The following is a 115,343-nucleotide window of genomic DNA, read 5'->3' as shown; positions in this document are numbered from 1 at the left end:
CTTCTTCGCCAGCTCCGCCGTCTTGCGCGCGATGCCCGCGAGGTTGAGGTTCCCGGCCTCCTTGATGACCGGGACCATCAGGCCCTTCTCGGAGTCCACCGCGATGCCGATGTTCTCGACGTCGTGGTAGGTGATCGTCCCGTCGTCGTTGAGCCGCGAGTTGACCGAGGGGTGGGCCTTGAGCGCCTCCGCCGCGGCCTGCACGAAGAAGGGCATCGGGGAGAGCTTGACGCCCTCTCGCGCCGCGAAGGAGTCCTTGGCACGTGCCCGGAGCCGCATCACGCGCGTGACGTCGACCTCGACCACCGTCGACAGCTGCGCCTGGTTGTGCAGCGCCTTCATCATGTTCTCCGCGATCACCTTGCGGATACGCGGCATCTTCACCGTCTGGCCGCGCAGCGGAGAGGGCTCCAGCTTCGGCGACTTGGGAGCCGTCGACGCACCCGCGGCAGCGGCGGCCGGGGCAGGTGCCGCCGCCTTGGCGGCCTCCGCCGCGGCGGTGACGTCCTGCTTGCGGATACGGCCGCCGACACCCGTGCCCTTGACGGTACTCAGGTCAATGCCCTGCTCGTTGGCCAGCTTGCGGACGAGCGGGGTGACGTACGCGCCGTCGGACTCGCTCACCGCGGGAGAGGCGGGCGCCGCCGGCGCGGGAGCCGGTGCGGGCGTGGGCGCGGCCGGAGCCGGCTGCGCCTTCGGGGCGGGGGCGGGCTCGGCCGGTGCCGGCTGCGGCTCGGGCTGCGCCGGCGCGGGAGCCGGCTGAGCCTCGGGCTGGGCGGGCGCGGGAGCGGCCTCGGCCGCCGGAGCGGCCCCTGCGGCACCGATCACGGCGAGCTTCGCGCCGACCTCGGCGGTCTCGTCCTCACCGACGACGATCTCCAGCAGCGTGCCGGCGGCGGGCGCGGGGATCTCGGTGTCGACCTTGTCGGTGGAGACCTCCAGCAACGGCTCGTCCGCCTGCACCTCCTCGCCGACCTGCTTCAGCCAGCGGGTGACGGTGCCCTCGGTGACGCTCTCGCCGAGCGCGGGAAGGACCACGTCCGTACCCTCCGCCGAGCCGGCACCGCCACCGCCGGCGGGCGCCGCCGCGGCGGGCTGCGGCTGCGGCTGCGCCTGCGCGGGCTCGGCTGCCGGCTCCGGCTCTGCGGCCGGTGCCTCGGCCGCCGCTGCTGAACCGCCGTCCCCTGGCTGCGCCGGGGATGCCCCATCGTCGATCACGGCCAGTTCGGCGCCGACCTCGACCGTCTCGTCCTCGGCCACCTTGATGGAGGAGAGCGTGCCGGCCGCGGGGGCCGGGATCTCGGTGTCGACCTTGTCGGTGGAGACCTCGAGCAACGGCTCGTCGGCCTCCACTTGCTCACCCTCGGCTTTCAGCCAGCGGGTGACGGTGCCCTCGGTGACGCTCTCGCCGAGCGCCGGCAGGGTTACGGAAACCGCCATGGTTTCTGTTGCTCCTAACGGAATGGTGCGGATGCGGGTAGCGCCCGGACTTGGTCAGTCGTGGGAGTGCAGCGGCTTGCCCGCGAGGGCCAGGTGGGCCTCGCCGAGCGCCTCGCTCTGCGTCGGGTGTGCGTGGATCAGCTGCGCGACCTCGGCCGGCAGTGCTTCCCAGTTGTAGATGAGCTGGGCCTCGCCCACCTGCTCGCCCATCCGGTCACCGACCATGTGGACGCCGACCACGGCACCATCGCGGACCTGAACCAGCTTGATCTCGCCCGTGGTGTTGAGGATCTTGCTCCTGCCGTTGCCGGCGAGGTTGTACTTGAGGGTGACGACCTTGTCGGCCCCGTAGATCTCCTTGGCCTTCTCCTCGGTGACGCCGACGGAGGCGACCTCCGGGTGGCAGTACGTCACCCGCGGAACGCCGTCGTAGTCCACCGGCACCGGGTTCAGCCCGGCCAGCCGCTCCGCGACGAGGATGCCCTCGGCGAAGCCGACGTGCGCGAGTTGCAGTGTCGGGATGAGGTCGCCCACCGCCGAGATGGTCGGCACGTTCGTGCGGCAGTACTCGTCGGCGAGGACGAACCCGCGGTCCATGGCGACCCCGGCCTCCTCGTAGCCCAGGCCCTGCGAGACCGGGCCGCGGCCGATCGCGACGAGCAGGACCTCGGCCTCGTACTCCTTGCCGTTGGCGAGGCTGACCTTCACGCCGTCGTTGGTGTACTCGGCCTTCTCGAAGAAGGAGCCGAGCGAGAAGGAGATGCCGCGCTTGCGGAACGCGCGCTCCAACAGCTTGGAGCTGCTCTCGTCCTCGGCCGGAACGAGGTGGGGAAGGCCCTCGACGATGGTCACGTCCGTGCCGAACGACTTCCAGGCGGAGGCGAATTCGACGCCGATGACGCCGCCGCCCAGAATGACGGCGGACTCCGGGACCCGGTCCAGGCGCAGCCCGTGGTCGGAGGAGATGATGCGGTTGCCGTCGATCTCCAGGCCGGGCAGCGACTTGGGGACCGAGCCGGTCGCGAGGAGGATGTGACGGCCCTCGTAGCGCTGGCCGTTGACGTCGACGGAGGTCGGGGAGGAGAGCCGTCCCTCGCCCTCGACGTAGGTGATCTTGCGGGAGGCGACGAGTCCCTGCAGGCCCTTGTACAGCCCGGAGACCACGCCGTCCTTGTACTTGTGCACACCGGCCATGTCGATGCCCTCGAAGGAGCTCTTCACGCCGAACTTCGTTCCCTCTCGGGCCTGGTCGGCCAGCTCGCCGGCGTGCAGCAGAGCCTTGGTGGGGATGCAGCCCCGGTGCAGACAGGTGCCGCCCAGCTTGTCCTTCTCGATCAGGGCGACGTCGAGACCCAGCTGCGCCCCGCGCAAGGCAGCGGCATAACCGCCGCTACCGCCTCCGAGGATCACTAGGTCGAAAACGGTGCTGGCGTCGTTCGCCACGTCACGTCCTCCATGCATGGGTACGCCGGAGCCGGTCTCCTTCAGACCGGGCGGCTGTATTGCGGCCGCTGTACTGCTCGGCCCTGGACTCGGCTTGGTGAAGCCGTGCTGGGGCCCTGTCCTGCCGGGGACCCATCTTCGCACTTGTCGGCGGGCTGCGGGACGCGGGGCCGTGTACCCAGCGGTACGGCCGTGATCGCTCACGGCGAACCAGGCCGTACCGCGGGGTGACTGCCTGACGTACCCCTAAAAAGCGACGGAAAGTGTGACGCTCCTCACGTAGCTCCGCACGCATCCGCGGGAAGGGGGAGGAACGGGCGAACGCCGCGGCGTATCAGGGGAGCTCGCCCGCCGCCGCACGCTCGGCGACACGCACCAGGGTGCGCACTCCGGAGCCGGTGCCGCCCTTGGGGGTGTAACCGAACGGGCCGGAGTCGTTGAACGCGGGCCCAGCGATGTCGAGATGCGCCCACAGGACCTTCTCGTCGACGAACTCGTTGAGGAACAGGCCCGCCACGAGGCCTCCGCCCAGCCGCTCGCCGATGTTGGAGATGTCGGCGACCGGGGACTCCATGCCCTTGAGCAGATGCGTCGGCATCGGCATCGGCCAGGACGCCTCGCCCGCTTCCTCGGACAGTTCGTGCACCGTGGTGCGGAAGTCGTCGTTGTTGCTGAGGACGCCGAAGGTGCGGCTGCCCAGGGCCAGCATCATCGCTCCGGTGAGGGTGGCCACGTCGACGATCGCGTCCGGCGACTCCTCGCACGCGCGGGTCAGGGCGTCCGCCAGCACCAGCCGCCCCTCGGCGTCGGTGTTGAGGACCTCGACGGTCTTGCCGCTGTACATCGTCAGCACGTCACCCGGACGAGTGGCCGAGCCGGACGGCATGTTCTCGGCGAGCGCCAGCCAGCCGGTCACATTGACGCGCAGGCCGAGGCGGGCGGCCGAGACCACGGCCGCGAACACGGCGGCGGCGCCGCTCATGTCGCACTTCATCGTCTCGTTGTGGCCCACGGGCTTGAGGGAGATGCCGCCCGAGTCGTAGGTGATGCCCTTGCCCACGAGGGCGACGGTCTTCTTCGCCTTGGGGTGCGTGTGCGAGATCCGCACCAGACGCGGAGGGTTCTCCGATCCCTTGCCGACGCCGAGGATGCCGCCGTAGCCGCCCTTGGTGAGTGCGCCCTCGTCGAGCACCTCGATGTCCAGGCTGTGCTCCTTGGCGGCCTCCTTCGCGCGGTCGGCGAAGGCGGCCGGAGTGAGGTCGTTGGAGGGGGTGTTGATCAGGTCACGGGCGCGCCCCACCTCGGTCGCGAGCACCTCGGCACGCTCGGCAGCAGCCTTGTGCGCCTTGTCCCGCGGCTTGGCGCCGACCACGGTGATCTCGGCGAGCGGGGTGCTCGCACCGTCCTGGTCCTTCTTCTCGCTCCGGCCGGCGCCGCCCTTCCTGCCGTTCGTTCCGCCGCCGTCGGAGCTGCGGTAGGAGGTGAAGGAGTAGGCACCGAGCAGCGCCCCCTCGGTCACGGCTCCCACGGCCGCCGCGTCGTCGACGGGCAGAGCGAACGCGGCCTTCTTCGTGCCGGCCAGGGCACGGGCAGCCGTGCCGGCGGCGCGGCGCAGCGTCTCCAGGTCGTAGGACTCGTTCTTGCCGGGGGCTTCGCCCAGGCCGACGGCCAGCACCACCGGTGCCTTGATCCCGGCGGCCGGCGCCGGGAGCTTCGTGGTCTCGCCCTCGCTGCCGCCCGCGCCGAGCGCGTCAAGGGTCGCGGCGAGCTTCCCGCCGTACGCCTTGTCCACGGCCTCGCCGCCCAGAGCGACGACTGGGCCCTTGGCGCCCTTGGCGACACCGATCACGACGACGTCCGCGCGCTGAGTCGTGGCGGACGAGGTGCTGAGAGTCAGAGCAGACACGGTGAGAGGGACCTTCTTCCTATTCGGATGCCGGAGTGGCGGACCGCCGGATACGGGTGAACGGCTTCCGGCACGTCGGGCATCGTATGCCCGCGCAACACGTGTAGTGCCTGAGACCTTACGCCCACCACGGAGGTCAACACCGGGCCCCGGGGCGGGTACTGAGGTCCTGGCGTGGCGCCCCGGCAGAGGCCGGCCGACCGGAGGGTCAGCCGAAGGCGAGCACGACCAGCGTCACGGTGGCCGCGCACTCCGCCAGCGCACCGAAGACGTCGCCGGTGACGCCGCCGAGACGACGGCGGCAGTGGCGCAACAGCAGCTCCGCGGCGGCCAGTCCGAGGGCCACGGCGAAGAGGTACGAGACGGCGCCGAAGAGGGGGTTCCACCACAGGTTCACGATCGCGGCCGCCGCGGCGCTCACCACGGCGACGCCCGCGGCGACGATCACTGCCGTACGTACGGGAACGGTGCCCGCGACGATGGAGCCGAGGCCCTCCGGGCGTGCGGCAGGAACACCCGAACGGGCTGCGAGCGTGAGCGCCGTGCGCGCGGTGACGGCCGAGACGATCACGGCGAGCGCTCCGTGCGCCCAACCCCCTTGATCGTAGAGCTCGTTGACCACAGCGACTTGCGCCAGCAGCACGAGCACGAGGGTGATCACACCGAACGGCCCGATGTCCGACTGCTTCATGATCCGCAGCGCGCCCTCGGCGGGCTTCGCGCTGCCCAGGCCGTCGGCGACGTCGGCGAGACCGTCGAGGTGCAGGGCCCGCGTGAGCACGGCGGGCACTGCCACCGAGACGACCGCGGCGAGCAGCGAGGACGTGCCGAGCAGCAGCATCAACAGGCCTACGGCGGCGGCCGTGAGCCCGACGAGCAGACCTGCGAGCGGGGCCCATTCCATTCCACGGCGCGCGGACCGGCGGTCCCAGCGCGGGACGTTCACCGGGAGGACGGTGAGCGTGCCGAGCGCGAAGCGGATGCCGTCCTCGGCGGAGGCGGCGGCCTCCGCGGCCTTGCCGGGGCCCTTCCGGTCCTTGCCCTCGGACGGGCCGGCGGACCCGCGGGCGTCCTTCTCGCGGGAATTCTCCTCGACGGGCTCAGGAGGTTCGCGGTCGCGGTCCTCGCGGTCCCGGGCCGTGCCGTCCCGGTCCTTGCGAAGCTCGCCGAAGGGGCCGTCCGGGCCGGACTTGCCGGGCCCGCCGGCCTGTTCGGGCCCGTCCGGGGGAGTGGTGTCCATCGAAGCGCAGGCTAGCGCTTCACGGTCCGCAGCGGCACCGCTCGCGCGCGACCCGTCGACGGTGCTTCGCATGCCGCATCGCGAGCGCCGCCGTCGGACGGTCCCCGTCAGCGAGTCCGGCCGATCGGTTCGGCGCCGCGACCGGGCCCAGGCCCATGCCAGGTCAGGGCACATGCCAAGTCGGTTCCGGTGTGAAAGAGTCGGTGGCCTGCACCGTCCGGCAGCGGGGCGCGCGTACCCAGTTGATCAGGACGGGACGTCGCCGAAGACGGTTCGCCGCTCGGGCCGCATCCGGCGACCGCTCGAGCCGCGAGCGCTCCCGTGAGTGCTCAAGTCGCGTCCAGCGCGGGGGAGTCCGCCGCACTGTGGCTCTCGCCGTCCTTCTCGTCGACGGCGTCCTCCCGTACGGGAAGCTGCGCCGCGAGTTCTGCCGCCGCCTGCACCAGCGGCAGGGCCAGCAGTGCTCCCGCGCCGCCGCCGACCTCGACGCGCTGCTCGATCACGGGATCGAGCGCCATGCGGTCGAACGCCTTCTCCTGCGCGGGCTCGCTGGTCGCGTGCCCGGCGACCCACCAGTCCGGGGCCCTGAAGGCGACGCGCTGAGCCACGAGCGCGCACGCCGCTGTGACGACACCGTCGAGCACGACGGGCGTGCGCCGCACCGCGGACTGGAGCAGGAACCCGGTCATGGCCGTCAGGTCGGCGCCCGCGACCGCGGCCAGGAGCTCCAGCTGATCGCCCAGCACGGGCCGCGCACGGCGCAACCCGTCCCTGATGGCCGCGCACTTGCGCATCCACGTCAGGTCGTCGATCACCCCGCCGCCCCTGCCCGTGACCACCGAGGCATCGGTGCCGCAGAGCGCCGCGATCAGCGTCCCCGCGGCCGTCGTGCCACCGACCGACAGATCGCCGAGCACGACGAGGTCCGTGCCCGCGTCCGCCTCCTCGTCGGCGACGGCCATCCCCGCGCGGAAAGCGGCCTCCGCCTCCGGCCCGGTCAGTGTGTCCTCGATGTCGAGACGGCCGGAGGAGCGGCGCACCCGGTGCCGCGTCATCTCTTCCGGGAGGTCCGACGGGTCGCAGTCGAGCGCCATGTCCACGATCCTGACCGGGACTTCGAACTTCCTGGCGAGGATCGCCGCGGGCGTCGTGCCCTCCAGCGTCTCCCGCACGAGCGTGTGCGCCGTACCGGCCCGGTGGGACGAGACGTCCAGCGAGGCGACACCGTGATCCCCGGCGAAGACGACCAGCCGGGGGTGCCGCAGCGGCGCGACAGGCAGATGTCCCTGAGCGGCCGTCAGCCACTCGCCCAGCTCGTCGAGCCTGCCCAGCGACTCGGGCGGCAGGCCCGTCCGCGCCCTCCGCTCCTCGGCGTCCCGGCGCAGTCCGCCGTGCGGGCGCTCGATGAGATCGGAGAAGTCGTCCAGGTCCAGGGTGCCGTCAGTCATGTAGGCGAAGCGTACGGTACGGACCCGGAGCGTACGGCGGTGCGGTGCCTACGCACACGGGGGTCGTGCCCGGGTGCCGCGGTGCTTCCGGACGGCCCCGTGCCGTCAGCCGCGCAACGGCTGCACGATCCCGGCCGTGACCAGCAGCACGTGCTCGCACTCCCCGGCGAACTCCGTGTTGAGACGGCCCAGTTCGTCGCGGAAGCGGCGCCCCGACGACGTCTCGGGGACGATGCCCGACCCGACCTCGTTGCTCACCGCCACCACGGTCCGCCGGGTCCCGCGCAGCGCCGAGACGAGCTCCGAGACCCGTTCACGGAGCATGCGCGAACCGACCGTCGCCCAGCGCTGGTCGTCCCAGGCGCCCACGGAGTCCATCGCGTCCGTCAGCCACAGGGCGAGACAGTCGATGAGCAGCGGCGGGCCCGGCTCCTCCAGCAGCGGCACGAGATCGCAGGTCTCGGTGGTGCGCCATGAGGCCGGGCGGCGTTCCTTGTGCGCGGTGATCCGGGCCGCCCACTCCGCATCGCCTTCGCGGGTGCCGCCCGTCGCCACGTAGACGACATTGGGGAAGGAGGCCAGCCGCTGCTCCGCCTCGACGGACTTCCCGGACCGGGCTCCGCCAAGTACGAGCGTGCGGCGCGGAATCTCGGGGACGTCCGGATACTCGCCGACGACGAGGGTCGTGCCGTCCGGTTCGGCGTGTGCTCCCGCCGCGGCGAGGCGCCGGTGCAGCTCCGGGCCCGGCGGCACGTCGTGGTCGATGTGGACGGCGACGACGTCGGTCGCCGGGCCGACCGCCCCTGCCTCTCGCAGCCGGGCGAGCGCCTCGGGGCGGCCGAGCACGTCGAGAAGCACCATGTCGTAGGGGGACGAGACCGGTTCGCGTCCCTCCTCGAGGCCCGCGGGCGCCGCTCTCGGCGGCAGATAGAGGAGGCGTTCCCCGTCGGGACCCGTCACCTGGTAGCCGGTGCCGGGCGAGTCCAGGGCGACGGCACGTATGCGGTGGCCGCTGATGAGCGCGAGATCCTGCCGCTCGGCGACGCGCAGAGGTGCGGGAAGCCCCGCGGGGAACTCCGTCGCCGGGCCCTCGTGCGGGTGCGAGAGCAACACCTGCCGTACGCCGTGCAGCGACCGTCCCGCACGGGCGGCGGCGAAGGCGGGACCGGGGGTGAGGTCGAGCAGCACGGCGCTGTCGACGAGTACGGCCGTGGCCGCGCGCGTGTTCGTACGGCCTCTGGCGCAGGCGGCGCACACGGCGCACGGGCAGTCGGGTCGCGGAAGTCCGGAAGGGGCTCCGGTGCCGAGCAGTGTGAGTTCCACCCCCCGATCGTCTCGTGCGCGGTCTTCGCCCGCTCACTCAGGATTAGTCTGCGGGCAGCAACAGTCGATCTCTGGAGGCATTCATGGCGTGGACGTGGCGGTTCGAGAAGGCCGACGGATCGGAGACCGAACCTGCCGTAGCGCCCGAGGAGTTCCCCACCCAGGGCGATGCCGAGTCCTGGATCGGCGAGGTCTGGAAGGACCTGCTGCAGGGCGGCACCGACCAGGTGACGCTGTTCGACGACGGCAGCAAGATCTACGGGCCGATGAGCCTGCACGCCGAGGAAGGCTACGAGGGCGAGAACGTCTAGGGGACGGGCGGGGTCGGCGGGTCCGCCTGCCGTGAACCAACGCAACCCGTGAAGGACGGAGCGGGACGCGTCCGGGTGAATCCGCCCGGCCGGGTCCCGTTCCGCGTTCACCCTCGCAAGGGGGCCGTGGGTCACCTCCCGGCCGGGCCATGACCGGTCGGAGTCCGAGCGGGCGCCGCCCTCCGCCTCGCGCGCCGGAGAAGGCCGGAGGCGACCGCCGTCTCAGCCGCCCCGTACCCCGCAGATGTGCAGCATCGCCGCCACCGAACGGTACGGATCGAGTCGCCCTGCGTGCTCCTCCACCGCGAGCATCCGCTCCGCCTTCTCCTCCTCGGCGGGGCATTGGCGGCCGAAGATCCCGACCCCGTACCACTGCCGCAGCGGCGTGCCGATCCCGGCGAGGCCCCTGGTCAGCGTCTCCAGGCGCAGGGCGCTGCCGGTCCGCTCCGGGAAGTCGAGAGCGGCCAGGGCCGCGTCCCAGTCGCCCGTGCGGCCCGGATGCATGGCCAGGGCCGCGTCGTTCCGTATCAGCAGGGACAACAGCCCGCCGGGGCCCAGCACTCGGGCGAGACCGGCGAGCGTGGTGCCCGGGTCGCGCGCCTGGAGCAGCCCGCCGTGGCAGAGCACCACGTCGAAGGCGCCGGGCAGGAAGTGCGCGCCCGTGTCCTCGCTCCCGCCCGCCACGAGCCGTACACGCCCGCGTGTCTCCTCCGGTTCCTCGGCGAGGTCCTTCTCGAAGAGTTCACGCAGGTCGGGATCGGACTGCAGCCCGGTCACCGCGTGGCCGGCACGCGCCAGCCGCAGGGCCTGCACGCCGCGCCCGAGCCCGACGTCGAGTACACGCAGGCGCTGGTCGGCCTCGAACACCGCCGATATCTGCTCGTCGAGCTGACGGGCGAGAAGCCGCTGCCCGAGCTGCCCGGGATCAGTCAGGTCCACGGCGCACCCTCGGCGCATCGGCGACGGCCCGCGAGGTCCGAGGCCGTGTGGGCGGGGTGTCCCGGCCTCCCCTGACGCCCGTTCAGGGCTTCTCGCCGCGTGCGACCTGCGGCTTGGGCAGACGCATCTTGCGCAGCTGGAGCGTGCGCATCAGCGCGTAGGCGACGGCGCCGCGCCTGGACTCGTCGGGGAAGCGCGCCCCCAGGTCCCTCTTGAGCCGGAAGCCGAGCCCGATCGAGTCGAGCACGATCATCACGATCACGAGCAGCCAGAGCAGCAGCGAGATGTTCTTCAACTGGAGGGAGGGCATCATGCTCAGCACCAGGATGATCACCGCGATCGGCAGGAAGAACTCCGCGACGGACCAGCGCGCGTCCACGTAGTCGCGGGCGTAGCGCCGCACGGGCCCCTTGTCACGCGCGGGCAGGTAGCGCTCGTCGCCGCTCGCCAGCGCCTGACGCTGCCGCGCCATGTCGCTGCGGCGCGCCTCGCGCTGCCTCTTCGCGGCCTCCTTGCGGTTGGCCGGTGCCTTGGCGAGCGTGCGGCGCTGCGACTGCGAGTCGCTGCGCTTGGGCGTCGGCCGGCCCTTGGGAGCCTGCGGATCACGGGTCTGCTGGGGCTCGGCGGCGGTCACCTTCGTGGTGGGAGCGGCCTGCCCGTCCTTCGAACGGCTTCGGAACACGCTCCTAAGCCTACGATGCGGCGCGGAGGTCCCCCAGAGTCCTGCCGGGAACGATCTCGCAACACCGGACCGTGCCGATCCGGAAGGCCCCTGCCTGCGCCGCATCCGTCCGGCCACCGCGCGTGCACGTCCGCACCGCCGCTACCGGCCGTAACGCCATTTCCGGCGCCTGATCGCGGGCCCGCATCTACTCCTTGCGCCGGAGGCCGCACGCCGCGATCGTCCTTCAGGAGGAGCCCATCCGCCGTCGAACAGTGCGGTAATGGAACCAGGGCCCGTAGTCTTGGGTCTTGAAGGTGTGCTGCTGAGGCTCAGTCCGTTACGAAGGGGGCGCGCGAGGCCCATGAGCGGTGTCATGAAGCGTATGGGGATGATCTTCCGCGCGAAGGCCAACAAGGCCCTGGACCGGGCCGAGGACCCGCGCGAGACGCTGGACTACTCGTACCAGAAGCAGCTCGAGCTGCTGCAGAAGGTGCGTCGCGGGGTCGCCGACGTGGCCACGTCCCGCAAGCGCCTGGAGCTGCAGATGAGCCAGCTACAGGGCCAGTCCACCAAGCTGGAGGAGCAGGGCAAGAAGGCCCTCGCGCTGGGGCGTGAGGATCTGGCCCGCGAGGCCCTCTCTCGCCGTGCCGCGCTCCAGCAGCAGGTCACAGACCTGGAGACGCAGCACCAGACGCTGCAGGGCGAGGAGGAGAAGCTCACGCTCGCCTCCCAGCGCCTGCAGGCGAAGGTGGACGCCTTCCGTACGAAGAAGGAGACCATCAAGGCCACCTACACGGCCGCACAGGCACAGACGCGCATCGGCGAGGCGTTCTCCGGCATCTCTGAGGAGATGGGCGATGTCGGCATGGCCATCCAGCGCGCCGAGGACAAGACGGCGCAGCTGCAGGCCCGCTCCGGTGCGATCGACGAACTGCTGGCCTCCGGCGCTCTCGACGACCAGTCCGGCCTGGCGAAGGACGACATCACCGCCGAGCTGGACAGGCTCTCCGGAGGTACGGACGTCGAGCTGGAGCTCCAGCGGATGAAGGCCGAGCTGGCCGGCGGCACGGACAGCGGCGGGCAGCAGGCCATCGAGGGCGGCAGCGGCACCGGGCAGGCCCAGGAGCAGCAGCAGTCCCAGGACACCCCGAAGTTCGAGAAGTAGCGGCCGGCAGGCAGCACGGGGAGCGCCGCGTGCGGCGCGGGCTCCCCGGCTCCCAAGCAGTGACACCGAGAATCAGCTGAGGGCCCGCGCCAGAAGGAGAGCGACATGATCGTACGGATCATGGGGGAAGGCCAGGTGAAGCTGGACGACAGCCACTTCGCCGAGCTGAACAAGCTGGACGATGAGCTGCTCTCCGAGATGGAGAAGGGTGACGAGGAGGGCTTCCGCCGCACGCTGGCGGCGCTCCTCAACGCGGTACGGACAATGGGCAGCACGCTGCCCGACGACGCCCTGGAGCCGTCGGAGCTGATCCTGCCCGCACCGGACGCATCCCTCGAAGAGGTACGGGAGATGCTCACCGACGACGGCCTCATCCCCAACTGAGCCTCCGGACCGGCCGGGGCGCAGGGCGATCGGAGCACACGAGGAGCCGGAACGACCCGGCCCCGCCCCACGCCGTCCGGCCGGGCAACCCGGACCGGCCCACTGATCGAGCCCACGTGCCCGACTCACCCGAAGCGTCCGACCGGCCCGACGCAGCAGACGAGCCCCCGATGACGGCGAAGCCCGCAGCAGGCACCTTGAGCGATGTGCGGCACTGGATGCACGCGCACCCGTACGCCGTCGACGCACTCATCGCCCTGGGCGCCTTCGTGGCGATCCTGCTGGGTGCCGCAGCACGAGCCTCCGGACATGAGATCAGCCCCAGCTTCGGCCGGCGTGAGGTCGCCCCGCAGACGGCTCTGCTGGCGGCGCTGGCCTGCGGGGTGCTGGTGCTGCGCCGCCGCGCGCCGATGCCGGTCCTCTGCATCACCGGCCTGGTGACCGTCGTCGGCCTGGTCGTCGACCCGCGGGCCGGCGATCCCTCGGCGGGCCACCGTGCGCCCGTCGTCATCGCCGCGATCATCGCGCTGTACACGGTCTCCAACCGCACGGACCGCGTCACGAGCGTCCGCGTGGGCGTCGTGACCGTGGGAGTGCTCACGGCGGCGGGCATGCTGCTGGGCAGCCGTCCCTGGTACGCGCAGGACAATCTCGCCACCTTCGCGTGGACGGGCCTGGCCGCTGCCGCCGGAGAGGCGGCACGCAGCCGCCGGGCGTTCGTCGACGCCATACGGGAGCGCGCCGAGCGGGCCGAGCGCACCCGGGAGGAGGAGGCCAGGCGCCGCGTGGCCGAGGAGCGCATGCGCATCGCCCGCGAGCTGCACGACGTCGTCGCCCACCACATCGCGCTCGTCAACGTCCAGGCCGGGGTCGCCTCGCACGTCATGGACCAGCGGCCCGACCAGGCCAAGGAGGCGCTGGCGCACGTGAGGGAGGCGAGCCGGCACGCGCTCAACGAGCTGCAGGCCACGGTCGGTCTGCTGCGCCAGTCCGGGGAGAGCACGGCGCCGACCGAACCGGCACCGGGGCTCGGCGTCCTGGACGAGCTGGTCGAGGGCTTCACCAGGGCGGGGCTCTCCGTCTCGGTGGACGTCGCGCCGGAGCGGGAGGCCGCTGCCGTGGGGGAGGGGGCGGAAGCGCCGCGGGCCCTTCCGTCCGCCGTGGACCTCACCGCGTACCGGGTCGTGCAGGAAGCGCTGACGAACGTGCAGAAGCACGTCGGTACGGGTGCGCACGCCGAGGTGCGCATCGTCACCCTGCCCGGCGAGCTGGAGATCACCGTGACCGACGACGGCGAAGGCGACGGCGAGGGGACGACCCCGGAGGAGACCTCCGAGAGCGGGCACAGGGCCCGTGGGGCGGACAGGACGGCCGGCGCGGCCGCGACAGGGACGGCAGCGGCGGGAGCCGCCGCGGGGGAGCAGGAGGCGGCGGAACCGGCCGCCCTGTCCGCCCCTCCCGCGGCGGCCGGAACCGACACGGGCGGCGGCGGGCACGGCCTGATGGGAATGCGGGAGCGCGCCGCCGCGCTGCACGGCGTGTGCGAGACGGGTCCGCTGCCGGAGGGCGGATTCCGGGTGCACGTACGGCTGCCGCTCCAGCCCCGCGACCGCGCGGGAGGCCGCGGCGGCGACGGAGGCGGCCCGGCGGGACCCCGGGCCGAGGAAGGCGCGTCGGCATGACGATCCGCGTGGTGCTGGCGGACGACCAGACGCTGCTGCGCAGTGCCTTCCGGGTGCTCGTGGACTCCGAACCGGACATGGAGGTCGTCGCCGAGGCGTCCGACGGGGCCGAAGCCGTCGACGCCGTACGCGGGACGGGCGCCGACGTGGTGCTCATGGACATCCGGATGCCGGGCACCGACGGCCTCGTCGCCACGCGAGCCATCACCGCCGATCCGTCGCTGGCCGGGGTCCGGGTCGTCATCCTCACCACGTTCGAGGTGGACGACTACGTCGTGCAGGCCCTCCGCGCGGGCGCCTCCGGCTTCCTCGGCAAGGGCGCGGAGCCCGAGGAGCTGCTGGCCGCGATCCGTACGGCCGCCAAGGGCGAGGCCCTGCTCTCACCGGCGGCCACCAAGGGACTGATCGCCTCCTTCCTGGCACAGGGAGGCCCCCACGGCACCGTGGAGACGGACGGCTGGGAGAGCCCCGGCAACGGCAGTGAGAGCGGGAGCGAGCAGGGCCCGCTCGACGTGCTGACCGGCCGGGAGCGTGAGGTGCTGACGCTGATCGGCGGCGGCCTCAACAACGAGGAGATCGCGCAGCGGCTGACCGTCAGCCCGCTCACCGTCAAGACGCACGTCAACCGCACCATGTCGAAGCTGGGTGCGCGCGACCGGGCCCAACTCGTGGTCGCCGCCTACGAGAACGGACTCGTACGGCCCCGCACGCACTGACGGCTTTCGCCTCCCCGCCCGTGCCGGCCCGGTCCCGGATTCCCTACAGGAAGCCCCCGGAGGGGATGTACGGCGAGGGCGGCCGCATCCCCCGGAGGCAGAGGTAGCCGGCGGTGGTCAGCTCCAGCCCCGCGGCCAGTCCGACGTCCACGGCCCACTGCTGGTCCGCCGTCAGATCGCGCACCGACGCGCGGGTGCCTTCCGGGAGACTCAGCAACGCGGTGGTCAGCAGCCGGGTCGCCAGCCGTCGCGAGGTGGCAGCGAGGAGTTCGACCCGTCCGTTCTCCCGCAGATAGCAGTAGCCGCTGCCGGCGAGATCGTCGGAGACGAAGACGCGGTGGTGGCGCAGCAGAAACTCGTGGTCCACCCCGTGCGCGCCGCCGCGCAGCCGCCGGTCGACGGAGTCCATCAGGTCCCGCTGCGCCGGAGAGCCCACGATGACCGGGCCGTCCGGGGCCGCGAGCCGGGTGCCGTCGACCGTGCCGTGCAGCCGCATCGCCGGATGGAGCTCGAAGCCCGCCTTGCGGTAGGTGCGGGCCGCGACGGGGTGGCGGGAGCAACTGATGATGCCCCGCAGACACGCCCGGCCGTACCCCATCGTCCGCTCCAGCAGCGCCGTACCCACGCCCTTGCCCTGCGCCTCGGGCAGTACGGCCAGGAGCGCCAGTGCCCAGGTGCCCTCCCGGATGAACGACTGGGCCGCGCCGACGGGACGCCCGTCCGCGTCCGCCGCGACCCAGCTGCCGCCGGGATCGGTGCGTGCCAGGTGCCGGATCCGCTCACGGCTGCGTGCGGGCTGCCCAGGGTCGGAGCCCGCACCGTGAGCCGCCCGTGCGACGGGGACGAGGGGAGCGGGCGAGGGCTCCGGGCCGTGCGGCGCACCGCTGTCGGGGGAGTCGCCCTTCGCGGCGTGCGACGCGGCGAAGGACGCCTCGGCCAGCTGCCGCACGGCCTCGGCGTCCTCCTCGGTGTCCCGCACCGGTTGCAGCAGCATCGCCGCAGATTACGGCAGGGCCAGCATGCGTTCCAGGGCGAGTTTCGCGAACTTCTCCGTCTCGGCGTCGACTTCGATCCTGTTGACGACGTCGCCGTTCACCAGCGACTCCAACGCCCAGACCAGATGAGGCAGATCGATCCTGTTCATCGTCGAGCAGAAGCAGACGGTGCGGTCGAGGAAGACGACTTCCTTGTCGGGGGAGTAGCGGGCCGCGAGCCGCCGCACCAGGTTGAGTTCGGTACCGATGGCCCACTTCGACCCCGAGGGTGCGGCCTCCAGGGTCTTGATGATGTGTTCGGTCGAGCCGACGTGGTCGGCCGCCTCCACGACCTCGTGCTTGCACTCCGGGTGCACGAGCACATTGACGTCCGGGATCCGCTCGCGCACGTCCCGTACGGAGTCGAGCGAGAAGCGCCCGTGGACCGAGCAGTGGCCGCGCCAGAGGATCATCTTCGCGTCCCGCAGCTGCTGCGCCGTGAGACCGCCGTCCGGCTTGTGCGGGTTGTAGACGACGCAGTCCTCCAGGGACATCCCCAACTCCCGCACGGCGGTGTTGCGTCCGAGGTGCTGGTCCGGCAGGAAGAGCACCTTGCCCCCGCCGCCCTGCCGGCCGTTCTGCGTCCCGAAGGCCCACTCCAGGGCCCGGCGCGCGTTGGACGAAGTGCAGATGGTGCCCCCGTGCCTGCCCGTGAACGCCTTGATGTCGGCAGAGGAGTTCATGTACGAGACGGGGACCGTCACATCCGCGACCCCGGCCTCGGTGAGCACGTCCCAGCACTCGGCGACCTGCTCGGCCGTGGCCATGTCGGCCATGGAGCAGCCCGCCGCCAGGTCGGGCAGCACGACCTTCTGCCGGGCGGAGGTGAGGATGTCGGCCGACTCGGCCATGAAGTGCACGCCGCAGAAGACGATGTACTCCGCGTCGGGCCTGGCCGCCGCGTCCCGCGCCAGCTTGAAGGAGTCACCGGTGACGTCGGCGAATTCGATGACCTCGTCACGCTGGTAGTGGTGGCCCAGCACGAAGACACGCTCGCCGAGCTTCGCCTTCGCCGCGCGGGCACGCTCGACGAGGCCGGGATCCGAAGGGGCGGGAAGGTCCCCGGGGCAATCGACGCCGCGTTCGCTCTTCGGGTCCGAGTCGCGGCCGAGGAGCAGCAGCGCCAGCGGAGTCGGCTGTACGTCCAGTGGGGCGGTCACGGCACCCACCCTTCCTCTTCTCCATCGCCGCAAGCGGCTTTTCGTCTAACTGACGCTATTAATCATAACCGCTTCACGTCAGTTTGACGATGGCGTTCGCGTCGATGTGACGCATTCCCAGCCGCTCCGGGCGTGTGCGAGCATGAGTGAGGAGAAGGACGTAGAAATAACGTGTCCCCTGGAATGAATCCGGGACGCCGACGGTTGCAGTCGGCGGCAGAGCAGTCCGAACAACCCGGGAGAGAAGCAGATGTCCGTATCGGACGAGACCGCTGTGAGCGAGGGCATCATCCTGTCCGACGCCGCGGCGGCGAAGGTCAAAGGCCTGCTCGAGCAGGAGGGCCGTGACGACCTGGCACTGCGGGTCGCCGTCCAGCCTGGTGGCTGTTCCGGCCTTCGGTACCAGCTCTTCTTCGACGAGCGCTCGCTCGACGGCGACGTGGTCAAGGACTTCGACGGTGTGAAGGTCGTCACCGACCGGATGAGCGCCCCGTACCTGGGCGGCGCCTCCATCGACTTCGTCGACACCATCGAGAAGCAGGGCTTCACGATCGACAACCCGAACGCGACGGGTTCCTGCGCCTGCGGCGATTCCTTCAACTGACCGGGCTGCCCGGCAGGCTGAACAGGACGAAGGCGGCGGACTCCCCCCACCAGGGGTCCGCCGCCTTCGTCGTTCCCGCCCCCGTGCTCTCAGGTCCAGTCGGGCGTTCGCGTTCCGCTATGCCTACCCGCCGATCGCCGGTTCACTTCCGCGGGAGGCCCTCTCCGTCGGTGGCGTCCACCACCTTGCGGTCACCGAGCGGCTCGTCCAGCTCTACCTCGACGGTCTGCCGCTTGGCCATCTTCACGCACACCTTCTTCGGGTCCGTGTTCTTCGGGCGCACGGCCACCTTCACCGTGCTGCCCGACTCCTCGGCGCTCGCCTTGTAACCGTCGCACACGCCGCCCCAGAAGGTCAGCTTCACGCTGCGGCCGTCCGCCGCGTAGGAGGTGAGGGCCTGCGCGGGCGCCGATCCGGGCTCCTCGGCCTGGCCGGAGCCTGAGCCCGAGCCCGGGTCCGAACCCTGGTCCGAGCCGGTGCCGGCATCGGAGCCGGAGCCGGAGCCCGGCTGGGCGGGCTTCGCCGGCTTGAGGTACTCGGGTTCGATCGCGGGGTGGGCGACGCTCGCGGTGTGGTCACCGCCGAACCTCACCTCGTAGATCCAGGACGGTACGAGCACGGGCTTGCCGACCGTGTACCGCGTGACCAGCCCGAACTCCGCGCCGGTCACCTTCAGCGCCTTGCGCGGCTTGACCTTTCCGGGATCGGTGCTGCCGGGCGGCGCCGGGTCGGCCTTTCCGGGCTCCGGCTTCCCGGGATCGGCCTTTCCGGGCTGCGCCTGGTCTTCGGCGGCCCACGGCTCGCGGACCGTGGTGCCCGTACCCGCGCCGGAGGCCATGGCCCCCTGCTTGTTGAGGTGCTTCAGGGTCTCCTCCGCCGACATCACCGGGTAGGAGGCGCCCTTCCTCAGCTTGCCGAGATTGCCGTGCCCGAGCACGACCTTGCCGTCCTCGTTCACCGTGAACGTGCTGTTCCAGTCCTTGGCCGGCATGCCGCCCACCTGGGGAGTGGCCGTCACCATGCGCAGCGGGCCCGTGGCCACGCCCGCGTCGAGCCGCGCGTCCTCGAGCTTCAGCGTCTTCAGCAGCGGCCGTACGGATTCCTCGGCCTTCTTCTCCGAGACCGGGTCACCCTTGCCGGACCCCGGCACCGAGGAGCACGCATCCGGGGCGTCGCCGTCGTCGGGCGGGATGATGTCGAGGTGCGGCACGGTCGGCAGCGGCCTGGCACAGTGCACCGGCCGGTCCGCGGACCGGTACGTCCAGTTGCCGGCCATGCGGTCGTCGTTCACGATGAGGGCGGTTCCGCGGGGGGACTCGGCGTCCTCGCCCACGATCCACCGGCCGTCCTTGCGCTCCGGCTTCCCCTTCACACCGAGGGTGTCGGCGAGCGCGGAGACGGAGGCACGCCCGACGTGTGCCGGATTGCGGTAGACGGATGCCGTGCCCGGTCCCTTCGGCAGCTCGCCGTTGGCGCGGTAGACCTGCGGATGCGGTTCGCCGGGCGCGATGCCCGGCCGCTCACGGTCCCCTTCGCCGCTCTGACCGGCCGGCGCGAGACCGTCCAGGGCGAGAGCGGGCGGCTCGGACCCGTTGCCCGCGCCCGTCGATCCCCCCGGGCCTCCGGCCGGGCCCGCGGTCGAGGCCCACCACGCGCCCCCGCCGCCGGCCACCAGCACTGCCGCCGCCACCGCGATCACGGGCAGCCGGTGCCTGCGGGCCGGGACGCCCTGTCCGCCGGCGGAAGAGGTCTCCCCACCGGGGTTGGGAGACGTTTCGGTGCTCACGGCATCGCTCCTTCGTTCCGCTCACCGCGTCCCCGCCCGCCCCTGCCGACGAGTGGACCGCGATGGCACAACTGGGACGGAGCCGGAGCCCCGCAGGTTCCCGGAATCTCAGTGATGCGCGCCGGCCCGTACGTCGCGTACGTCGGGTCGGCGCGGCAGTCAGCGCATGAGCACGTGGCGCAAATCAGTCCATGGGGAGCGGCGGTTGGGCCGTTGCGCGGGCCGGGGAGGTGAGCCCCTGCGGCCCTGCGGGCCGCCACCACTCACCAGACGCCGTACTCGGACATGCCCTCCAGCACGCGGGCGGAGGCCGCGGGAACCCGGACCCCATGAAGCGCTTCGTAGGACGCCGGAGCCACAGCCGCGGCGCCCGGATCAGCGGGAATGTGCAGGGCCCATGCGGGCTCCGTCCAGTGCGGCGCCATGCGGGCGCAGTCACCCAGCAGTTCGTCCATCGACTCGGGGTCTGCGGCCGTGCGCCGCGTGAGGTTCCGCATGGGTCCGACGCTACGCAGCAGGTGAGGGCGCCTGGAAGGCCCTACTATCTGGTAGTTCCGTCCTGTTCGGTTGAGCGGGGGGAGCAGGTAGCGTGATGGTGCCATCCGACAGCGTCCTCCGACAGGAGCAGATTTCGCCGTGCGTATCGCAGTCACCGGCTCCATCGCGAATGACCACCTGATGACGTTCCCTGGGCGGTTCGCCGACCAGTTCGTCGCCGACCAGTTGCACACCGTCTCGCTCTCCTTCCTCGTCGACTCGCTCGAGATCCGGCGTGGCGGCGTGGGCGCCAACATCGCCTTCGGCATGGGGCAGCTGGGAGCGAACCCGATCCTGGTCGGCGCCGCGGGCGAGGATTTCGAGGAGTACCGAGCCTGGCTCGACAGGCACGGCGTGGACACCGAGTCCGTCCACATCTCCGAGCTGCGGCACACAGCCCGCTTCGTATGCACCACCGACGAGGCGCACAACCAGATCGGCTCCTTCTACACCGGAGCCATGAGCGAGGCCCGCCAGATCGAGCTGCAGACCGTCGCCGAGCGCGTCGGCGGCCTCGACCTCGTCTGCATCAGCGCCGACGACCCCGAGGCGATGACCCGGCACACCGAGGAGTGCCGCAAGCGGGGCATCCCCTTCGCGGCGGACTTCTCGCAGCAGATCGCGCGCATGGGGGGCGAGGACATCCGCGCCCTCATGGAGGGCGCCACGTACCTCTTCTCGAACGAGTACGAGAAGGAGCTCATCGAGACCAAGACCGGCTGGAGCGACAAGGAGATACTCGCCAAGGTCGGTACCCGGGTCGTCACGCTCGGCGCCAAGGGCGTCCGCATCGAGCGCGAGGGCGAGGAGCCCATCGTGGTCGGTGTGCCCAAGGAGGAGGCCAAGGCCGACCCCACCGGCGTCGGCGACGCCTTCCGCGCGGGCTTCCTCTCGGGCCTCGCCTGGGGCGTGAGCCTGGAGCGCGCCGCTCAGATCGGCTGCATGGTGGCCACCCTCGTCATCGAGACAGTGGGCACGCAGGAGTACGAGCTGAAGCGGGCGCACTTCATGGAGCGCTTCACGACGCAGTACGGCGAGGAGGCGGCCGCCGAGGTCGCCGCCCATCTGAAGTGACCCACTGAGGCATTCGTCATGCGAAGGGCGGGGCGGCACAGGCCGCCCCGCCCTTCGCGGTACGTGCCGCCCGCACGCGGTCAGTCGAGCCGGCGCACCCTGAACTCGCTGCCGTCGGCGCCCAGATACTCCTGTCCCCGCATCTCGCACCAGGCGGGGATGTCGACACGGGCCGCCTCGTCGTCCGCCAGGACCGTGATCACACCGCCCACCGGCACGTCGCCGATCGCCTTCGCGAGTTCGATCACCGGCAGCGGGCACAGACAACCGAGCGCGTCCACCGTCACTCGGGAGGGCTCGGAAGGCGCGGTGCGCTCCTCTTCCGCCGCCTCTTCTCGAGGCCCGCCCACGTCGTCCGGCTTCTGCGCGCCGCCCCCGGACTCCTCCGGTTCCGCCAACGGCCCGACCGGCGCGCCCAGTTGCCCGCGGACCTCACGTACCGCTTCGGGGAGCACCTCCAGGAAGCGCTCCACGTCCTCCTCCACCGAAGGCCCCGGCACGGGCGGCAGCGACAGACGGATGTTGCCCTCCGAGAGCACCCCCATCGCACGTAGCACATGACTCGGCGTCAGCGTGCTCGACGTGCAAGACGAACCCGAGGAGACCGAGAAGCCCAGCCGGTCGAGGGCGTGCAGCAGGGCTTCACCGTCCACGTAGAGGCAGGAGAAGGTCACCAGGTTCGGCAGCCGCCGCACGGGATCGCCGACGACCTCGACGTCCGGGACCAGTTCGGGTACCCGCGCTCGCACCCTGTCGATCAGCACGCGCAGCCGTTCCGACGCCGCGTCCGCCTCGGCACGCACGGCGCGCAGCGACGCCGCCGCGGCCACGATCGCCGGGATGTTCTCGAACCCGGCGGAGCGCCCCGACTCCCGCTCGTCGGTGGGCGGCGGCGCCGCGAAGCGCACACCCTTGCGGACGGCCAGCAGCCCCACACCGGCCGGCCCGCCCCACTTGTGCGCGCTGCCCGCCAGCAGCGACCAGCCCTCGCCGGCCCGCCCCCAGGCCAGGGACTGCGCCGCGTCGACGAGGAGCGGGACCCCGGCGCCCAAACACAGCCCGGCCACGTCCGTCACCGGCTGCTCGGTGCCCACCTCGTGGTTGGCGGACTGCAGACAGGCCAGCGCGGTGTCCTCCCCGAGCGCTGCCGCGAAGTCCGCCGCGGCCACCCTCCCCGCACGGTCGACGGGCACCTCGGTCACCGTGCCGCCCGCGGCCTCGTGGGCGGCGGCCGCGTGCAGCACAGCGGAGTGCTCCACGGCGGAGACGACCAGCCGCCCTCCCGCACGGCGGCGCCCCGCGAGCGCGCCCGCGATGCCGGTGTGCAGGGCACGGGCACCCGATGGAGTGAAAACCAGCTCGTCCGGACGGCATCCGACCGCCTCGGCGGCCGTCTCTCGCGCGGCGTCCAGGAGCATCCGCGCCCTCCGTCCCTCGCGGTGCAGACGTGCGGGATCCGCCCATCCCTCGTCCAGCGAGGCGATCAGCGCCTCACGGGCGACGGGGTGCAGGGGCGCGGAGGACGCGGCGTCGAAATAGGGCACGGGGGAACGCTAACGCGCCGGCCCCGCACCGGGCGTCCGGCGCCCGACGAGGCGCCACAGGGCGCCTGTTGAGGGGCCTGCGGCGCGTTGGGGACCCTCCCCGCGAGGCCCCGAGAACGGTCCAGTAAGGTTTGCCCCGCATAAACATCAAACCCCTGCCCGCGCCAGGGGCCGCGCCCGACCAGCAACGGCCGAGCCGGCATGGGCGGGCGAGACTCTCGGGAAGGCGCTACGTGAGTCCCAACGGCTCCGACCTCCCCCACCGCCCGCCGGGCGTGGGCGGTACCCCCATGCGGCGCCCGATGCGGCGGAAGCTGCAGCAGGCGTTTGCCGCGGGCCTGGTCCTGGCTACCGCTACCGGTTGCACATACAAGGACTTCCCCCGCCTCGGTATGCCCACCCCGGTCACGGATGAGGCTCCGCGGATCCTCTCCCTGTGGCAGGGATCCTGGGCGGCAGCGCTCGCCGTGGGCGTTCTGGTCTGGGGACTCATCCTGTGGAGCGTCCTCTTCCACCGTCGATCGAGGACCAAGGTCGAGGTCCCTCCGCAGACCCGGTACAACATGCCGATCGAGGCCCTGTACACGGTGGTCCCGATCATCATCGTGGCGGTGCTCTTCTACTTCACCGCGCGGGACGAGACCAAGCTCCTCGCGACGTCGAAGAAGCCCGACCACGTCGTCAACGTGGTGGGCTTCCAGTGGAGCTGGGGCTTCAACTACATCGAGGACGTGGACGGCAAGCCCTCCACCTCGAACACAGGCGACAAGGAACTCTCCGCCATCCCCGACCGGATGAGGACGACGTTCCCCAAGGGGGCCGACGGCGTCTACACCGTCGGGACGCCCGCCGAGCGCAACCCGCAGACCAACAACCCGGGTCCCACGCTCTGGCTGCCCAAGGGCGAGACGGTGCAGTTCATCCTCACCTCCCGCGACGTCATCCACTCCTTCTGGCCGGTGCCGTTCCTCATGAAGCAGGATGTGCTCCCCGGTCACGTCAACCGCTTCGAGGTGACTCCCAGCAAGGAGGGCACCTACGTTGGCAAGTGCGCCGAACTGTGCGGCGTCGACCACTCCCGGATGCTCTTCAACGTGAAGGTCGTTTCACCGGAGCGTTTCCAGAAGCATCTGAAGGACCTGGCCAAGAAGGGCCAGACCGGCTACATCCCGTCGGGCACCGCCACCACCGGCGACGCCAGGAATGCGGAGACGAATAACCCGTGAGCATCCTCAACGAACCCAAGGGTGCCGCCGCGACGGCCGAGGCAGCACCGCCCGTACGGCAGAAGACGCCCGGCGCCATGCTGGTCGACTGGGCCACCACGACCGACCACAAGAAGATCGGGACGCTGTACTTTGTCACGTCCTTCGCCTTCTTCCTCTTCGGCGGCGTGATGGCGCTGTTCATGCGTGCCGAACTCGCCCGGCCCGGCATCCAGGTCATGTCGAGTGAGCAGTTCAACCAGGCGTTCACCATGCACGGCACGATCATGCTGCTGATGTTCGCCACCCCGCTGTTCGCCGGTTTCGCGAACTGGATCATGCCGCTTCAGATCGGCTCGCCCGATGTGGCCTTCCCGCGGCTGAACATGCTGGCGTACTGGCTGTACCTCTTCGGTTCGCTCATCGCGGTCGGCGGTTTCCTCACGCCGTCCGGCGCCGCGGACTTCGGCTGGTTCGCCTACTCGCCGCTCTCGGACGCGGTCCGCTCGCCGGGCATGGGCGCCGACCTGTGGATCATGGGCCTCGCGCTCTCCGGCTTCGGCACCATCCTCGGTTCGGTCAACTTCATCACCACGATCATCTGCATGCGCGCACCCGGCATGACCATGTTCCGGATGCCGATCTTCACGTGGAACGTGCTGCTCACCGGTGTTCTGGTGCTGCTGGCCTTCCCGGTGCTCGCCGCGGCTCTGCTCGCGCTGGAGGCGGACCGCGAGTTCGGGGCGCACATCTTCGACTCGGCCAACGGCGGGGCGTTGCTGTGGCAGCACCTGTTCTGGTTCTTCGGCCATCCCGAGGTGTACATCATCGCGTTGCCGTTCTTCGGCATCATCTCCGAAGTCATCCCGGTCTTCAGCCGCAAGCCGATGTTCGGGTACATCAGCCTCATCGGTGCCACGATCGCCATCGCGGGCCTCTCGGCGACCGTCTGGGCGCACCACATGTACGTCACGGGCGGGGTGTTGCTGCCCTTCTTCGCCTTCATGACGTTCCTGATCGCGGTGCCGACGGGCGTGAAGTTCTTCAACTGGATCGGCACGATGTGGAAGGGCTCGCTGTCGTTCGAGACGCCGATGCTCTGGTCGATCGGCTTCCTCGTCACGTTCCTCTTCGGCGGTCTGACCGGCGTCATCCTGGCCGCGCCGCCGATGGACTTCCACGTCTCCGACTCCTACTTCGTGGTGGCGCACTTCCACTACGTCGTCTTCGGGACGGTCGTCTTCGCGATGTTCGCCGGATTCCACTTCTGGTGGCCGAAGTTCACGGGGAAGATCCTCGACGAGCGGCTCGGCAAGATCACCTTCTGGACGCTGTTCATCGGCTTCCACGGCACCTTCCTCGTCCAGCACTGGCTGGGTGCCGAGGGCATGCCGCGCCGCTACGCCGACTATCTGGCCGCGGACGGCTTCACCGCCCTGAACACGGTCTCGACGATCAGCTCCTTCGTGCTGGGGCTCTCGGTCCTGCCGTTCCTCTACAACGTCTGGAAGACGGCCAAGTACGGCAAGAAGGTCGAGACCGACGACCCATGGGGCTACGGCCGCTCCCTCGAATGGGCGACGAGCTGCCCGCCCCCGCGGCACAACTTCCTCCAGCTGCCGCGCATCCGTTCCGAGTCGCCGGCGTTCGATCTGCACTACCCCGAGGTCGCGGCTCTCGACCAGCTCGGCGAGCAGCAGGCTGCCGACCGGACGCTGGTCGGCCGTAAGGAGGACTCGAAGTGAAGATCCAGGGCAAGATGTTCATCGGCCTGGCCGTCTTCCTGCTCGCCACGGCGATCGTCTACGGCGCCTGGTCGAAGGAGCCGGTCGGCACGACCGGGCTGTTCCTCGCCTTCGGTCTGGCGGTGATGATCGGCTACTACCTCGCCTTCACCGCCCGCCGTGTGGACGTCGGCGCGCAGGACAACAAGGAGGCCGAGGTCGCGGACGACGCCGGCGAGGTCGGGTTCTTCAGCCCGCACAGCTGGCAGCCGCTCGCCCTCGGGCTCGGTGCGGCCTTCGGATTCCTGGGCGTGGCCTTCGGATGGTGGCTGGTGTTCGTCTCGGCGCCGCTGCTCTTCGTCGGCCTCTTCGGCTGGGTCTTCGAGTACTACCACGGCGAGAATCGCACTCAGTGAGGCTCCAGGCCGGGCCTCGCACTCGGTGAGGCTCGCGGCTGAAGCAGTCTGCAAATGGGTCGGCCCCCGGTGATCACCGGGGGCCGACCCATTTGCATGCGCCCAAGAGGCCCTGAATCGCGACAGTTCCTACCTTGGGCCTATGAATCACTCTTCGAACAGGACGAAGCGCCGGTTCTCAGCCGGCTGTGCCCTCACCCTCATACCGATGGCTGTCGGGCTGACCTCGTGCAGTGTCGGCAGCGACGGGAACCCCCTCGCAGGTGCCCCGTACGACGCCAGCAACCAGATTTCCGTCAGCGCGGGCGAGGAGGGGGCGGTCGTGGACCCCTCCCAGCCCCTCGAGGTGACCGCCACGGGCGACGAAGGACGGATAGCCGACGTGACCGCCGTCGACACCGCGGGACGCTTCCTCAGCGGCAAGCTCTCCGAGGACGGCAAGCGCTGGCGGAGCACGACCGGCCTCGCCGCGGGTGTCCGCTACACCGTCCGCATCAGCACCGAGAACGGCTCCGGTGAGCAGGGGCGCCGGACGCTGAACTTCCAGACCAAGCCCGCACACGCGAAGCGGCTCGGAGTGACCTTCGGGCCCGACAGCGGCACCTACGGCGTGGGCCAGCCCATCACCGCCGAGCTGAGCCACAAGGTCAAGGGCGCCAAGCAGCGCAAGCTCGTCGAAGGCGCGCTCACCGTGAAGTCCTCCCCGCACGTCGAGGGGGCCTGGCACTGGGTGGACAGCAAGGAGCTCCACTACCGTCCGAAGGAGTACTGGCCCGCACACTCGACCATCAGTGTCAGCTCGCGCCTGAAAGGCCTGAAGGTGCGCGACGGCCTCTACGGGGACAAGGCCAAGTCCGTCAAGCTGAAGACCGGCGACCGGGTGGAGGCCCTGGCGGACGCGTCGGGTCTGTCCATGAAGTTCAGCAAGAACGGCAAGGTCATCAAGGAGATCCCGATCACCACCGGCAAGGCCGGGTTCGAGACCCGCAACGGCACCAAGGTGATCCTGGGCCGGGAGTCGTTCGTACGGATGCGGAGCGGCAGCGTCGGCATCGGCGGCGGCGAGTCCTACGACCTGGGCGTCCACTGGGCCTCGCGGCTCACCTGGAGCGGCGAGTACGTGCACGCCGCCCCGTGGTCCTCCGGCTCGCACGGCGTCTCCAACAGCAGCCACGGCTGCACCGGCATGAGCACGGAGAACGCCCAGTGGTTCTTCGAGAACGTGCGGAACGGCGTCCCCGTCAAGTACGTCAACTCCGACGGCGAGACCATGCCAGCCTTCGGCAACGGCTTCGGTGACTGGAACCTGTCCTGGGCGAAGTGGAAGAAGGGCAGCGCGCTGCTGCGCGGCTCCCACGGCCAGGACGCCGCTTCCGCGACCGGAGTGAACAGGCTGCGCCCGCAGGTCTGACCTCGTCCGGGCCGTCAGGGGCCCGGACGACAACCAGCAGGGGGCTCAGACCGGGGGGATCAGAGAGGCTGCACCTGCGCAGACGCCCCGTCGCTTTCACGGAGAAGCCCCGCCAGGGCGCCCGCGAGGGCGACAGGGTCGATGGGATGCGAGACGGCGGCCTCCGCACGGCTCCAGGAGGCCAGCCAGGCGTCCTGCGGGCGTCCGATCAGCAGCAGCACAGGGGGGCAGTCGAAGATCTCGTCCTTGATCTGCCGGCACACGCCCATGCCGCCCGCCGGTGCCGTCTCCCCGTCGAGCACGCACACGTCGATGCGGTGCTTCTCCAGCGTGGAGAGGACCGCGGGGAGCGTCGCGCACTCCACGTACTCCACGGGCGGCACGTCCGCGGCGGGACGGCGGCCGGCGGCGAGCCGCACCTGCTCGCGGGTGTCGGTGTTGTCGCTGTAGACCAGCACCGTGGCGGTCGGCTGCATCGTTCCTCCGCTGGACGTCTCGCTCGTGATCACGTGGCGGCAAGGAGCCGCTGCGCGGATGTTACTCCCTCGCCACGCTCGTCAACACCGCTTCGTGTGCCCCGGGGAGAGGCTTGTTTGAGCTGGACACACTGCCTGGACACACCGAACGGCACCCCGGGAGTAAGGGCCTTAGGAGCGACCGACATAATGTCGGTCGTGGCGACAGCAACAGCAGTAGAAACCGGGCACGCGCACCCGTCGGTCAACAGGCCGAACCTCACCAGCGTCGGAACGATCATCTGGCTGAGTTCCGAGTTGATGTTCTTCGCGGCCCTCTTCGCGATGTACTTCACCCTTCGGTCCGTGACGGGTGCGGACTTCTGGAAGGAACATGCCGACGCGCTGAACGTGCCCTTCTCGGCGGCGAACACCACGATCCTGGTGCTCTCCTCGCTCACCTGTCAGCTCGGTGTCTTTGCGGCCGAGCGCGGTGACGTGAAGAAGCTGCGGGGCTGGTTCATCATCACCTTCGTCATGGGTGCGATCTTCATCGGCGGCCAGATCTTCGAGTACACGGAGCTGGTGGAGAAGGACGGCATCTCGCTCTCCTCGGATCCCTACGGTTCGGTGTTCTACCTGACCACCGGCTTCCACGGGATGCACGTCACGGGTGGTCTGATCGCGTTCCTGCTCCTGCTCGGCAGGACGTACGCGGCCAGGCGCTTCACGCATCAGCAGGCCACTGCAGCCATCGTCGTGTCCTACTACTGGCACTTCGTCGATGTCGTCTGGATCGGCCTCTTCGCCACGATCTACCTGATCAAGTAGCTGATCGGGCGCCGGTGCGCGCGAGCGTGCGCCGGGCAGTGACAGACACAAGCACAAGCATCGACGCAGAAGATCCTGACACCGGGGTAATCCGTGAAAAAGCTCTCCGCACGACGGCGCCATCCGCTGGCGGCGCTCGTCGTTCTCATCTTCGCGCTGGCGGCCACCGGGGGGCTGTACGCCGCGTTCGCTCCCGCAGGTGAAGCGAAGGCCGAACAGTCGTCGAGCCAGTCCCTCGCCATCGAGGAGGGCAAGAGGCTCTACGACGTGGGCTGTTCCAGCTGCCACGGAACCGGCGGCCAGGGCAGCAGCGACGGCCCCAGCCTGGTGGGCGTCGGCTCCGCCGCCGTGGACTTCCAGGTCGGGACCGGCCGGATGCCCGCGCAGCAGCCGGGCGCCCAGGTGCCGAAGAAGAAGAGGATCTACAGCGAGCACGAGACGGACCAGCTCGCCGCCTACGTCGCCTCGTTGGGCTCCGGTCCGATCAAGCCCACCAAGAGCCAGTACGACCCGAGCGGCGCCGACGTCGCCAACGGCGGTCAGCTCTTCCGTACGAACTGCGCCCAGTGCCACAATTTCACCGGTGAGGGCGGGGCGCTCACGCACGGCAAGTACGCGCCGGGTCTCAGCGATGTCGACCCCAAGCATGTCTACGAGGCCATGCAGACCGGCCCGCAGAACATGCCTTCCTTCCCGGACAAGGTGTTGCCCGAGCAGGAGAAGCGGGACATCGCCGCGTACCTGAAGACGGTGAACAGCAAGGAGTCCGAGAACCCCGGTGGTTACAAGCTGGGCGGCCTGGGTCCCGTCATCGAGGGCCTGTTCGCCTGGATCTTCGGCCTCGGCGTCCTCATCCTCGTCGCCATCTGGGTCGCAGCTCGGACCGCAAAGGCCAAGAAGTCATGAGCGAGACTGGATCACACGAGAACGTGTCTGAGAAGAACCTGCCGACCGAGCAGCAGAACGGCCACGGTGCCGTGGCCGTAGCGGACGATCCGTTCGCCGACCCGGGCCTCCCGCCGCACGAGCCGCGGATCCAGGACATGGACGAGCGCGCCGCCAAGCGCTCCGAGCGCGTCGTGGCGATGCTCTTCACGACCTCGATGCTGGCCACGCTCGGCTTCATCGCGAGCTTCGTGCTCATCCCGGTCGACAAGATCATCTACGTCTGGCCGGCCGGGCGCATCGGCGCACTGAACTTCGCGCTGGGAATGACGCTCGGCGTCGCTCTCTTCTGCATCGGCGCGGGCGCGGTCCACTGGGCACGCACCCTGATGTCGGACCACGAACTGGTCGACGAGCGGCACGCCGTCTCCGCCGAGCCGGAGACCCGCGCGAAGGTCATGGAGGACTTCGCGCGGGGCGCCAAGGAGTCCGGTCTCGGCCGCCGTTCGCTCATCCGCAAGACCATGTTCGGCGCGCTGACCCTCGTGCCGCTCTCCGGTGTCGTACTCCTGCGCGACCTCGGGCCGCTGCCGGAGGACAAGCTGGAGCACACGCTGTGGTCCAAGGGCAAGCTCCTGGTGAACGAGAACACCCAGGAGCCCCTGCGCCCCGAGGACATCACCGTCGGCTCGCTCACCTTCGCCCTGCCCGAGGGCCTGGAGGAGGAGGACGAGGACTTCCAGCAGGAGATCGCCAAGGCGGCCCTGATGCTGGTCCGGCTCGAGCCCGACGACATCAAGGACAAGCGGGAGTTGGACTGGTCCCACGAGGGGATCGTCGCCTACTCCAAGATCTGCACCCACGTCGGCTGTCCTGTCAGCCTCTACGAGCAGCAGACGCACCACGTGCTCTGCCCGTGCCACCAGTCGACCTTCGACCTGTCGGACGGTGCACGAGTGATCTTCGGTCCGGCGGGCCATGCGCTGCCGCAGCTGAAGATCAGCGTCAACAACGACGGATTCCTCGAAGCGCTGGGCGACTTCGAAGAACCCGTGGGCCCGGCCTACTGGGAGCGTCGAGCATGAGTACAGCAACCGAGACCACCGCCCCGAAGCGCAAGGCACCCGCCGGCGAGCGGGTCGCGGACTGGGCCGACGGCCGCCTGGGCATCTACACCCTGGCCAAGGCCAACATGCGCAAGATCTTCCCGGACCACTGGTCCTTCATGCTGGGTGAGGTCGCGCTCTACAGCTTCATCATCATCATCCTGACCGGCGTGTATCTGACGTTGTTCTTCCACCCGTCGATGAACGAGGTGGAGTACCACGGCAGTTACGTGCCGATGCAGGGCGTGCGGATGTCGGAGGCGTTCGCCTCCACACTGGACATCAGCTTCGACGTCCGCGGCGGTCTGCTCGTCCGGCAGATCCACCACTGGGCGGCGCTGATCTTCCTCGGCGCGATGTTCGTGCACATGATGCGTGTCTTCTTCACCGGCGCCTTCCGCAAGCCGCGCGAGATCAACTGGTTGTTCGGCTTCCTGCTGTTCGTGCTGGGCATGTTCACCGGCTTCACCGGCTACTCCCTGCCGGACGACCTGCTCTCGGGCACCGGCGTGAGGTTCATGGAGGGCGCGATCCTCTCCATGCCGATCATCGGCACCTACATGTCGATGTTCCTCTTCGGCGGAGAGTTCCCCGGGCACGATTTCGTCGCGCGGTTCTTCTCGGTCCACGTGCTGCTGCTGCCAGGGATCATGCTGGGCCTGCTCGTGGCGCATCTGATCCTGGTCTTCTACCACAAGCACACGCAGTTCGCCGGTCCCGGCCGTACGAACAAGAACGTGGTCGGAATGCCGCTGCTGCCCGTCTACATGGCCAAGGCAGGAGGCTTCTTCTTCCTCGTCTTCGGCGTCATCTCCGCCATCTCCGCGGCCTTCACCGTCAACCCGATCTGGGTGCTCGGCCCGTACAGGCCGGACCAGGTGTCGACCAACGCGCAGCCCGACTGGTACATGGGCTTCTCCGAGGGGCTGATCCGCATCATGCCCGGCTGGGAGATCCATCTGTGGGGCCACACGCTTGCGATGGGCGTATTCATCCCGCTGATGGTCTTCCCGCTGGTGCTGGCGGCGATCGCCGTCTATCCGTTCATCGAGTCGTGGGTGACGGGCGACAAACGCGAGCACCACATCGCCGACCGGCCCCGCAACGCCCCGACGCGTACGGCCTTCGGCGCGGCCTGGATCGCCTGGTACACGGTGATGCTGATCGGCGGCGGCAACGACCTGGTGGCCACGCACTTCGACCTGTCGATCAACTCGATCACATGGTTCGTGCGGATCGCCTTCTTCGTTGTGCCGGTGGTCGTCTTCTTCATCACCCGGCGCGCGTGCCTCGGGCTCCAGCGCCGCGACAAGGAGAAGGTGCTGCACGGGCGCGAGTCCGGCATCATCAAGCGGCTCCCGCACGGTGAGTTCATCGAGGTGCACGAGCAACTCTCCCAGGAGCAGCTGCACACGCTCACCTCGCACGAGCAGCACAAGCCGTACGAGGTCGGTCCGGAGACGGACGAGAACGGCGTCCAGCGGAAGGTCGGCCGCGGGCAGAAGCTGCGCGCCCGGCTCTCCAAGGGCTACTACGGCGAGCAGGCGCAGATCCCCAAGCCGACCGCCGAGGAGTACAAGGAGCTCACGAGCGGCCACGGCCACCACTGAGCCGCCGCGGCGCCGCCGGGTGCGGGCCGTGCAGCCACGGACGAGGGGCCGGGCTTCCCGAGTGGGAGCCCGGCCCTTCGCGTGTGTCCGTGTCCGCCCGGTGGCCCGCGCCGCGCGCCGGCCTCGACCCGCGCGTGCCCGACGGAGGTCCTGGCCGGGGACGGGTGCCGCTAGGGTGGGGACTGGCCGGGCCCTGATGCCGGGCCGTCCCCCACGCCGCACTCCCGCATGCCGGCCGCCGGTGCACCCGGTGATCCGGCCGGGACCCGGGTGCGTGGGCCCCAACCGAACCGATGACCTCAGGAGGGACCATGAGTGCCGTTCCGTCTGCCGGCTCTCCCTCCCCCAGTGCCTCCGGCCTGGGCGGTACCCCCACGAGAGCCTCCGGCCTGGGAGCTACCGCCGGGGGTCCGAAAACCTGGCCGGACGTACTGACGTCGCTGCTCGCCGGTGAGGATCTCAGCGCCGACGCCACCGCGTGGGCGATGGACAACATCATGCGAGGCGAGGCCACCGACGCACAGATCGCCGGTTTCGCGGTGGCGTTGCGGGCCAAGGGCGAGACGGTCGGGGAGATCTCGGGTCTCGTACGTGCGATGTACGCCCACGCCAACGTGATCGAGGTGCCCGGCCGGACCGTCGACATCGTCGGTACGGGCGGTGACAGGGCCCGTACGGTCAACATCTCCACGATGTCCGCGATCGTCGTCGCCGGATGCGGGGCGAAGGTCGTCAAGCACGGCAACCGCGCCGCCTCCAGCGCGAGCGGAGCCACGGACGTGCTGGAAAAGCTGGGCGTCAACCTGGAGTTGAGCCCGCAGCGTGTGGCCGAGGTGGCCTCGGAGGCGGGGATCACCTTCTGCTTCGCCGTGAAGTTCCACCCGTCGCTGCGCCATGTGGCCAACGCACGGGGCGAGTTGGGCATCCCCACATCGTTCAACTTCCTGGGCCCGCTGACGAATCCCGCGCGTGTAGGAGCTCAGGCGACGGGCGTCGCCAATCCCCGCATGGCGCCCATCATGGCCGGTGTGCTGGCCGAACGCGGTTCGTCCGCCCTTGTCTTCCGCGGCGACGACGGGCTGGACGAGCTGACGACCACCGCCACGTCCACGGTGTGGGTCGTACGGGACGGTGCGGTGCGCCAGGAGTCCTTCGACCCGCGTGACGTCGGCCTCGACATCGTGCCGGTCGAGGCGCTGCGCGGCGCCGACGCCGCCTACAACGCCGATGTGGCCCGCGCTCTGCTGGACGGTGAGCACGGCCCGGTGCGGGACGCCGTGCTGCTCAACTCCGCCGCGGCACTCGTCGCGCTCGAACCGGGAGACGCCCCGCTGACTGAGCAGATCCGTGCGGCGATGGACAGGGCGGCCGAATCGGTCGACAGCGGCGCCGCGCGTGCCGCGCTGGACCGCTGGGTGACGGCCAGCCACATGTGACACCGGAGTGCCGCGGCGGCTCCTCCACCCGCGCCTCCAGCCCGGGTGGTACCCCATAGCTGTCCGGGATACGGACGGCGGGGCGGAGCCCGCGGCACTCTGTGCCATACTTCCCGCCAGGTCACGAGCGACAGCGATCAAGGCCCCGGCCCGCTGTCCGGCAACCCTCCTTCCGTGGTGGGGTGCCCCGGGTGATGACCGGGCCGTTCGACAGCAGGGTCGTGCGGCAAGCACGGATCCCTCTTCCCCTGCCTTCGGCGGGGAGGCGTATGCCAGGGGTCCCCGGCATTCGAGGGAGACTTCGCATGAGCCTGCTCATCGCGTCCGCCACCGACCGTCCCGCGCCGGCCCGCGAGCCGGTTCCGGAGCCCGCCCCTGTCGCCGCCCCCGCCTCCGCGCCCCTGCCGGTGCTGGGCCTGGACGTGGGCGCGCCGCTCGCGACGGGCGGTGAACTCCCTTATGCCGCACTGGACTACGCCGCGAGCGCGCCCGTGCTGCGCAGGGTGTGGGAGGACGTCGCCGCGTACGCCCCGTACTACGGCAGCGTGCACCGTGGCGCCGGCTACCTCTCCCAGCACTCCACCGCCCTCTTCGAGCGGAGCCGTGACACGGTGGCGCGCTTCCTCGGCTGCCGCCGCACGGACCAGGTCGTCTTCACCCGCTCCACCACGGATTCGCTCAACCTGCTGGCGTCGGCGCTTCCTGAGGGCACGCGCGTGTTCGTCTTCGAGACGGAGCACCACGCGTCGCTCCTCCCGTGGCAGGCCGCCGGTACGCAGACGGTCCTCCTGGACGCACCGCGCTCGCCGCGGCAGGCCGTCGAGACGCTGGAGCGCGCGCTGGCAGCGGCGCCCGAGGGCCCGAAGCTGGTGTGTGTGACGGGTGCGTCCAACGTCACGGGCGAGATCTGGCCCGTACGGCGGCTGGTCGCAGCGGCGCACCGGTACGGCGCCCGGATCGTGCTGGACGCGGCGCAGCTCGTACCGCACCGCCCCGTGCACATCGGCGAACTGGACGTCGACTGGGTGGCGTTCTCCGGGCACAAGCTGTACGCCCCGTTCGGGGCCGGTGTGCTGGCGGGCCGTCCCGACTGGCTGGACGCTGCCGAGCCCTACCTGGCGGGCGGTGGGGCCAGCCGCAAGGTCGCGCGGGACGCGGAGGGCGGCGTCGAGGTGGAGTGGCAGAACGGGCCGGCCCGTCACGAGGCCGGGTCGCCGAACGTGATCGGCGCGTACTCCATCGCTTCCGCGTGCGAGGCGCTCACCGGGGCGGGGTTCTCGGAACTGGCCGCGCGCGAGGGGGAGTTGACCATGAAGCTGCTGTCGGGCCTGTCGGAGCTGCCCGGAGTGCAGGTGCTCTCGCTCTTCGGTGCGGACGACGCGGGCACGCCGGCCGGCGTCAGGGCCGAGGCGGCGCGCAGGGTCGGCGTCGTCTCCTTCGTCGTCGAGGGCTGGAGCAGCGCGCACGTCGCCGCGGCCCTCTCCGCCGAGTACGGCATCGGCGTACGCGACGGCCTCTTCTGCGCGCACCCGCTGGTGCGTGCGCTGCTGGGTGCCCACAGCGAGGACCCCGGTGAGTGCGGTGCGCCCGAGGGGCGGTCGCTGAACGCCGTACGGGTGAGCATCGGGGCGGGGACGCCGGACGAGCACGTGGAGAGGTTCGTACGGGCCGTGCGCGAACTCGTACGTGACGGGGCCCGTCTGCGCTACCGCACGGAGGAGGGGCGCTGCGTCCCGGAGACCGACGCCCTCCAGGAGCCCGCCGCCCGGGGTGTGCTCACCGCCTGAGCGCCGTCAGGGCCGCCCGGAGCGGCCCCGGGGCCCGGCCCGGCTCCCGGGCGGGCCGCGCCCTCAGGCGTCCAGGCCGATGGCGAAGGCCGACTCCAGATCGTGCTGCGAATAGGTGCGGAAGGCGATGTGGGTCTCCGTGGAGAGCACGCCCGGCACCTTGCTGATCCGGCCGGGAATGACGTCCGCCAGGTCATCGTGCCGGGCCACCCGCACCATCGCGATCAGATCGTGCGCACCGGTGACCGAGTAGACCTCGCTGACGCCCTCGAGCGCCGCGATCTGCTCGGCGATCTCGGGGATGCGTTCGGGGCTGGTCTTGAGGAGCACGATCGAGGTGATCACGGTGTGGACTCTCCCTGGGTCGCCGGAGCGGGCGTGCCCACTGTAGCCGTACGGAAACGCCGGAAACGCGCCCACGCGTAGAGGAAGCCGAGGGTGAATCCGACCACATGGGCGAGGTAGGCCACGCCCGGTCCGTCGGTGTCCCCGCGGGCCGCGATCCACTGCAGGGCGAGCCAGAAGACGAGCACCACCCATGCGGGGAAGCGGAGCGGCAGGAAGTAGAGGAAGGGGAAGAGGCTGGTGACCCGTGCCCTCGGATGGAGGTAGAGGAACGCCCCCAGCACGCCCGAGACCGCGCCGGACGCCCCGACCAGGGTCTCCCCCGACTGGCTGTGCGCCGCCGCGTAGCAGAGCATGGCGATGTAGCCGACGCTCACGTAGAAGACGGCGAAGCGCAGGCGGCCCATGCGCATCTCCACCGGGCCGCCGAAGACATGGAGGAAGAGCAGGTTCCCCAGCAGGTGCAGCCAGCTCGCGTGCAGGAAGAGCGCGGTCAGAGGTGTCACGAACGGCCGCAGGGCACCGCTCCACAGAGTGCGAGGGACGACGCCCCAGTGGTTGAAGTACGCGGCTTGCGCCCGGTGCAGGGACGTGCCGCTGCCGTGGCCCGGCAGAAAACCCGAGGCCGGGCCGGTGAGGAAGATCACGGTGCACAGGATGATGAGCGCACAGGTCACGACGGGCATCTTCGGCACGGTGCGGTTCATGATGATTCGGGCACTGGGCAGGCTCCTCGGGACACACGCTGTGCGGCAGGGTCATAGGGTTACGTCAGGCGATGCTGCGCTTTCGTCGGGTTACCGCACACGCACGTGGTCGCACCGCAGCGATGCCCGCGAACGCTCGAAGGAATGAGGTCGAGTCCATGTCGGTCCCCAAGCCCACGGCCGGAACCCGGTGGCGATGCACACTCTGCGGCAATCTGACGCGCTTCGACGTGACGCGCTCCAGCAAGGTCGTCGAGTACGTCCACCTGGACCTGGCCGGTGAGCCGCGGGTCGAGGAGCAGGAGGTGCTCAGTGAGAGCATCGAATCCGTGCGCTGCCGGTGGTGCGACGCCGCCGACCAGGTCGAGCTCGTGGACCGGCCGGGCGCCCAGGTCTGAGAAACGGCAGGTGTGAACGGTGGTGGATGGGAGTGCCGACGGCTCGGGGCGCGAGCCGTCGGTGCCGGGTGCCGACCCCTCACCGGAGACGGACGCAGGTCCCGTCGCCGGTGAGGGCGAAGACGAGCCCAGGCCCGCCGGTCCGCCGCGCTCCGAGGAGGCCGAACCCTTCGACAGGCCGCTGCCCGAGAAGGTCCGCCGCAGGGTGGTGTCCCTCACGGGCGACGCGCTGGGCGGCCTGACCGTCGCCGAACTGCCCGCCCCGCTGCGCCAGTACGCACGTTTCACCCCGCAGCGCCGCATCAAGTTCGGCGCCAACGCGATGGCCGCGGCGCTCGAGAGCGAACCCGCGTTCCGCGAGCGGATCGCCGAGCAGTTGCGCGAGCGCTTCCCGGAACTCACCGAGGCGCTGACCTCGGGCACGCCCCCGCCCGCCGCCGATCCCGTGGATGTGGCGGCCGTGGCGTACGTGCTGCGTCCCGTGGACTGGCCCAAGCTCGTCGCCGCGGCAGGCGAGGAGGCCCAGCGTGCGCAGGCCGAACGCGCCGGCGAGGAGGCCCAGCGCGAACTGGTCAGGCTCCGCGGCGAACTGGCCGAGGCGCGTACCGCGGCGCGTACGGAGGCTGAACGTGGCCGCGGCGAACTGGAGTCGGTACGCAAGGAGCTGGAAGTGACCCAGCGGAAGCTGCGCAGCGCCCAGAGCGATGTGAAGCGCGGCGAGGCGGAGATGCGCAAGACGCGGGCCGAGCTGGAGGAGCTGCGCTCCTCGGCATCCGCGGAGAAGTCGGCGGCCGAGAGCGAGAGCCGCCGGCTGCGCACCCGGCTCTCGGAAGCGGAATCCGCGCTGGAGGCCGGGCGCCGTGCCGCCCGCGAGGGGCGCAGCGTGCAGGACATGCGGGTGCGGCTGCTGCTGGACAGCGTTCTCGACGCCGCACAGGGTCTCCGTCGCGAGTTGGCGCTTCCCCCTACGACGAGCCGCCCCGCCGATACCGTCGACGCCGTCGAACCGGGGCGCATGACCCCGCGCGACATCGCCGCGCGCGCCCTGTCCGAGACCGATCCGGAACTTCTCGACCAGCTCCTCACGCTGCCGCAGTCGCATCTGGTCGTCGACGGCTACAACGTCACCAAGACCGGCTATCCCACGATGCCCCTGGACAAGCAGCGGCTGAGGCTTCTCGCGGGGCTGGCGGGCCTCGCCGCCCAGTCCGGCGCCGAGGTCACATGCGTCTTCGACGGGGCCGAACTCGCCGCTCCCGTGCTGTTGGCGCCTCCGCGGGGAGTGCGCGTCCTGTTCAGCAAGCCGGGGGAGACCGCCGACGAGCTCATCCGGCAACTCGTGCGGGCGGAGCCTCCGGGACGTGCCGTGGTGGTCGTCTCCTCGGACCGTGAGGTGGCGGACGGCTGTGCGGCCGCCGGAGCCCGCCCTGTCGCCTCGACCCTCCTTCTGCGCCGTCTCGGACGGACTTAGACGGGTTCCGGCGGCGTCCCTGCGGCACACCTCCGAGCCCCGGAACCGTCGCGTCCGGACAACGTCCTCTTCCCCGGCACATGGCGTTCGCGCCCGGGTGAGGGTTGCGGACTGCCGCCTCCGGACGGGGATGTGCCCGGCCGACGTATGTGCCCAACTGGCGCCGCGAGGGGACGACCTGCACGAACCCGGCGTCGTGGTCCACCGGGGGACGGTTCCGGCTTCACATCCCTCACACCGCCATCACAGTGGAGTCCAACGACGGGCATGCGCAGGGCACGTCGCGGGCGGCAGGTTCCAATCCGGGGCCGTCGGGCCCGCGTTCGCACCGCTGCGTGACTCCGTCATCGCTCCCTGTGCGATGTGAGTAAAGAATCTGCTCCTGTGACGGGTTTTTTCTGAGAGTGATTTGATCCGACGATTACGCGTGGCTAATGTCTGGCCCCGAACCTCCGCACGTTTGGCCGTCCATCCGGGGCGGCAGCGGAGGACCGCCTCGTTCCGCGGAGCCCCGCCCATGGCGAAGTGGAGCCGGAGTGTCAGTCCGGCAGGCGGCTGAGGAAGAAGGAGCTCGCCCCAGTGGCGTCCCACCGTCGACCCAAGCAGCCCAGCCGTACTCGCCGCGTCACCGTGCTCACGGCAACCGCCGCCGCGGCAGTCGCCCTCACCACGCAGGGCGCGCAAGCGGAGCCCAAGGCCTCCAAGAAGGAGGTCAAGGAGAAGGTCGACAAGCTCTACGAAGAGGCTGAAGGCGCGACGGAGAACTACAACGGCGCCAAGGAGAAGCAGCACAAGCTGGAGAAGGAGGTCGCGAACCTCCAGGACAGCGTGGCGCGCGGGCAGGACGACCTCAACGACATGCGCAACGGCCTCGGTTCGATGGCCACGGCGCAGTACCGCACCGGCGGCGTGGACCCGTCCGTACAGCTCTTCCTCTCCTCGGACCCGGACAGCTACCTCGACAAGGCCTCCACGCTCGACCAGTTGAGCAGCAAGCAGGCCGAGGCGCTGAAGAAGATCCAGACGAAGCAGCGCAACCTGGCGCAGCAGCGCCAGGAGGCCTCGGACAAGCTGAAGGACCTGGCCGACACCCGCAAGGAGCTCGGCGAGAAGAAGCAGGACATCCAGGCGAAGCTCTCCAAGGCGCGCGGACTCCTCAACCAGCTCACCGCGGGCGACCGTGCGCGTCTGGCCGCCGAGCAGGCGAGAGCCGACCGTGCCTCCGCCTCGCGTGTGGACCTCGGCAGCGACGCCTCCGCCTCGCAGCGGGCCGCGGCCGCGCTCTCCGCCGCCAAGAGCAAGATAGGTTCGCCGTACGTGTGGGGCGCGACCGGTCCCAGCTCCTTCGACTGCTCCGGCCTCACCTCCTGGGCGTACAAGCAGGCCGGCGTCTCGCTGCCGCGCACCTCCCAGGCTCAGGCCGGCGCCGGAACCCAGATCGGCCGCGGCGCACTCGCCCCCGGCGACCTGGTCATCTTCTACGGCGACCAGCACCACATCGGCTTCTACGCGGGCAACGGGCAGATCCTGCACGCCCCCAAGCCGGGTGCCGGTGTGCGCTACGAGTCGATCAACAACATGCCGTTCCAGTTCGGCGTGCGGATCGGCTGAGCTCCCGCTTCCTGATCACTGCCTTCCGGAGTCGTGCGGACTCCGCAGCAGCATGGGTCACTCCGGCAACACGCGCGTCATCTCGCCTACAGGACACAGTCGTTCGTCCGGGTGAAAGCGAACACGCCGGAATGACCCCTGACCCCGCCGTTGACCTGCGTCGATCGGCGGGGTCCGTGCATATGTCCGGGCTGTCGCGCCGCGCGCGGTGCGTGGAACCTTCCTGGCGGTACGGCTAGATTCGCCGCGCCGTAACGGAAGGAGCTCGTCCCCAGTGGTCTCGCACCGGAGTCATCGAAAACCCGCCCAGCGTGGCCGAAGTTGGCCCGGCCGTCTCGTCGTGCTGACAGCGGTGGCGGGTGCCGCTGCCGCGCTGTCGCCGGCCGCGCCCGCGGGCGCACGTCCGGCCGACCCGGGAACCGCGGAGGACCGCGCGGTCGGTGCCCGCATCGACAAGCTCTACGAGCAGGCCGAGGCGGCCACCGAGAGGTACAACGCCGCCTCCGAGCGCTCCCGCGCACTGCAGCGCCAGGTCGAGTACGCCCAGGAGAGCGCCGCCAGGAAGCAGGAGCGGGTCAACCGCCTCCGCTCCGCGCTGGCTTCGTTCGCCGGTGCGCAGTACCGCTCCGGCGGCATCGACCCGTCGATCGCCCTGATGCTCACCGAGGACCCGGACGGCTATCTGGACAAGGCCGCCACCCTCGACCGCATCGGCAGCCGCCAGCACGACAAGCTGCTGCGGTTCAAGAGCGCCCACCGCTCCCTGAAGCAGCAGCGCGCCGAGGCGGGCACGAAGCTCGGCCTGCTGGAGCGCGAACGGGCGGAGAGGAAGCGGCAGAAGCAGGCCGTGCTGAAGAAGCTCGACGCCGCGCGCAAGCTGATGCACGAACTCTCCGCGGCCGAGAGGGCCGAGCGGGAGCGTGCCTCGCGCGCCGGTGGGCGCGGTGGGTCCGCCGAACCGGGCCGCGGCGCGAAGGCGTCCTCGCAGCGCGCGGAAGCGGCGTTGGCAGCCGCACGCTCCGCCGTGGGCAAGCCGTATGTGTGGGGAGCCTCAGGACCCGGATCCTTCGACTGCTCGGGGCTCACACAGTGGGCTTACGGGAAGGCCGGGGTGTCCATTCCCCGTACCTCGCAGGCGCAGCGCTCGGCCGGCCGTCAGGTGCCGATGAGCCAGGCGCGCCCCGGCGACCTTGTCGTCTACCGTGACGACGCCAGCCACGTGGGCATGTACGCCGGCAACGGCCAGGTGGTGCACGCCCCGCACCCGGGAGCACCCGTGCGTTACGACCCGGTGGACATGATGCCGGTCTCCTCAGTGACCCGTCCGTGAGTGCTCGTCCGGGCACGCCCGTACGATCGTTCGCGTGGTTGGACCTTGGAAGTGGTGTGAGGCGAGGAGGGCCGCGGGCAGCCGCGCGCTGAGTGCGGCCCTGGCGGGCGTGGTGCTGACGGGGGTGAGCGGCTGCGGCGCGGGCGCGGAGCCGAGCCGCGAGAGCCGTGAACGTGCCGCTGTGCAGCGCGTGCTGGAGCGGCAGGCCGATGCCGTGCGCGACGGCAAGGAGAGCCAGTATCTCGCGGCCGTCGACCCCCGGGCGGAGAGCTACCGCAAGGAGCAGCGGCAGGTGTTCGGGAATCTCCGTCGCCTGCCGCTGACCCAGTGGTCGTACCGGGTCGGGGACGTGCGCCCCGCCGCGGCGGGCGACGAGGGCGGCGTCCAGGCTGACGTACGCCTGCGCTACAAGCTGCGCGACGACGACCACGCCCCCGTCTCCGTCACCGAGCGGCTCGCCTTCACCGAGCGCGGCGGCAAGTGGTACGTCAGCGACGAACTGCCCGGCAGCGACCGGCAGCTGTGGGAACAGGGCGAGATCACCGTGGTGCGCGGGAAGAAGAGCCTGGTGCTGGGCGCGGACCGCAGCCGCGACGATCTCGACGACCTCGCACGCAAGGCGGACACCGCGGTCTCCCAGGTGGACCGGGAGTGGCCGCGCAGCTGGCCGCACCGGGTCGTGGTCGAATCCCCGTCCTCGCTGCGGGACATGGCCCGGCTGCTGGACGCCCCCTCCAAGTCGTACGAGGGCATCGCAGCCGTCACCACGGGCGAGGCAGGCGAGCAAACGAAAGCGTCCGCGGACCGGATCGTGGTCAACCCCGAGGCGTACGGCGATCTGAGCGGCGAGGGGCAGCAGGTCGTCGTCACCCACGAGACGGTTCACGTCGCCAGCCGCACACACACGAGCGGCGCGACGCCGCTGTGGCTGTCGGAGGGGCTCGCGGACTGGATCGGCTACCGGGCCACCGACCGCACGCCCAAGGAGTCAGCCGCCGAGCTCGTCCGTGCCGCGGACGCCGGGAAGCTGCCCCGCGAACTCCCCACGGACCGCGACTTCCGGTTCGGCAGGGACCCGGAGGAACTGGGACGCGCCTACGAGAGCGGCTGGCTCGCGTGCCGCCTCATGGCGGACGAGTGGGGCAAGGACAAGCTGCTGGGTCTGTATCTGCGGCTCGGTTCGGCCCAGAAGAGCCAGGACGCGGCCGTCGACGAGGCCATGGAGAGCGAGTTGGGGCTCAGCCCCGAGGAATTCACGGAGAGGTGGCGCTCGTACGTCCGGAAGGAGGTGTCGTGACGTCCTCGGACGTCCCGTCACCCGTCGGCCTCGTCGAGCGCCACAGCCGCACGCACGCCAGCAGTGACGCGGCCACGAGAAGGCCGTTCCGCACGGCCATCAGCACGAGCCCCTGCCAGTCGCTGGCGACGACATGGGCGAAGCCGAGCGGGAACTCCAGCAGTGTCACCGCCGTCGCCCCCAGCACGAGCACCGAGGGCAGCGCCTGACAGCTGGCACGCAGCGTCAGGCATACGGCCGCCAGACCCACCAGCCAGATCATGTACTGCGGGCTGATGACGCGGCTGGTGGTGACGAAGAGGAGCACCGTGGTGAGCGCGGTGTCCGCCGGGGTCGAGGGCGTCCACTCAACTGCGCGCAGCCGCCACGTCAGCAGCCACGCGAAGGCGATGAGTGTCAGCACCAGCGCGGCGTCGCTGACGAGATGGACGTACGGGCCGACGAACTCCATCGAGCCGTAGTTGAGCAGGACCTGCCCCTCCCAGCCGAACTGACGTGCCACGTGGAAGACCAGGGCGCCCAGCGACTCCACCTCGGTGCCCCGGCTCTGCTGGAACTCGAGGAACGCGAACGCGCCCGGCATCGTCGCGGCGAAGAGGCCCATGACGACAACTCCGGTGAGCAGCGCGGCTGTCCACGTGATGCGGGTCACCCGGCCCCGGGGCGTGCCGAGGAGAAGCAGCCCGGGCCAGATCTTCACCAGGGCGCCGAACGCGGCGAGCGCACCGGCCGCACGCGGATGCCGGACCCCGGCGAGGAGCGCGCCGACGGCAAGGGCGGTGACCATCAGGTCGTAGCGGGCGTACGCGGTCGGCCCGAGCAGGGCCACGCCCGCGACCCAGCTCCACACGCCCGCGCGGCGTCTGCCCGGGCGTCTTGAGGTACGCAACAGCAGACCGAGGACGACGGCGTCGGCGGCGCAGGCCAGCAGATAGAAGGCCGAGGCGTAGTCGAGGAAGGGCAGCAGTGCCGGGGAGAGAATCGCCACGGCCGCCGCCGGCGGGTACTGCCAGGTGACGTCGTTCCACGGGAACACGCCGGACTGCAGAACCCCGTACCAGCCTCGGTAGATGACGTTCACGTCGTTGGTGAAGTCCGGGCCGGGCAGTGTGACGACCTTGAAGGCGCACAGCAGCAGTGCGGCACGGGTGACGGCCCACACAGCGACGGGTGCGGCGGACCGGAAGGGGGAACGGGGGCGGGAGCCGCGGCGCCTGTGGCTGCCGCGCCTCGCGCTTCCCCTGTCGCTCTCGTCCCGCGGCGCTCCGGCCTCTGCCTCGCGAGGTGCCGGCGCCGCTGCGCTGTCCGTCATACCCACCTTGCCGTCTCCTGCGTGCCGGGTCCCGCCCGGCGCCCCGTTGGATGTCCCCCCACTCGCCCGCGACATCATGCCCGTTGGCGTCGAACACCGTGATGACGAGCCGGTGACAGGGCGGTGCCGGTCACCCGGACGGTACTGTCGGCCGCGATGCACAAGACCTTGATCGTCACCAATGACTTCCCGCCGCGGCCGGGGGGCATCCAGGCGTTCCTGCACAGCATGGCGCTGCGTCTGGAGCCTTCCCGCGTCGTCGTCTATGCCTCCACTTTCAAGCACACCCGTGAGGGCATGGAGGAGACCGCCAGGTTCGACGCGCAACAGCCCTTCACCGTCGTACGCGACGGCAGCACCATGCTGCTGCCCACGCCCCGCGTGAAGCGGCGTGCGGTGGAGCTGCTGCGCGAACACGGCTGCGAATCGGTCTGGTTCGGCGCAGCGGCACCGCTGGGCCTGATGGCGCCGGCGCTGCGGCGTGCGGGGGCGCAGCGGCTGGTGGCGACGACACACGGGCACGAGGCCGCGTGGGCCCAACTGCCGGTGTCCCGGCAGCTGTTGCGCCGGATCGGCGAGGGCACCGACACCCTCACCCATCTCGGCGAGTACACGAGGTCGAGGATCGCGCGAGCCCTCACTCCTCAGGCGGCCGCCCGGATGGTGCAACTGCCGCCCGGAGTCGACGAGAAGACCTTCCACCCCGGCTCCGGCGGCGACACGGTGCGCGAGCGGCTCGGTCTGAGCGGCCGGCCGGTGGTGGTGTGCGTCTCGCGACTGGTGCCTCGCAAGGGACAGGACACCCTGATCCTGGCGATGCCGCGGATCCTCGCGGCACATCCGGACGCCGTGCTGCTGGTGGTCGGCGGCGGCCCCTACCGGCGTGAACTGGAGAAGCTGGTGACGGCAACCGGCGTGGAGCGCTCCGTGCGCTTCACCGGAGCCGTCCCGTGGGAGGAGCTTCCCGCGCACTACGGCGCCGGGGACGTCTTCGCGATGCCGTGCCGTACCCGCCGGGGCGGGCTGGACGTGGAAGGCCTCGGCATCGTCTATCTGGAGGCCTCGGCCACCGGACTGCCGGTCGTCGCGGGCGACTCGGGCGGCGCGCCGGACGCCGTCCTCGAGGGGGAGACCGGCTGGGTCGTGTCTGGGGGCTCCACCGGGCCGCGAGGCTCAGGGGGAGCGTCCGAGGAGGCGGCCGAACGCGTCATCGCCCTGCTGGACGACCCGGAACTGCGCGCCCGCATGGGGGAGAAGGGCAGGGAGTGGGTCCTCGAACGCTGGCGCTGGGACCTGCTCGCGGAACGGCTCAAGAAGCTGCTGTAGCGCCCGCTGTGAGGCTGCGGGGCCGCGCCGACGCCCGGCGGGGCCCCGGCCCGGCCCCGGGCACTCAGACGTACAGCGAGTCGATTTCGTGGGCGAAGTCCTTCGCCACCACGCCCCGCTTGAGTTTCAGCGAGGGTGTGATGTGCCCCGACTCCTCCGTGAACTGGGTGTCCAGTACATGGAACTTGCGCACGGATTCGGCGCGCGAGACCAGGGCGTTGCCGCCGTCCACGGCTCGCTGGAGCTCGGCCAGCAGCTCCTCGTCGCGGAGCAGCTGCTCGTGCGGGAGCCCGGACTTGCCCCGCTCCTCGGCCCACCGCGGCAGGAACTCCTCGTCGACGGTGAGGAGCGCGCCGACGAAGGGGCGGCCGTCGCCGACGACCATGCACTCGGCTACGAGCGCGTGCCCGCGGATGCCGTCCTCGATGACGGACGGAGCGATGTTCTTGCCGCCCGCGGTCACCAGGATCTCCTTCTTCCGGCCGGTGATGGCGAGATAGCCGTCCGCGTCGAGGGTGCCCAGGTCGCCGGTGTGGAACCAGCCGTCGGACAGGGCCTCCTGGGTGGACTGTTCGTTGTTCCAGTAGCCCGCGAAGAGGTGTTCGCCGTGCAGCATCACCTCTCCGTCGTCCGCGATACGCACGACGGAGCCCGGCAGCGGCTGGCCGACCGTGCCGATCTTCTGGCGGTCGTACGGGTTGAAGGCCGTAGCGGCACAGGACTCCGTGAGGCCGTAGCCCTCCAGCACGGTGAAGCCGATGCCCCGGTAGAAGTGCCCGAGCCGCTCGCCCAGGGGCGCGCCGCCGGAGATCGCGTGGGTGGCCAGGCCGCCGAGCACGGCGCGCAGTTTGCTGTAGACGAGGATGTCGAACAGCTTGTGCCGTAGCTTCAGTTGCAGCGAGGGGCCCGAAGGGTCGTCGAGGGCGCGGCTGTAGTCCATCGCGGCCTCGGCGGCCTTGTCGAAGATCTTGCCCTTGCCGCCCGCCTGGGCCTGCGACCGCGCGGAGTTGAAGACCTTCTCGAAGACGCGGGGCACGCCGAGGACCATCGTCGGCCGGAACGCGGCCAGTTCGTCCGTCAGCGTCTTCACGTCGGAGACATGGCCGAGCTTGATCGGCGCCATGACGGCCGCCACCTGCACGAGGCGCCCGAAGACATGGGCGACGGGGAGGAAGAGCAGGACCGAGGACTCGCCCGTGCGGAACATGGGCCGCAGACGCTCGACGACGTTGCCGCACTCGGCGAAGAAGCTGCGGTGGGTGAGCACGCAGCCCTTCGGGCGGCCCGTGGTGCCGGAGGTGTAGACGATGGTGGCGGGGGAGTCGGCGTGCGCGCTGGAGGAGCGGGCCTCGACGGTCGCGTCGTCCACGTCGGCGCCTGCCGCCGTGAGTTGCTCGACCGCTCCCGAACCGGCGGCCGGCTGCGGCTCGATCTGCCACACATGGTTCAGGGCGGGTAGCCGGTCCCGTACGGAGTCGACCGCGCGGGTGTGGTCGCCGGTCTCGACGAGACACGCGACGGAGCCCGAGTCGCCGAGGATCCAGGCGATCTGCTCCGGTGAACTCGTCTCGTACACCGGGACGGTGACGGCGCCGGCGCTCCAGATCGCGAAGTCGAGCAGCGTCCACTCGTAGCGCGTGCGGGACATGAGGGCCACGCGGTCACCCGGCTGGATACCGGAGGCGATCAAACCCTTTGCGGCAGCCCGCACTTCGGTCAGGAAGTCGGCGGCGGTGACATCGATCCACTCGCCTCCCTGCTTGCGTGCGACAACGGCGACATCGGGATGCTGGGCCGCGTTGCGGCGGATGAGATCCGTCAGATTGCCGTCGGCCGGCACCTCGTAAAGGGCCGGAAGGCTGAACTCACGCAAGACTGCTGCTCCTCGTCGCGACGGAGGACGGCGGCCGTGGGGGGGGGGGGCGGCCTCCGATGGCTCGGATCCGGAGTCGTGGGAAGACCCTGGATGAATGACGGCCCGGACGTTACCCGTGAGTAGGGTCGGTGGGGTAGGGGGTGAACCTGAGATGTCTCATGGGTCACACGCCCCGGGTGCGTCGGCGAAAGCGTAATCCACGTACGTGGTGACAGGGAAGTAACCGCAGGTGGGAAGGGGCCGGGGCAGGGGTGCCGCGCGAGGGTGTCTCCGCTCTAGGGTGTGGTCATGCGAGTCCACGTGGTCAGCGACGTGCACGGGAACAGCCGCGACCTCGCGACGGCCGGCGACGGCGCCGACGCGCTCGTCTGCCTGGGAGACCTCATCCTCTTCCTCGACTACGCCGACCATTCCCGCGGCATCTTCCCCGAGCTGTTCGGAGTCGAAAACGCGCACCACATCGTGGAGTTGCGCACCGCGCGCCGCTTCGCCGAGGCGCGCGAGTTCTCCGCGAAGCTCTGGGCCGGAGTCGACAGGGCAGAGGCGACCGAGCGGGCCGTACGCAAGCAGTACGCCGAGCTGTTCGCCGCATTGCCCGCACCGACGTACGCGACGTACGGCAACGTCGACGTGCCGCCCCTGTGGCCCGAGTACGCGGGAGAGGGCGTCACCGTGCTGGACGGCGAGACGGCCGACATCGGCGGGCTGCGCTTCGGCTTCGTGGGCGGCGGGCTCCGCACGCCCATGCGCACCCCGTACGAGATCGACGACGACGCCTACGCGGCGAAGGTCGAGGCGCTCGGCGAGGTCGACGTGCTGTGCTCCCACATCCCGCCCGAGGTACCGGAGTTGTGCTACGACACCGTCGCCCGGCGCTTCGAGCGCGGAAGTGAGGCGCTGCTGAGGGCGCTCCGCACCGTACGGCCGCGCTTCCACCTCTTCGGGCACGTGCACCAGCCGCTGGTGCAGAGGATGCGCATCGGGCCGACGGAGTGCGTGAACGTCGGGCACTTCAACGCCACCGGCACGCCCTGGGTGCTGGAGTGGTGAGGTGGCCCGCGGCCCCGCCTCCCGCGGACAAGGCCGGTAGGCCGCGTACCGGACACGCGGGGTAGCCTGCCAGGGGCAATCGGGGGCCGCGCGCAGCATATGGAGGAGCCACGGCGATGGCGGAACACACGAGCTCGAACATCACCATCGATGCAACGCCCGCAGCCGTGATGGGAGTGATCGCCGATTTCGCCCGGTACCCGGAGTGGACGGGCGAGGTGAAGGAGGCCGAGGTCCTCTCCCAGGACGCTCAGGGCCGTGCCGAGCAGGTGCGGCTGCTCCTGGACGCCGGCGCCATCAAGGACGAACACACCCTGGCCTACGAGTGGATCGGCGAGAACGAGGTCCGCTGGTCGCTGGTGAAGTCCCAGATGCTGCGCGAACTGGACGGCGTCTACCGTCTGGCACCGGTGGCGGGCGGTGAACGCACCGAGGTCACCTACCAGTTGACCGTCGACGTCAAGATCCCGATGCTCGGGATGATCAAGCGCAAGGCCGAGAAGGTCATCATCGACCGCGCGCTGTCCGGTCTGAAGAAGCGTGTCGAGTCGGGCGGTGGCGCCGGCAAGGGCGCGGACGCCGCCAAAGGCTGACGCGCGAGTGCCCATGCCCGAGGATGGGGGTCCCACCCACGACGCAGTCTGTGGGGGAGGCCGGCACGTACCGGGACAGCGGACCGCTCCGGACGAACGGGACGCACCCGGGGAACGGCAATCGCCGGAGCTCCGCGGCAGCGACGGGCCGGGACCGCGGACGCTGCTGGTCACCGGGGCGGGAGGCGCCGGTCGTACGACCGTTGCCGCCGCGATCGCCGTCGCCACAGCCCGCGGCGGCCGGCGGACACTGCTGCTGAGCGGCGAGACGTCCGCGACGCTCGAGGCCGTGCTCGGCGTGACGGGCGGCCCCATCGGTTCCGTCGGTCCCGTCGGCGCCTCCGCTGCGGCCGCGCCCGGCACGGACGGGCTGCTGCACGCCGCCCGTACCGACGCCGCGGAGCTCTTCCGCGGCGCCGCCGTCACGCTGCAGGAGCGCGGCCGCAAGCTGCTGGACCTGCTGGGCTCGGACCCGCTCGACGAGGACGAGGTCACCGAACTCCCCGGCGCCGGTGCCTTCGCGGTGCTGAGCGCTGTGCGGGCCGCGCACGCCGCGGGGGAGTGGGACACCCTCGTCGTCGACCTGCCGGACACCCCTGCCGCGCTGCGCGTGCTGGCGCTGCCGGCCCAGCTCAGCCGCTATCTGCGCAGGCTCCTGCCCGCCGAGCGTCAGGCCGCGCGCGCTCTGCGTCCCGCGCTCGCACAGCTCGTGGGCGTACCGATGCCGACCGAGGCGCTCTACGCCACGGCAGCCCGCTGGGACGCCGAACTCGCTGACGTACAGGGCCTGCTGGAGTCTCCCGGCACCGCGGCGTGCCTCGTCGCGGAACCCGGACCGCTGGCCGCCGAGACGCTGCGCCTCGGCCGTGCCGGACTGGGCCTGTACGGGCTGCCGTTGCAGGCGGTCGTCGCCAACAGGGTTGTGCCGTCGGGAAGTTCGGAGCCCTGGACGGCCTCGCTCTCCGGGCAGCAGCAGACGGTGCTCAAGGCGTGGCGCGAGGAGTACGAGCGGGAGGGCGTGGCACTGCGCGAACTGCCCCATCTGGGGCGGGAACCACGCGGCGCCGACGATCTGCTGCGCCTCGGCGCGGAGACCACGACGGACGAGCCGGCACCGGGCGCCCCGGGCGCCGCCGGAACGGACGGTGCCGTCGAGGACCGCCTGGCCCAGGACGGCATTCTCGTGTGGAGACTTGCCCTGCCGTCGGTCCGCAAGGACGAACTGGAACTCGTGCGGCGGGGGGACGAGCTGATCCTCGGCGTCGGGCCCTACCGCCGCGTGTTCCCGCTTCCCTCGGCGCTGCGCAGGTGCCGGGTCGTCGGCGCTTCCCTGGACCGCGGTGAGCTGCGGGTGCGCTGTGCGCCCGACCCGGCGCTGTGGCCGGAGGGCACGGCCGGCTGAAGCTGCGGCCGCCCCTCCCGCCCGCTCCTGGCCGTCTCCGCTTCCCGGCTGTTCGGGTAACGTCGGACACGTGCCCCGTCCGTCCTCCCCTTCGCCGTAGGAGCGCCGCCATGAGCGATGCCGCCGAGCCCGAGACGCCGGACACCGCGGACGCCGACGCCTGGGCCACCGCCTGCGAAGAAGACCTCGCCGCAGAGAAGGCCCGCCGGCGTGCCGAGTACGGGCAGACCCACGGCAGCGCCGCCGAGGAGCTGAGGCGTCTCGCGGACGCCGTGTCCGAGAAGGTGGCCGAGCTGGGCAAGCCCTTCGGCGGCACGATGGCCTCCGCCGCCGCGCAGGGCGTGGCGCAGCAGCTGATCGCACAGGCGAAGGCTGCGATCGAGCCCGTCGTCGAGCGCAATCCGCACGTCTTCGACCACCTTGCCGCGGCCGGAGGCGAACTGCTGGCCGCCTACCGAGCCGCCGTACAGGAAGCAGAGGGGCGCTGGACGGCCGGAGCCCCCGGAGTACCCGGCACGGAGGACCTTGCCGACCGGCCCGGGAGCATCACCCCCGGAACCTCGCGCCCGTCCGGCCCGCCGGCAGGTGTCGAGCGGATCGACCTGGACAAGGATCCAAGGGAGACGGGAGACGCACGGAAGCCCGGCCCGCCGGAGGAAGAGGGACCGGACGGACCCGGCGCGGGGAACGGCGGGCAGAACGCGCCCTGAGGCGCCAAGCCCCGTGCCAACGCGCACGATCGGGCCGCACAGCCCCTCCGGTACGGTGTTCTGCAGCGGGGTAGGACCGGAAGACCGAGGGACACATGGGACTCACTATCGGCGTCGACATCGGCGGCACCAAGATCGCGGCCGGCGTGGTCGATGAGCACGGAACCATTCTGGAAACCAGTACCGTGCCCACCCCGCCCACAGCGGACGGCGTGATAGACGCCATCGCGGACGCGGTGCGGGACGCCAGCGCCGAGTACGAGGTGGACGCCGTCGGCATCGGTGCTCCCGGCTACGTCGACGACAAGCGGGCCACCGTTCTCTTCACCCCGAATCTGACCTGGCGGCACGAGGCGCTCAAGGACAAGGTCGAGCAGCGCATCGATCTTCCCGTCGTGATCGAGAACGACGCCAACGCCGCCGCCTGGGGCGAGTACAAGTTCGGCGTCGGCACCGGCCACGAGGACGTCGTCTGCATCACCATCGGCACGGGCCTCGGCGGCGGCGTGATCATCGGAGGCAGGCTGCACCGCGGCCGTTTCGGTGTCGCCGCCGAGTTCGGGCACATCCGGATGGTGCCGGACGGCCTGTTGTGCGGCTGCGGCAACCAGGGCTGCTGGGAGCAGTACGCGTCGGGCAGCGCGCTCGTCCGGTACGCACGGCAGCGCGCCACGGCCACGCCGGAGAACGCCACGATCCTGCTCGAGCTCGGCGACGGGACCCCGGAGGGCGTCGAGGGCAAGCACATCAGCGAGGCCGCACGCCGCGGTTGCCCCGTCGCCGTGGATTCCTTCCGTGAGCTGGCGCGCTGGGCGGGCGCGGGGCTGGCCGACCTGGCTTCGCTCTTCGACCCGGGTGCGTTCATCGTCGGCGGCGGCGTCTCGGACGAGGGCGACCTGGTGCTCGACCCCATCCGCAAGTCGTACCGGCGCTGGCTCGTCGGCAGCCGCTGGCGCCCGCACGCAGAGGTGCTCGCCGCCCAACTCGGCGGCAAGGCGGGCATGGTGGGCGTCGCGGACCTCGCCCGGCAGGGCTGACCGCCGACGCTCGGCCCCGGCGGCGGACGAAGCGGAACGACCGACGAATGTGAGTGTGAGCCGCGCCGATGACGCTTGCGGACCTGCCCGCAGGACGTACCGAGCCGGACGGTTCGGCGATCGTCCGCCTGCTCAGCTACAACATCCGCTCCATGCGGGACGACCGGAGAGCGCTCGCCCGGGTCATCCGGGCGTGCACCCCCGACGTCGTGTGCGTGCAGGAGGCCCCGCGCTTCTTCCGCTGGCGCAAGCACGCCGCGTGGCTGGCCCGTGAGTGCGGGCTGGTCTACGTGACGGGCGGGGCGACGGCCACGGGGCCGATGATCCTCGCGACGCTGCGGGCCTCGGTCCTGCGCAGCGAGGACGTGCTGCTCCCCCTCACGCCCGGCCTGCACAGGCGGGGCTTCGCCACGGCGGTGCTGGAGTTCGGCCCGTCCGCGCAGCTGGGCGTGCTCAGCTGCCATCTGAGCCTTCAGACCGATGAACGGCAGGCCCAGGGCCGCATGCTCCTCGACCGCCTTGCCGCCCTGGGCACGCCGTACTCGGTGGCCGCGGGGGACCTCAACGAACGCCCCAGGGGCCGTACGTTCCGGCAGCTCGCCGCGCGGCTGCAGGACGGCTGGGCGGTGGCACCGTGGGGCGGCGAGCACACCTCCACGCCGCAGCGTCCGCACCAGCGCATCGACGCCGTCCTGGCCTCCGAGGGAGTGAAGGTGCTCGGCTGCGGCGTACCGCACGGGCTGAAGGGCGTCTCACCGGCGGATCTGTGCGCCGCCACGGACCATCTGCCGGTGCTGGCGGCGCTTCGTGTGCCTCCCCGTCAGGCCCCCTGAGGGAGCCGCCCGGCGGCGGCCCGTCCCGGGAGGGCCGTGACGCTCAGACCACTGCGCCGCGGCCCGGGTCGTCCCAGTCGTCCTCGTCGCGCCCGTCCCGCATCCGGGCGACGAGGGTGGCGAAGCCGCCGAGGAAGCCGCCGACCCCGAGCGTCGCGATCCACCAGGTCAGCTCCTGCTGGAAGAGGACGGTGAAGATCAGCAGCAGCGGCCCGCCGAGCACCGCGAGCCACGCGAACTTCCCGGTCGTGTCGGACTGGGGCAGCGGCGGCGGCTCGGGCGGCACGAAGTGGCCCTCGTCGTCCTCCTCCTCGCCGCTGGTGCCGGTCTCGTCGTCGGACGCCGGCAGGCTCCAGTCGCGGGGGCCGGAGCCGGAGGAGTGGACCGTGAAGCTGCGCACCGACGTACCGGCGTCGTCGCCCTCGCTCTCGCCGTCGGGACGGGACCCGGGTGCGGGACGGGCGGCCGTGCCCGTACCGGTGCGGGCGTCACCGCCGGAGTCCGCCGCCGGCGCCATGTCCTCGGCCTTCGGGTGGTCCCCGTACGAGGCGACGATCTGCTCCCATGCCGCGTTCTCGTCGAACGGCACCGGAGTCACATCGTCGTCGCGCTCGTCCTCGCCGACCCCGTCACGGCCGTGTTCCTCGCGGCCGTGTTCCGGGTGCCGGGGGTCGTCCTCGCGGTGGCCGTCGTCCTCCGCGCCGGGGTTACGCTCCATCGCCTGCCGTCTCCGTCTTCCTCGCTGCCAGCCGGGTGATGAATCCGTGGGAGTCCGCGAAGATGCGCTCCGCGTCGTGGTCCAGCGTGGCCACGTGGAAGCTGTCCTCAAGGACGGTCTCGGTCACGTCGCTCGACGAGACCTTGCCCAGCACCACCGCGGAGTCGCCCGGCGGCACCACGTGGTCGGTTCTGCTGTGCATGACCAGCAGCGGCTGTGTCACCTGCGGGAGTTCGCCGTACACGAGGCGGAAGAAGTTGCGGAGGGAGTAGGCGGCCTGCGTCGGCACCCGCTCGTAACCGACCTCCGTGGAACCGGGTTTGGCGATGTCGCTCGTAATGCCCTTCGCGGAGCGGAGGACGAAGCGGCCCAGCGGTAGCGCGTACCCCTGCCACCGCGGGAATGTGATCGCGGGATTGACCACGGCAACGCCGCTCACCGCGTCCCCGTGGTGCGCGGCCAGGCGCAGCGCGAGGGCGCCGCCCATCGACAGACCGAAGACGAAGACCTGCTCGCAGCGGCTGCTCAGCCTGCGCAGTTCACGGTCCACCGTCGCGTACCAGTCCTGCCATCCCGTCACGGCCAGGTCCTCCCAGCGCGTGCCGTGGCCCGGCAGCAGCGGAAGGGAGACCGTCAGCCCCTTCGCGGCCAGATGATCGGCCCACGGCCGCACGGACTGGGGGGAGCCGGTGAACCCGTGGCACACCAGGACGCCGGTGTCCGATCCGTCATGACGCATGGGCTCGGCCCCGGGAAGGATGGACACGTCGGCCTCCAGCCGGTCGGTATCGAATCGGTCGGCGCTGTGAAGGTGGTGCTTGCTTCCGCGGCGCCCGCTCGGGGCGGGCGACTGCCAGCCTACGCGTGGGGCGTGGGGACCGGGTAGTTCAGCACTGTCCGACGCAGGAGCGCTGCTTCCGCGACGGCGAGATAAAGTCACCGTGTCGGAAACAGGAGGTCCTCGGGTTGTTCTACGGAGCGATGAAACTGTCGGTCGGCAACGGGCTCAAGCTTGCCTTCCGGCCCTGGGTCGAGGGGCTTGAGCACGTGCCCGAACGGGGTCCGGCGATTCTCGCCAGCAACCATCTGTCCTTCTCGGACTCCTTCTTCCTGCCCGCGGTGCTCGACCGCAAGGTCACCTTCATCGCCAAGGCCGAGTACTTCACCTCGCCCGGCGTGAAGGGGAAGCTCACCGCCGCATTCTTCAAGGGCGTCGGGCAGCTGCCCGTGGACCGCTCGGGCGCGCGCGGCGCGGGGGAGGCGGCGATCCGCAGCGGTCTCGAAGTGCTGGCGCAGGGCGAGCTGTTCGGCATCTACCCGGAGGGCACACGCTCGCCCGACGGGCGGCTCTACCGCGGCAAGCCGGGCGGGCTGGCGCGGGTCGCGCTCCGCTCCGGAGCGCCCGTACTGCCCGTGGCGATGGTCGACACCGAGAAGATCCAGCCGCCCGGTCAGGTCGTGCCCCGGCTGATGCGTCCTGGCATCAGGATCGGCAGGCCGATGGACTTCAGCCGCTACCAGGGGATGGAGAACGACCGCTTCATCCAACGTGCCCTCACCGACGAGGTCATGTACGAGATCATGAGGCTGTCCGGCCAGGAGTACGTCGACATGTACGCCACCGCCGCCAAGCGCCAACTCGCCGAGGAGGCAAAGCGGAAGGCGGAGGCGGAGAAGGCCGCGCAGGACGCGGAGCGCGAGGCGGAGAAGGAAGCGGGGGAGGACGGCTCCGCGCGCACGCATTCCTCCAGGCTCGGCCCGGCGGGCCCGGCAGCCATGCTGGCGGCGGCACGGCGCAGGCGGAACGAGCGTGACCGGGCGGCGTAGACAGGCACAGGACAAACCAGGGGGGGCGGGCCGCAGCAGATGGTCCTGAAAACGTCCGTGGAGCAGCCGCTGTGGCGGGCCCTGACCGGCTACCGGCTGCTAGGGCTCGGCTATGCGCTGGCCGTGTTCGCGTGGGCCTACGACCGCCTCGCACATCCACTCGCGGGCGCCCTCTATCTGGGAGTTCTGACAGTCTGGACGCTGGCCACCGTCCCGAGGGTCCTCTCCGCGCGGCGCTGCACGAAACGCTTCCTCGCCGTGGACATCACTCTCGCCGTCGCCGGGATCCTCGGCTCCGTCTACGTCGACGCGCACGGCAACATCGGGCCCACGCTCCCGTCCATCTGGGTCGCGGGGCCCGTGTTGGCATTCGCCATCAAGGGCGGCTGGCGCTGGGGCGCGGTCGCGGCGACGGTGGTCGGCGTCGCCAACGTCGTCGAACAGGGCGCGGTCACGCGACCGACCCTGCACAACGTGCTGCTGGTGTGCGTGGCGAGTATCGGCATCGGCTACGTCATCGAGGTGGCCAGGGCGAGTGAGCGCACCCTCGCCCACGCCCTCCAGATCGAGGCCGCCACCCGCGAACGCGAGCGTCTGGCCCGCGACATCCACGACAGCGTGCTCCAGGTGCTCGCCATGGTGCAGCGCCGGGGCACCGAGATCGGGGGCGAGGCGGCCGAGCTGGGAAGGATGGCGGGCGAGCAGGAGGTGGCGCTCCGCGGTCTCGTCTCGCGTGAGACCGTCCCGGTGCCGGTCCGGTCCGCACCGGACGCAGGAGGAGGCTCACGCGGCGCCCGAAGATCCACCGGGCAGCCCGGACGCGAGGATGCGGCGGGCACCACGGAGTGCGACCTGCGCGCACTGCTCTCGCCGTACTCGGGCGCCCGCGTCACCTTCGTCGAGCCCGGCACGCCGGTGCCGCTGCCGGCCGCGACCGCACAAGAGCTCGCCGCCGCCGTCAGTGCCGCCCTGGACAATGTGCGGCAGCACGCGGGCGGCCCGGACGGCGAACCGGCCCAGGCGTGGATCCTGCTGGAGGACGAGCCGGACGGCGTGCTGGTCACGGTCCGCGACGACGGGCCCGGGCTGGACGATGGACGGCTCGCGGACGCGGAGGCCGAGGGCAGGATGGGGGTCGCCCTCTCGATACGGGGGCGGCTGCGTGACCTGGGCGGCAGCGCCGAGCTGATCTCGGTGCCGGGCCAGGGCACGGAGGTGGAGCTGCGGGTACCGAAGCAGGCCCGCAGCCGGGCGAAATGACGAACCGACGACGGCGGGGGCCATGACGGACACGAACAGCGCGAACATCCCGAACAGTGCGGGAGACGGTGCGGGCGGCGGGGACGGGCCGCAGAGCCCGGTGAAGGTGATGGTCGTCGACGATCACCCGATGTGGCGGGACGCGGTCGCACGCGACCTCGGCGAGGCCGGCTTCGAGGTGGTCGCGACGGCGGGCGACGGCCCGCAGGCCGTGCGCCGCGCGCGTGCCGCCGCGCCCGATGTGCTCGTCCTGGACCTGAACCTGCCCGGTCTGCCCGGGGCGGAGGTGTGCCGCCGGCTGGTGGGCGCCGGATCCGGGCTCCGGGTGCTGGTGCTGTCCGCGAGCGGCGAGCACGCCGACGTGCTGGAGGCCGTGAAGTCGGGGGCGACCGGCTACCTCGTGAAGTCGGCGAGCATGGAGGAGCTGCAGGACGCGGTGCGCCGCACCGCCGTGGGCGACCCGGTCTTCACGCCGGGCCTGGCGGGCCTCGTCCTGGGCGAGTACCGCAGGCTGGCGGCGGACCCCGTGCCCGCGGCGGGTTCCGACGAGCCCGCGGCGCCGCGGCTCACCGAGCGGGAGACAGAGGTGCTGCGGCTCGTCGCGAAGGGGCTGAGCTACCGGCAGATCGCCGAACGGCTGGTCATCTCGCACCGCACCGTCCAGAACCATGTGCAGAACACCCTGGGCAAGCTTCAGCTCCACAACCGGGTCGAACTGGTGCGATATGCGATCCAGCGGGGCCTCGACGAGGAGTGATCCCACGCTCGGGGGCTCCTCGGTCGGTAACTGATCGGAAAACCTCTCCGCGCCCTGTGCCTGGTGAAGTGGATCACCGCTAGCGTGGCCGCAGTTGCTACAGGCCGCGCAGTGCACGCGCGCGGCGATGAGAAGGGAGATCCCATGCGGGTCGGAGTGCTGACCGGTGGCGGCGACTGCCCCGGACTCAACGCGGTGATGAGGGCCGTCGTCCGTAAGGGGGTCCAGCGGTACGACTACGACTTCGTCGGGTTCAGGGACGGCTGGCGGGGGCCGCTGGAGGGCGACACCATTCAGCTCGACATCCCCGCCGTACGCGGCACGCTGCCCCGCGGAGGGACGATCCTGGGCTCGTCGCGTACGAACCCGTTCAAGGAGGAGAACGGCGTACGCCGCATCCAGGACAACCTTGTCAAGCACGACATCGGTGCTCTCATCGCCATCGGCGGTGAGGACACGCTCGGCGTCGCCGCCAGGCTCACGGACGAGTTCGGCGTCAAGTGCGTCGGTGTGCCGAAGACGATCGACAACGACCTGTCCGGCACCGACTACACCTTCGGATTCGACACGGCCGTCAACGTCGCCACCGAAGCCATCGACCGGCTCCACACGACCGCCGAGTCCCACATGCGCGTACTCGTCGTGGAGGTGATGGGGCGGCACGCGGGCTGGATCGCCCTGCACTCCGGCCTGGCCGGAGGCGCCAACTGCATCCTCATCCCCGAACGGCGCTTCGACGTCGACGAGGTGTGCGGCTATGTCGAGTCCCGCTTCAAGGCGAGCTACGCCCCCATCGTCGTCATCGCCGAGGGCGCGATGCCCAAGGACGGCGACATGGTGCTCAAGGACGACTCGTACGACTCCTTCGGGCATGTGCGGCTCTCGGGCGTCGGCGAGTGGCTGTCGAAGGAGATCGAGAGGCGCACCGGCAAGGAGGCCCGTACGACGGTCCTCGGGCACGTCCAGCGAGGCGGTACCCCGACGCCCTTCGACCGCTGGCTGGCCACACGCTTCGGGCTGCACGCCATCGACGCGGTGCGCGACCAGGACTGGGGGAAGATGGTCGCCCTCCAGGGCACGAAGATCGTCCGGGTGCCCATCGCGGAGGCCACCGCGAAGCTGAAGACGGTCGATCCGGAGATGTACGAGGAGGCCGAGGTCTTCTTCGGCTGAGCTTCCGCCGAACGCCCCGGGCCCGCCCGCCCGGGACCGGCGCAGGACGCACATGAGCCCGGGCCCCTGCGGAGGCCCGGGCTCACGCGTGTCAGCTCCGGGTGCCGTCGACCGCCACGGCTGCCAGCAGCCCCGTCACGATCCCCGGCCCGTTCAGCGTCAGCACCGACTCCGGGTGGAACTGCACGCTCGCGAAGGTCGCGCCGCGCAGGGCCTGCGCCTCACCCGTTGCGGGGTCCCGGCTGACCTCGACCCGGTGCGGCTCCGCCGCCCGCTCCCACCGCTGGGCCTCCTCCTCGCCGCAGCGCACGGCGTAGGAGTTGTAGAAGCCGACGGTCTCGTCCCGCCCGAAGACGGGGACCGTCTCCTGAGCACCCTGGTACGGCCGCGCCTTCCGTACGATCTCCATACCCAGCTCCACGGCGAGCAGTTCGTGCCCCAGACAGACCCCGAGCAGCCCGTGCCGGTGCTCCTGCAGCAGCTCCGCCGTGAGGCCGCGCAGCAGCCGGATCTTCGGGTCCGAGCCGTCCCGCGGATCGCCGGGGCCGGGGCCCAGCACGACCGGGCCGTCGTGCGCGAGCGCAGCGTCCCGCAGCCCCGGCTCGTCGAAGCGCCGCACCTCCACCCCGGCACCCGTGGTCCGCAGCAGATGGGCGAGCATCGAGGTGAAGGTGTCCTCCCCGTCCACCACCAGGACCCTTCCGTGCGGCAGATCCGGGCCCCGCTCGCCGGCGGTCTGCATCCGCAGCCAGAACGGCGCCAGGTCGGCGCGCCGGGCCGCGAGCGCCGCACGTACACGGGGATCGTCCGACAGGCGGGTCGGCCGCTGCCCGGCCCGGGTCCCGCCCGTGGATGCCTCACGCACACCCAGCGCCGTGAGGACGCCGGCAGCCTTCGCGTGGGTCTCGGCCACCTCACTCGCCGCCTGGGAGGCCCTGACCAGCGTGGCACCCACCGGCACACGGAGCCGGCCGGTGGCCGCGGCCACGTCCGCGGTCCTGATGAGGATCGGGGAGTCGAGGGTCTGGGCGCCTCCCGAGTCCCGGCCGATCAGGGCCAGCGCACCGGCGTAGTAGCCCCGCCCGCCGCGCTCGTGGCGCTCGATGACGCGGCAGGCGTTCTCCACGGGCGAGCCCGTGACCGTCGCGGCGAACATCGTCTCGCGCAGGACTTCCCGTACGTCGAGGGTGCTGCGCCCGCGCAGTTCGTACTCGGTGTGTGCGAGGTGCGCCATCTCCTTCAGCCGCGGACCCACCACGACGCCGCCCATGTCGCCGACGGTGCACATCATCTTCAGTTCTTCGTCGACGACCATGGACAGCTCCTCGCTCTCCTTGCGGTCGGCGAGGAAGTCCAGCAGGCCTTCGGTGGAGGGCCCGCCCGGTGGATAGCGGTACGTGCCGCTGATGGGGTTCATCACGACGGTGCCGCCGGACATCCGCACATGTACCTCGGGGCTCGCCCCGGCCAGGACCCGCTCGCCGGTGTGCACGACGAACGTCCAGTACGCGCCCCGCTCCCCGCCGAGCAGCCGCCGGAAGAGCGCGAGCGCGTCGGAGCGGCGGAAGCCCGGGATCCGGCCCTCGAAGGTGCGCCGCACCACGAAGTTGGCGCCCTCGCCCGAGCCGATCTCGTCGTCGATGACGCGGCGCACCGTCCGTGCGTACTCCTCGTCGCCGACGTCGAAGGCACCGTCCTCGACCCGCACCCGGTGCGCGGGCAGCGCCGCTGCGACGCCCTCCAGCGGCAGCTCGTGCACCTCCTGCGGGACGAGGACGGCCAGCGGCGTCCCGTCGTCGTGCACGCGGAAGCCCCGCTCGCGGATCTGCCGGAACGGCACGAGCGCGAGGGCGCCGTGATCACCGTCCGGGATGTCGGCGAGCCGTGCGGCCTCGTGGACCGGTCCGGTCAGGATCTCGACGGTGTCGTGCGGGCGGCCCGGGGTGCGTCTGCGCAGCAGCGCGAAGGGCGGGGCGTCCTCGCGCGTGAGCCGGCGGAGGAGCTCGGACGCGGACGGAGGTGTGGACGGCGGTGCGGACGGAGCCGCGCTCGTGGGAGTGGCGTGCGAGGCGGCCGGGGTCGCGTCGGGGCGGCGAGGGGACATCGGACGTTCCTTCCTGGGATGCGCGAGGTCACGCGGTGAGGGAACGGCCGTGCACACACCGAAGGCCGCCCCTCGGGCGGCCTTCGCGTCTGTCGCTGTCTCGTGGTGCGCGCGCAGTCAGTGGGCCGCCGGATGAGCGGTCCACCACCAGTCGGACGGGGAAACCCCTGCCGGAGGCAGGAGGATGAGCTGCGCGAACATGGCGCGAGCCTACCTCAGCGACCGTCGCGCGGGTGGTTTCCGTCTCAGCACCCGGGCACGGCGAGGAGTGCCCGGGCACGACCCCGTAACCTGGGGCACGTGAGTGTGAACGCCAACCCCGACGCCGGTGCCCGAACCTGGCGAGACCTTCCCGCCGCGCAGCAGCCCGAGTGGCCGGACCGAGAGGCCCTGCGCACGGCAGTCGCCGAGCTCGAGTCCTATCCGCCCCTCGTCTTCGCCGGCGAGTGCGACCAGCTGCGTTCGCGGCTGGGCGCGGTCGCGCGGGGCGAGGCGTTCCTGCTCCAGGGCGGGGACTGCGCGGAAGCGTTCGACCAGGTCAGCGCCGAGCACATCCGGAACAAGCTCAAGACGCTGCTGCAGATGGGCGCCGTGCTGACGTACGCGGGGTCCGTGCCGGTGGTCAAGGTCGGCCGGATCGCGGGCCAGTACAGCAAGCCGCGCTCCAAGCCCACCGAGACCAGGGACGGGGTGACGCTCCCGTCGTACCGCGGCGACTCGGTCAACGGCTTCGAGTTCACCGAGGCCGCCCGCACGCCCGACCCGGAGCGGCTCAAGCGGATGTACCAGGCGTCCGCCTCCACGCTGAACCTCGTGCGCGCCTTCACCACCGGCGGCTACGCGGATCTGCGCCAGGTGCACGCCTGGAACCAGGACTTCGTGAAGCGCTCGCCCTCCGGGCAGCGTTACGAGGCGCTGGCCCGCGAGATCGACCAGGCCCTGAAGTTCATGCACGCGTGCGGCACGGACCCGGAGGAGCTCAAGACCGTCGAGTTCTTCGCGTCCCACGAAGCGCTGCTGCTGGACTACGAGTCGGCCATGACCCGTACGGACTCGCGCAGCGGCAAGCTGTACGACGTCTCCGGGCACATGGTCTGGATCGGCGAACGCACCCGCCAACTCGACGGCGCCCACATCGAGTTCGCCTCGCAGGTGCGCAACCCGATCGGTGTGAAGCTGGGCCCGACGACGACGCCCGAAGAGGCCCTCACACTGATCGACAGGCTCGACCCGGACCGGGAGCCGGGACGGCTCACGTTCATCACGCGCATGGGCGCCGACACCGTACGGGACAGGCTGCCCACCCTGGTGGAGAAGGTCAGCGCCTCGGGCGCCCAAGTGGTCTGGGTCTGCGACCCGATGCACGGCAACACCTTCGAGGCGGCAAGCGGTCACAAGACCCGCCGTTTCGACGACGTGCTCGACGAGGTCAAGGGCTTCTTCGAGGTGCACAAGGGCGCAGGCACGCACCCGGGCGGCATCCACGTCGAGTTGACGGGTGACGACGTCACGGAGTGCGTCGGCGGCGGCGACGAGATCTTTGTCGGCGACCTGCACCAGCGCTACGAGACGGCGTGCGACCCGCGTCTGAACCGCAGCCAGTCGCTCGATCTGGCCTTCCTGGTCGCGGAGATGTACCGGGACCAGTGAGCAGGCGCAGGCGGCGTCTCTGAGCGCCGCCGCGGCCGCACAGGCCGACGGGAGCAACGCGCAAGTGGGGCCCGCATCACAGTGATGCGGGCCCCACTGCTCTGTTGTGGACACCGGGTGGCAGCTAAGGTTAGGTTAACCATGGTTAGGTTAGCCTCATCAAGCCTGACCGCTTCCGGTTCGAGCCCCGGGTTCGATCACAGCCGGAACGCCGCCCGACGAACGAGCCCCGACTGGAGGACCGCGTGTACGTATGCTCCTGCTTCGGCGTCACGGACCGGCAGGTCCGTGAGCACCAGGAGGCCGGGGCCTGCACGCCGCGCCAGATCGCATCGGTGAGCAAGGCCGGGACGGACTGCGGCTCATGCGTGCGCCGCATCCAGGGGCTCCTCGGACGCGGCGCGTGCCCGGGGCGTCAGATGGAGACCGCCGCTCAGGAGCCCGCGCACGCACCTGTGCCGGTTCCGTCCTCCACGTCGGTCGCCGAAGCCGCCTGAGGTCAGTTCTCCGACGGAGCCTCCTGCTCCACGAGCTGAGCGATGTAGAGCGGCTCGCCCAGCTTCTCGACCAGTTCGAGCTGGGTGTCCAGGTAGTCGATGTGGTGCTCCTCGTCGGCGAGGATGTCCTCGAAGATGTTCGCCGAGGTGATGTCGCCCTTGGCGCGCATGACCTCCACCCCGCGCCGCAGACGGTCGATGGCCTCTACTTCGATCTGCCGGTCCGCCGTGAACATCTCGGTCAGTGACTGACCGACGTTGACGTGGAAGAGCCTCTGGTAGTTGGGAAGCCCTTCGAGGAACAGAATGCGGTCGGTGAGCCGTTCGGCGTGACGCATCTCGTCGAAGGACTCCGCACGGGTGTAGCGGGCGAGCTTGGGCCAGCCGAAGTGCTCCTGCATTTTGGCGTGCAGGAAGTACTGGTTGATAGCTGTCAGCTCGGCCGTCAACTGCTCGTTGAGGAATTCGATGACCTCGGGATCGCCCTGCATGGCTGCGGACTCCTTCCAGGAAAGGAAAAGTGCCAGGTGCGTGTGCGCGCGCCCGCGCATCCTCGCACCGTGACGTCACCCGGTCCAGTAAGCGAAGGCTTACCGAAATCACCCGAATTGACGAGCGGAAAGCCCTCGAACACCCCACGAGCGGGGTGCCGGTAAGCGGCTTCGGGAGGGTCTGTCACCATGGGGAGATGGGCCAGTCGCAGAGTGCTGAGGGGGAGCAGCAATCGCTTCCGCCAGGACAGCGGCTTCAGCGCGGCTGGCCGGTCACGCATTACGGACCGGTGCCGAAGTTCAAGCCCGACCGGTGGGATTTCCGGGTCTTCGGCGCGACCGCCGACGGCGAGAAGCACTCCTGGGACCACGAGGAGTTCTCGGCGCTGCCGTACGAGACCGTCGTCGCCGACTTCCACTGCGTCACCAAGTTCAGCATGGTCGGGGCCGAATGGGGCGGCGTGCCCGCCCGTACGGTGCTCGAACTCGCGCCTCCCGCGGCCGGCGTCACACACGTCATGGTCTGGGCCGAATACGGATTCAGCTCCAACCTGCGGCTGTCGGACTTCGCCGCCGGTACGACACTCTTCGCCACCCACCGCGCGGGCGAACTGCTCACCGCCGAACACGGCTTCCCCGTGCGGCTCGTGGTGCCGCATCTGTACGCGTGGAAGGGCCCCAAGTGGGTGCGCGGCGTGGAGTACATGACCACGGACCGCCGGGGCTTCTGGGAGGAACGCGGCTACCACAACATCGGCGACCCCTATAAGGAACAGCGCTACTCCTACCAGGAGGAGCCCGGTGAGGGGCCGGAACTGTAGGCCCTGCCCCCGCCCTCAGTGGTAGGCGTGCAGCACCGCGTGCCCCTTGCCCCGGCCGATCATCCACCGGTTCACCGGCGTCGTGACGAGGAACGCGACGACGAACGACAGCGCCAGGGAACCCCAGAACAGCAGGTCCGTCAGATGTGCGTCGAGCGCGCCGGGGACCAGGACCACCACCGAGTTGTCCACGGTCTCCATCACGACGATCGAGACGGTGTCGGCGGTCAGCGCGATCTTCACCGCCGCCTTCACGGTCAGGCCGGCCTTCAGCACCGCGTACAGCGTGAGGCTGTAGCCGAAGATGAACGCGAGCGCGATGGCCGTCACCATCGTCGGAACGTCGTGCCAGGCGAAGGCCGTGCCGATGACCAGGCCGAGGACCTCGCCGAAGGCGCAGCCCGTCAAGCAGTGCAGCGTGGCGCGCGCCGCCGTCGGCCAGGGTGCCCCGCTGTCCTGCCGCATGCTCAGCCTCCGCCTTCTCGCAGTTCCTTCAGCCGTGCCACGTCCGCCGCGTGACCCTCCTTGCGGCCGGGGGTCTCTATGACGAGCGGTACGCCATCCGTCGAGGGATGGGTCATGAGGTCGGCGAACGGGCCGGAGCCGATGTGGCCGGAGCCGATGTTCGCATGGCGGTCCTTGTGGGCCCCGGCGATGTCCTTGGAGTCGTTGGCGTGGATCAGCTTGAGCCGGCCGGGGCCGGTCACCGACTCCAGCTCGTCCAGCGTGTGCTTCACCCCTCCCGGCGCAGCCAGGTCGTGCCCGGCTGCGAAGACGTGGCAGGTGTCGAGGCAGACGCCGAGCCTCGGATGGTGTCGGAGGACCTCGAAGTACGGCCCGAGGTCCTGTATCCGGGAGCAGAGCGAGAACCCCTGGCCGGCCGTCGGCTCCAGCAGCAGCCACGGGTCGGCCTCGTGCGTCAGCTCCTCCAGCAGCGGCAGGAGCAGCCGGCCCACCTGCGCCAGAGCAGTGGCGCTCGTGCGGCCGCCGGTCGCCGAACCCGTATGGACCACGACGCCGGAGGCGCCGATCTCGCGCCCCCTGCGGAGCGAATGGCGCAGCGAGGAGACGGAGTTGCGGGCCGTGGCCTCGGTGTGGGAGCCGAGATTGATGAGGTAGGGGGCGTGCACGAATACGGGGAGTTCTCTCTCCTCGCACGCAGCGCGGAATTCCGCGTCCTGTTGCGGGGATCCGGAGTTCGTCGCCCAGCCGCGGGGATTGGCGACGAAGACCTGAAGGGCTTCCGCGCCGATGTCATCGGCGTAGGAAATGCCAGTGGCGGCCAGTCCCCCTGCTACGGGGACGTGGCCGCCAATGGGATTGCGGTGTCGCTGGGTCGTCACACCATCAGTATGCCGAGTTCACGTTGTCCATCGAACCGTACCTGTCCGCCGCGTAGTTGCAGGCGGCCACGATGTTGGCGACCGGGTCGGTGATGTTGTGGGGCGTTCCCTTGACGTGGTACGCGTCGAAGGTCGGCTGGATGGTCTGGAGCAGACCCTTCGACGGAGTGCCGTTCTGGGCGTTGATGTCCCAGTTGTTCACGGCGTTCGGGTTCCCGCCGGACTCGCGGATGATGTTCCGCTTGATGCCGTCGTAGGACCCGGGGATGTCGTGCTTCGCCATGACGTCGCGGGCCTCGCGGATCCACCCGTCGAGGTTCTCGGGGTAGGTCTTGGCGGCCTTGGCGCGCTCGGCGGCGCGCGACGCCTTGGCCGCGGCCTCGGCCTTGCGCTCCGCAGCGGCCTTCTTCGCGGCCTCCGCCTTCGCGGCCTTCGCCTTGGCGGCCTTGACCTTGGCTGCCTCCGCGCGGTCGGCGGCGACGGCCTTCTGCTTGGCCGCGGCGTCCTTCTGCTTGGCCACGGCTTCCTTGGTGCGCTTGACGTCGGCGTCCAGGGTTCCCTGGTTGGCGGCGCCGAGCTCCACCTTGTGCGTATCGGAGTTCTTCGTACTCTCCGCGGCGGCCGTCGAGGCGCTGACCTTCTTGGCGCTCGACTGGTTCTGGTCGCCTGCGTCGGCGCTTCCGGGGATGACGGTCAGCGCGATGGCTGCCGCACCCGCGGCCGATATACCTGCGGCGGAGATACGCGCGAACTTGGGGTTGCGGACGTAGCCGAGAATGTTGGGCATTGTGAGCGAACCTTTCAAAATTGCGTGCGTCGTCGCAGAAGCCGGAAAGGCGGTGTGCGCCGAGTTCCGAACCCCGGCGCATGCGACCGACGGCAATTGTTAAAGGCTCCGAAAACACAGCCCAAAAGTGTGACGTACTATCCCGTTTCGTTTATCAGGGGAGCGGGGGGCGTCGGGAACGCGGGACGGCCCGTGTTTCGGCGGGCGGGGGAGGGGACTGCCGGTCCACTAGAGACCGTCGTAAGTGATATGGGTCCTATGTCCGGTATCACACGCGAGGCGGCCCGGCTCTCTGTAGGTGAGGGCGCGCATGCGGGCTGTCAGCGCTCTCGGGGCGTCCCGAGCGGGCGTTCCAGGGAGGCATCCGGAGGCATGCTGGAGGGGTTCCGGACGCGTTCCGGAGGGGGCCGTCCTGGCGGTGACCGCGTTCGGGCTGCTCAGCGAGGGCTCAGCGCAGCCAGATCGTCACTTCGGAGCCGCGCGGAGCCTCGTCGTCCCCGCCCGGTGACTGGGCGAAGACCTTGTTGCCGACGAAGATCCGGCGCGTGGTGACCTCGAAGCCCGCGTCCTCCAGCTTCTTGCGCGCCTGCTTCTTGCCGAGGCCCTCCACGTCCGGGACGTCCACCAGGTCCTGGCCCTTGGAGATGGTGAGCGTCACGGTGTCGCCCTCGCCGGCCCTGCTGCCCTCCGCGGGCGACTGACGGGCCACCTTGCCCTCGTCCTCGTCCGAGAAGACGCGCTCCGGAGCGATACGGACCTTCAGGCCCTCCTCGGCCAGGTCCTCGCGGGCGGAGTCCTCGTCGTCGCCGACGACGTCCGGCACGTCGACCGGCGAGCCCTTGGAGACGGTCAGCGCGACGGGGGAGCCCGGGCGGCGCTTGCTGCCCGCGTCCGGGTCGCTGGCGATCACAGCGCCGCGCGCCGTGTCCTCACTGAACTGCTGCCTCACCACACCGGCCTCCAGGCCGGCGTCCTTGAGCTTGCGCCGGGCGTCGGCGAGCGGCGTACCGCTCAGTTCGGGGACCTTCACTATCTCCGGGCCGTTGGAGACGACCATGGTGACGGTGCCGGTCCTGCGGATGCGGTCGCCCGGGTCCGGGTTGGTGTCGATGACGTGGCCGCGCTCGACGCGCTCGCTGTAGTCGCGGGTGACGTTCACGTCGAGCCCCGAGTCGCCGAGGATCTTCCTGGCCTCGGGCTCCGTCTTGTCCAGCACGGCCGGGGTCTGTGTGAACTGGCCGGAGTTGATGTACCAGACGCCCGTGCCCACCAGCAGCAACAGCATCACCGCCAGCGTCACGAGGAAGCCCCGGCCACCGGCACGGCCGCCGCGGCGGCGCCGCGTGCCGCCGCCGTCACGCGGCGGGGCGGCGTAGCGGGCGGTGCGGTCGATGTCGTCACCCCAGCCGCCTCCGGGGCCGGGCCCGTGCCCGTATTCGTGCGCTGCCGCGACGTCGCGCGGAAGCAGGCTGGTGCGCTCCTCCGCCCCGTCGCCGGGTCCGGCCGCCGAGCGCATGCGGCCCTCGCCGAGGGCGGCACCGGCCGCGAGGACCTCCGCGAGTCCGGTCGCCGGGTCGTTCGCCTGCGGCGGGACGGCGTCCAGCTGGACCGGGGTGAGGCGGGCCCGCACACCGCGGGTCTCCGAGAGCATCGCGCCCGCGTCCTGGGGGCGGCCGTCCGCCGCACGCGCCGTGGCCCGTGCGACCAGCATGTCCAGCTCCGGGGCGAGGCCGGGCACCGAGGCCGACGGCGCCGGCATGTCCTCGTGGAGGTGCTGGTAGAGCACCTGTGCCGGTGTGCCGCCCGTGCGGGGCTTGCTGCCGGTGAGCATCTCGTAGAGCATCACGCCGCACGCGTAGAGGTCGGTGCGGGTGTCCGCCGTGCCGTGCTCGATCTGCTCCGGGGCGAGGTAGGAGACGGTGCCCAGGATGCTGTCGGATCCCACGGACGTCTGGCTGTCCACCGCCCGTACGAGGCCGAAGTCGGCGACCTTGACCCGCCCGTCGTCGCCGATCAGCACGTTCTCCGGCTTCATGTCGCGGTGCACCATGCCGGCGTGGTGCGCGGCGCCCAGAGCGGCGAGCATCGGCTCCAGGATGTCCAGGGCGACGCGTGGGCGGAGTGCGCCGCGCTCCCGCAGCACGTCCCGCAGGGTGCACCCGGAGACGTACTCCATCGCCAGATAGACGTAGGTGCCGTCGGTGCCCTGGTCGTAGACGCCGACCACATTGGGGTGCGCGAGCCGGGCGACGGACTTGGCCTCGCGGATGAAGCGGTCGACGAAGGCGCCGTCCGTGGCGAGCGAGGGGTGCATGACCTTCAGGGCCAGGACGCGGTCGAGGCGGGTGTCGACGGCGCGGTAGACCGTCGCCATGCCGCCGACGGCGATCCGTGATTCGACGCGGTACCGGCCGTCCAGCACCTGGCCGACCGGCGGGGTCTCCCCGGCGGGGCCGGAGGAGGGGTCCTGAAGGCTCGTATCCATCGACGAAGAGTCTACGAGTCATCCCGGCGACGGAAATCCGTGATGCGCCATGCAGCGGGTGAGGCGGCCGGACAACGAGGAAGAATCGTAGAATTTGTTCCTTTTGGGACTTTGGTCCGAATGGGAGCCGGGCAGGCGCCTGAGAGCGCGGAATTCCCGCACGCGGCGGCGCCGATTCTGCCCTCTTCGCGGTGCCTTCTTCCTTCGCTGTCTGTCCCGCCGCCGGAATTTGTTCACGCGGGACCTTCGTCCCCTGGGCCCTTCCCAGGACCTTCGTCCCTCAGCCCGGCCCAGGGACCGTCGTCATGCTCAGCCGAAGGCCGGGCGCTCCGGGTCGAGCGCAGCCACGCCCTCCGTCGGGGAGGACGCCTCCGCGAAGTGGCGGCGCGGAATGCGGCCCGCGCGATGCGCCAGGCGGCCCGCCGTGACCGCTTGCCGCATCGCCTCGGCCATCAGCACCGGCTCCTGCGCCCTCGTGACGGCCGAGGCGAGCATCACGGCCTCGCACCCAAGTTCCATGGCGAAGGCGGCATCGGAGGCCGTCCCGGCGCCGGCGTCGAGGATCACGGGGACTCCGGCGCGCTCGGTGATCAGCTGGAAGTTGTGCGGGTTGCGGATGCCGAGCCCGGAGCCGATGGGGGAGCCCAGCGGCATGACTGCCGCGCAGCCCGCCTCCTCCAGCTTCCGCGCAAGGACCGGATCGTCGTTGGTGTACGGCAGCACGGTGAAGCCGTCGTCGACCAACGTCTCGGCCGCGTCGAGGAGTTCGACGGGATCGGGCAGCAGTGTGCGCTCGTCGGCGATGACCTCGAGTTTCACCCAGTCGGTGCCGAGGGCCTCACGCGCGAGCCGGGCGGTGAGCACCGCCTCGCCGGCCGTGTAGCAGCCCGCCGTGTTCGGCAGCACGCCGATGCCGTGCTTCTCCAGTACGGACAGCACCGAGCCCTGGACGGTCGGATCGAGGCGGCGCATGGCGACCGTCGTCAGCTCTGTGCCCGACGCCACCAGCGAGCGCTCCATGACGTCGAGGCTGGGCGCTCCGCCCGTACCCATGATCAAGCGGGAGCCGAAGGTGCGGTCGCCGATGACGAACGGGTCCGGCTCCGCGGTGGGGGAGCCGTCGGACGGGGACGTGTGCTGTCCGGGGCGCGGCGTGGTGTGGACCGCGGTGCCTGTCATACGGATCAACCTCCTTGGACTGCGGTCAGTACCTCGATGCGGTCGCCCTCGGCCAGCCGCACTCGCGGCCACTCGCCACGGGGTACGACGGTCTCGTTGACGGCCGCGGCGACACCCGAGGGAGCAGCCGTGAGACCTGCCACGAGCTGGCCGAGGGTGGATTCCGCGGGGACGTCGCGAGGTGCGCCGTTCACGGAGACGGTGACGGTGGCGGCATGTGAGGGGACGGTCGTCATGCTGAACGCTCCTGTGGCTCGCTCGCGGAGAGGACACCCGCAGCTTCGGTGCCGGGGTCACCGAACCTTGCCGGAGTGAAGGGGCGCGCCTGCTCGGGGAGTTCGCCTGTCGCGAGCAGTTCGCCCATGGCGTCGCCGGTGACGGGCGTGAGCAGCACGCCGTTGCGGTAGTGGCCGGTGGCCAGATGGAGGCCCGGCAGCGCCGTCGGTCCGAGCAGCGGCGCGTTGTCGGGCGAGGCAGGACGCAAGCCCGCCGAGGTCTCGATGAGGGGCAGTTCGGTGAGGCCCGGGGTGAGTTCGTGCGCGTCCCTCAGCAGTTCGTAGACGCCGCCGGCGGTGACCGTCGTGTCCCAGCCCAGCTCTTCGCTCGTCGCGCCGATGACTAGCTCGCCGTTGGCGCGCGGCACCAGATAGATATGGCCGCCGCGCACGATCGCCCGGACGGTACGGGAGAGGAAGGGCCCGTACGTGGATGACGGCGGCATGCGCAGCCGCAGCACCTGTCCCTTGACCGGGCGCACCGGCGGCAGCAGTTCGTGCGGCACCCCTTCGAGACGGGAGGCCCACGAGCCCGTCGCCAGCACCGTCTGCCCGGCCTCCACCCGGGTGCCGTCGTCGAGCGTCACGCCTGCGGCCCGCCCGTCCCTGACCGTGAGCGCCGGAGCGGCCGCACGCCGGAAGGTCACGCCCGCACGTTCACAGGCCAGGAGCAGGGCCGTGGAGAGCCGGCGCGGGTCCGCCTGGTGGTCGCCGTCGACCCGCAGCCCGCCGCGCACGGAAGGGGCGAGCATCGGTTCGAGACGGCGGCACTCGCGGCCGGTGAGCCACTGCGAATCGAGCCCGCAACGCCGCTGAAGCGCGTGCAGTTCGCGCAGGTGCGCCCTGTCGTCGGCGTCCAGGGCGACGGCGAGCGTGCCGCAGGACCGGTAGCCGATCTCCTGTCCGCTCGCCTCCTCCAGCTCCGCCGCGAAATCCGGATAGCGGGCCGACGAGGCGAGATTGAGCCGGAGGAGCGCCTCCTCGCCGTAGTGCAGCTCGGTGACGGCGGCGAGCATCCCGGCGGCCACCCTGGCCGCGCCGCCGCCCGGTTCCGGGTCGACGACCGTGGTGGAGAGACCGCGCTGGGCCGCCCGCCAGGCGGTGACGAGGCCGATGATGCCGCCGCCGGCGACGGCCACGTCCGGATGTGCCGGGACGGCGCCGGATTCCCGCCCGGCGAGGGCGGTGCGGGGTGCGCTGGTGCGTCGCATGAGGAAGCTGCTTCTCCCTTCGCCGGAATGACCCGGATCAGGTTCGTACGGTCGGAGGCCGCAGCCTCCCTCTCAGCCCGGTGCGCCGGACTCCCGCGTGCGATGTCGTCGATTGCGGTACGCGCCGGCTGCTGCCGGTGCCGCCAGCCGGCTCTTCATCGGGCCGCCATGGCTTTGTACCGTTCAACCAGCGTACTGCGCCGCTGCCGTGGTGTGACCGGCGGGCACGGCGGCAGGCGTTCCTGGGGGTCGCGTCACCGACCTAGGATGATCGTGTGGGTGAGAGCCGGAGCGAGCAGCGGGTCGTTGTCGTGGGTGCGGGTATGGCCGGTGTGCAGACGGCCGTGCAACTGCGCGAGCAGGGTTGGCCCGGCGGGATCTGGCTGATCGGCAGCGAACCCCACCAGCCGTACGACCGCCCGCCGTTGTCCAAGGCGGTGCTGCTGGGCAAGACCGACGACGCCGCCCTGGACGTCGATTTCGACTCCCTCGGCGTCGACTTGGAACTGGGCAGGGACGTGACCGCGCTGCGCCCCGGTGAGCGTCTGCTGGAGACGGGCGCCGGCACTGTTGCCTACGACCATCTCGTCATCGCCACGGGCGCCGAGCCCGTCGCACTGCCGGGCAGCGACGGAGTCCCCGGCGTTCACCTGCTGCGAACCCTCGACGACGCGGCACGGCTGCGCCCCGTGCTGGCGGGGCGGGGCGAGATCGTCGTGGTCGGAGCGGGCTGGATCGGTGCCGAGTTCACCACCGCGGCACGTGAGGCGGGCTGCGCCGTCACCGTCGTGGAGGCCGCGGGCGAACCGCTTCCGGGGGCGCTGCCCGCGGAGGTCGCGTCGCACATGCGCGCCTGGTACGAGGAGAGCGGGGCCCGGCTGCGCACCGGCGTCGCCGTGCGCTCGGTGGAACGCGGCGGAGTGGTGCTCGCGGACGGCACGCGACTGCGGGCCGACGCCGTCGTGGTGGGCATCGGCTCGCGTCCCGCGACGGGCTGGCTGGCGGGCTCGGGCATCGAACTCGGCGAGGACGGCGGAGTACTCGCGGACGATGGGCTGCGCGCCTCCGCCCGGCACGTCTACGCGGTCGGCGACTGTGCCTCGTTCCCCTCGGCCCGGTACGGCGAGCGCCTCCTCGTGCACCACTGGGACAACGCACTGCAGGGGCCCCGCGTCGTGGCGGCCAACATCGTCGCCGGGACGCTGCCGGACGGTGAGGCGGAGGCCGCCGTCTACGATCCGGTGCCCTATTTCTGGTCCGAGCAGTTCGGTCGCTTCATCCAGTACGCCGGACACCACACCGCCGAGGACGAACCGGTCTGGCGCGGCAGCCCGGGCGAAGCCGCCTGGTCCGTCTGCTGGCTGCGGGAGGGCGCCCTGAACGCGCTGCTCGCCGTCGGGCGCCCCCGCGACCTGGCGCAGGGCAGAAAGCTCATCGGGAGCGGCGCGCCGGTGGACAGGGAGCGTGTGGCCGACGCGACGGTGCCGCTCAAGAAGGCGGTCCGCTAGGACCTGTCCGGAAGGGCGGCTCGGGCGGACTGGTGGCCGCCGCACAGTAGTGACTGTCACAGCGGGATGGCAGGCTGGTGGCGTGACAGAGATTGATGCAAAAACCGATGCTCTCGTCCCTGCCTGGCTCACCCTGCCCGACGTCGCCGAAAAGCTGGACATCCTGGTGACCCGGGCCCGTCAGCTGGTCAAGGAGGGCCAGCTGATCGCGGTCCGCAGAGGGGAGGAGCGGACCTTGCAGGTCCCCGCGGACTTCATCGGCTCGGGCCGCATCGTGAAGGGCCTCGCCGGCACGATCACGCTTCTCAAGGACGACGGCTTCAGCGACGAGGAAATGCTGGAGTGGCTCTTCACCGAGGACGAGAGCCTCCCTGGTACCCCGGCGCAGGCCCTCCGTGAGAACCGCGGGACAGAGGTGAAGCGGCGCGCCCAGGCACTCGCCGTGTGATTTCCCGCACAGCTCCTGCCGACGCTCACCGCATCGCACAACCGCCCCGACACACAGTCACACCGCACACATCCGCCGGCGTGCGGGCCAGGCGCAGCGCAGGCCGCTGCGGCCGGTCCGCACGCCCTTGTCCGGGGGACGTCCCTCATGAGCGCTACCAACGCCCGCAGCCTGCTCGCCGACGCACGGCTCTATCTGTGCACCGACGCGCGCAAGGAACAGGGCGATCTGCCCGAGTTCCTCGACGCGGTCCTGCGCGGAGGCGTCGACATCGTGCAGCTGCGGGACAAGACGATGGAGGCCGCCGAGGAGCTGGAACATCTGTCGGTCTTCGCGGACGCCTGCAAGCGCCACGGAAAGCTGCTCGCGGTCAACGACCGGGCGGACGTCGCCCACGCGTCCGGCTCCGAGGTGCTCCACCTCGGCCAGGGCGACCTGCCCGTTCCCGCTGCTCGTGCGGTCCTCGGTGACGACGTCCTCATAGGCAGGTCCACGCACGCCGAGGCGGAGGCCGCCGCCGCGGCGGCCGAGCCCGGCGTGGACTACTTCTGCACCGGTCCCTGCTGGCCGACTCCCACCAAGCCGGGCCGCCACGCGCCGGGCCTCGACCTGGTCAGGTACACGGCCTCGCTGGGCACCGCGCGTCCGTGGTTCGCCATCGGCGGAATCGACGCGTCCAACCTGGACGAGGTGCTGGACGCCGGTGCGAGGCGCGTCGTGGTCGTCCGCGTCCTCACCGGCGCCGACGATCCGGAGGCCGCCGCGGCGGGGCTGGCCCGGCGGCTGCGGGAGCGTGCCGCCCAGGACGGGGCCGCCGGGCCGCGCTGACCGGCGCCCGCTGGGCCCCGGGCGAGGCGTCGAGCCCCCGGACGGGACCCGGCAGGGAAATCGCTTTCGAACGGGGCGCCGCAGAGCCGTTTCCGCTGCGTGACCGGCGTGCCCGCCGGGGGAGGAACCGCAGCGACAAGGGCGACGGAACGGACGTAAGCGCTCTTCACGCCCGGTCGCCCTCTAGCCAAGGCCGATAGCCTTCAACCATGGCCATCGGTATCTCAGCTACCAGGACAGACAGCACGACGACAGTGCGTGACCTCCTCGCGACGGGGCAGCGCTCGTACTCGTTCGAATTCTTCGCCCCGAAGACCGAGAAGGGCGAGCGCTCGCTGTGGAACGCCCTGCGGCGGATCGAAGCCGTCTCACCGACGTTCGTCTCCGTGACCTACGGGGCGGGAGGCTCCTCGCGAGAGGGGACCGTACGCAACACCGAGCGGATCGCCACGGAGACCACGCTCACGCCGGTCGCGCACCTGACCGCCGTGAACCACTCCAGGGCGGAGCTGCGCAACGTCATCGGCCAGTACGCGGACGCGGGCATCCGCAACGTCCTCGCGATCCGGGGCGACCCTCCCGGTGACCCGATGGGCGAGTGGGTGAGGCACCCCGAGGGCCTCACCTACGCCTGTGAACTGGTCGAACTGGTCAAGGAGTCCGGCGACTTCTGCGTGGGCGTCGCGGCCTTCCCCGAGATGCACCCCCGCTCCGACGACTGGGACACCGACGTACGCCACTTCGTCGACAAGTGCCGTGCCGGGGCCGACTACGCGATCACCCAGATGTTCTTCCGCGTCGAGGACTACCTCCGGCTGCGGGACAGCGCGACGGCCGCGGGTTGCGAGACGCCGATCATCCCGGAGATCATCCCGGTCACCAATGTGAAGCAGATCGAGACGTTCGCACAGCTCAGCAACGCGACGATCCCGGACGAACTGGCAGAGCGACTCCGGGCGGTCGAAGACGATCCCGCGGCGGTACGCTCGGCCGGAATCGAGTACGCGACGGAGATGTGTGCGAGGCTGATGGCTGAGGATGTCCCCGGACTCCACTTCATTACGCTCAACAACTCCACGGCAACGCTGGAAATCCATCAGAATCTTGGACTCCACAATCGACCCTGAGCCGAAGTAGCCGGCCGAGGCAGTGAGAAGGGGGCGCACATGGGCTGGACAGTCCTCTATATCGCGTTCGGCATCGTCGCGCTGTGGCTGTTGGGCGAGGTACTCCTGCAGTACAAGGCGCGGCTCCGCTGGCGCGTACTGGCTTTCACCGGCTTCCTGTGCGTCGTGGCGGGGGCGCTGATCCCGTCGGTCGTCGTGATCGGCATCGGGATCGCCGCCTTCGCCACCGGGCAGACCTTCGTGACGCTCTCCTACCGCAGGGGCTTCGTGGCGGGGTGGGCACTCACCGGAGTGCCCGGCGTCAACCGCCGCCGCGACGAGCCGGAGCTGGAGCCGGAGTTCGAGCAGGTGCCTCAGTTCGAGCCCGCGCCCGAACCCGTCCCCGCCCTGGCGGCGTCGGGCGGCTACGGCTCGGACGGGTTCCAGCGGAACGGCTTCGAGGCGAACGGCTACGACACGGCCGCCTTCGCCACCGTGGACTCGATGAGCGCTCCCAGCGGCTTCGGTGGCGGGAACCGCTACGAGACGGGCGGCTTCCCCGTCGTCGACCCGATGGGCGCGCCGAACGGATTCGCTCCGAACGGGAACGGCTACGACAACCTGAACGGCAATGGCTACGACAGCCTGAACGGCAATGGCTACGACGGCCTGAACGGCAATGGCTACGACAGCCTGAACGGCAACGGCTACGACACGGCCGCCTTCGCCGGGACCGGCGGCCTCGGCTCTTCCGTTCCCAACGGCTTCGACTCCACGCAGGCGTTCAGCCCGTTCAGCCCGGAGACCGAGGGCTACCAGCCCAACGGGTTCCAGGGACAGAACGGTTACGGGCCGCAGTCGATGGGCCAGGAGCAGGTCCCCGTCTACCAGCCCGGCCCACTGCCGGACGAGACCGGCGAGTTCACCTTCGGCGGCTACGACAGCTTCGGCTACCCCGCCGCTCCGCAGCAGGCAGGCATATACCAGGACGGCCAGCAGCAGTACGGCTCGTTCTCCGACCCGTACGCAGCCTTCGACAGCAACGGCGCCGGTGCCGCCGCCCCCTCGTACGGGGGCTACGGCGGCTACGACACCTACGGCGCCAACCCCTCCTACGGCGGCGGCGACCCCTACGGCGGCTTCGGCGGCGGCCTGGGTGACCAGCAGGGCGGGTACGGCCCCCAGCAGTCCCCGTACGGAGTCTCCGACACCTTCGGCGGTGGCGGCGGCCTCGGAGCGGGCGGTGCCGGTGCGGACGCCTACGGATCCATGTACGGCAACGGCGAGTCCTACGCCGACGGGCAGCCCTACTTCCCCCAGGCACCCACAGGCGGCGCCGGCGCGTGGGTACCGCAGCAGCGCGACCCGAACGAGCAGGCCCAGCAGCAGTACCCGTACCAGAACGGCGACCCGTACGGATACGGCACGCAGGGCAACGGATACGGCGCGGGCAACGGCTACTACTACTGACGGGCCCGAGCGCGACCGACCGCCGCGGGCGGGCGGGGGTGCGCCCTCAGCGGGATCCGCGCCGGCTCAGTACGATCCGCGCCAGTCGTCGCCTTCCACGATCAGTCCGGCCACCAGCGCGCCGGACATTCCCGCGTGTGCGGCACCGCCGCCCGGGTGGGCCCAGCCGCCGGCGCGGTAAAGCCCTTTCGTGGCCGTCCTGTTGGGCGGACGCACATCCACGGCGTCCCGCCGGATCCGGCCCCCGCGGACGAACGGCCCCGGGAGCGCCGGCCCCGGCACCAGGCCGTGCGGAGCCCCCGTCTCCTCCTCGATGTGGCGGGGTGTGCGCACCTCCCGCCACAGCACGCGCCCTCCCAGGCCCAGTCCGGCGGCGTCGGCCGCGCTCGTGAGCCGGTCCGCGAGCCGCGAGGCCTCGCCTTCCCCGTTCACTTCACCCGGTTCGACGCTGACCGAGAGCACCGCGGTCTCGTGGCCGTCGTCCGGGCACAGCGCAGGGTCGTCCGGACGCAGCACGGTCAGCGGCTGCCCGGGGGAGTCGGCCCGGTGCACCACGGTGCGGTGCGCGGTGCCCTCCGGCCGCGCGCCGCGCAGCGCGAGCAGCACGGTGAGACGCGACAGCGCCGGCACGTCCGGCGGCGCACCCTCCCCGGCGGCCGTGCCCGGCACCCGGGAGGTGCCGACCACCACGGCGTCGGCCGGGACGTCCGGCCCTTCGGCAGGCTTCACGCCCACCGCTGTGCCGTCCTCCTCCAGCACGCCGGCCACCTCGCAGCCGAAGTGGAAGTCCACCTTGCGCTCCGTGCAGCGCGTGTACAGGGCCTCCGCGAGCGCCCGCATCCCTCCACGCACGTACCAGGTGCCGAAGGTGTGCTCCATGTACGCGAGAACGGCCGCACCGGCCGGCGCGGCTTCCGGGTCCAGGCCGTAGGAGTTCGCGCATGCGTTGAGCATGAACACCAGCCGGGGATCGCGGAGTTCGCCGCCGGCGGCCTCGGCCAGCGTGGGCGAGCGGCGCCGCAGCAGCCCCCTGCCCCGCAGCGCGGGGTACGGATCGCGGCCGAGGCTCTCACGCAACGCCGCGACACCGTCCGCGGTCAGCGGCTCTTCGAGCAGCGGCCGTCTGATGGCGTCCCAGACGGTACGGGCTCGGGCCAGCATGTCCGTCCAGCACTCGCCGGAGCCGGCGCCGAGGGCCGCGTCGAGCGCCTTGACGACTCCCGCGCGGGAGCCGGAGGGCAGCGAGACCGCCGTGCCGTCGGGGAAGACGTGCCGGATCGCGGGATCGAGCCGCACGAGGCCGACACGGTCCTCCAGCGCTTCACGGCCGGTCTTGACGAACAGATCCCGGTAGACCGCCGGAAGGTGCAGAACTCCGGGCCCCGTGTCGAAGCGGAAGCCGTCCCGCTCCCAGGACCGGAGGCCGCCGCCGTAGGTCGCCGAGCGTTCGTACACCGTCACCCGGTGCCCCGCCGTCGCCAGCCGCGCAGAGGCCGCCATCGCGCCCAGCCCGGCGCCGATCACCGCAATGCGTGCCATGACGAGGGACTTTAGCCGGGCGGCGGGCGACACTTTGCGGCGGGCGGTGCCGGTGGGGAGCGCGGGAACGCGGCCTGAGCCGCACCGCCCGGGCGTTGGCACCCAGGGCTGAGTACGCCTACTTAGCCCGCCGGTTGAGTAGTACAGCGGATGGGACGAAGCCCCGTCCGAGGGCAGAGTGATGTCCGTGGCAAGGGAGCACCGGCTCCGGCACCGCCGACACGGGGCGGCGGAACGGAGACGGCTCCCTTGCAAGGGGGACGCGGGGGCACGGGGCCCCGCGTCCGTAACGGGGGTCGGGGGATACGGGGGAAGGCGTGCGCAGCCCTGGGGAACAGGTGGTCGCCGGTCGGCCGGCTACCGGGGCTGCGCACACCCCCCGACACGTCCCTGCAGCAGCAGCGAGAGCGCGCCGTGCACCTCGTCGAGGGAGCGTTCCGGCTGGAACGCCTTCCAGTCCAGGGCCGCCACCAGCACCATGCCGACCAGCGCGGCCGCGGTCAGCGTGACGTCGATGTCGCCGCTCAGCTCGCCCTCCTCCACACCGGCGCGCAGTTCCTCCTCCACGACGGCCACAGCCCGCCTGCGTACCACCAGCAGAGTCGAGTTCCACGTCCTGTTGGTGCGCCACAGCTCTGCGACGTACAGGCGCGTGAACGCCGGATAACGGTCGATGAAGACGAGGCCCGCACGGACCATCGCGTCGAGCGCGTCGACGTGACCGCCGCCCGCCGACGCCGTCGACGCGGACGCCGCGCGCAGATCGTTCGTCAGCAACTCCACACCGTGCCGCAGCAGTTCCTCGAACAGCTCGCTCTTGCTGGCGAAGTTGTAGTAGACGGTCCCCTTGGCGACGCCCGCCGCCTCCGCGATCTCGTCCACCGTGGTCGCGGAGAAACCCTGCTCGGCGATGAGCGTCACGGCCGCCTGGAACAGCTTCTCGCGGGTGGGGGCGCGGCTCACAGCGCGATCTCCGGGTGCAGGCGGTCCACGGTCCACACCTGCTTGCGGCGCGCCGTGAAGGCCGTCAGTGCCAGAGCACCGGCCGTGAACGCGAGCAGTACCAGGCAGGCCCGCCACACCGGCCACGCCTCACCGCCGGTGATGAGGTGCCGCAGGCCTTCCACGACGTAACTCATCGGCAGGAACGGGTGGATGGCGTTGAAGAACCCGGGGCTGGTCTGTATCGGATACGTGCCGCCCGCCGACGTCAGCTGGAGCATCAGCATGGCCAGCACGAGGACGCGGCCCGCAGGGCCGAACCGGGCACCCAGGAACTGCACGATCGCCGTGAAGCAGAGCGTCACCAGCAGCAGGAAGCCCACCGTGCCGGCGCCCCGGGCGAGTTGGAGCCCGAGCCCCCAGTGCAGAACGCCCAGCAGCGCTCCGGCCTGCAGCGCCCCTATCGCTGCCACGGGCAGCCATCCCGCGAGCGTGATGCGTGCGGCGGGCGCACCCGCCGCCAGTGCGCGTCTGTTGAGCGGCTGCAGCAGCATGTAGGCGATCATCGCACCGACCCAGAGCGCGAGCGGGATGAAGTACGGTGCGAAACCCGTGCCGTAGTTGGGCGCTGAGTGCGCGTTGGCGGAGGAGAGCCCGACCGGGTCGGCCATCACGCCCGTCCGGTCCTCGCGTTCCTGCTTGCCGTAGTCGGGGATCTTCTTCACCCCGTCGTGCAGTCCGCCGGACAGCTGGGACGAGCCGTCGGTGAGCTTGTACATCCCGCCGTCGAGCGTGCCCGCGCCCTTGGTGAGCTTGCCGACGCCGGCGTCGAGGTCCGCTGCGCCGCTCTCGGCGCCCGCCAGTCCGCCCTTGAGGCGGCCCGCTCCGTCGTGGACCTTGTGCGCACCATTGTTGAGCGCGTGTATCTGTGCGACGGCCTTGTCGAGGTCCTCACCGAGGTGCGGCGCGCGGTCGGCGAGCGCGTTCGCGTGGCTGCGCAGCTTGTCGAGACTCTCACCGAGACGGGTGAGGTTGTCCTGCTTCTTGACGACGTCGTCGACGTCCGCAGCCACATCGGCGGCAGTGTCGGCCGCGTCCCTCGCCTTCTTCAACTGCGTGCAGGACGTGTCCAGTTCGACGGGACTCTCGCATCGCACCCGGTAGAGAGTCGCAAGGGTGTCGGCGGCCTCGCGGGAGTCGGCCTTCGCCCTGTGTGCCGCCTCGGGCAGTTCTCCGAGGTTGTCCTTGAGCGTTTTGCTCGCACGGGCCACATCGCGGGCCGCGGTGCCGATCTCGTCCTCGTGCCCGTTCACGAACGGGCGGAGCTTACCGGCGGCCTTGTCGACCTTGTCGGTCAACTGCTGCGTGCCGTCCGCCACCTCCTTCGATCCCTTCTCCAACCTGCCAGCGCCTGCGTGCAGTTGAGAAGTGCCGTCCTTGAGCTTGCCGCTGCCGTGCTCGGCCTTGCCCAGACCGTTCTTCAGCTCGCCGGTTCCCTTCTTGGCGCGGCCGATGCCGTCGCCGAGCTCGTCCGCTCCGTCCGCCGCCTTCGCCGTCCTGTCGTGGAGGGTGGAGAAGGAGACGAAGATCCGGTCGTAGAAGCCGCGGGAGGCCTTGCTGGAGGCTGCCGCGCGGACTTCGGAGAAGACGGTGCGCGAGATCTGCCCGACGACGTAGTTGTTGGCGTCGTTCGTACGCACCTTCAGCGCGCTGGTGCGTGGGTCGTCACCGGCGCTGGAAGCGATGCGCTTGCTGAAGTCGGAGGGCACGGTCAGCGAAAGGTAGTAGCGCCCGTCCTCGACCCCCTTGCGGGCGTCCTCCGCGTCGGTCTCGTGCCAGTCGAAGGTGCCGCTCTCGTGCAGTCCTTCGGTGACCGAGTCGCCGGCCGTGATCTGCTTTCCGTCCGCCTGCGCCCCCTTGTCCTCGTTGACGAGGGCGACGGGGACCTTGTCGAGGCGCTCGTACGGGTTCCAGAAGGACCACAGGTACAGGGCGCCGTAGAGCAGCGGCAGCAGCAGCATGGCCACCATCGCCGCCCGCGGCAGCCGGCCCCTCCCGAACCGCTTGAGCTCAAGCGCGGCCAGACTCGGCGAGCGCATCCGCCGCCTCCTTCTTGCTCGTACCGTCGAACTCCCAAATGTCCGCGGGCTGTTGCCGCTCGCGTCCGGTGTCCGTACGGACGACGACCACGCCTTTTGGTGCCTGTGGTGCCTCGCTGCACACCGCCAGGACGGTCACGCCGGACGACGCGACCGAACGCAGCAGGGACCAGGCCTCGTCGCGTTCGGGCTCCGAGAGCTTGAAGTCGACGTCGTCGACGGCGAGCAGCCGGGGCCCGCCCAGCAGGGCCAGCGCGACCGACAGCCTCAGGACCTCCAGCCGCTCCAGGTCGCGCACGCGGGTGCGCGGCCCCTTGGGCAGCGCTTCCGGGTCGAGCCCGGCCATGGCCAGCGCGGAGTCGACGCGAGCACGCGATGCCGCGGCCCGCTCCCTGCGCGGCCTCAAGAGGGCACGCAGCGAACCGCCGAACCTCCTTTGCAGCAGCACGCGTTCCCGCAGGTGCTCGGCGACGGACAGGGACGGTTCCAGGTCGGTGACGCCCGGCACGGCGGCCAGGGCACTGAACCGGCGTACGGCGGCGAGCTGTTCGGGCAGCCGCCGGCCGCCCACCACGGCGTGCCCTCCGGTCGCCTTCATGCGTCCCGAGAGGGCCAGCAGCAGACAGGTCCTGCCGGAGCCCGACGGGCCCTCCAGCGCGACGAGCGAGCCGGGAGACGCCTCGAAGCGGACACCGGAGAAGACCCGGCCGCGCGGTCCGTTGAGCGCGAGGTCCTCGGCGCGGAGGCCGACGCCCTTGTCCGCGTGCGCCGTTGACTCCACTTCCGGGGCCCTTGTGTCCGGGCCCGCTTCCGTGGCGGTGCTCGCGTCCGCGCCGTTCGGATTCGGGCCGGAGCTTGTGTCCGTACCCGGCTCCCCGCTGCCGTGGGATTCGTGTGCCGTCTCGCCCACGGATCCACCCCTTCGAACTTTTGAACTGACTGGTCAGTTCAAAAAGGTACCTCACGGTTCGGAGGGGGCCTCCACCGGCCCCGTGTGTGCAGGGCGCCGTCACAAGCGGAAGCGGCATCTGTGCAGGTCAGGGTGGATTGTCAGTGGTGTACCTCACGATGTGTGCATACGCCGGTCCATTCGGAAGTCGGACGACGACAGGAGGTTGGTTCCCGTGCAGCGACCCTCTCGGGGAGCGCCCCCGAACTCCCCGCCCGCAAACGACGTCCATCCCGTCCTGCGGAGGGCGGCCGCACCGCCCGCCGCTCTCGACCTGCTCGCCCAGGCACAGCACGGGCTTGACGAGGCCGTGGCCATGGAGACGGCCAACGAGCGGTTCGCGACCGCTCATCTGGCGGCGCTGCGCACGGCTGCGGCCGTGCTCGCGGTGCGCGGGCGCCCCGAGAGCAGCGAGCGGCGCAGACGGGCCATACGCAGCGCCTGGGAGGTGCTGCCCGAGGCGGCACCCGAACTCGCCGAGTGGAGCGTCCTGTTCGCCTCCGGCGCACCGAAGCGTGCCCGTGCCGAAGCCGGCATACAGGGCGCGGCCAGCTGGCGTGAGGCCGACGACCTCGTCCGTGACACGGGGGTCTTCCTGCGGCTGGTCGAGCGGATGCTGGTGTCTCAGCCCGCGCTGCCGCAGCCGCGGATAGCCCCGTCCGACGAGGGCCTTGTCGCCGCCCGGTTACGTCCGCAGAGCTCCGAGGAGGACGAGCGGCACCCTCGCGCGGGGTGACGCGAGGGTGCCGCGGGCAGAACCCCTGGCAGGACCCGCGCCCATCGGGGGAAACAGCCTGGATGCGAAGGCAATAGGGTGGTGGCTGCACGCCCCTGAGCCGCCGAGGAGCACGCCATGTCCCGCCCCAGCGCATCCCGCCGTACCGCCGTGGTCTGGGAGGTACTGCGAGGAGCCCTCGACCAGCGGGTCAAGGCCAGCGGCAAGGAGACCCTCGAAGTCCTCGACACAGGAGGCGGTACGGGCAACTTCGCGGTGCCCGTCGCCGAGCTGGGGCACCGGGTCACGGTCGTCGACCCCAGCCCCAACGCCCTGTTCGGGCTCGAACGCCGCGCCGCGGAGGCCGGAGTGGAGGGCAGGGTCAGCGGTGTGCAGGGCGACGCACACGGCCTCTTCGATGTCGTGGAGCGCGGCGGGTACGACGTGGTCCTCTGCCACGGCGTCCTGGAGTATGTGGACGATCCGGCCGAGGGACTTGGCAACGTCGTTGCGGCGCTCCGGCCCGAGGGCGGCACTCTCAGCCTCCTCACCGCCGGTCTGGGAGGCGCCGTGATGGGACGCGCCCTCGCGGGTCACTTCACCGAGGCACGGCACGCGTTGACGGGTCCGGACGGACGCTGGGGCGAGGGCGACCCGATGCCCCGACGGTTCACCCCCGAGCAGCTGACCGCGCTCGTGGACGACACCGGCCTTGCCGTCACCGGCCTGCACGGCGTCCGCGTCTTCGCCGACCTGGTGCCCGGCGCGCTCGTCGATACGGAACCGGACGCCGAAGCGGCCCTGGTGAGGCTCGAGAGCGCCGCCTCCGAACTGCCCGCGTTCCAGGCGGTCGCGAGTCAGCTGCATGTCCTGGCCGAGGCGCGGTACCACGAAGGGTGACCCGGTGGGGTGCCGGGTCCGGCGTGGGGGCGACCCGGCGGAACTGACCGATCAGTACCGCGGTGGTCGTTACCTCACCCGATCAGCTGTTGACCGCCGTATGATCGGGGCACACCGTTCGGCATGGCGGAAAGGCGGTGCGGGAATGCACGGATTGAACGGTCCCGCGCCGACGTCCGTCATCTCGGTCCTGGTGGGAGGTAATGGCGCAGAGGGGCGGGTTTCACGGGGGCGATTCCCTGCCTATCCTTGGATGGTCGCACCCGGTCGCCCCCGCGACCGACGAGTAGGAGGACTCCGTGCCGCTCTCTGAGCACGAGCAGCGCATGCTCGAGCAGATGGAGCGAGCGCTGTACGCCGAAGATCCCAAGTTCGCGACAGCGCTCGAGGGAAGTGAGCTGCGCAGGTACACCCGCAAGCGGGTCTACCAGGCGGTCGCAGGCTTTCTTGTGGGCATCGCCCTGCTCATGGCCGGAATGGTCGCGCAGCAGATCTGGATCAGCGTCGTGGGTTTCCTCGTCATGCTCGGGTGTGCCGTCCTGGCGGTCACCGGCTGGCGCAAGGCCCCCAAGAGCGGCGAGCAGCAGCAACAGGGGCAGGGAAGCGCGCAGCAGGGCGGCAGCAGCGGAGGCGGCGGCTCTGCGTCCACGCGCCGCCAGCCACGCTCCCGCCGGTCGATGATGAACCGCATCGAGGAGCGGTGGCAGCGCCGCCGCGACGAGGGCCAGTAGCCCGAGCACAAGCGCCTGTGCGGCGTCCTCCCACCGATACGTGACTGTGGGGCTGTCTCCTTCCGGAGTCCGGAGGAGCAGCCCCACAGCCGTGCTGTGCCCAGGTCGTACGGGCGCCGGCCCGGGCCCGCCCGGCCCGCCGGTCCGCGCGATGGACCCGGCAACCGCCCCGTCGCCGCCGTCAGGACCCCGTGAGGCGGGCCTACCGCCTCACGGGCGGCGACGGGCGCTACTTCGCGAAGCGGACCCGCAGAGCGCCCAGCCACCTGTCACGGACCGCCGTCACGGCCCCCGTCACCGTCCACATCACCCGGATGGACGAGGGCGGCAGCAGCAGTGCACGGATCCGCAGACTGCGCGGCGCCGCCTCACGCAGGGCGGCCCTGACCAGCAGCACGTCCGCCCGCACACCCGCCCCGGGACGTGGCCGCGGCGCGTACAGCACCTGCTCCACCTCCAGGGCCACCCGGAACGCCGCCTCCGCCGCCTCGGGACCCAGATCTCCGATCCGGACGATGCGCTCCGCGGCCTTCCGCGGCGTGGCCGACTCGTCCGGCACCACGCCGTGGTCCCAGCCGCTGTCGACCAGCTCGCGCCAGGCGTTCAGCACCACGACGCCGTCCGCGTCGCTGCCGGGCACCGGCGGCCCGTCCCGCCCGCTGAGCCGTCTCGCTCTCGTCCGCACGCGCCACAGCATCGGCAGCATCAGCAGTCCCAGCCCCAGCAGCGACGCCGCTGTGACGCCCGCGACAGTACCCACGGGGAAGCCGCCGTCGCCGCTCCCGCCGTCCGGGGACGGAGCCGCCTGTCCGCATTCCGGATCCAGCCGCTTCGCGTCCGCGTCGCAGCTCTCGGACTCGGAGGGCACGGGTGACGGTTCGGCGCTCTGTCCCCGGTCGGGAAGCTGCTCCGCGGGGTTCTCACGGGGATCGGGGGTGTCCGGCTGCGCGTACGCGGGCGGGGTGCCCCGCGTCGGCGTCGGCTCGAACCTCGTCCAGCCGACGCCCTCGAAGTACAGCTCCGGCCAGGCGTGTGCGTCCTTGAGGCCCACGTTCATGCGCCCCTCGGCGTCCGCGGTGCCGGGGGTGAAGCCGACCGCGACCCGCGCCGGGATGTCCAGCGTGCGCGCCATGGCCGCCATCGTGAAGGCGAAGTGGACGCAGAAACCCTCTTTCTGCTCAAGGAAGTTGGCGATCGCCGCGGAGCCGCTGCCGGCCCGCACCCGGGTGTCGTAGGCGAAGCCGCCGTCGGAGGCGAACCAGTCCTGGAGGCGTACCGCCCGCTCGTAGTCGTCCGGTGCGTTGCGTGTGACCTGCTGAGCGGTCCGTTTCACCACCGACGGCAGCGACTCCGGCACCTTCGTGTACTCCTCGGTGACCGCACGCGCCGGCTCCGGTGCCTGGCGCAGCTGACGCGCCGTCGGCTCCACGAGCAGGCTCTCCACCTGGTAGCGCTGGCCCCGCGTGCTCTGTCCGCGGTCACCGACCAGGGTGCGTCCCTCCGGCTCGAAGCGCCAACGCCCGTCCAGGCGCACACGGTTGGCCGGATACGGCATCGGAAGCCAGTTCTGCGAGTACCAGTCGGCGGAGACGACGTTGCTGCGGACCTTCTCCGTCCGTACGTCCGGTGAGAGCCCGGGCGGCGCGGGCAGCGGGTCCGGTACGGCATCTATGCGCCGCTCCGAGGGCTTCCACGAGGAACCGTCGAAGCGGTCCAGGGCGACGATCCGCAGATACATCTCCTGGGTGCTCCGGGTGCTGGTCGTGTAGCTCAGGGCGATGCGGTCCTCCGCCTGGTTGAGGCTGTCCTGCAGCGCCACCAGGGGGTTGACCGCCGAGACGGTGCCGCCGTTCTGGCCCAGGCCGCCCCTGCCGTTGCGTGCCGCGTCCAGCAGGCCGCTGCCCAGCGACGGCATCAGCGCGGGCACGATCAGGGCGAGGCCCAGGGTGAGCGCACCGATCCGCCGTCCCGTGCGTACGGGCGCGGTCGCTGGCCCCTCGACGCCGCCGGGCTGGTAGGAGGCGGAACCGGGCCGTCCCCGGTCGGTGAAGACGCGGCCCCACTGCGAAAGCCGTTCCCTGCCCTCGGCGAGGAGGAGCAGCAGGTAGCCGCCGGCCGCGCACAGGAACCAGGGCCAGCCCGCGCCGTCCCGCGCCAGCCCGGCCGCCACGGAGTAGAGCGCCAGCAGGGGGAGCCCGGCGGGTGCCGCGCTGCGGAACGTCACCGCCAGCGCGTCGACCAGCAGACCGATCATGAGGACGCCGCCCACCAGCATGAGCCTTATGCCGTCGGTCACCGGTGCCGGTATGGCGTACCGGCCCACGTCGTGACCGCCTTGGGCGAGCAGCTGCCCGAACTCCGCGAAGGCGGCGGGCCCCGGCAGCAGCCCGGCGAACGCCTCGTCCCGTACGAAGAAGAACGTCAGCAGCAGGAGGGAGACCACCGCCTGCACCGCCGGCGTCAGCGGGCGCGCCAGCGGCACGCGGCGGGTCAGCGCGCCCACCACTGTCTGCGCCCCGAGCAGCAGCGCCGCCTGCAGGAGCCACGTGGCGGGTTCCACCAGCGGCAGCAGCGCGAAGGCCGCCGCCAGAGTGGCCAGTGCGGCGCACAGAGCGAGCCGTCCCCGTCCGCTCATGGCTGCATTCCCCCTACGGTCGCGTCGTCCGCTTCCTGCCACAGATCGGGCATGGCCAGGTCCGGGCCGCCGCGCAGTGCCGTCCACCCCGCCTCACGCAGCACTTGCAGAGGCTCGTCGTCTTCGACCGCGACGGGCGGCGGGACGGTGGCGGTCGCCGGCGCGCCGGCCCGCACGCCCTCGTCCCCGGGGCCAGGCCCGTGCGGGGCGGCGCTGCCCTGCGCCGCCGACTCGCCCTCGTACTGCGGGACTTGGTCCTCGTCCTCGACCGCTGCGGTGCCCGCGGAGCAGAAGGCCACCGCCTTGTTCGTGCGCTGACGCATCCGCGCCACCGTGGCCGCCTGCTCCTCGTTGAGTTCACCCAGGAAGGCGACCAGCAGTCCCTCCTGCCCGCCCGCCGCTCCGCGCAGCATGTCGTAGGCGTACGACATGCCCTCCTGGTCGGACTGTTCGAGGAGGGCGAGAGTGTCGAGCAGCAACCCGGCGGTGTCCGAGGAGTCCCCGGCGAAGCCGACTCCGTCGGGACCCGGCACCATCGTCCCCGTGTCCGTCAGCAGCCGGACGGCGTAGCCGCGCTCCAGCAGATGCAGACAGACCGAGGCGGCGCCCGAGACGGCCCACTCGAACTGCGAGTCCGGGCCCGAACCGGCGTACGCGCCGCGGCGGGTGTCCAGCAGCACCGTGCACCGCGCCTTCTGCGGCTGCTCCTCGCGGCGCACCATCAGCTCGCCGTAGCGGGCCGTCGAGCGCCAGTGGACGCGGCGCAGGTCGTCGCCGTGCCGGTAGCCACGCGGGATCACGTCGTCCTCGCCGGCGAGCGCGAGCGAGCGGTGCCGCCCGTCCCCGTAACCGGTGGCGTCGCCGGTGAGCCGGACCGGCGGCAGCGGCACGGTCCGCGGCACGACCATGAGGGTGTCGTACGTGCTGAAGGAGCGCGTCAGTTCGCACATCCCGAACGGGTCGGTCAGGCGCAGCTGCAGCGGACCCAGCGGATAGCTGCCGCGCATCTCGGAGCGCACCCGGTACGACACCTCGCGCTGGCCGCCCGGCTCGACACGGTCCAGCACGAACCGGGGACGTGGCCCGAGCACGTACGGCACCCGGTCCTCCAGCATCAGCAGTCCCGTGGGGAGCCGCGAGACGTTGTCCATCCGCAGGTGCACGCGGGCCTCCGAGCGGACCGTGACCCGCTCGGGGGAGAGCCTGCGCGAGCCCGCCACCCTGTAGCGCGTCCGGTACAGCACCAGCACGCACACCAGCGGCAGCGCCGCCAGCAGCATCCCCACGCGCAGCAGGTCGGCCTGGCCGAGCACGTACGCGCAGACCGCCGCGGCCATTCCGGCCGCAAGGAACGATCTGCCGCGGGTCGTGAGGCCTCCGAGCGCGGTACGCAGCGTGCCGCGCTGCTTCCCGTGGCCCGCCCCGCCGTCCTCCTCCTCGCGGGAGTCCGCCCGGCCGCCGCTCCTGGCGGCCTTGCCGACGGCCTGTTCCGCGGGCCCCGCGCCCGGCACGGGACTCCCCGACATCAGTAGCCTCGCGGCGGCTGCTGTCCGTAACCGTCGGGGCGGTGCGGAACGCCCGCGGCACCCGGAGCCGCCGTCGGTACCGGCACGCGCTGAAGGATCTCCGTGACCACCTGTTCCGCGGTACGTCTGCTCAACTGCGCCTGGGACGTGGGCAGAAGGCGGTGCGACAGTACGGGCACGGCGAGCGACTGCACGTCGTCGGGGAGCACGAAGTCACGGCCCGCCAGCGCCGCCGCCGCACGCGACGCACGCAGCAGGTGCAGCGTCGCGCGGGGCGAGGCGCCCAGCCGGAGCTCCGGGTGCGAGCGCGTCGCAGCGACCAGCTCCACCGCGTAACGCCGCACCTGGTCGGCGACATGGACTCCGCGCACCGCGTCGATGAGCTTGCCGATCTCGTGCGCGTGCGCCACCGGTTGGAGATCCTCCAGCGGTGACGCACCACTGTGCACGTCGATCATCTCCAGCTCCGCCGCCGGGCTGGGATAGCCGATGGACACCCGCACCATGAAGCGGTCCCGCTGCGCCTCGGGCAGCGGGTAGGTGCCCTCCATCTCGACCGGGTTCTGCGTCGCGACGACCATGAACGGTGAAGGCAGGTCGTAGGTCTGGCCGTCGATCGTCACATGGCGTTCCTCCATCGACTCCAGCAGCGCCGACTGGGTCTTGGGGGAGGCACGGTTGATCTCGTCGCCGATGACGATCTGCGCGAAGACGGCGCCCGGCTTGAACTCGAAGTCCTGTCTTTGCTGGTCGTAGATGCTCACCCCGGTGATGTCCGAGGGGAGCAGGTCCGGCGTGAACTGGATGCGCCGCACGGAGCAGTCGACGGACCTGGCGAGGGCCTTGGCCAGCATGGTCTTGCCCACGCCTGGCACGTCCTCGATCAGGAGGTGCCCCTCGGCGAGGAGCACCGTCAGTGACAGCCGCACGACCTCGGGCTTCCCCTCGATCACCGACTCCATCGAGCGGCGCACACGATCCGCCGTGCTGCTCAGATCACTGAGATCCGCTCGCTCGTCAAAGGTCGTCACCCGGCCCTCCTCGGCCCGTCGCCCCGTGTCCCGCTGTACTCATCTGCTGCTTGTACACGCATTCTTCACGCCCACGCGTCTCGGCGTCAGGATTCCGAGGTGTTCTCCGGGTCGATCTCGCGGAGCAGCCCCGTCGTCACGTCGAAGACGAAACCACGCACGTCGTCCGTGTGGAGGAGGAAAGGCGAAGTACGCACACGTTCCATGGACTGGCGCACGTCCTGGTCCAGGTCCGGGAACGCCTCGACTGCCCATGACGGTCGCTGCCCCACCTCCAGTTCCAGTTCGTGCCGGAAGTTCTCGGTGAGGTTGAGCAGTCCGCAGCCGGTGTGGTGGATGAGCACGACGGAACGGGTCCCCAGGGCGCGCTGGCTGATGGTCAGTGAGCGGATGACGTCGTCGGTGACCACACCGCCGGCGTTCCGTATCGTGTGGCAGTCGCCGAGTTCGAGACCCAGCGCCTTGTGCAGGTCGATCCGTGCGTCCATGCAGGCGACGACGGCGACGTTGAGGACGGGGCGGGCGTCCATTCCCGGGTCGGTGAATTGCGCCGCGTAGCGTTCGTTCGCTTCGACGAGGCGTTCGGTGACGGAGCCGGGACGGTGCTGGTCGTCGGCGGGGGACGGGGAGGGCGGCTGAGCGTTCCGCTGGTGCGTCGACATGTGACGACGTTAGACCGCCGAGGCGCGCCAGGCTCCCCTCCGGGGCGGATCAATCGGGCTTTCCGCCGTTTCTGTGAGCTGCTCCACAGCCGGCCGTACCCCCGGGTCAACGCGCCTCGGCGCTGGTTGACCGAAGGGACGAGTGGACTAAAGTGGCGCGAAGTGGGAGGCGAGACGCTTCCAGGGATCGGGATCTCCCCGAGTGCGCGGTGCGTACGTGCGGCTCGGCCTCCTCCCGCTCATGGCCGTACGGTGCCCTCTTCCCCGGCTCCGTCCGGCCGCTTCCCTTCGAGCGGGCGGGGACCAAGCAGCACGTGGGCAGGAAAGAACGCATGACGACCGAAGAGCAGCCCGCCCGCGAAGAGCCCGTCGGCACCCGGGAGGTGGCCGTGGGTCAGGACTCCGCCGAAGGCGACTCCTTCAGTGACTCCCAAGGTTCACCCGATGAGCGGCACCGCCCCGTCATGCTGCGGCGCTGCCTCGATCTGCTGGCCCCGGCCCTCGCCGAGCCCGGAGCCACCGTCGTCGACTGCACCCTCGGCCTCGGCGGCCACAGCGAGGCCCTGCTCTCGACCTTCCCCGCGGCCCGGCTGATCGCGCTCGACCGCGACCGGGACGCACTGCGGCTGGCCGGGCAGCGCCTCGCCCCTTACGCCGACCGTGCGACCCTCGTGCACGCCGTCTACGACGAACTGCCCGACGTGCTCAGCCGCCTCGGCGTCCCGCGTGTGCAGGGCGTGCTGTTCGACCTCGGCGTCTCCTCCATGCAGCTGGACGAGGCGGAGCGCGGGTTCGCCTACGCGCAGGACGCGCCGCTCGACATGCGTATGGACCAGACGCACGGCCCCAGCGCCGCCGACGTCCTCAACACCTACCCGCCCGGCGAACTCGTGCGTGTGCTGCGTGCTTACGGCGAGGAGAAGCAGGCCCGGCGCATCGTCGAAGCGGTCGTACGGGAGCGGGAGAAGGAGCCCTTCAGCCACAGCGCGAGGCTCGTGGGACTGATCCGGGACGCCCTGCCGCAGGCGGCCAAGCGCACCGGCGGCAACCCCGCCAAGCGCACCTTCCAGGCCCTGCGCATCGAGGTCAACGGCGAACTCGAGGTGCTGGAGCGGGCTGTGCCGGCCGCCGTCGACGCGCTGGCGGTCGGCGGGCGCATCGCCGTGCTCTCGTACCACTCGCTGGAGGACCGGCTGGTCAAGCGGGTGCTGACCGCCGGCGCGGGAAGCACCGCACCGCCCGGGCTGCCGGTGGTCCCAGAGCAGTACCAGCCGCGGCTCAAGCTGCTGACGCGCGGTGCCGAACTCCCCACCGAGGACGAGATCGCCGAGAACCGCCGTGCCGCACCGGCCCGGCTGCGCGGCGCGGAGCGCATCAGGGAGGCACACACCTCATGAGTGCACAGCAGCGGCTCTTCCGGCTCGCCCGCCTCGTACCGGCCGGTTCCTCCTCGGCGGCCCGTACCCCGTTCGTGCTGCTCGTCGTGCTGATACTGGGCGCAGGGCTGCTGGGCCTGCTGCTGCTCAACGCCGCGGTCAACCAGGGCTCATTCCAGTTGAGCAAGCTCGAGAAGCAGACCGACGAGCTGACGGACGAGCAGCAGTCGCTCCAGCAGGAGGTCGACTCCTACTCCGCCCCCGGCTCGTTGGAGAAGCGCGCCCGTGAACTGGGCCTCGTACCCGGCGGCACCCCCGCGTTCCTGGCCCCCGACGGCACCGTCAAGGGCAAGCCGCAGCCCGCCACCGGCGACCCCGAGCAGGAGGAGCGGTGAGCGAACGTCCCCGTGGGCCGCGACGCGACGGCGGCAGCGGGAAGGGCGAGGGCAAGCCTTCCGCGGGCCGTCCCAAGCCCACGAGCTCCGCGAAGTCCGGCACGTCCCCGCAGTCCTCCAAGTCCGCCAAGCGGGCCGGGTCTTCGGAGTCCGCCAGGACGGTCAGGTCCGCACAGGCGGCCAAGACCGGCAGGACCGTCAAGGCATCCGGCGGCACTCGGCCTCCCGTACCCGCACAGGGCAGCCACCTGCGCCTCGCGCGCGCCAGGCCGAGGCTGCGGCTGATCGCCTTCGGCCTCACCGTGATCATGCTGGCCTTCACCGCCCGGCTGCTCCAGGTGCAGGCCGTCGATGCCAGCGCGTTCGCCGACAAGGCGGCCGTCAATCGCTACATCACCGTGCCGCTCGCCGCCGAGCGCGGCACGATCTCCTCGCGTGACGGCGCGGCGCTGGCCACGACCGTCGACGCCTACGACGTGACGGCGGATCCGTACCTCTTCACCCCCAAGCAGACGGGTGTCCCGGACGCCCCCGAGCGCGCCGCCGCCCTCCTCGCACCCGTCCTCCACGAGGACGAGCAGCAGCTCACCCAGAAGCTGGCCAAGAAGAACACCCGGTACGTGCTCCTCGCACGCCAGGAGACGCCGCGCACCTGGGCCAAGATCAAGAAGCTCAAGAAGGAGGTCGCCGCGGAGGCTGCCGAGGCGGGCAGGCCGGCGGGCTCGGCGAGCACAGCTGCGGAGTCGGAGAGGTCGTCGGACAAGGGCGCGGGAGAAGCGGCCGATGTGCTGGCCGGCGTCTACCGCGAGAAGCACCCCAAGCGTGTCTACCCCAACCGTGAGCTGGCCTCGTCCGTGCTCGGCTTCGTCAACTCCGAGGGCAAGGGCGGCGCGGGCGTCGAGGCCCTGCTGGACAGGAAGCTGGCAGGGAAGGACGGCAAGATCACCTACGCCCAGTCCGGCGGCCGCCAGGTCCCCACCGCGGGCGTGCGCGAACACCCGGCCCGGGCAGGCGCAGACGTCCAGCTCACCCTGGACCGGGACATCCAGTGGGCCGCCCAGCAGGCCATCCGCGAACAGGTCGAGGACTCCGACGCGGACAGCGGCTACGTGGTCGTGCAGGACACCCGCACCGGTGAACTCCTCTCCATGGCCAGCGCCCCGGACTTCGACCCGAACGACATCTCCCGCGCCGACCCGCAGGCCCTCGGCAACGCGGCCGCCCAGGACGTCTACGAGCCCGGCTCCACCAGCAAGGTGATGTCGATGGCCGCCGTCCTCGAGGAGGGCAAGGCCACGCCCCTCACGGAAGTGACCGTGCCCAACCGGCTCAAGCGCGCCGACCGTGCCTTCGCCGACGACATCGACCACGAGACCTGGCATCTGACGCTGAACGGCGTCCTCGCCAAGTCCAGCAACATCGGCACGATCCTCGCCACCGAGCAGTTGGGGAAGGATCAGAAGGAGGCCAACCGCGTCCTCCACCGGTACCTGAGCCGGTTCGGAATCGGCAGGCCCACGGGCCTGGGGCTGCCCGGCGCGACCTCCGGCATCCTGGAGCGGCCCGGCAAGTGGAGCGCGTCGCAGCAGTACACGATCCCCTTCGGCCAGGGCCTCTCGCTGAACGCCGTACAGGCCGCCTCGATCTACTCCACGATCGCCAACGGCGGTGTGCGCAACGTGCCTTCGCTCGTACGGGGAACGACGGGCCCCGACGGCGGCTTCACTGCGGCACCCGAGCCCGGACAGCGCCGCGTGGTGAGCGAGAAGACCGCGAACACCCTCTCCCGGATGCTGGAGTCGGTGGTCAGCGACATGGAGGGCACGGGAACGACGGCGAAGATCCCCGGCTACCGGGTCGCGGGCAAGACCGGTACGGCCAACCGGGTAGATCCCGACACCGGCCGGTACCACGGCTACACCTCGTCGTTCGCGGGCTTCGCCCCTGCCGACAAGCCGCGGGTGACGGTCTACTGCGCCGTTCAGAACCCGAAGAAGGGCAGCTACTTCGGGAGCGATGTCTGCGGGCCTGTCTACAAGAAGGTCATGAAATTCGCCCTGAAGTCCCTGCAGATCCCTCCGACCGGCGCAAAGGCCGACCCGCTGCCCGTCAGTGCCGGCAAGGACCGCGCGCAGAAGAAGGACAGATGAGCCGGGAGCGTCGCGAGCCGGCCCCCGGCGAGGCGTCCCGCCGGACACGCCGGGGGCCCGTCCGAGCCGCCCGGCGACGCCCCTCCGTGGAGCCCCTCGCTTCGCGGCACAGCCCTCCCGCCCGGTACGCTCACCGCCGTGCCACAAGCTGATCAGAACTCCCTCTCGCCCTCGGCGGAGGGCCGCCCAGTCCCGTCTTCTGCGGAGGCGGCCCCCGGGACGACCACGAACGTCACCTCGGGGGCGCCGCGGCCCGCACACGTACGGCCCGTTCCCCTCGCGGAGCTGGCACGCCGGCTGAACACCGCCGCTCCACAGGGCGCGGAGGATGCCTCGGCGACCGGCATCACCCACGACTCACGCGCCGTGCGGCCCGGCGACGTCTACGCGGCGCTGCCCGGCGCGCGCTTCCACGGGGCCGACTTCGCCTCGCAGGCCGCGAGCCTCGGCGCCGTGGCCGTGCTCACCGACCCGGCAGGCACCGAACGCTCCGCGGACACGGGGCTCCCGGTCCTGACCGTGCCGGACCCCCGCGGCCGTATGGGTGCGCTGGCCGCGGCGATCTACGGTGAGCCGGGCAGGGACCTCCTCCAGATCGGCATCACGGGCACCTCCGGCAAGACCACGACCGCGTACCTGGTGGACGGGGGGCTCCGCGAGGCCGCAGCCAAGGCGGGCGAGCTGACGGGGCTCATCGGCACCGTCGAGTCCCGCATCGGGGACGAGCGGCTGAAGTCCGAGCGCACCACCCCCGAGGCCACCGATCTCCAGGCCCTGTTCGCGGTGATGCGCGAGCGCGGCGTGACAGCCGTGGCCATGGAGGTCTCCAGCCACGCGCTGGTGCTCGGCCGGGTGGACGGCTGTGTCTTCGATGTCGCCGTCTTCAACAACCTCAGCCCCGAACACCTGGACTTCCACCCGGACATGGAGGACTACTTCCGGGCGAAGCGGCAGCTGTTCACACGCGCGCGCTCACGCGCGGCCGTGGTCAACATCGACGACGAGTACGGGCAGCGGCTGATCACCGAGTCCGAGGTGCCCGTCACGACCTTCTCCGCGGAGGGGCACCCCGACGCCGACTGGCGGGCCCAGGACGTCGAAGTGGGTCCCCTCGGCTCGACCTTCATCGCCGTGGGGCCGAAGGACGAGTCCGTACGGGCCACCGCCCCGATCGCCGGGCCGTTCAACGTCGCCAACGCGCTCGCCGCCCTGACGGCCCTCGTCACGGCCGGCATCGATCCGCAGACGGCGGCCGACGGCATCGCTGCCGTTCCGGGTGTGCCGGGGCGGCTGGAGCGCGTCGACGTCGGTCAGGACTACCTGGCGATCGTCGACTACGCGCACAAGCCCGACGCCGTCGAGTCCGTCCTGTTCGCGATCCGGAAGGTCACCGAGGGCCGGGTGCACGCCGTGCTCGGCTGCGGCGGCGACCGGGACCCGCACAAGCGCACCGCCATGGGTTCCGCGCTGGCGCGCCTGTCGGACACGGCCGTGCTGACCTCCGACAACCCCCGCACCGAGGACCCGCTCGCGATCCTCGCCACCATGCTCGCGGGCGCCGCCGAGGTGCCCGCGTACGACCGAGGAACCGTCCTGCTGGAGGAGGACAGAGCCGCCGCGATCCGTCTCGCGGTCGACCGTGCCGAGCCCGGCGACACCGTGATCGTGCTCGGCAAGGGACACGAGCAGGGACAGGACATCGCGGGAGTCGTAAGACCGTTCGACGACACCCTCGTGCTGCGCGAAGCCATCCGGACCAAGCAGGAAGAGGCCGCCGCGGCTCCCGCGGCCGCGAACAGCACCCCGATTCAAGGGACAGACGCCGAAGACCGATGATCCCCCTATCTCTCTCCGATATCGCCGCTGTCGTCGACGGACAGCAGAGCGACATACCGGACCCGGACGCCCTGGTCACAGGACCCGTCGTGATCGATTCACGGGAAGTGGCGCACGGCAGTCTCTTCGCGGCCTTCGCCGGTGAACGAGCCGACGGACACGACTTCGCCCGCAGCGCGGTCGAAGCGGGGGCCGTGGCCGTGCTGGCCACACGGCCCGTCGGTGTTCCGGCCGTCGTCGTCGACGACGTCACCCGCGCCCTGGGTGCCCTCGCCAGGCACGCGGTCGAACGGCTCGGCACCAAGGTCGTCGCGCTGACGGGCTCCGCCGGAAAGACCAGCACCAAGGACCTCATCGCACAGCTGCTGGAACGCCTCGGCCCGACGGTGTGGACGCCGGGCTCCCTCAACAACGAGATCGGGTTGCCGCTGACCGCCCTGCGCGCCGAGGCCGGCACCCGTCATCTCGTACTGGAGATGGGCGCACGCGGCGTTGGGCACATCCGCTACCTTGCGCAGCTCACCCCGCCGCGCATCGGCGTCGTGCTCAACGTCGGGACGGCGCACATCGGCGAGTTCGGCGGCCGGGAGCAGATCGCCCTCGCGAAGGGCGAGTTGGTGGAGGCCCTGCCGCCGGCTGCTCCCGAAGGCGACGGCGAGGCAGGGGGAGGCGAGGGCGGCGTCGCCGTGCTCAACGCCGACGACCCGTTCGTCCGGGCCATGAGCGAGCGCACGAGTGCACGTGTCCTGCTGTTCGGCGAGGCCGAGGATGCTCACGTACGTGCCGAGAATGTCCGGCTCACCGACAGGGGTCAGCCGTCTTTCACGCTACAAACACCGACCGGGTGCGGTGACGTGACCATGCGCCTGTACGGTGAGCACCACGTGTCGAACGCGCTCGCCGCGGCGGCCGTCGCCCACGAACTGGGCATGCCCGCCGGGGACATCGCCACCGCGCTCTCCGCCGCGGGCTCGCTCTCTCGTTGGCGGATGGAGGTCACCGAGCGCGCCGATGGAGTCACGGTCGTCAATGACGCCTACAACGCCAACCCCGAGTCGACACGGGCCGCGCTTCGCGCGCTGGCCGCGATGGGGCGGGGCCGGCGGACCTGGGCGGTGCTCGGTGAGATGGCCGAGCTCGGCGACGAGTCGCTTGCCGAGCACGACGCGGTCGGACGGCTCGCCGTCCGGCTCAACGTCAGCAAGCTCGTGGCGGTGGGTGGCCAGGAGGCCGTCTGGCTGGACATGGGCGCCAAGAACGAGGGTTCGTGGGGTGAGGAGTCGGTGCACGTGTCCGACGCTGAGGCGGCGGTCGAGCTCTTGCGGAGCGAACTGCGCCCGGGGGATGTCGTACTGGTGAAGGCTTCCCGTTCGGTGGGTCTGGAACGCGTCGCGGACGCGCTCATGGAGCCCGGGACCAACGAGGGTGAGGTCGCCGCCCGATGGGTATGAGCCAGATCCTCTTCTCGGGAGTCATCGGACTCTTCCTGTCCCTGATCGGGACGCCTCTGCTGATCAAGCTGCTCGCGAGCAGAGGCTACGGGCAGTTCATCCGTGACGACGGGCCCCAGAACCACCACAGCAAACGCGGCACCCCGACGATGGGCGGCATCGCCTTCATCCTCGCCACGGTCGCCGCGTACGCCCTCACCAAGCTGCTGACCGGCAGTCAGCCGAGCTTCTCCGGCGTGCTCGTGCTCTTCCTCTTCGCCGGAATGGGCCTGGTCGGCTTCCTCGACGACTACATCAAGATCGTCAAGCAGCGCAGCCTCGGCCTGCGGGCCAAGGCGAAGATGGCCGGACAGCTCATCGTCGGCACCGCGTTCGCGGTCCTCTCGCTGAACTTCCCCAACCTCCGTCTGCTGACGCCCGCTTCGACGAAGCTGTCCTTCACGCAGGACTTCGGCTGGTCGCTCGGCCCGGTCATCTTCGTGATCTGGGCGCTGTTCATGATCCTCGCGATGTCCAACGGCGTTAATCTGACGGACGGTCTGGACGGCCTGGCCACCGGCGCCTCCGTGATGGTCTTCGGCGCCTACGTCTTCATCTGCGTGTGGGAGTACCAGGAGTCCTGTGCCAACCCCTTCACGGCGGGCCCTGGTTGTTACGAGGTGCGGGACCCTCTCGATCTGGCCGTCGTCGCCGCCGCGTTGATGGGTGCCTGCTTCGGCTTCCTGTGGTGGAACACCTCGCCCGCCAAGATCTTCATGGGCGACACCGGTTCGCTCGCGCTTGGCGGCGCCCTCGCCGGTCTCGCCATCTGCTCCCGCACGGAGCTGCTGCTCGCGATCCTCGGAGGACTCTTCGTCCTCATCACCATGTCCGTCGTCATCCAGGTCGGCTCCTTCCGGATGACCGGCAAGCGCGTGTTCAAGATGGCGCCGTTGCAGCACCACTTCGAACTGAAGGGCTGGTCCGAGGTCCTGGTGGTCGTCCGCTTCTGGATCATCCAGGGCATGTGCGCCATCCTCGGCGTCGGGATCTTCTACGCAGGGTGGGCGGCCAGCAAGTGAACGACCGGCACGACCCCCAGGGCTCCGAAACCCCCGCGCGCGCAGCGGACTTCGCGGACGCCGAGAGCCTGCGGGGCAGGCACGTCACCGTGGCCGGGCTCGGCGTCAGCGGAGTCAGCGCGGCGCGTGCCCTCAAGCGCCTGGGCGCCGCTGTCACCGTCGTCGACGGCGGTGACAGCGAGACGCACCGGGGGCGTGCGGCCGAACTCGGCGCCGAGGACGTGACCGTGCGGCTCGCGGACGCGGAGACCTTGCCGGCCGGTACTGATCTGATCGTCACATCACCGGGCTGGAAACCGCAGAGCCCGCTCTTCGCCGCCGCCGACGCCGCAGGCGTACCGGTATGGGGCGACGTCGAGTTGGCGTGGCGGCTGCGCGGAACGGCACCGGGGGACGGGGCCAACGCGGGCCGCGCACCGGCGCCCTGGCTCGCCGTCACCGGCACCAACGGCAAGACCACGACGGTGCAGATGCTCGCCTCCATCCTCGAAGCCGCCGGCCTCCGGGCCCCGGCGGTGGGCAACATCGGGACCCCGCTGATCGACGTCGTCCTCGCCGAGGACCCCCCGGACGTACTCGCGGTGGAGCTCTCCAGCTACCAGCTGCACTGGGCGCCAAGCCTGCGCGCCCACTCCGCCGCCGTGCTCAACCTCGCGCCCGACCACCTCGACTGGCACGGCTCGATGGAGGCGTACGCCGCCGACAAGGGCCGTATCTATGAGGGCAATCAGGTCGCCTGCGTCTACAACTGCGCCGACCCGGCCACCGAAGAGCTCGTGCGCCGGGCGGACGTGGAGGAGGGCTGCCGCGCCATCGGCTTCACCCTCGGCACCCCCGGACCGTCCGAACTGGGCGTCGTGGACGGCATCCTGGTCGACCGGGCCTTCGTCGAGAACCGCCGCGAGCAGGCGCAGGAGCTGGCCGAGGTCAGTGACATCACGCCCGCGGCGCCGCACAACATCGCCAACGCCCTTGCCGCGGCGGCGCTCGCCCGCGCCTACGGCGTGCCTCCCGCGGCCGTGCGGGACGGGCTGCGCGCCTTCCGTCCCGACGCACACCGCATCGCACACGTCGCCGACATCGACGGCGTCGCGTACGTCGACGACTCCAAGGCGACCAACACCCATGCCACGCAGGCTTCGCTGGCCGCCTACGACTCCATCGTGTGGATCGCGGGCGGCCTGGCGAAGGGCGCCACCTTCGACGAACTCGTACGTGAGTCCGCGCCTCGCCTGCGCGGAGCCGTGCTGATCGGTGCCGACCGTCACCTCATCCACGAAGCCCTCACGCGACACGCCCCGGATGTCCCGGTGGTGGACCTGGAGCGGACTGACACTGGGGCGATGGCTGCGGCAGTCCATGAAGCGGCGCGGCTCGCCCGTCACGGGGATACGGTGCTCATGGCACCGGCCTGCGCCTCGATGGACATGTTCGTCAACTACAACGCGCGCGGTGACGCTTTCACCGACGCGGTGCGTGCGCTGGCAGCGGCCGGCGCGCACGAGGTGGAGTAACCCGCCGGTCCCGCGGACCGCGTCGCGGGAACAGACGGAGGGGAAGCGACAGATGACGCCCGACAGCGGCGCTGCGGCCGTCTCTCTCCCGGGAGCGTCGAAACCGCGCGAGCACACCGCCGCCACCGGCTCCCGTACTCGCCACACCCGCCACGACTGGCGCGCGGCTCTGCGCCGGGCGCTGACGACGCCTCTGACGCCGGTGCGCGGCCCCGTCGCGGCGTTGACGGCTCTCCCGTTGCCGCACGCGCCGGGAGCCCTTCTCCTGCCGCGCGAGGCGCAACGTTCCCGCACGGCCAAGACCCGCCCGGGGAAGGGCGCTTCCGGCGCTCCGGGGCGCCCGCTTCGGCCGCGGCGTCCCTCGCGGCAGCCGACCCGTCCCGGCCGCGGCAAGGGCACGCCTTCGTTCCTCGTGAAGGCCAGGCGGGCCTGGGACCGCCCGCTCACGGCGTACTACCTGATCCTCGGCGGCAGCCTTCTGCTCACGGTGCTCGGGCTGGTGATGGTCTTTTCCGCGTCGCAGATCGAGGCGCTCCAATCCGGCCTGTCCTCCACGCACTTCTTCCGCAAGCAGCTCATCGCGGCGATCGTGGGCTCCGGCTTGCTGCTGGTTGCCGCTCGTATGCCGATCAGACTGCACAGGGCTCTCGCGTACCCGCTGCTGGCCGTGTCCGTCGTCCTGATGTGCCTGGTACAGGTGCCGGGCATGGGGCACGCGGTGAACGGCAACCGCAACTGGATCTACCTCGGAGGCCCGTTCCAGCTCCAGCCCAGCGAGTTCGCCAAGCTGGCACTGGTGCTCTGGGGCGCGGACCTGCTGGCCCGCAAGCGCTCAAGGCGGCTTCTGAACCAGTGGAAGCACATGCTCGTGCCGCTCGTGCCCGTCGGACTGCTGCTGCTCGGGCTCATCATGCTCGGCGGCGACATGGGGACCGCGATCATTCTCACGGCGATCCTCTTCGGACTGCTCTGGCTCGCGGGCGCGCCCACGCGGCTCTTCGCGGGCGTCATGGCGGTGGCCGCCGTAATCGGCGCGCTCCTCATCATGACCAGCCCGAACAGGATGGCCCGGCTGGCCTGCATCGGTGCCACCGACCCCGGCGCCAACGACCAGTGCTGGCAGGCGGTTCACGGAATCTACGCGCTGGCGTCCGGCGGATGGTTCGGTTCGGGGCTGGGCGCCAGTGTGGAAAAATGGGGTCAACTACCGGAACCGCACACCGACTTCATCTTCGCCGTGACCGGGGAGGAACTCGGTCTCGCGGGGACGCTGTCGGTGCTCGCCCTCTTCGCGGCTCTAGGCTATGCGGGTATCCGCGTGGCCGGACGCACGGAGGAGCCCTTCGTGAGGTATGCCGCGGGAGGCGTGACCACCTGGATCACGGCGCAGGCCGTGGTCAACATCGGTGCGGTGCTCGGTCTGCTGCCGATCGCCGGTGTCCCGCTGCCGCTGTTCTCCTACGGTGGTTCCGCCCTGCTGCCGACGATGTTCGCCATCGGGTTGCTCATCGCGTTCGCGCGAAGCGACCCCGCGGCCAGAGCGGCTCTGGCCATGCGGCAGCCTGCTCTGCGGCAGCGCCTGCAGAGCAGGCTGGCAGGGGTGAGAACGAACACGATGAGACGGCGGCCGGATCGGCGGCCGTCCGGAGAGCGGTGAATGAGAGTGCACGTCGTACTCGCCGGCGGTGGCACCGCCGGCCATATCGAGCCCGCGCTCGCCCTCGCGGATGCTCTGCGCAGGCAGGATCCGACGGTGGGCATCACCGCGCTCGGAACCGAACGCGGCCTTGAGACCAGGCTGGTGCCCGAGCGCGGCTATCAGCTCGAACTCATCCCGGCCGTACCGCTGCCGCGCAAGCCCACACCCGAACTGATCACCGTTCCCGGGCGGCTGCGCGGCACCATCAAGGCCGCCGAGCAGATCCTGGAGAGCACCAAGGCGGACTGCGTCGCCGGATTCGGCGGGTACGTCGCGCTCCCCGCCTACCTCGCGGCCAAGCGCCTCGGCGTCCCCATCGTCATCCACGAGGCCAACGCGCGGCCCGGCCTGGCCAACAAGATCGGCTCGCGCTACACGCAGCACGTCGCGGTCTCCACGCCCGACAGCAAGCTGCGCAACGCCCGTTACATCGGCATCCCGCTGCGCCGCTCCATCGCGACGCTCGACCGTGCCGCCGCCAGGCCGCCGGCACGCGCGGCGTTCGGTCTGGACGCCAACCTGCCGACCCTGTTCGTCACGGGCGGCTCGCAGGGCGCACGCCGGCTCAACGAGGTCGTCCAGCACGCCGTACCGCACCTTCAGCGGGCGGGAGTCCAGGTCCTGCACGCGGTCGGTCCCAAGAACGAACTGCCGCAGCCGGACAACATGCCCGGTATGCCGCCGTATGTGCCGGTACCGTATGTGGACCGGATGGATCTCGCGTACGCCGCGGCCGACATGATGCTCAGCCGGGCGGGCGCGATGACCGTGGCGGAGCTGTCGGCCGTCGGACTGCCGGCAGCCTACGTCCCGCTGCCGATCGGCAACGGCGAACAGCGGCTGAACGCGCAGCCCGTCGTCAAGGCGGGCGGCGGACTGCTCGTCGACGACGCCGAGCTGACGCCGGAGTGGATCTTGGGCAACGTGCTTCCGGTACTCAGCGATCCGCACAGGCTGCACGAGATGGCGCGTGCCGCGGCGGAGTTCGGCCGGCCGGACGCGGACCAGCTTTTGGTCGGCATGGTGTACGAGGCGATCGCGGCACGCCGAGGGGCGTGAGAGAAGGCAGGGCAGCGTGGCCGGATCCACGGGACCGACGAAGAGCGCCGAGAAGCGGCGCGGAGGTGACTCGGAAGCCCGTCCGTCGGCGGAGGCCGACTCCGGCCGCTCCCCGTCCCGTTCGCGCGGCGCGCGGGGGCGGACGGGGGCGCGAATTCATCGGCTGCGCGCCCTGCTCGTCGTCTTGGCACTGGCGCTCGGACTCACCGGTTTCGGGGCATGGGCCCTGTACGGATCCAACTGGGTGCTCGTGGAACGTGTCTCCGTCAGCGGCAACGACGTGCTGACGAAGAAACAGGTACGCGACGCCGCCCGTATTCCGGTTGGCACCCCGCTCCTGTCCGTCGACAGGGCGGCGGCCGAACGCCGTCTCGAGACCTCGCTGCCCCGCCTGGACGAGGTTCGCGTCGTGCGGGCCTTCCCCCACGGAATCGGTATCGAGGTGACAGAACGGAAGCCGGAACTGGTCATGAAGCAAGCAGGGAAATTCGCCGAAGTGGACGTTGAAGGTGTGCGTTTCGACGTAGTTCCGGAGCAACCGAAGGGGGTTCCGCTTCTTGTGATGGAAGTTGAGCGCTCGGCCGGTCTCCGTCACTTCGGCAAGGAACGGCTCCGGCGCGAAGCCGTCCGAGTCGCCACCTCGCTTCCCGATTCCGTCGGCAGGGACACACGTACGGTCCGGGTGCGTTCCTACGACTCCATCACACTGGAGTTGACGGGAGGCAGGACTGTGCTGTGGGGCAGTGGCGAACAGGGGAGCGCCAAGGCGGAGTCGGTCACCGCGCTGATGAAAGCGTCGAAGGACGCACGGCACTTCGATGTGAGTGTTCCCAGCGCCCCTGCCTCGTCAGGGAGTTGACGCGCGTCAGCGCAGGCCAGCACCCTGGATAAGCACCCCTGGGCCTGATCACATAGGGTGAAAAGAAAAACGGGAGGTTCGGCGTGTTCGTTGAACACCCACCACTTGTCGACTTAGTGTCCGTTCCCAAGACTCCAGGGAAGACAGACACCGGTAACCCTAAACTTCACACTTAGGGTTCGGGTCGACGTGGACCGCCCGACAGGGATACGTAACTCGAGGCGAGAGGCCTTCGACGTGGCAGCACCGCAGAACTACCTCGCAGTCATCAAGGTCGTCGGCATTGGCGGCGGTGGCGTGAACGCCATCAACCGGATGATCGAGGTCGGTCTCAAGGGCGTCGAGTTCATCGCGATCAACACTGACGCGCAGGCCCTGTTGATGAGCGATGCCGATGTCAAGCTTGATGTGGGCCGTGAACTGACACGCGGTCTGGGAGCCGGCGCCAACCCCGATGTGGGCCGCAAGGCTGCAGAGGATCACCGTGAGGAGATCGAGGAGGTCCTCAAGGGGGCCGACATGGTCTTCGTCACGGCCGGCGAAGGAGGCGGCACCGGCACCGGCGGCGCCCCCGTCGTCGCCAGCATCGCCCGCTCGCTGGGCGCCCTGACGATCGGCGTCGTCACCCGGCCCTTCACCTTCGAGGGCCGGCGCCGCGCCAACCAGGCGGAGGACGGCATCGCGGGCCTCCGCGACGAGGTCGACACCCTCATCGTCATCCCCAACGACCGCCTGCTGTCCATCTCGGACCGTCAGGTGAGCGTGCTCGACGCGTTCAAGTCGGCGGACCAGGTGCTGCTGTCGGGCGTCCAGGGCATCACCGACCTCATCACCACGCCGGGGCTGATCAACCTCGACTTCGCGGACGTCAAGTCCGTGATGTCGGAGGCCGGTTCGGCGCTGATGGGCATCGGCTCCGCCCGCGGGGACGACAGGGCCGTGGCCGCCGCCGAGATGGCGATCTCCTCGCCGCTGCTGGAGGCGTCGATCGACGGTGCCAGAGGCGTGCTGCTGTCCATCTCCGGGGGTTCGGATCTCGGCCTGTTCGAGATCAACGAAGCCGCGCAGCTCGTCAGCGAGGCAGCGCATCCCGAGGCCAACATCATCTTCGGCGCCGTCATCGACGACGCTCTCGGCGACGAGGTACGCGTCACCGTCATCGCTGCGGGCTTCGACGGAGGGCAGCCGCCGTCCAGGAACCGCGGCGAGAAGGCACTCGGCTCACACGCCTCCAAGGAGGACTCCTCGTCCTTCGGAACCGACTCGGACAGTGACCGCCCGTCGTTCGGTGGTCTCGGCAGCGTGACCCCGCGCGAGAGCGAGCCGGAACCGCTGGGTGAATCGTCCGGCGCCGGCCGCGACTCACTGCCTCCGACGGTCCCGCCGGCCCGCCCGTACCAGGACAGCCAGGCCGAGGAACTGGATGTGCCGGACTTCCTGAAGTGATAGGCAAGCACGACTCCGCGAGCGGCGCGCACTTCGCATTCACCGACAGGTGGGGCGGGGTGAGCGCCGCTCCGTATGAGTCGCTCAATCTCGGCGGCCGGGTCGGTGACGACGCCGCGCACGTACGCGAGAACCGTTCCCGTGCCGCCGCGTCGTTCGGGCTCGACCCGGACGCCGTGGTCTGGATGCACCAGGTGCACGGGCGTGATGTCGCGCTCGTCGATGGGCCGTTCGGGGACGACGCCACCCCGGTGGACGGAATCGTCACCCAGCGCCCCTCGCTCGCCCTCGCCGTTCTCACCGCCGACTGCACCCCGGTGCTGCTGGCCGATCCCGTCGCGGGCGTCGCTGGTGCGGCGCACGCCGGGCGACCGGGTCTGGTCGCGGGCGTGGTGCCCGCGCTCGTCGAAGCGATGCGGGACCGCGGGGCGGTGCCGGAACGGATCGTCGCGCGCACCGGTCCGTCCGTGTGCGGCCGTTGCTACGAAGTTCCCGAGGAGATGCGCGAGGCCGTCGCGGCCGAGGTGCCGGAGGCTTACGCCACCACGAGTTGGGGCACCCCGTCGGTCGACGTCGCGGCCGGTGTACGAGCGCAGCTCGCAGCCCGCGGTGTCACAAGTCTGGAACAGTCCACTGTGTGCACCATGGAGTCATCTGATCACTTTTCGTATCGGCGCGAAAAAACGACCGGCCGTCTCGCGAGCTATGTCTGGTTGGAGGCGAACTGACCGTGACGGACCTCACGGCCCGTCAGGCCGAACTCGCCGAGAACCTCGCACGGGTGGAGGAGCGCATCGAGGGCGCTTGCGCCGCCGCGGGGCGCATCCGTGACGAAGTGACGCTGATCGTCGTCACGAAGACCTATCCGGCCCGTGACGTACGGCTGTTGTCGGACCTGGGCGTGCGGCACGTCGCGGAGAACCGGGACCAGGAGGCGGCGGAGAAGGCCGCGGAGTGTGCGGACACCCCTGTGACGTGGCATTTCGTGGGCCAGCTCCAGACCAACAAGGCTCGTTCCGTTGCGGGTTACGCCGACGTGATCCACTCCGTGGACCGCCACCGGCTGGTCAACTCGCTGAGCAGCGCCGCCGTGGCCCAGGACCGTCAACTGGACTGCCTGATCCAGGTCGCACTCGACGCGGAGTCAGAAACCGCCGCAGGGCGGGGTGGTGCTGCTCCGGGGTCGGTGCTCGCGTTGGGTGACGAGATGGCGTCCGCCCAAGGGCTGCGCCTGGCAGGGGTGATGACGGTCGCTCCGCTCACGGGACCGTACGCGGGACGGCCGCGCGAAGCCTTCGAGCGGCTGCGGGAAATCTCAACCGGCCTGTGTACAAGGCATCCTGCTGCAACCATGGTGTCAGCAGGGATGAGCTCGGATCTCGAAGAGGCCGTAGCCGCTGGTGCGACACATGTGCGCGTCGGCAGTGCGGTACTCGGAGAGCGACCCAGGCTCGGGTAACGTCGCCAAGCAAGTCGGACCACGGCACAAAATATGGTCATTTCCGTTGGAGAGCAGACAGCGGGACAGGCCCGGGTCCAACCACCGGTGACGGAGCCATGGGGCCACCCCGCCGAAGGCAGGGGAACCCACCACAGAGCGGAGGACGCAGAGAATGGCCGGCGCTATGCGCAAGATGGCGGTCTACCTCGGCCTCGTGGAGGACGATGGGTACGACGGCCCGGGTTTCGACCCCGATGACGAGTTCGAGCCCGAGCCGGAGCCCGAGAGGGACCGCCGGCGGCACGAGCCGTTGCAGTCGCACGACCCCCTGCAGAAGGACGAACCGGCCGAGCCGGTACGCGTGATGCACCCTCCCGTGCAGCGGGAGAGGGAGCAGTCGTCTCCCCCTGCGGTCATCGAAAATGGACGATCCGGGAGAATTGCCCCCGTGTCATCCATCACACCTGAACGCCAGAGTCTGGAGAAGAGTGCCCCGGTGATCATGCCCAAAGTCGTGTCCGAGCGGGAGCCGTACCGGATCACGACGTTGCACCCCCGGACGTACAACGAGGCCCGTACCATCGGGGAACACTTCCGCGAGGGTACCCCCGTGATCATGAACTTGACGGAGATGGACGATACGGACGCGAAGAGACTTGTCGACTTCGCGGCCGGTCTGGTCTTCGGTTTGCACGGGAGTATTGAAAGAGTGACGCAGAAGGTGTTCCTGCTGTCTCCTGCTAACGTCGATGTCACGGCGGAGGACAAGGCCCGCATCGCAGAGGGCGGGTTCTTCAACCAGAGCTGAAGACGCAAGGATCAACGGAACGGGCCGTGAGGTCACGCGAGAGCGCCCAACGTGGCGAGGGGAGAGGGAAGCGCAGTGAGTACCGCACTCGAGGTGGTCCAAGTCGCGTTGTACTGCTTCCTGCTCGTGTTGATCTTCCGACTGGTGATGGACTACGTCTTCCAGTTCGCCCGCTCATGGCAGCCCGGCAAGGCGATGGTGGTCGTTCTAGAAGCGACCTACACTGTCACTGATCCGCCACTCAAGCTGCTGCGGCGGTTCATCCCGCCGTTGCGCTTCGGGGGCGTGGCGCTCGACCTGTCCTTCTTCGTACTGATGATCATCGTCTACATCCTGATCAACGTCGTGGCCAGGCTGTGAACGATCGAAATGGTCTTGCCGACATGCCGACGAGTTACGTTGAGGTGAAGAGATGCCACTGACCCCCGAGGACGTGCGGAACAAGCAGTTCACGACCGTCCGCCTCCGAGAAGGTTACGACGAGGACGAAGTCGATGCCTTCCTAGATGAGGTCGAAGCCGAGCTGACGCGCCTGCTGCGCGAGAACGAGGACCTGCGCGCGAAGCTCGCCGCAGCGACCCGTGCCGCCGCGCAGAACCAGCAGCAGGGCGGAATGCGCAAGCCGGAGCCGCAGGACAGGCAGGGCGGGCCGGTGCCCGCTGCCATATCAGGTCCTGTGCCGCCCGGTCAGCACGGCGGTCCGGGGCAGCACCCAGGTCAGCACCCCGGCCAGCATCCTGGCCAGCACCCCGGGCAGCACCCCGGCCAGCACGGCCCGCAGCAGGGCATGGGCGGCCCCCCTCAGCTTCCCGGCGGTCAGCCGCAGCTTCCTGCTGGTCCCGGCGGTCCTCAGGGCGGTCCCGGTGGCCCCATGGGTCCCGGCGGACCCCAGGGCGGCCCCGGTGGCCCCATGGGTCCCGGCGGCGGCCTGCAGATGCCGGGTGGCGGCGGGCAGAACAACGACAGCGCCGCGCGCGTCCTGTCGCTTGCCCAGCAGACCGCCGACCAGGCCATTGCGGAAGCCCGTTCCGAGGCGAACAAGATCGTCGGCGAGGCGCGCAGCCGTGCCGAGGGTCTCGAGCGGGACGCCCGCGCCAAGGCCGACGCCCTTGAGCGGGACGCCCAGGAGAAGCACCGCGTCGCGATGGGCTCCCTCGAGTCCGCCAGGGCGACGCTGGAGCGCAAGGTCGAGGACCTGCGTGGCTTCGAGCGCGAGTACCGGACGCGTCTGAAGTCGTACCTGGAGAGCCAGCTGCGTCAGCTGGAGAACCAGGCGGACGACTCGCTGGCTCCGCCGCGTACTCCCGCCGCGCCTTCCCTCCCGCCGTCCCCGTCGATGGCACCCGCGGGCGCACCCGCCGGCGCTGGGATGGGCACCATGGGAGGCCACCAGTCGATGGGCGGCAACGGAATGGGCGGCCACGGTGGTCCGAGCTACGGCGGGGGCCAGCAGCAGATGTCCCCGGCCATGACGCAGCCCATGGCGCCCGTACGTCCGCAGGGCGGCCCCGCGCCGCAGCAGGCTCCGTCACCGATGCGGGGCTTCCTGATCGACGAGGACGACAACTGATCGTCTGACGGCGGACTACGCCGGCACAAGGCAAGGGCCGGGCCCGGAAGCGAGAGGCTTCCGGGCCCGGCCCTTGCCTGCGTGGGGGCCGGTATCGCAGAGGAGCCATGGCCCGTGGCAATCGCAGAGGAGCCATGGCCCGTGGCGCTCGTCGCGGCCACACAGCGCCCTCAGACGCCTCGTGCGCCCTTCTCCGACTCCGAGCTCCTTGGGCGGGCTCTCACTCCGTCAGCCGGATACTCAGAGGTTTCTGTGGCGGGCACGCCGTGACGGGCCTCCTGCGACAGCGAGGGACGCGCGCAGGCCCCCATGGGGGCCGCCCGGCGTGCGGACGGCCCCCACGGCCCGTTCTGCCCCCTCTGCGGGGCGCTTCCGTCAGACCTTGCGGAGTCGGAAGGTCAGGGAGAGCGACTCGTCCTGGAACGGGGCGCCGAAGGCGGACTCCTCGGTGCCGCTCGCGTCCGCGGTCTCCTGTGCGAAGTCCTCCGCGAGGACCTCGTCGGAGATCAGCCCGGTGTGGTCCACGAGGGCCTGTCCGACCTCCTCGTCCGTCGTGGACCAGCGCAGGGCGATGCGGTCGGCGACGTCGAGGCCCGAGTTCTTGCGGGCCTCCTGGATGAGGCGGATCGCGTCCCTGGCGAGGCCGGCGCGGCGCAGCTCGGGGGTGATCTCCAGGTCGAGCGCGACCGTCGCTCCCGAGTCGGAGGCGACGGACCAGCCCTCGCGCGGCGTCTCGGTGATGATCACTTCCTCGGGTGAGAGCGGCACTTGCTCGCCGTCCACCTCGACCCCGGCTGTGCCCTCGCGGAGCGCGGCCGAGAGGGCTGCCGCGTCCGTGTCGGCGATCGCCTTGGCGACGGCCTGGGTGCCCTTGCCGAAACGGCGGCCCAGGGCACGGAAGTTGGCCTTTGCCGTGGTGTCCACCAGCGAGCCGCCGACCTCCGAAAGGGACGCGAGAGCGCTGACGTTGAGCTCCTCGGTGATCTGGTTGCGCAGGTCGGGGGAGAGGGTCTCGAAGCCGTGCGCGGCGACGAGCGCGCGCGAGAGCGGCTGGCGCGTCTTGACGCCGGACTCGGCGCGCGTCGCACGCCCCAACTCCACCAGGCGGCGCACCAGAAGCATGTCCTGGGAAAGCTCCGGATCCACCTTGCCCAGGTCCGCCTCGGGCCAGTCGGCAAGGTGCACCGAGTCAGGCGCCCCGGGCGTGACGGGGACGATCAGGTCCTGCCACACGCGCTCGCTGACGAACGGCACGATGGGGGCCATCAGACGCGTGATCGTCTCCAGCGTGTCGTGCAGTGTGCGCATCGCCGCCGGGTCGCCCTGCCAGAAGCGGCGCCGCGAGCGCCGCACGTACCAGTTGGACAGGTCGTCGACGAAGGTGGAGAGCAGCTTGCCGGCGCGCTGGGTGTCGTAGCCCTCCATGGCCACCGTCACCTGGTCGACCAGCGCGTGCAGTTCGCTCAGCAGCCAGCGGTCCAGCAGTGGTCGGCTCTCGGGCGCCGGGTCCGAACCGGAGGGCGACCAGCCGGACGTACGGGCGTACAGCGCCTGGAAGGCCACCGTGTTCCAGAACGTCAGCAGAGTCTTGCGGACGACCTCCTGGATCGTGCCGTGCCCCACGCGCCGCGCGGCCCACGGCGAACCGCCGGCCGCCATGAACCAGCGCACCGCGTCCGCGCCGTGCTGGTCCATCAGCGGGATCGGTTCGAGGATGTTGCCCAGGTGCTTGGACATCTTCCGGCCGTCCTCGGCGAGGATGTGTCCGAGGCAGACCACGTTCTCGTACGAGGACTTCTCGAAGACGAGCGTGCCGACCGCCATCAGCGTGTAGAACCAGCCGCGGGTCTGGTCGATCGCCTCGGAGATGAACTGCGCAGGGTAGCGCTTCTCGAAGAGCTCCTTGTTCTTGTACGGGTAGCCCCACTGCGCGAACGGCATCGAGCCCGAGTCGTACCAGGCGTCGATGACTTCGGGGACGCGCGTCGCCGTCAGCGAGCAGCCTTCGGCCGGGCAGCCGAAGGTGATCTCGTCGATGTACGGGCGGTGCGGGTCGAGCGCCGACTGGTCGGTGCCCGTCAGCTTCGTCAGCTCCGCCAGTGAGCCGACGCACGTCAAGTGACCTTCCTCGCAGCGCCAGATGGGCAGCGGCGTGCCCCAGTAGCGGTTGCGGCTGAGCGCCCAGTCGATGTTGTTGTCCAGCCAGTCGCCGTAGCGTCCGTGCTTGACCGACTCCGGGTACCAGTTGGTGCGTTCGTTCTGTTCGAGAAGCGCGTCCTTGATCTGGGTGGTGCGGATGTACCAGGACGGCTGTGCGTAGTAGAGCAGAGCGGTGTGGCAGCGCCAGCAGTGCGGGTAGCTGTGCTCGTACGGGACGTGACGCAGCAGCAGGTTCCGGGCGGCGAGGTCCGCGACGAGCGCCTCGTCCGCCTTCTTGAAGAACTGCCCCTCCACCAGGTGCAGTCCGGCCTCGAAGGTGCCGTCGGGGCGGACGGGATTGACCACCGGGAGGCCGTAGGCGCGGCAGGTGCGCATGTCGTCCTCGCCGAAGGCGGGGGACTGGTGGACCAGGCCGGTGCCGTCCTCGGTGGTGACGTAGTCGGCGTTGACGACGAAGTGGGCGTTCTCCATCTCCACGATGTTGAACGGGCGTTCGTAGTTCCAGCGCTCCATCTCGGCGCCGGTGAAGCGCTGCCCGGTCGCCTCGAAATCCTCGCCCAGCGCCTTTTCCAGCAGGGGCTCGGCGACGACGAGTTTCTCCAGCCCGTTCGTCGCGACGACGTACGTGACGTCCGGGTGGGCCGCGACAGCGGTGTTGGACACCAGCGTCCAGGGCGTGGTCGTCCAGACCAGGAGCGACGCCTCGCCGGCGAGCGGTCCCGAGGTCAGCGGGAACCGCACATAGACAGACGGGTCGACGACTGTCTCGTACCCCTGGGCGAGCTCGTGGTCCGAGAGGCCGGTGCCGCACCGCGGGCACCAGGGGGCGACGCGGTGGTCCTGGACCAGCAGACCCTTCTCGAAGATCTGCTTCAGCGACCACCAGACGGACTGGACGTACTCCGGGTCCATGGTCCGGTAGGCGTCGTCCATGTCGACCCAGTAGCCCATGCGCGTGGTCAGCTCGGCGAAGGCGTCGGTGTGCCTGGTGACGGACTCGCGGCAGCGGGAGTTGAACTCCGCGATGCCGTAGTTCTCGATGTCCTGCTTGCCGTTGAAGCCCAGCTCCCGCTCCACGGCCAGCTCGACGGGCAGCCCGTGGCAGTCCCAGCCGGCCTTGCGGGCCACGTGGTATCCGCGCATCGTGCGGAAGCGCGGGAAGACGTCCTTGAAGACGCGTGCCTCGATGTGGTGGGCGCCGGGCATGCCGTTGGCGGTGGGCGGGCCCTCGTAGAAGACCCACTCGGGCCGCCCCTCGGACTGCTCGAGAGTACGGGCGAAGACCTTGTTGTCCCGCCAGAAGTCGAGCACGGCGTGCTCGAGGGCGGGCAGGTCGACCTGGGCTGGCACCTGGCGGTACTGCGGCATCGGAACTTCCTCCGGCGGACATCTCTGCTTCCGTCGGAGGGACGAGAGCGCCTGCCTGAACGGCGGCGGCCCCGCGGTACCACCCTCCTTGGCAGCGGGCCGCGCCCACTGCCCCCTCATTGGGGTGCGCTGCCGGTTCTACTCGCGCCGGTCGGCCCGGCCCTTTCTTCCGGCGGCTCCGGGGTGATCTTCACGCCGTGCAGGCCCCTGGGCTCACACCGTCCCCAGGTCGCTCGCGGCTGCGTACGGACGCTACTCGTCCCCTTCATCGCCTCTCGCTCAGCCCAGTGTACGGGGCCCGGCGGACTGCGGCGGGCCGGTTTTCGCAGGGCCGGGCGGGGCACAACGGATTGGAGACCGGCGTGCCCCCGTTGTCGAGTGTTCGGAGTCGATTTATCGTTCCGGTCACGTTCGCGAGCAAGATCACAATATGTGAAGGGGCCACGGCCATGGTGGCGAAGGGATCTGCCGCGAGTACTCCGGCAGCTGCTGACAAGTCCACGAAGAAGGCCGCGGCCACGAAGAAGACCTCTGCGGCCGGCAAGACGGCCGCGAAGAAGACGGCCGCGAAGAAGACGGCGAAGAAGGCCGCACAGAAGAAGCAGGGGAGGCCCGCGGCGAAGGGGGAGGCGCCCGCGAAGAAGACGACGGCGAAGAAGGCAACGGCGGAGAAGACTCCGGCGAAGAAGGCCGCGCCCAGGAAGACGGCGGCGAAGAAGGCCGCGGCGCCGAAGCGCGCCGCCAAGAAGACCACGGCGAAGAAGCAGACGACGGGAGCCGAGAAGGTGGCTGCGAAGAAGACTCCGGTGGCGAAGGCCGACAAGGTTCCCACGGCACGTGCGGTCGCCGCGCAACCCGGCGAACTCGCCGTACGGGCCGGTGAAGAGCCGTGGACGCCGGAAGAGGTCGAGGAGGCCCGCAGCGAACTGCAGAGCGAGGCACAGCGGCTGCGCGACGAACTGGTGGCCTCCGGCGAAGCGCTCGACGGGCTCATGCGCGACTCCGGTGACGGTGCCGGGGACGACGACGCCGACACCGGCACCAAGAACATCACGCGCGAGCACGAGATGGCCCTGGCGGCGAACGCCCGCGAGATGCTCTACCAGACCGAGCGGGCCATCGAGCGGCTCGACGCCGGTACGTACGGCCTGTGCGAGAACTGCGGAAATCCGATCGGCAAGGCCCGGATGCAGGCGTTCCCGCGGGCGACGCTGTGCGTGGAGTGCAAGCAGCAGCAGGAGCGGCGCTAGGTGCCCGAGGGGCAGTTGGGGGGTGAAGGGGGCCGCGGCCGTCCTCATATGTCGTACCCTCGTCGGGTGACAGAGGTGGAGCGGACTATCGGTACCCCTGACGAGGCCAGGAAAGAACCCGCCGACGGTTCCGGCGGCGACGACGCACAGACCGCCCCCCGCGGCAGGCGCCGGGTCGGGGTTCTGATCTCGGTGGCCGCTCTCGCCTACGCGCTCGACCTGATCAGCAAGCTGATCGTGGTGGAGAACCTGGAGCAGCACGCCCCGATCCGGGTGATCGGCACGGTGCTCCAGCTGGACGTGGTGCGGAACCGGGGGGCGGCCTTCGGCATCGGCGAGGCTCTCACCATCGTGCTGACGGCGATCGCGGCCGTGGTGATCGTCGTGATCGCGCGGATCGCGAGACGGCTCTACAGCGCTCCCTGGGCGATCGCGCTGGGGCTGCTGCTGGGCGGGGCGTTCGGCAATCTCACCGACCGCGTCTTCCGTTCGCCGGGCGTCTTCCAGGGCGCCGTCGTGGACTTCATCGCACCCACGCACTTCGCGGTCTTCAATCTCGCGGACTCGGCGATCGTGTGCGGGGGCATTCTGATCGTGATCCTCTCCTTCCGTGGCCTCGACCCCGATGGGACCGTCCACCGCGACTGACCGGCGACGGAGCGCGTCGAGGCGCTTGCCGCCGATGCGCGGTGTCCGGCCCGCGATGACGGAGAGCATGCGGTCGTCCGGCATACTCGATCAGGTGAGCACGATCCCCGAAACCCGCACCCTGCCCGTACCGGACGGCCTCGAGGGCGAGCGCGTCGACGCCGCCATCGCCCGGATGTTCGGCTTTTCTCGTACGAAGGCCGCCGAACTGGCCGCCGACGGCAAGGTGTTGCTGGACGGCGCCGAAGCCGGCAAGTCCGACCGGGTCCACGGGGGAGCGTGGCTGGAGGTGGAGCTGCCGCCTCCACCCGAGCCCGTGCGGGTCGTGGCCGAACCCGTCGAGGGCATGGCCGTCGTCCACGACGACAGCGACCTCGTGGTGGTGGACAAGCCCGTGGGCGTCGCCGCGCATCCGAGCCCGGGCTGGAGCGGCCCGACGGTGATCGGCGGGCTGGCCGCGGCCGGGTACTCCGTCTCCACCTCGGGGGCGGCCGAGCGGCAGGGCATCGTGCACCGCCTGGACGTGGGTACATCCGGGCTGATGGTCGTCGCCAAGTCCGAGCGCGCGTACACCCTGCTGAAGCAGCAGTTCCGGGAGCGGACCGTCGACAAGCGGTACCACGCCCTCGTACAGGGGCACCCCGACCCGCTCAGCGGCACGATCGACGCGCCCGTCGGACGGCACCCGCAGCACGACTACAAGTGGGCGGTCACCGCGGACGGGAAGCCGTCCGTCACGCACTACGACCTGATCGAGGCGTTCCGCGCCGCCAGCCTGCTCGACATCAAGCTGGAGACAGGCCGTACGCACCAGATCCGCGTGCACATGTCCGCGCACCGGCACCCGTGCGTCGGTGACCTCACCTACGGCGCCGACCCGACGCTCGCCAAACGGCTGCGGCTGGGGCGGCAGTGGTTGCACGCGGTCCGGCTCGGCTTCGAGCACCCGTCGGACGGGCGCCGGGTGGAGTACGAGAGCACCTACCCGGACGATCTCCAGAAGGCCCTGGACATCGTCCGG

99 protein-coding genes, 2 pseudogenes and 2 riboswitches (2 of these 103 only partly in view) are annotated in these 115,343 nt (G+C 70.7%); of the genes and pseudogenes, 63 read left to right on the top strand and 38 right to left on the bottom strand.

Annotated features, from left to right (window positions below; all coding sequences use genetic code 11):
* The 6 genes from sucB to I004_RS0112565 form a co-directional block, all read right to left on the bottom strand.
* Window positions 1–1,440, bottom strand: the 5' portion of a protein-coding gene (gene sucB, locus I004_RS0112590; RefSeq protein ID WP_028435793.1) for a 2-oxoglutarate dehydrogenase, E2 component, dihydrolipoamide succinyltransferase. The gene continues 321 nt to the left of window position 1, outside the view; the window shows 1,440 of its 1,761 coding nt (coding positions 1–1,440); it begins with the start codon at window positions 1,438–1,440; its stop codon lies off the left edge, out of view.
* Window positions 1,441–1,494: 54 nt separating this feature from the next.
* Entirely contained in the window at window positions 1,495–2,883 is a 1,389-nt protein-coding gene (gene lpdA / locus I004_RS0112585; protein ID WP_028435792.1) for a dihydrolipoyl dehydrogenase, read from the bottom strand.
* A 334-nt stretch (window positions 2,884–3,217) separates the two neighbouring features.
* Window positions 3,218–4,789: a leucyl aminopeptidase gene (locus tag I004_RS0112580; protein ID WP_028435791.1), complete on the bottom strand. Its 1,572-nt coding sequence runs from the start codon at window positions 4,787–4,789 to the stop codon at window positions 3,218–3,220.
* Between the two features lie 208 nt (window positions 4,790–4,997).
* Window positions 4,998–5,771: an adenosylcobinamide-GDP ribazoletransferase gene (locus tag I004_RS0112575; protein WP_028435790.1), complete on the bottom strand. Its 774-nt coding sequence runs from the start codon at window positions 5,769–5,771 to the stop codon at window positions 4,998–5,000.
* 587 nt (window positions 5,772–6,358) lie between these two features.
* On the bottom strand, window positions 6,359–7,477 hold the full coding sequence (locus I004_RS0112570) for a nicotinate-nucleotide--dimethylbenzimidazole phosphoribosyltransferase (RefSeq protein ID WP_028435789.1): 1,119 nt from the start codon (window positions 7,475–7,477) through the stop codon (window positions 6,359–6,361).
* Between the two features lie 105 nt (window positions 7,478–7,582).
* Window positions 7,583–8,800 (bottom strand): bifunctional adenosylcobinamide kinase/adenosylcobinamide-phosphate guanylyltransferase, encoded by a 1,218-nt coding sequence (locus I004_RS0112565; RefSeq protein ID WP_028435788.1) that lies wholly within the window; start codon window positions 8,798–8,800, stop codon window positions 7,583–7,585.
* 83 nt (window positions 8,801–8,883) lie between these two features.
* On the opposite strand from I004_RS0112565, the gene I004_RS0112560 reads away from it, so the two are divergent.
* Window positions 8,884–9,111 carry a hypothetical protein gene (locus tag I004_RS0112560; protein ID WP_028435787.1) on the top strand — a complete coding sequence of 76 codons (228 nt, stop codon included), beginning with the start codon at window positions 8,884–8,886 and terminating at the stop codon, window positions 9,109–9,111.
* 222 nt (window positions 9,112–9,333) lie between these two features.
* On the opposite strand, the gene I004_RS0112555 is transcribed toward I004_RS0112560, so the two are convergent.
* Window positions 9,334–10,068 carry a class I SAM-dependent methyltransferase gene (locus I004_RS0112555; RefSeq protein ID WP_051344959.1) on the bottom strand — a complete coding sequence of 245 codons (735 nt, stop codon included), beginning with the start codon at window positions 10,066–10,068 and terminating at the stop codon, window positions 9,334–9,336.
* Window positions 10,069–10,132: 64 nt separating this feature from the next.
* Entirely contained in the window at window positions 10,133–10,732 is a 600-nt protein-coding gene (locus I004_RS0112550; RefSeq protein ID WP_028435785.1) for a DUF3043 domain-containing protein, read from the bottom strand.
* A 343-nt stretch (window positions 10,733–11,075) separates the two neighbouring features.
* On the opposite strand from I004_RS0112550, the gene I004_RS0112545 reads away from it, so the two are divergent.
* The 4 genes from I004_RS0112545 to I004_RS0112530 all read left to right on the top strand — a co-directional run bounded on the left by I004_RS0112545 (window position 11,076) and on the right by I004_RS0112530 (window position 14,661).
* A complete protein-coding gene (locus I004_RS0112545) occupies window positions 11,076–11,879 on the top strand; it encodes a PspA/IM30 family protein (protein WP_078511071.1) in 804 nt (267 codons plus the stop codon).
* 105 nt (window positions 11,880–11,984) lie between these two features.
* Entirely contained in the window at window positions 11,985–12,263 is a 279-nt protein-coding gene (gene pspAA, locus I004_RS0112540) for a PspA-associated protein PspAA (RefSeq protein WP_028435783.1), read from the top strand.
* Window positions 12,264–12,433: 170 nt separating this feature from the next.
* Window positions 12,434–13,945, top strand: coding sequence for a sensor histidine kinase (locus I004_RS33630; RefSeq protein ID WP_199779381.1), 1,512 nt, complete (start codon window positions 12,434–12,436; stop codon window positions 13,943–13,945).
* A complete protein-coding gene (locus tag I004_RS0112530) occupies window positions 13,942–14,661 on the top strand; it encodes a response regulator transcription factor (RefSeq protein WP_028435782.1) in 720 nt (239 codons plus the stop codon). The genes I004_RS33630 and I004_RS0112530 overlap by 4 nt, the downstream gene beginning before the upstream one ends.
* A 43-nt stretch (window positions 14,662–14,704) precedes the next feature.
* Here I004_RS0112530 and I004_RS0112525 read toward each other — a convergent pair whose 3' ends face one another.
* Complete coding sequence (locus I004_RS0112525) at window positions 14,705–15,655, bottom strand: GNAT family N-acetyltransferase (protein ID WP_028435781.1); 951 nt, start codon at window positions 15,653–15,655, stop codon at window positions 14,705–14,707.
* A gap of 9 nt (window positions 15,656–15,664) precedes the next feature.
* On the bottom strand, window positions 15,665–16,864 hold the full coding sequence (gene nadA / locus I004_RS0112520; RefSeq protein WP_028435780.1) for a quinolinate synthase NadA: 1,200 nt from the start codon (window positions 16,862–16,864) through the stop codon (window positions 15,665–15,667).
* 241 nt (window positions 16,865–17,105) lie between these two features.
* On the opposite strand from nadA, the gene I004_RS0112515 reads away from it, so the two are divergent.
* Window positions 17,106–17,459 carry an iron-sulfur cluster assembly accessory protein gene (locus I004_RS0112515; protein WP_028435779.1) on the top strand — a complete coding sequence of 118 codons (354 nt, stop codon included), beginning with the start codon at window positions 17,106–17,108 and terminating at the stop codon, window positions 17,457–17,459.
* A 142-nt stretch (window positions 17,460–17,601) separates the two neighbouring features.
* Here the strand turns inward: I004_RS0112515 and I004_RS0112510 are convergent, their stop codons facing one another.
* A complete protein-coding gene (locus I004_RS0112510) occupies window positions 17,602–19,245 on the bottom strand; it encodes a hypothetical protein (protein ID WP_028435778.1) in 1,644 nt (547 codons plus the stop codon).
* Window positions 19,246–19,508: 263 nt separating this feature from the next.
* Window positions 19,509–19,742 carry a hypothetical protein gene (locus I004_RS0112505; protein WP_037975853.1) on the bottom strand — a complete coding sequence of 78 codons (234 nt, stop codon included), beginning with the start codon at window positions 19,740–19,742 and terminating at the stop codon, window positions 19,509–19,511.
* A gap of 139 nt (window positions 19,743–19,881) precedes the next feature.
* Between I004_RS0112505 and I004_RS0112500 the strand changes: the two genes are divergently transcribed.
* The gene (locus tag I004_RS0112500) at window positions 19,882–20,856 is read left to right on the top strand and encodes a carbohydrate kinase family protein (RefSeq protein ID WP_028435776.1); all 975 of its coding nucleotides are present in this window, start codon (window positions 19,882–19,884) and stop codon (window positions 20,854–20,856) included.
* Window positions 20,857–20,936: 80 nt separating this feature from the next.
* Here I004_RS0112500 and I004_RS0112495 read toward each other — a convergent pair whose 3' ends face one another.
* Window positions 20,937–22,400: a cysteine desulfurase/sulfurtransferase TusA family protein gene (locus I004_RS0112495; protein ID WP_028435775.1), complete on the bottom strand. Its 1,464-nt coding sequence runs from the start codon at window positions 22,398–22,400 to the stop codon at window positions 20,937–20,939.
* A 233-nt stretch (window positions 22,401–22,633) separates the two neighbouring features.
* Here I004_RS0112495 and ctaC point away from each other — a divergent pair, with 233 nt between their 5' ends.
* The 4 genes from ctaC to I004_RS0112475 all read left to right on the top strand — a co-directional run bounded on the left by ctaC (window position 22,634) and on the right by I004_RS0112475 (window position 27,156).
* A complete protein-coding gene (ctaC, locus tag I004_RS0112490; RefSeq protein ID WP_486579963.1) occupies window positions 22,634–23,626 on the top strand; it encodes an aa3-type cytochrome oxidase subunit II in 993 nt (330 codons plus the stop codon).
* Window positions 23,623–25,350, top strand: a complete 1,728-nt coding sequence (gene ctaD / locus I004_RS0112485) for an aa3-type cytochrome oxidase subunit I (protein WP_028435773.1) — start codon at window positions 23,623–23,625, stop codon at window positions 25,348–25,350. The genes ctaC and ctaD overlap by 4 nt, the downstream gene beginning before the upstream one ends.
* Window positions 25,347–25,745 carry a cytochrome c oxidase subunit 4 gene (locus tag I004_RS0112480; RefSeq protein ID WP_028435772.1) on the top strand — a complete coding sequence of 133 codons (399 nt, stop codon included), beginning with the start codon at window positions 25,347–25,349 and terminating at the stop codon, window positions 25,743–25,745. The genes ctaD and I004_RS0112480 overlap by 4 nt, the downstream gene beginning before the upstream one ends.
* A 208-nt stretch (window positions 25,746–25,953) precedes the next feature.
* Window positions 25,954–27,156 (top strand): Ig-like domain-containing protein, encoded by a 1,203-nt coding sequence (locus tag I004_RS0112475; RefSeq protein ID WP_037976053.1) that lies wholly within the window; start codon window positions 25,954–25,956, stop codon window positions 27,154–27,156.
* Between the two features lie 59 nt (window positions 27,157–27,215).
* Here I004_RS0112475 and I004_RS0112470 read toward each other — a convergent pair whose 3' ends face one another.
* Window positions 27,216–27,632, bottom strand: a complete 417-nt coding sequence (locus I004_RS0112470) for a hypothetical protein (RefSeq protein ID WP_028435770.1) — start codon at window positions 27,630–27,632, stop codon at window positions 27,216–27,218.
* Window positions 27,633–27,821: 189 nt separating this feature from the next.
* On the opposite strand from I004_RS0112470, the gene ctaE reads away from it, so the two are divergent.
* The 6 genes from ctaE (at window position 27,822) to I004_RS33625 (ending at window position 35,266) form a co-directional block, all read left to right on the top strand.
* Window positions 27,822–28,442 carry an aa3-type cytochrome oxidase subunit III gene (gene ctaE / locus I004_RS0112465; RefSeq protein ID WP_028435769.1) on the top strand — a complete coding sequence of 207 codons (621 nt, stop codon included), beginning with the start codon at window positions 27,822–27,824 and terminating at the stop codon, window positions 28,440–28,442.
* 93 nt (window positions 28,443–28,535) lie between these two features.
* On the top strand, window positions 28,536–29,348 hold the full coding sequence (gene qcrC, locus I004_RS0112460; protein WP_028435768.1) for a cytochrome bc1 complex diheme cytochrome c subunit: 813 nt from the start codon (window positions 28,536–28,538) through the stop codon (window positions 29,346–29,348).
* Window positions 29,345–30,412, top strand: a complete 1,068-nt coding sequence (gene qcrA, locus I004_RS0112455) for a cytochrome bc1 complex Rieske iron-sulfur subunit (RefSeq protein WP_037975848.1) — start codon at window positions 29,345–29,347, stop codon at window positions 30,410–30,412. Before qcrC ends, qcrA begins: the two co-directional genes overlap by 4 nt.
* Window positions 30,409–32,043 carry a cytochrome bc1 complex cytochrome b subunit gene (qcrB, locus tag I004_RS0112450; protein ID WP_028435766.1) on the top strand — a complete coding sequence of 545 codons (1,635 nt, stop codon included), beginning with the start codon at window positions 30,409–30,411 and terminating at the stop codon, window positions 32,041–32,043. Before qcrA ends, qcrB begins: the two co-directional genes overlap by 4 nt.
* Before the next feature lie 311 nt (window positions 32,044–32,354).
* Entirely contained in the window at window positions 32,355–33,479 is a 1,125-nt protein-coding gene (gene trpD / locus I004_RS0112445; RefSeq protein ID WP_078511067.1) for an anthranilate phosphoribosyltransferase, read from the top strand.
* Window positions 33,480–33,598: 119 nt separating this feature from the next.
* Window positions 33,599–33,718: riboswitch (SAM riboswitch) on the top strand.
* Between the two features lie 66 nt (window positions 33,719–33,784).
* A complete protein-coding gene (locus I004_RS33625) occupies window positions 33,785–35,266 on the top strand; it encodes an aminotransferase class V-fold PLP-dependent enzyme (RefSeq protein ID WP_078511066.1) in 1,482 nt (493 codons plus the stop codon).
* A gap of 63 nt (window positions 35,267–35,329) precedes the next feature.
* On the opposite strand, the gene I004_RS0112435 is transcribed toward I004_RS33625, so the two are convergent.
* Together I004_RS0112435 and I004_RS0112430 are read right to left on the bottom strand one after the other, a co-directional pair.
* Window positions 35,330–35,611: an Lrp/AsnC family transcriptional regulator gene (locus I004_RS0112435; protein WP_028435764.1), complete on the bottom strand. Its 282-nt coding sequence runs from the start codon at window positions 35,609–35,611 to the stop codon at window positions 35,330–35,332.
* Complete coding sequence (locus tag I004_RS0112430; protein ID WP_486579962.1) at window positions 35,608–36,297, bottom strand: rhomboid family intramembrane serine protease; 690 nt, start codon at window positions 36,295–36,297, stop codon at window positions 35,608–35,610. Before I004_RS0112430 ends, I004_RS0112435 begins: the two co-directional genes overlap by 4 nt.
* Window positions 36,298–36,476: 179 nt before the next feature.
* Between I004_RS0112430 and I004_RS0112425 the strand changes: the two genes are divergently transcribed.
* From I004_RS0112425 to I004_RS0112405, 5 genes are all read left to right on the top strand, one after another.
* Entirely contained in the window at window positions 36,477–36,716 is a 240-nt protein-coding gene (locus I004_RS0112425) for a hypothetical protein (RefSeq protein WP_028435762.1), read from the top strand.
* A gap of 181 nt (window positions 36,717–36,897) precedes the next feature.
* A complete protein-coding gene (locus tag I004_RS0112420; RefSeq protein WP_028435761.1) occupies window positions 36,898–38,187 on the top strand; it encodes an NYN domain-containing protein in 1,290 nt (429 codons plus the stop codon).
* A gap of 579 nt (window positions 38,188–38,766) precedes the next feature.
* Window positions 38,767–39,798: an NlpC/P60 family protein gene (locus tag I004_RS0112415; protein WP_028435760.1), complete on the top strand. Its 1,032-nt coding sequence runs from the start codon at window positions 38,767–38,769 to the stop codon at window positions 39,796–39,798.
* 340 nt (window positions 39,799–40,138) lie between these two features.
* On the top strand, window positions 40,139–41,128 hold the full coding sequence (locus I004_RS0112410) for a C40 family peptidase (RefSeq protein WP_037975846.1): 990 nt from the start codon (window positions 40,139–40,141) through the stop codon (window positions 41,126–41,128).
* Window positions 41,129–41,162: 34 nt separating this feature from the next.
* Window positions 41,163–42,425, top strand: coding sequence for a hypothetical protein (locus I004_RS0112405; RefSeq protein WP_028435758.1), 1,263 nt, complete (start codon window positions 41,163–41,165; stop codon window positions 42,423–42,425).
* Here the strand turns inward: I004_RS0112405 and I004_RS33620 are convergent.
* Entirely contained in the window at window positions 42,382–43,737 is a 1,356-nt protein-coding gene (locus I004_RS33620) for a glycosyltransferase family 87 protein (protein WP_078511062.1), read from the bottom strand. The two genes, I004_RS0112405 and I004_RS33620, sit on opposite strands and share 44 nt — an antisense overlap.
* A gap of 156 nt (window positions 43,738–43,893) precedes the next feature.
* Here I004_RS33620 and I004_RS0112395 point away from each other — a divergent pair, with 156 nt between their 5' ends.
* Window positions 43,894–45,063, top strand: a complete 1,170-nt coding sequence (locus tag I004_RS0112395; protein ID WP_028435757.1) for a glycosyltransferase family 4 protein — start codon at window positions 43,894–43,896, stop codon at window positions 45,061–45,063.
* 64 nt (window positions 45,064–45,127) lie between these two features.
* On the opposite strand, the gene I004_RS0112390 is transcribed toward I004_RS0112395, so the two are convergent.
* The gene (locus I004_RS0112390) at window positions 45,128–46,936 is read right to left on the bottom strand and encodes a long-chain fatty acid--CoA ligase (protein ID WP_028435756.1); all 1,809 of its coding nucleotides are present in this window, start codon (window positions 46,934–46,936) and stop codon (window positions 45,128–45,130) included.
* A 291-nt stretch (window positions 46,937–47,227) separates the two neighbouring features.
* Here I004_RS0112390 and I004_RS0112385 point away from each other — a divergent pair, with 291 nt between their 5' ends.
* From I004_RS0112385 to I004_RS0112360, 6 genes are all read left to right on the top strand, one after another.
* Window positions 47,228–47,989, top strand: a complete 762-nt coding sequence (locus I004_RS0112385) for a metallophosphoesterase (protein ID WP_028435755.1) — start codon at window positions 47,228–47,230, stop codon at window positions 47,987–47,989.
* Window positions 47,990–48,105: 116 nt separating this feature from the next.
* Window positions 48,106–48,582 carry an SRPBCC family protein gene (locus tag I004_RS0112380; protein ID WP_028435754.1) on the top strand — a complete coding sequence of 159 codons (477 nt, stop codon included), beginning with the start codon at window positions 48,106–48,108 and terminating at the stop codon, window positions 48,580–48,582.
* Between the two features lie 13 nt (window positions 48,583–48,595).
* Complete coding sequence (locus tag I004_RS0112375) at window positions 48,596–49,984, top strand: ArsA-related P-loop ATPase (protein WP_078511060.1); 1,389 nt, start codon at window positions 48,596–48,598, stop codon at window positions 49,982–49,984.
* A gap of 110 nt (window positions 49,985–50,094) precedes the next feature.
* Window positions 50,095–50,694, top strand: a complete 600-nt coding sequence (locus I004_RS33615; RefSeq protein WP_158677032.1) for a DUF5304 family protein — start codon at window positions 50,095–50,097, stop codon at window positions 50,692–50,694.
* 95 nt (window positions 50,695–50,789) lie between these two features.
* On the top strand, window positions 50,790–51,731 hold the full coding sequence (locus tag I004_RS0112365) for an ROK family glucokinase (protein WP_028435752.1): 942 nt from the start codon (window positions 50,790–50,792) through the stop codon (window positions 51,729–51,731).
* A gap of 68 nt (window positions 51,732–51,799) precedes the next feature.
* On the top strand, window positions 51,800–52,564 hold the full coding sequence (locus I004_RS0112360; protein WP_028435751.1) for an endonuclease/exonuclease/phosphatase family protein: 765 nt from the start codon (window positions 51,800–51,802) through the stop codon (window positions 52,562–52,564).
* Window positions 52,565–52,607: 43 nt separating this feature from the next.
* Here I004_RS0112360 and I004_RS0112355 read toward each other — a convergent pair whose 3' ends face one another.
* Window positions 52,608–53,282, bottom strand: coding sequence for a hypothetical protein (locus I004_RS0112355; protein ID WP_028435750.1), 675 nt, complete (start codon window positions 53,280–53,282; stop codon window positions 52,608–52,610).
* Window positions 53,272–54,048, bottom strand: a complete 777-nt coding sequence (locus tag I004_RS0112350) for an alpha/beta fold hydrolase (protein WP_028435749.1) — start codon at window positions 54,046–54,048, stop codon at window positions 53,272–53,274. The genes I004_RS0112355 and I004_RS0112350 overlap by 11 nt, the downstream gene beginning before the upstream one ends.
* 215 nt (window positions 54,049–54,263) lie before the next feature.
* Between I004_RS0112350 and I004_RS33610 the strand changes: the two genes are divergently transcribed.
* The 4 genes from I004_RS33610 (at window position 54,264) to I004_RS0112330 (ending at window position 58,299) form a co-directional block, all read left to right on the top strand.
* Window positions 54,264–55,109, top strand: coding sequence for a 1-acyl-sn-glycerol-3-phosphate acyltransferase (locus I004_RS33610; protein ID WP_199779380.1), 846 nt, complete (start codon window positions 54,264–54,266; stop codon window positions 55,107–55,109).
* A gap of 39 nt (window positions 55,110–55,148) precedes the next feature.
* Window positions 55,149–56,369: a MacS family sensor histidine kinase gene (macS, locus tag I004_RS33605; protein WP_037975845.1), complete on the top strand. Its 1,221-nt coding sequence runs from the start codon at window positions 55,149–55,151 to the stop codon at window positions 56,367–56,369.
* 109 nt (window positions 56,370–56,478) lie between these two features.
* Window positions 56,479–57,126, top strand: coding sequence for a response regulator transcription factor (locus I004_RS0112335; RefSeq protein WP_037976040.1), 648 nt, complete (start codon window positions 56,479–56,481; stop codon window positions 57,124–57,126).
* Window positions 57,127–57,270: 144 nt separating this feature from the next.
* Window positions 57,271–58,299 (top strand): 6-phosphofructokinase, encoded by a 1,029-nt coding sequence (locus I004_RS0112330; RefSeq protein WP_028435747.1) that lies wholly within the window; start codon window positions 57,271–57,273, stop codon window positions 58,297–58,299.
* Between the two features lie 91 nt (window positions 58,300–58,390).
* On the opposite strand, the gene I004_RS33600 is transcribed toward I004_RS0112330, so the two are convergent.
* Entirely contained in the window at window positions 58,391–60,403 is a 2,013-nt protein-coding gene (locus I004_RS33600) for an anthranilate synthase family protein (RefSeq protein WP_078511054.1), read from the bottom strand.
* A gap of 300 nt (window positions 60,404–60,703) precedes the next feature.
* Between I004_RS33600 and I004_RS0112320 the strand changes: the two genes are divergently transcribed.
* A complete protein-coding gene (locus tag I004_RS0112320; protein ID WP_028435746.1) occupies window positions 60,704–62,053 on the top strand; it encodes a class II 3-deoxy-7-phosphoheptulonate synthase in 1,350 nt (449 codons plus the stop codon).
* A 245-nt stretch (window positions 62,054–62,298) separates the two neighbouring features.
* The gene (locus tag I004_RS0112315) at window positions 62,299–62,550 is read left to right on the top strand and encodes a (2Fe-2S)-binding protein (protein ID WP_028435745.1); all 252 of its coding nucleotides are present in this window, start codon (window positions 62,299–62,301) and stop codon (window positions 62,548–62,550) included.
* A 2-nt stretch (window positions 62,551–62,552) separates the two neighbouring features.
* On the opposite strand, the gene bfr is transcribed toward I004_RS0112315, so the two are convergent.
* A complete protein-coding gene (gene bfr, locus I004_RS0112310) occupies window positions 62,553–63,041 on the bottom strand; it encodes a bacterioferritin (protein ID WP_028435744.1) in 489 nt (162 codons plus the stop codon).
* A 197-nt stretch (window positions 63,042–63,238) separates the two neighbouring features.
* Between bfr and I004_RS0112305 the strand changes: the two genes are divergently transcribed.
* Window positions 63,239–63,862, top strand: coding sequence for a sulfite oxidase-like oxidoreductase (locus I004_RS0112305; protein WP_028435743.1), 624 nt, complete (start codon window positions 63,239–63,241; stop codon window positions 63,860–63,862).
* Between the two features lie 15 nt (window positions 63,863–63,877).
* Here the strand turns inward: I004_RS0112305 and I004_RS0112300 are convergent, their stop codons facing one another.
* From I004_RS0112300 to thiO, 7 genes are all read right to left on the bottom strand, one after another.
* On the bottom strand, window positions 63,878–64,327 hold the full coding sequence (locus tag I004_RS0112300) for a DUF4396 domain-containing protein (RefSeq protein WP_037975843.1): 450 nt from the start codon (window positions 64,325–64,327) through the stop codon (window positions 63,878–63,880).
* Between the two features lie 2 nt (window positions 64,328–64,329).
* Window positions 64,330–65,205, bottom strand: coding sequence for a deoxyribonuclease IV (locus tag I004_RS0112295; protein ID WP_028435742.1), 876 nt, complete (start codon window positions 65,203–65,205; stop codon window positions 64,330–64,332).
* Window positions 65,206–65,209: 4 nt separating this feature from the next.
* Complete coding sequence (locus tag I004_RS0112290) at window positions 65,210–65,992, bottom strand: lytic transglycosylase domain-containing protein (protein WP_028435741.1); 783 nt, start codon at window positions 65,990–65,992, stop codon at window positions 65,210–65,212.
* A gap of 448 nt (window positions 65,993–66,440) precedes the next feature.
* Complete coding sequence (pknB, locus tag I004_RS0112285; protein ID WP_028435740.1) at window positions 66,441–68,477, bottom strand: Stk1 family PASTA domain-containing Ser/Thr kinase; 2,037 nt, start codon at window positions 68,475–68,477, stop codon at window positions 66,441–66,443.
* 309 nt (window positions 68,478–68,786) lie between these two features.
* Window positions 68,787–69,656, bottom strand: a complete 870-nt coding sequence (locus I004_RS0112280; protein WP_078511051.1) for a thiazole synthase — start codon at window positions 69,654–69,656, stop codon at window positions 68,787–68,789.
* 5 nt (window positions 69,657–69,661) lie between these two features.
* A complete protein-coding gene (gene thiS, locus I004_RS0112275; protein WP_028435738.1) occupies window positions 69,662–69,892 on the bottom strand; it encodes a sulfur carrier protein ThiS in 231 nt (76 codons plus the stop codon).
* Window positions 69,889–71,142, bottom strand: coding sequence for a glycine oxidase ThiO (thiO, locus tag I004_RS33595; RefSeq protein ID WP_078511049.1), 1,254 nt, complete (start codon window positions 71,140–71,142; stop codon window positions 69,889–69,891). The genes thiS and thiO overlap by 4 nt, the downstream gene beginning before the upstream one ends.
* Window positions 71,139–71,249, bottom strand: a riboswitch (TPP riboswitch). Its footprint overlaps the gene before it by 4 nt.
* A 216-nt stretch (window positions 71,250–71,465) precedes the next feature.
* On the opposite strand from thiO, the gene I004_RS0112265 reads away from it, so the two are divergent.
* The 5 genes and pseudogenes from I004_RS0112265 to I004_RS40280 form a co-directional block, all read left to right on the top strand.
* On the top strand, window positions 71,466–72,650 hold the full coding sequence (locus tag I004_RS0112265; protein ID WP_051344957.1) for an FAD-dependent oxidoreductase: 1,185 nt from the start codon (window positions 71,466–71,468) through the stop codon (window positions 72,648–72,650).
* Window positions 72,651–72,732: 82 nt separating this feature from the next.
* On the top strand, window positions 72,733–73,098 hold the full coding sequence (locus tag I004_RS0112260; RefSeq protein ID WP_028435736.1) for an Rv2175c family DNA-binding protein: 366 nt from the start codon (window positions 72,733–72,735) through the stop codon (window positions 73,096–73,098).
* Between the two features lie 147 nt (window positions 73,099–73,245).
* On the top strand, window positions 73,246–73,926 hold the full coding sequence (gene thiE, locus I004_RS0112255; RefSeq protein ID WP_028435735.1) for a thiamine phosphate synthase: 681 nt from the start codon (window positions 73,246–73,248) through the stop codon (window positions 73,924–73,926).
* Window positions 73,927–74,135: 209 nt separating this feature from the next.
* Complete coding sequence (metF, locus tag I004_RS0112250) at window positions 74,136–75,053, top strand: methylenetetrahydrofolate reductase [NAD(P)H] (protein WP_051344956.1); 918 nt, start codon at window positions 74,136–74,138, stop codon at window positions 75,051–75,053.
* Window positions 75,054–75,092: 39 nt separating this feature from the next.
* Window positions 75,093–75,548 (top strand): annotated as a pseudogene (locus tag I004_RS40280) (hypothetical protein); the annotation flags it as partial.
* Window positions 75,549–76,568: 1,020 nt separating this feature from the next.
* Here the strand turns inward: I004_RS40280 and I004_RS0112240 are convergent.
* The 4 genes from I004_RS0112240 to I004_RS0112225 all read right to left on the bottom strand — a co-directional run bounded on the left by I004_RS0112240 (window position 76,569) and on the right by I004_RS0112225 (window position 81,863).
* Window positions 76,569–78,041 (bottom strand): phytoene desaturase family protein, encoded by a 1,473-nt coding sequence (locus I004_RS0112240; RefSeq protein ID WP_028435733.1) that lies wholly within the window; start codon window positions 78,039–78,041, stop codon window positions 76,569–76,571.
* 357 nt (window positions 78,042–78,398) lie between these two features.
* Window positions 78,399–79,004, bottom strand: coding sequence for a TetR/AcrR family transcriptional regulator (locus I004_RS0112235; RefSeq protein WP_037975840.1), 606 nt, complete (start codon window positions 79,002–79,004; stop codon window positions 78,399–78,401).
* Window positions 79,001–81,082: a YhgE/Pip domain-containing protein gene (locus tag I004_RS0112230; RefSeq protein WP_028435731.1), complete on the bottom strand. Its 2,082-nt coding sequence runs from the start codon at window positions 81,080–81,082 to the stop codon at window positions 79,001–79,003. Before I004_RS0112230 ends, I004_RS0112235 begins: the two co-directional genes overlap by 4 nt.
* Complete coding sequence (locus tag I004_RS0112225; protein WP_028435730.1) at window positions 81,054–81,863, bottom strand: ATP-binding cassette domain-containing protein; 810 nt, start codon at window positions 81,861–81,863, stop codon at window positions 81,054–81,056. Before I004_RS0112225 ends, I004_RS0112230 begins: the two co-directional genes overlap by 29 nt.
* A gap of 343 nt (window positions 81,864–82,206) precedes the next feature.
* Here I004_RS0112225 and I004_RS33585 point away from each other — a divergent pair, with 343 nt between their 5' ends.
* From I004_RS33585 to I004_RS0112210, 3 genes are all read left to right on the top strand, one after another.
* Window positions 82,207–82,767 carry an SAV_6107 family HEPN domain-containing protein gene (locus I004_RS33585; RefSeq protein WP_486579957.1) on the top strand — a complete coding sequence of 187 codons (561 nt, stop codon included), beginning with the start codon at window positions 82,207–82,209 and terminating at the stop codon, window positions 82,765–82,767.
* Window positions 82,768–82,884: 117 nt separating this feature from the next.
* Window positions 82,885–83,646: a methyltransferase gene (locus I004_RS0112215; RefSeq protein ID WP_028435729.1), complete on the top strand. Its 762-nt coding sequence runs from the start codon at window positions 82,885–82,887 to the stop codon at window positions 83,644–83,646.
* Between the two features lie 299 nt (window positions 83,647–83,945).
* Window positions 83,946–84,377, top strand: coding sequence for a DUF3040 domain-containing protein (locus I004_RS0112210; RefSeq protein WP_028435728.1), 432 nt, complete (start codon window positions 83,946–83,948; stop codon window positions 84,375–84,377).
* Between the two features lie 229 nt (window positions 84,378–84,606).
* Here I004_RS0112210 and I004_RS0112205 read toward each other — a convergent pair whose 3' ends face one another.
* The 4 genes from I004_RS0112205 to I004_RS0112190 all read right to left on the bottom strand — a co-directional run bounded on the left by I004_RS0112205 (window position 84,607) and on the right by I004_RS0112190 (window position 90,231).
* A complete protein-coding gene (locus I004_RS0112205) occupies window positions 84,607–87,012 on the bottom strand; it encodes a transglutaminase TgpA family protein (protein WP_028435727.1) in 2,406 nt (801 codons plus the stop codon).
* Window positions 87,009–88,538, bottom strand: a complete 1,530-nt coding sequence (locus tag I004_RS33580; RefSeq protein WP_078511046.1) for a DUF58 domain-containing protein — start codon at window positions 88,536–88,538, stop codon at window positions 87,009–87,011. Before I004_RS33580 ends, I004_RS0112205 begins: the two co-directional genes overlap by 4 nt.
* Window positions 88,538–89,569 carry an AAA family ATPase gene (locus I004_RS0112195; RefSeq protein WP_028435726.1) on the bottom strand — a complete coding sequence of 344 codons (1,032 nt, stop codon included), beginning with the start codon at window positions 89,567–89,569 and terminating at the stop codon, window positions 88,538–88,540. The genes I004_RS33580 and I004_RS0112195 overlap by 1 nt, the downstream gene beginning before the upstream one ends.
* A gap of 86 nt (window positions 89,570–89,655) precedes the next feature.
* Window positions 89,656–90,231 carry a beta-class carbonic anhydrase gene (locus I004_RS0112190; RefSeq protein WP_028435725.1) on the bottom strand — a complete coding sequence of 192 codons (576 nt, stop codon included), beginning with the start codon at window positions 90,229–90,231 and terminating at the stop codon, window positions 89,656–89,658.
* Window positions 90,232–90,563: 332 nt separating this feature from the next.
* On the opposite strand from I004_RS0112190, the gene rsmH reads away from it, so the two are divergent.
* From rsmH to I004_RS0112110, 16 genes and pseudogenes are all read left to right on the top strand, one after another.
* Complete coding sequence (rsmH, locus tag I004_RS0112185) at window positions 90,564–91,628, top strand: 16S rRNA (cytosine(1402)-N(4))-methyltransferase RsmH (protein WP_078511044.1); 1,065 nt, start codon at window positions 90,564–90,566, stop codon at window positions 91,626–91,628.
* Window positions 91,625–92,002, top strand: a complete 378-nt coding sequence (gene ftsL, locus I004_RS0112180; protein ID WP_028435723.1) for a cell division protein FtsL — start codon at window positions 91,625–91,627, stop codon at window positions 92,000–92,002. Before rsmH ends, ftsL begins: the two co-directional genes overlap by 4 nt.
* A gap of 12 nt (window positions 92,003–92,014) precedes the next feature.
* Window positions 92,015–94,152, top strand: a pseudogene (locus I004_RS0112175) (peptidoglycan D,D-transpeptidase FtsI family protein).
* Window positions 94,153–94,290: 138 nt separating this feature from the next.
* Complete coding sequence (locus I004_RS33575; RefSeq protein WP_078511042.1) at window positions 94,291–95,988, top strand: UDP-N-acetylmuramoyl-L-alanyl-D-glutamate--2,6-diaminopimelate ligase; 1,698 nt, start codon at window positions 94,291–94,293, stop codon at window positions 95,986–95,988.
* Window positions 95,985–97,439 carry a UDP-N-acetylmuramoyl-tripeptide--D-alanyl-D-alanine ligase gene (locus tag I004_RS0112165; protein ID WP_028435721.1) on the top strand — a complete coding sequence of 485 codons (1,455 nt, stop codon included), beginning with the start codon at window positions 95,985–95,987 and terminating at the stop codon, window positions 97,437–97,439. Before I004_RS33575 ends, I004_RS0112165 begins: the two co-directional genes overlap by 4 nt.
* A complete protein-coding gene (mraY, locus tag I004_RS0112160; RefSeq protein WP_028435720.1) occupies window positions 97,436–98,500 on the top strand; it encodes a phospho-N-acetylmuramoyl-pentapeptide-transferase in 1,065 nt (354 codons plus the stop codon). Before I004_RS0112165 ends, mraY begins: the two co-directional genes overlap by 4 nt.
* Before the next feature lie 68 nt (window positions 98,501–98,568).
* Complete coding sequence (gene murD, locus I004_RS0112155; protein WP_028435719.1) at window positions 98,569–100,014, top strand: UDP-N-acetylmuramoyl-L-alanine--D-glutamate ligase; 1,446 nt, start codon at window positions 98,569–98,571, stop codon at window positions 100,012–100,014.
* Between the two features lie 52 nt (window positions 100,015–100,066).
* Entirely contained in the window at window positions 100,067–101,671 is a 1,605-nt protein-coding gene (gene ftsW / locus I004_RS0112150) for a putative lipid II flippase FtsW (protein ID WP_486579954.1), read from the top strand.
* Between the two features lie 6 nt (window positions 101,672–101,677).
* Window positions 101,678–102,772 carry an undecaprenyldiphospho-muramoylpentapeptide beta-N-acetylglucosaminyltransferase gene (gene murG, locus I004_RS0112145; RefSeq protein ID WP_028435717.1) on the top strand — a complete coding sequence of 365 codons (1,095 nt, stop codon included), beginning with the start codon at window positions 101,678–101,680 and terminating at the stop codon, window positions 102,770–102,772.
* Between the two features lie 16 nt (window positions 102,773–102,788).
* Entirely contained in the window at window positions 102,789–103,631 is an 843-nt protein-coding gene (locus tag I004_RS0112140) for an FtsQ-type POTRA domain-containing protein (protein ID WP_028435716.1), read from the top strand.
* Between the two features lie 237 nt (window positions 103,632–103,868).
* A complete protein-coding gene (gene ftsZ / locus I004_RS0112135) occupies window positions 103,869–105,077 on the top strand; it encodes a cell division protein FtsZ (protein WP_028435715.1) in 1,209 nt (402 codons plus the stop codon).
* Window positions 105,074–105,805 (top strand): peptidoglycan editing factor PgeF, encoded by a 732-nt coding sequence (gene pgeF, locus I004_RS0112130; RefSeq protein WP_028435714.1) that lies wholly within the window; start codon window positions 105,074–105,076, stop codon window positions 105,803–105,805. The genes ftsZ and pgeF overlap by 4 nt, the downstream gene beginning before the upstream one ends.
* Before the next feature lie 2 nt (window positions 105,806–105,807).
* The gene (locus I004_RS0112125) at window positions 105,808–106,536 is read left to right on the top strand and encodes a YggS family pyridoxal phosphate-dependent enzyme (RefSeq protein ID WP_028435713.1); all 729 of its coding nucleotides are present in this window, start codon (window positions 105,808–105,810) and stop codon (window positions 106,534–106,536) included.
* A 154-nt stretch (window positions 106,537–106,690) separates the two neighbouring features.
* A complete protein-coding gene (locus I004_RS0112120) occupies window positions 106,691–107,326 on the top strand; it encodes a cell division protein SepF (protein WP_028435712.1) in 636 nt (211 codons plus the stop codon).
* 75 nt (window positions 107,327–107,401) lie between these two features.
* Window positions 107,402–107,686, top strand: coding sequence for a YggT family protein (locus I004_RS0112115; RefSeq protein WP_028435711.1), 285 nt, complete (start codon window positions 107,402–107,404; stop codon window positions 107,684–107,686).
* Between the two features lie 52 nt (window positions 107,687–107,738).
* Window positions 107,739–108,896 carry a DivIVA domain-containing protein gene (locus tag I004_RS0112110; RefSeq protein WP_028435710.1) on the top strand — a complete coding sequence of 386 codons (1,158 nt, stop codon included), beginning with the start codon at window positions 107,739–107,741 and terminating at the stop codon, window positions 108,894–108,896.
* 375 nt (window positions 108,897–109,271) lie between these two features.
* Here the strand turns inward: I004_RS0112110 and ileS are convergent, their stop codons facing one another.
* Complete coding sequence (ileS, locus tag I004_RS0112105; RefSeq protein WP_028435709.1) at window positions 109,272–112,424, bottom strand: isoleucine--tRNA ligase; 3,153 nt, start codon at window positions 112,422–112,424, stop codon at window positions 109,272–109,274.
* 449 nt (window positions 112,425–112,873) lie between these two features.
* Here ileS and I004_RS0112100 point away from each other — a divergent pair, with 449 nt between their 5' ends.
* From I004_RS0112100 to I004_RS0112090, 3 genes are all read left to right on the top strand, one after another.
* Window positions 112,874–113,674: a TraR/DksA family transcriptional regulator gene (locus I004_RS0112100; protein ID WP_028435708.1), complete on the top strand. Its 801-nt coding sequence runs from the start codon at window positions 112,874–112,876 to the stop codon at window positions 113,672–113,674.
* A gap of 66 nt (window positions 113,675–113,740) precedes the next feature.
* Window positions 113,741–114,322: a signal peptidase II gene (lspA, locus tag I004_RS0112095; RefSeq protein WP_028435707.1), complete on the top strand. Its 582-nt coding sequence runs from the start codon at window positions 113,741–113,743 to the stop codon at window positions 114,320–114,322.
* Between the two features lie 94 nt (window positions 114,323–114,416).
* On the top strand, window positions 114,417–115,343 hold the 5' portion of the coding sequence (locus I004_RS0112090) for an RluA family pseudouridine synthase (RefSeq protein WP_028435706.1). The gene runs 15 nt beyond the window's last position; only the first 927 of its 942 coding nucleotides appear in the window; it begins with the start codon at window positions 114,417–114,419; the stop codon falls past the right edge of the window.

The organism is Streptomyces sp. TAA486, from assembly GCF_000426165.1.
Note: the sequence above shows the minus strand (reverse complement) of the source record. Positions and strands in the feature narration are given on the sequence as shown.

Coding starts and splice junctions, on each gene's coding strand:
- I004_RS0112555 (WP_051344959.1), bottom strand. CDS start 10,068: ATGCGCCGAGGGTGCGCCGTGGACCTGACTGATCCCGGGCAGCTCGGG.
- I004_RS33600 (WP_078511054.1), bottom strand. CDS start 60,403: ATGTCCCCTCGCCGCCCCGACGCGACCCCGGCCGCCTCGCACGCCACT.
- I004_RS33630 (WP_199779381.1), top strand. CDS start 12,434: ATGACGGCGAAGCCCGCAGCAGGCACCTTGAGCGATGTGCGGCACTGG.
- I004_RS0112430 (WP_486579962.1), bottom strand. CDS start 36,297: ATGCCCGTCGTGACCTGTGCGCTCATCATCCTGTGCACCGTGATCTTC.
- I004_RS33625 (WP_078511066.1), top strand. CDS start 33,785: ATGAGCCTGCTCATCGCGTCCGCCACCGACCGTCCCGCGCCGGCCCGC.
- I004_RS0112335 (WP_037976040.1), top strand. CDS start 56,479: ATGGTCGTCGACGATCACCCGATGTGGCGGGACGCGGTCGCACGCGAC.
- I004_RS0112110 (WP_028435710.1), top strand. CDS start 107,739: ATGCCACTGACCCCCGAGGACGTGCGGAACAAGCAGTTCACGACCGTC.
- I004_RS33615 (WP_158677032.1), top strand. CDS start 50,095: ATGAGCGATGCCGCCGAGCCCGAGACGCCGGACACCGCGGACGCCGAC.
- I004_RS0112240 (WP_028435733.1), bottom strand. CDS start 78,041: ATGGCACGCATTGCGGTGATCGGCGCCGGGCTGGGCGCGATGGCGGCC.
- I004_RS0112100 (WP_028435708.1), top strand. CDS start 112,874: ATGGTGGCGAAGGGATCTGCCGCGAGTACTCCGGCAGCTGCTGACAAG.
- ctaE (WP_028435769.1), top strand. CDS start 27,822: ATGTCGGTCGTGGCGACAGCAACAGCAGTAGAAACCGGGCACGCGCAC.
- pknB (WP_028435740.1), bottom strand. CDS start 68,477: ATGGATACGAGCCTTCAGGACCCCTCCTCCGGCCCCGCCGGGGAGACC.
- I004_RS0112215 (WP_028435729.1), top strand. CDS start 82,885: ATGTCCCGCCCCAGCGCATCCCGCCGTACCGCCGTGGTCTGGGAGGTA.
- I004_RS0112530 (WP_028435782.1), top strand. CDS start 13,942: ATGACGATCCGCGTGGTGCTGGCGGACGACCAGACGCTGCTGCGCAGT.
- I004_RS0112205 (WP_028435727.1), bottom strand. CDS start 87,012: ATGAGCGGACGGGGACGGCTCGCTCTGTGCGCCGCACTGGCCACTCTG.
- I004_RS0112380 (WP_028435754.1), top strand. CDS start 48,106: ATGGCGGAACACACGAGCTCGAACATCACCATCGATGCAACGCCCGCA.
- I004_RS0112300 (WP_037975843.1), bottom strand. CDS start 64,327: ATGCGGCAGGACAGCGGGGCACCCTGGCCGACGGCGGCGCGCGCCACG.
- I004_RS0112230 (WP_028435731.1), bottom strand. CDS start 81,082: ATGCGCTCGCCGAGTCTGGCCGCGCTTGAGCTCAAGCGGTTCGGGAGG.
- I004_RS0112395 (WP_028435757.1), top strand. CDS start 43,894: ATGCACAAGACCTTGATCGTCACCAATGACTTCCCGCCGCGGCCGGGG.
- I004_RS0112515 (WP_028435779.1), top strand. CDS start 17,106: ATGTCCGTATCGGACGAGACCGCTGTGAGCGAGGGCATCATCCTGTCC.
- I004_RS0112305 (WP_028435743.1), top strand. CDS start 63,239: ATGGGCCAGTCGCAGAGTGCTGAGGGGGAGCAGCAATCGCTTCCGCCA.
- I004_RS0112365 (WP_028435752.1), top strand. CDS start 50,790: ATGGGACTCACTATCGGCGTCGACATCGGCGGCACCAAGATCGCGGCC.
- I004_RS0112120 (WP_028435712.1), top strand. CDS start 106,691: ATGGCCGGCGCTATGCGCAAGATGGCGGTCTACCTCGGCCTCGTGGAG.
- I004_RS0112545 (WP_078511071.1), top strand. CDS start 11,076: ATGAGCGGTGTCATGAAGCGTATGGGGATGATCTTCCGCGCGAAGGCC.
- I004_RS0112355 (WP_028435750.1), bottom strand. CDS start 53,282: ATGGAGCGTAACCCCGGCGCGGAGGACGACGGCCACCGCGAGGACGAC.
- macS (WP_037975845.1), top strand. CDS start 55,149: ATGGTCCTGAAAACGTCCGTGGAGCAGCCGCTGTGGCGGGCCCTGACC.
- pspAA (WP_028435783.1), top strand. CDS start 11,985: ATGATCGTACGGATCATGGGGGAAGGCCAGGTGAAGCTGGACGACAGC.
- I004_RS0112570 (WP_028435789.1), bottom strand. CDS start 7,477: ATGACTGACGGCACCCTGGACCTGGACGACTTCTCCGATCTCATCGAG.
- mraY (WP_028435720.1), top strand. CDS start 97,436: ATGAGCCAGATCCTCTTCTCGGGAGTCATCGGACTCTTCCTGTCCCTG.
- I004_RS0112360 (WP_028435751.1), top strand. CDS start 51,800: ATGACGCTTGCGGACCTGCCCGCAGGACGTACCGAGCCGGACGGTTCG.
- I004_RS0112505 (WP_037975853.1), bottom strand. CDS start 19,742: ATGCGGAACCTCACGCGGCGCACGGCCGCAGACCCCGAGTCGATGGAC.
- I004_RS0112265 (WP_051344957.1), top strand. CDS start 71,466: ATGGCCGGTGTGCAGACGGCCGTGCAACTGCGCGAGCAGGGTTGGCCC.
- trpD (WP_078511067.1), top strand. CDS start 32,355: ATGAGTGCCGTTCCGTCTGCCGGCTCTCCCTCCCCCAGTGCCTCCGGC.
- ileS (WP_028435709.1), bottom strand. CDS start 112,424: ATGCCGCAGTACCGCCAGGTGCCAGCCCAGGTCGACCTGCCCGCCCTC.
- thiO (WP_078511049.1), bottom strand. CDS start 71,142: ATGCGACGCACCAGCGCACCCCGCACCGCCCTCGCCGGGCGGGAATCC.
- I004_RS0112375 (WP_078511060.1), top strand. CDS start 48,596: ATGCCCGAGGATGGGGGTCCCACCCACGACGCAGTCTGTGGGGGAGGC.
- I004_RS0112280 (WP_078511051.1), bottom strand. CDS start 69,656: ATGACAGGCACCGCGGTCCACACCACGCCGCGCCCCGGACAGCACACG.
- I004_RS33580 (WP_078511046.1), bottom strand. CDS start 88,538: ATGTCGGGGAGTCCCGTGCCGGGCGCGGGGCCCGCGGAACAGGCCGTC.
- bfr (WP_028435744.1), bottom strand. CDS start 63,041: ATGCAGGGCGATCCCGAGGTCATCGAATTCCTCAACGAGCAGTTGACG.
- I004_RS0112165 (WP_028435721.1), top strand. CDS start 95,985: ATGATCCCCCTATCTCTCTCCGATATCGCCGCTGTCGTCGACGGACAG.
- qcrA (WP_037975848.1), top strand. CDS start 29,345: ATGAGCGAGACTGGATCACACGAGAACGTGTCTGAGAAGAACCTGCCG.
- qcrB (WP_028435766.1), top strand. CDS start 30,409: ATGAGTACAGCAACCGAGACCACCGCCCCGAAGCGCAAGGCACCCGCC.
- I004_RS33620 (WP_078511062.1), bottom strand. CDS start 43,737: ATGACGGACAGCGCAGCGGCGCCGGCACCTCGCGAGGCAGAGGCCGGA.
- ftsL (WP_028435723.1), top strand. CDS start 91,625: ATGAGTGCACAGCAGCGGCTCTTCCGGCTCGCCCGCCTCGTACCGGCC.
- rsmH (WP_078511044.1), top strand. CDS start 90,564: ATGACGACCGAAGAGCAGCCCGCCCGCGAAGAGCCCGTCGGCACCCGG.
- I004_RS0112470 (WP_028435770.1), bottom strand. CDS start 27,632: ATGCAGCCGACCGCCACGGTGCTGGTCTACAGCGACAACACCGACACC.
- I004_RS0112290 (WP_028435741.1), bottom strand. CDS start 65,992: ATGCCCAACATTCTCGGCTACGTCCGCAACCCCAAGTTCGCGCGTATC.
- I004_RS0112560 (WP_028435787.1), top strand. CDS start 8,884: ATGGCGTGGACGTGGCGGTTCGAGAAGGCCGACGGATCGGAGACCGAA.
- I004_RS0112475 (WP_037976053.1), top strand. CDS start 25,954: ATGGCTGTCGGGCTGACCTCGTGCAGTGTCGGCAGCGACGGGAACCCC.
- I004_RS0112425 (WP_028435762.1), top strand. CDS start 36,477: ATGTCGGTCCCCAAGCCCACGGCCGGAACCCGGTGGCGATGCACACTC.
- I004_RS0112385 (WP_028435755.1), top strand. CDS start 47,228: ATGCGAGTCCACGTGGTCAGCGACGTGCACGGGAACAGCCGCGACCTC.
- metF (WP_051344956.1), top strand. CDS start 74,136: ATGGCCATCGGTATCTCAGCTACCAGGACAGACAGCACGACGACAGTG.
- thiE (WP_028435735.1), top strand. CDS start 73,246: ATGAGCGCTACCAACGCCCGCAGCCTGCTCGCCGACGCACGGCTCTAT.
- thiS (WP_028435738.1), bottom strand. CDS start 69,892: ATGACGACCGTCCCCTCACATGCCGCCACCGTCACCGTCTCCGTGAAC.
- ftsW (WP_486579954.1), top strand. CDS start 100,067: ATGACGCCCGACAGCGGCGCTGCGGCCGTCTCTCTCCCGGGAGCGTCG.
- I004_RS0112330 (WP_028435747.1), top strand. CDS start 57,271: ATGCGGGTCGGAGTGCTGACCGGTGGCGGCGACTGCCCCGGACTCAAC.
- I004_RS0112525 (WP_028435781.1), bottom strand. CDS start 15,655: ATGCTGCTGCAACCGGTGCGGGACACCGAGGAGGACGCCGAGGCCGTG.
- I004_RS33610 (WP_199779380.1), top strand. CDS start 54,264: ATGAAACTGTCGGTCGGCAACGGGCTCAAGCTTGCCTTCCGGCCCTGG.
- I004_RS0112190 (WP_028435725.1), bottom strand. CDS start 90,231: ATGTCGACGCACCAGCGGAACGCTCAGCCGCCCTCCCCGTCCCCCGCC.